This window comes from Mesorhizobium sp. BR1-1-3 (assembly GCF_020165455.1).
Lineage (GTDB): Bacteria > Pseudomonadota > Alphaproteobacteria > Rhizobiales > Rhizobiaceae > Mesorhizobium > Mesorhizobium ciceri.
On sequence record NZ_JAIUIC010000002.1, the window covers coordinates 341,156 to 456,498 of the forward strand.

At 60.9% G+C, this 115,343-nt stretch carries 86 protein-coding genes and 2 pseudogenes (1 of these 88 cut by a window edge); 27 read left to right on the forward strand and 61 right to left on the reverse strand.

The features are described 5' to 3' along the window. The first annotated feature begins 1,472 nt into the window (after positions 1-1,472). Entirely contained in the window at positions 1,473-2,168 is a 696-nt protein-coding gene (locus LB559_RS06050) for an ATP-dependent DNA ligase (protein ID WP_224673517.1), read from the forward strand. A gap of 44 nt (positions 2,169-2,212) precedes the next feature. Here LB559_RS06050 and LB559_RS06055 read toward each other — a convergent pair whose 3' ends face one another. Next, positions 2,213-3,670 carry a caspase domain-containing protein gene (locus LB559_RS06055; protein WP_013525276.1) on the reverse strand — a complete coding sequence of 486 codons (1,458 nt, stop codon included), beginning with the start codon at positions 3,668-3,670 and terminating at the stop codon, positions 2,213-2,215. Between the two features lie 187 nt (positions 3,671-3,857). On the opposite strand from LB559_RS06055, the gene LB559_RS06060 reads away from it, so the two are divergent. From LB559_RS06060 to LB559_RS06075, 4 genes are all read left to right on the forward strand, one after another. Further along, positions 3,858-4,583 (forward strand): hypothetical protein, encoded by a 726-nt coding sequence (locus LB559_RS06060; protein WP_082826798.1) that lies wholly within the window; start codon positions 3,858-3,860, stop codon positions 4,581-4,583. A gap of 239 nt (positions 4,584-4,822) precedes the next feature. Next, positions 4,823-8,002 (forward strand): autotransporter, encoded by a 3,180-nt coding sequence (locus tag LB559_RS06065; protein WP_224673519.1) that lies wholly within the window; start codon positions 4,823-4,825, stop codon positions 8,000-8,002. A 132-nt stretch (positions 8,003-8,134) separates the two neighbouring features. Continuing rightward, on the forward strand, positions 8,135-9,244 hold the full coding sequence (locus LB559_RS06070; protein WP_013525279.1) for an OmpA family protein: 1,110 nt from the start codon (positions 8,135-8,137) through the stop codon (positions 9,242-9,244). 20 nt (positions 9,245-9,264) lie between these two features. Beyond that, positions 9,265-10,506, forward strand: a complete 1,242-nt coding sequence (locus LB559_RS06075) for a caspase domain-containing protein (RefSeq protein ID WP_224673649.1) — start codon at positions 9,265-9,267, stop codon at positions 10,504-10,506. A gap of 45 nt (positions 10,507-10,551) precedes the next feature. Here the strand turns inward: LB559_RS06075 and LB559_RS06080 are convergent, their stop codons facing one another. Then, on the reverse strand, positions 10,552-11,163 hold the full coding sequence (locus LB559_RS06080) for a DUF6931 family protein (protein ID WP_224673521.1): 612 nt from the start codon (positions 11,161-11,163) through the stop codon (positions 10,552-10,554). A 148-nt stretch (positions 11,164-11,311) separates the two neighbouring features. Here LB559_RS06080 and LB559_RS06085 point away from each other — a divergent pair, with 148 nt between their 5' ends. Then, positions 11,312-11,842, forward strand: coding sequence for an OmpA family protein (locus LB559_RS06085; protein WP_013525282.1), 531 nt, complete (start codon positions 11,312-11,314; stop codon positions 11,840-11,842). Between the two features lie 100 nt (positions 11,843-11,942). Here LB559_RS06085 and LB559_RS06090 read toward each other — a convergent pair whose 3' ends face one another. The 7 genes from LB559_RS06090 to tagH (LB559_RS06120) form a co-directional block, all read right to left on the reverse strand. After that, positions 11,943-14,273, reverse strand: a complete 2,331-nt coding sequence (locus tag LB559_RS06090; RefSeq protein ID WP_224673522.1) for a M23 family metallopeptidase — start codon at positions 14,271-14,273, stop codon at positions 11,943-11,945. Further along, positions 14,270-14,680 carry a DUF1036 domain-containing protein gene (locus LB559_RS06095; RefSeq protein WP_024504491.1) on the reverse strand — a complete coding sequence of 137 codons (411 nt, stop codon included), beginning with the start codon at positions 14,678-14,680 and terminating at the stop codon, positions 14,270-14,272. The genes LB559_RS06090 and LB559_RS06095 overlap by 4 nt, the downstream gene beginning before the upstream one ends. Positions 14,681-14,764: 84 nt before the next feature. Further along, positions 14,765-17,173: a serine/threonine-protein kinase gene (locus LB559_RS06100; protein WP_224673535.1), complete on the reverse strand. Its 2,409-nt coding sequence runs from the start codon at positions 17,171-17,173 to the stop codon at positions 14,765-14,767. Between the two features lie 5 nt (positions 17,174-17,178). Further along, positions 17,179-17,952: a PP2C family protein-serine/threonine phosphatase gene (locus tag LB559_RS06105; RefSeq protein ID WP_013525286.1), complete on the reverse strand. Its 774-nt coding sequence runs from the start codon at positions 17,950-17,952 to the stop codon at positions 17,179-17,181. A 166-nt stretch (positions 17,953-18,118) separates the two neighbouring features. Beyond that, positions 18,119-21,682, reverse strand: a complete 3,564-nt coding sequence (gene tssM / locus LB559_RS06110) for a type VI secretion system membrane subunit TssM (RefSeq protein ID WP_224673537.1) — start codon at positions 21,680-21,682, stop codon at positions 18,119-18,121. A 19-nt stretch (positions 21,683-21,701) separates the two neighbouring features. Next, entirely contained in the window at positions 21,702-23,198 is a 1,497-nt protein-coding gene (tssL, locus tag LB559_RS06115; RefSeq protein ID WP_013525288.1) for a type VI secretion system protein TssL, long form, read from the reverse strand. A 292-nt stretch (positions 23,199-23,490) separates the two neighbouring features. Continuing rightward, positions 23,491-24,531, reverse strand: a complete 1,041-nt coding sequence (gene tagH, locus LB559_RS06120) for a type VI secretion system-associated FHA domain protein TagH (protein ID WP_224673540.1) — start codon at positions 24,529-24,531, stop codon at positions 23,491-23,493. Positions 24,532-24,896: 365 nt separating this feature from the next. Between tagH (LB559_RS06120) and LB559_RS06125 the strand changes: the two genes are divergently transcribed. The 3 genes from LB559_RS06125 to LB559_RS06135 are packed head-to-tail and all read left to right on the forward strand — an operon-like array spanning position 24,897 to position 27,996. Next, positions 24,897-27,224 (forward strand): type VI secretion system Vgr family protein, encoded by a 2,328-nt coding sequence (locus LB559_RS06125; protein WP_224673542.1) that lies wholly within the window; start codon positions 24,897-24,899, stop codon positions 27,222-27,224. Positions 27,225-27,232: 8 nt separating this feature from the next. Continuing rightward, positions 27,233-27,658, forward strand: a complete 426-nt coding sequence (locus tag LB559_RS06130) for a DUF6484 domain-containing protein (RefSeq protein WP_127371347.1) — start codon at positions 27,233-27,235, stop codon at positions 27,656-27,658. After that, a complete protein-coding gene (locus LB559_RS06135; RefSeq protein ID WP_411970029.1) occupies positions 27,658-27,996 on the forward strand; it encodes a hypothetical protein in 339 nt (112 codons plus the stop codon). The genes LB559_RS06130 and LB559_RS06135 overlap by 1 nt, the downstream gene beginning before the upstream one ends. 21 nt (positions 27,997-28,017) lie before the next feature. Here the strand turns inward: LB559_RS06135 and LB559_RS06140 are convergent, their stop codons facing one another. The 17 genes from LB559_RS06140 to tssA are packed head-to-tail and all read right to left on the reverse strand — an operon-like array spanning position 28,018 to position 48,078. Next, positions 28,018-28,872: a hypothetical protein gene (locus LB559_RS06140; RefSeq protein ID WP_127367056.1), complete on the reverse strand. Its 855-nt coding sequence runs from the start codon at positions 28,870-28,872 to the stop codon at positions 28,018-28,020. Positions 28,873-28,882: 10 nt separating this feature from the next. Beyond that, complete coding sequence (locus tag LB559_RS06145; protein ID WP_127367055.1) at positions 28,883-29,890, reverse strand: PAAR-like domain-containing protein; 1,008 nt, start codon at positions 29,888-29,890, stop codon at positions 28,883-28,885. Beyond that, positions 29,890-30,912, reverse strand: a complete 1,023-nt coding sequence (locus LB559_RS06150; RefSeq protein WP_127367054.1) for a 3-oxoacyl-ACP synthase — start codon at positions 30,910-30,912, stop codon at positions 29,890-29,892. The genes LB559_RS06145 and LB559_RS06150 overlap by 1 nt, the downstream gene beginning before the upstream one ends. Continuing rightward, entirely contained in the window at positions 30,909-32,006 is a 1,098-nt protein-coding gene (locus LB559_RS06155) for a DUF2169 domain-containing protein (protein WP_127367053.1), read from the reverse strand. The genes LB559_RS06150 and LB559_RS06155 overlap by 4 nt, the downstream gene beginning before the upstream one ends. Beyond that, positions 32,006-32,548, reverse strand: a complete 543-nt coding sequence (tagF, locus tag LB559_RS06160) for a type VI secretion system-associated protein TagF (RefSeq protein WP_224673543.1) — start codon at positions 32,546-32,548, stop codon at positions 32,006-32,008. The genes LB559_RS06155 and tagF overlap by 1 nt, the downstream gene beginning before the upstream one ends. Next, positions 32,530-36,069: a type VI secretion system membrane subunit TssM gene (gene tssM / locus LB559_RS06165; protein ID WP_127371849.1), complete on the reverse strand. Its 3,540-nt coding sequence runs from the start codon at positions 36,067-36,069 to the stop codon at positions 32,530-32,532. Before tssM (LB559_RS06165) ends, tagF begins: the two co-directional genes overlap by 19 nt. Position 36,070: 1 nt before the next feature. Then, positions 36,071-37,393, reverse strand: a complete 1,323-nt coding sequence (gene icmH / locus LB559_RS06170; RefSeq protein WP_128338328.1) for a type IVB secretion system protein IcmH/DotU — start codon at positions 37,391-37,393, stop codon at positions 36,071-36,073. Between the two features lie 4 nt (positions 37,394-37,397). Then, on the reverse strand, positions 37,398-38,732 hold the full coding sequence (tssK, locus tag LB559_RS06175) for a type VI secretion system baseplate subunit TssK (protein ID WP_013525301.1): 1,335 nt from the start codon (positions 38,730-38,732) through the stop codon (positions 37,398-37,400). Positions 38,733-38,772: 40 nt separating this feature from the next. Further along, positions 38,773-39,225, reverse strand: coding sequence for a type VI secretion system lipoprotein TssJ (gene tssJ, locus LB559_RS06180; protein ID WP_024504481.1), 453 nt, complete (start codon positions 39,223-39,225; stop codon positions 38,773-38,775). Positions 39,226-39,228: 3 nt separating this feature from the next. Then, the gene (tagH, locus tag LB559_RS06185; RefSeq protein ID WP_224673550.1) at positions 39,229-40,701 is read right to left on the reverse strand and encodes a type VI secretion system-associated FHA domain protein TagH; all 1,473 of its coding nucleotides are present in this window, start codon (positions 40,699-40,701) and stop codon (positions 39,229-39,231) included. Beyond that, complete coding sequence (gene tssG, locus LB559_RS06190; protein ID WP_024504479.1) at positions 40,698-41,765, reverse strand: type VI secretion system baseplate subunit TssG; 1,068 nt, start codon at positions 41,763-41,765, stop codon at positions 40,698-40,700. The genes tagH (LB559_RS06185) and tssG overlap by 4 nt, the downstream gene beginning before the upstream one ends. Continuing rightward, on the reverse strand, positions 41,729-43,603 hold the full coding sequence (gene tssF, locus LB559_RS06195) for a type VI secretion system baseplate subunit TssF (RefSeq protein WP_024504478.1): 1,875 nt from the start codon (positions 43,601-43,603) through the stop codon (positions 41,729-41,731). The genes tssG and tssF overlap by 37 nt, the downstream gene beginning before the upstream one ends. Before the next feature lies 1 nt (position 43,604). Then, positions 43,605-44,360 (reverse strand): type VI secretion system baseplate subunit TssE, encoded by a 756-nt coding sequence (gene tssE, locus LB559_RS06200; protein ID WP_013525306.1) that lies wholly within the window; start codon positions 44,358-44,360, stop codon positions 43,605-43,607. Next, on the reverse strand, positions 44,347-44,805 hold the full coding sequence (locus LB559_RS06205; RefSeq protein WP_013525307.1) for an Hcp family type VI secretion system effector: 459 nt from the start codon (positions 44,803-44,805) through the stop codon (positions 44,347-44,349). The genes tssE and LB559_RS06205 overlap by 14 nt, the downstream gene beginning before the upstream one ends. 46 nt (positions 44,806-44,851) lie before the next feature. Then, positions 44,852-46,357: a type VI secretion system contractile sheath large subunit gene (tssC, locus tag LB559_RS06210; RefSeq protein ID WP_024504477.1), complete on the reverse strand. Its 1,506-nt coding sequence runs from the start codon at positions 46,355-46,357 to the stop codon at positions 44,852-44,854. A gap of 2 nt (positions 46,358-46,359) precedes the next feature. Then, a complete protein-coding gene (tssB, locus tag LB559_RS06215) occupies positions 46,360-46,899 on the reverse strand; it encodes a type VI secretion system contractile sheath small subunit (protein WP_013525309.1) in 540 nt (179 codons plus the stop codon). A gap of 6 nt (positions 46,900-46,905) precedes the next feature. Next, positions 46,906-48,078: a type VI secretion system protein TssA gene (tssA, locus tag LB559_RS06220; RefSeq protein WP_013525310.1), complete on the reverse strand. Its 1,173-nt coding sequence runs from the start codon at positions 48,076-48,078 to the stop codon at positions 46,906-46,908. A 327-nt stretch (positions 48,079-48,405) separates the two neighbouring features. Here tssA and tssH point away from each other — a divergent pair, with 327 nt between their 5' ends. The 3 genes from tssH (at position 48,406) to LB559_RS06235 (ending at position 52,412) form a co-directional block, all read left to right on the forward strand. Continuing rightward, positions 48,406-51,171, forward strand: a complete 2,766-nt coding sequence (tssH, locus tag LB559_RS06225; protein ID WP_224673552.1) for a type VI secretion system ATPase TssH — start codon at positions 48,406-48,408, stop codon at positions 51,169-51,171. A 426-nt stretch (positions 51,172-51,597) separates the two neighbouring features. Then, the gene (locus LB559_RS06230; protein ID WP_224673555.1) at positions 51,598-51,849 is read left to right on the forward strand and encodes a hypothetical protein; all 252 of its coding nucleotides are present in this window, start codon (positions 51,598-51,600) and stop codon (positions 51,847-51,849) included. Further along, the gene (locus tag LB559_RS06235; protein WP_224673557.1) at positions 51,846-52,412 is read left to right on the forward strand and encodes a DNA-packaging protein; all 567 of its coding nucleotides are present in this window, start codon (positions 51,846-51,848) and stop codon (positions 52,410-52,412) included. Before LB559_RS06230 ends, LB559_RS06235 begins: the two co-directional genes overlap by 4 nt. Here LB559_RS06235 and LB559_RS06240 read toward each other — a convergent pair. After that, a pseudogene (locus LB559_RS06240) lies at positions 52,337-52,519 on the reverse strand (helix-turn-helix domain-containing protein); the annotation flags it as partial. The gene LB559_RS06235 and the pseudogene LB559_RS06240 overlap by 76 nt on opposite strands. Before the next feature lie 443 nt (positions 52,520-52,962). On the opposite strand from LB559_RS06240, the gene LB559_RS06245 reads away from it, so the two are divergent. Continuing rightward, entirely contained in the window at positions 52,963-53,163 is a 201-nt protein-coding gene (locus LB559_RS06245; protein WP_013525315.1) for a hypothetical protein, read from the forward strand. Positions 53,164-53,573: 410 nt separating this feature from the next. Beyond that, positions 53,574-56,210 carry an EAL domain-containing protein gene (locus tag LB559_RS06250; protein WP_082827646.1) on the forward strand — a complete coding sequence of 879 codons (2,637 nt, stop codon included), beginning with the start codon at positions 53,574-53,576 and terminating at the stop codon, positions 56,208-56,210. Positions 56,211-56,471: 261 nt separating this feature from the next. Here LB559_RS06250 and LB559_RS06255 read toward each other — a convergent pair whose 3' ends face one another. Further along, positions 56,472-56,753 carry a hypothetical protein gene (locus tag LB559_RS06255; RefSeq protein ID WP_063173908.1) on the reverse strand — a complete coding sequence of 94 codons (282 nt, stop codon included), beginning with the start codon at positions 56,751-56,753 and terminating at the stop codon, positions 56,472-56,474. Positions 56,754-56,914: 161 nt separating this feature from the next. On the opposite strand from LB559_RS06255, the gene LB559_RS06260 reads away from it, so the two are divergent. Then, the gene (locus tag LB559_RS06260) at positions 56,915-59,128 is read left to right on the forward strand and encodes a putative bifunctional diguanylate cyclase/phosphodiesterase (RefSeq protein ID WP_224673559.1); all 2,214 of its coding nucleotides are present in this window, start codon (positions 56,915-56,917) and stop codon (positions 59,126-59,128) included. A gap of 202 nt (positions 59,129-59,330) precedes the next feature. Here LB559_RS06260 and LB559_RS06265 read toward each other — a convergent pair whose 3' ends face one another. The 9 genes from LB559_RS06265 to nanR form a co-directional block, all read right to left on the reverse strand. Beyond that, complete coding sequence (locus LB559_RS06265) at positions 59,331-61,226, reverse strand: hypothetical protein (RefSeq protein WP_224673560.1); 1,896 nt, start codon at positions 61,224-61,226, stop codon at positions 59,331-59,333. An 80-nt stretch (positions 61,227-61,306) separates the two neighbouring features. Further along, positions 61,307-62,401, reverse strand: coding sequence for an ABC transporter ATP-binding protein (locus tag LB559_RS06270; protein WP_013525320.1), 1,095 nt, complete (start codon positions 62,399-62,401; stop codon positions 61,307-61,309). A gap of 12 nt (positions 62,402-62,413) precedes the next feature. Further along, positions 62,414-63,262 (reverse strand): carbohydrate ABC transporter permease, encoded by an 849-nt coding sequence (locus tag LB559_RS06275; protein ID WP_013525321.1) that lies wholly within the window; start codon positions 63,260-63,262, stop codon positions 62,414-62,416. Continuing rightward, complete coding sequence (locus LB559_RS06280) at positions 63,262-64,203, reverse strand: carbohydrate ABC transporter permease (protein WP_063170586.1); 942 nt, start codon at positions 64,201-64,203, stop codon at positions 63,262-63,264. The genes LB559_RS06275 and LB559_RS06280 overlap by 1 nt, the downstream gene beginning before the upstream one ends. Before the next feature lie 104 nt (positions 64,204-64,307). Further along, positions 64,308-65,963 carry an extracellular solute-binding protein gene (locus LB559_RS06285; RefSeq protein WP_024504468.1) on the reverse strand — a complete coding sequence of 552 codons (1,656 nt, stop codon included), beginning with the start codon at positions 65,961-65,963 and terminating at the stop codon, positions 64,308-64,310. Between the two features lie 114 nt (positions 65,964-66,077). Continuing rightward, positions 66,078-67,085 carry an NAD(P)-dependent oxidoreductase gene (locus tag LB559_RS06290; protein ID WP_224673562.1) on the reverse strand — a complete coding sequence of 336 codons (1,008 nt, stop codon included), beginning with the start codon at positions 67,083-67,085 and terminating at the stop codon, positions 66,078-66,080. A 59-nt stretch (positions 67,086-67,144) separates the two neighbouring features. Then, positions 67,145-67,921, reverse strand: coding sequence for an HpcH/HpaI aldolase family protein (locus LB559_RS06295; RefSeq protein WP_013525325.1), 777 nt, complete (start codon positions 67,919-67,921; stop codon positions 67,145-67,147). A gap of 50 nt (positions 67,922-67,971) precedes the next feature. After that, the gene (locus LB559_RS06300) at positions 67,972-68,277 is read right to left on the reverse strand and encodes a putative quinol monooxygenase (protein ID WP_013525326.1); all 306 of its coding nucleotides are present in this window, start codon (positions 68,275-68,277) and stop codon (positions 67,972-67,974) included. Further along, positions 68,274-68,984: a transcriptional regulator NanR gene (nanR, locus tag LB559_RS06305; protein ID WP_027163180.1), complete on the reverse strand. Its 711-nt coding sequence runs from the start codon at positions 68,982-68,984 to the stop codon at positions 68,274-68,276. Before nanR ends, LB559_RS06300 begins: the two co-directional genes overlap by 4 nt. Positions 68,985-69,743: 759 nt before the next feature. Between nanR and LB559_RS06310 the strand changes: the two are divergent. The 6 genes and pseudogenes from LB559_RS06310 to LB559_RS06335 form a co-directional block, all read left to right on the forward strand. Further along, positions 69,744-70,055, forward strand: a pseudogene (locus LB559_RS06310) (type IV secretory system conjugative DNA transfer family protein); the annotation flags it as partial. A 939-nt stretch (positions 70,056-70,994) separates the two neighbouring features. Then, complete coding sequence (repA, locus tag LB559_RS06315) at positions 70,995-72,197, forward strand: plasmid partitioning protein RepA (RefSeq protein WP_013525328.1); 1,203 nt, start codon at positions 70,995-70,997, stop codon at positions 72,195-72,197. Positions 72,198-72,274: 77 nt separating this feature from the next. Continuing rightward, positions 72,275-73,240, forward strand: coding sequence for a plasmid partitioning protein RepB (gene repB / locus LB559_RS06320; RefSeq protein ID WP_013525329.1), 966 nt, complete (start codon positions 72,275-72,277; stop codon positions 73,238-73,240). Positions 73,241-73,393: 153 nt separating this feature from the next. Continuing rightward, a complete protein-coding gene (gene repC / locus LB559_RS06325) occupies positions 73,394-74,599 on the forward strand; it encodes a plasmid replication protein RepC (RefSeq protein WP_013525330.1) in 1,206 nt (401 codons plus the stop codon). Positions 74,600-74,785: 186 nt separating this feature from the next. Beyond that, on the forward strand, positions 74,786-75,175 hold the full coding sequence (locus LB559_RS06330) for an MbcA/ParS/Xre antitoxin family protein (RefSeq protein WP_013525331.1): 390 nt from the start codon (positions 74,786-74,788) through the stop codon (positions 75,173-75,175). Then, positions 75,172-75,690, forward strand: coding sequence for an RES family NAD+ phosphorylase (locus LB559_RS06335; protein WP_013525332.1), 519 nt, complete (start codon positions 75,172-75,174; stop codon positions 75,688-75,690). The genes LB559_RS06330 and LB559_RS06335 overlap by 4 nt, the downstream gene beginning before the upstream one ends. 23 nt (positions 75,691-75,713) lie before the next feature. Here LB559_RS06335 and LB559_RS06340 read toward each other — a convergent pair whose 3' ends face one another. Then, positions 75,714-76,886 (reverse strand): site-specific integrase, encoded by a 1,173-nt coding sequence (locus tag LB559_RS06340; protein ID WP_224673565.1) that lies wholly within the window; start codon positions 76,884-76,886, stop codon positions 75,714-75,716. Between the two features lie 125 nt (positions 76,887-77,011). On the opposite strand from LB559_RS06340, the gene LB559_RS06345 reads away from it, so the two are divergent. Both LB559_RS06345 and scpB read left to right on the forward strand, forming a co-directional pair. Next, positions 77,012-77,983, forward strand: coding sequence for a DUF1403 family protein (locus tag LB559_RS06345; RefSeq protein ID WP_224673567.1), 972 nt, complete (start codon positions 77,012-77,014; stop codon positions 77,981-77,983). Between the two features lie 2 nt (positions 77,984-77,985). Further along, a complete protein-coding gene (gene scpB / locus LB559_RS06350) occupies positions 77,986-78,684 on the forward strand; it encodes an SMC-Scp complex subunit ScpB (protein ID WP_224673569.1) in 699 nt (232 codons plus the stop codon). 9 nt (positions 78,685-78,693) lie between these two features. Here the strand turns inward: scpB and LB559_RS06355 are convergent, their stop codons facing one another. Together LB559_RS06355 and LB559_RS06360 are read right to left on the reverse strand one after the other, a co-directional pair. Next, a complete protein-coding gene (locus LB559_RS06355) occupies positions 78,694-81,978 on the reverse strand; it encodes a UvrD-helicase domain-containing protein (RefSeq protein ID WP_224673591.1) in 3,285 nt (1,094 codons plus the stop codon). Next, positions 81,975-84,671, reverse strand: a complete 2,697-nt coding sequence (locus LB559_RS06360) for a PD-(D/E)XK nuclease family protein (RefSeq protein WP_126070495.1) — start codon at positions 84,669-84,671, stop codon at positions 81,975-81,977. The genes LB559_RS06355 and LB559_RS06360 overlap by 4 nt, the downstream gene beginning before the upstream one ends. Positions 84,672-84,726: 55 nt before the next feature. Here LB559_RS06360 and LB559_RS06365 point away from each other — a divergent pair, with 55 nt between their 5' ends. Together LB559_RS06365 and LB559_RS06370 are read left to right on the forward strand one after the other, a co-directional pair. Beyond that, positions 84,727-86,514, forward strand: coding sequence for an ATP-dependent nuclease (locus LB559_RS06365; RefSeq protein WP_224673594.1), 1,788 nt, complete (start codon positions 84,727-84,729; stop codon positions 86,512-86,514). Continuing rightward, positions 86,507-88,288, forward strand: coding sequence for an ATP-dependent helicase (locus LB559_RS06370; protein ID WP_126070494.1), 1,782 nt, complete (start codon positions 86,507-86,509; stop codon positions 88,286-88,288). The genes LB559_RS06365 and LB559_RS06370 overlap by 8 nt, the downstream gene beginning before the upstream one ends. A gap of 367 nt (positions 88,289-88,655) precedes the next feature. Here the strand turns inward: LB559_RS06370 and LB559_RS06375 are convergent, their stop codons facing one another. The 6 genes from LB559_RS06375 to LB559_RS06400 form a co-directional block, all read right to left on the reverse strand. Beyond that, positions 88,656-89,303, reverse strand: coding sequence for a hypothetical protein (locus tag LB559_RS06375; protein WP_126070493.1), 648 nt, complete (start codon positions 89,301-89,303; stop codon positions 88,656-88,658). 186 nt (positions 89,304-89,489) lie between these two features. Further along, positions 89,490-90,095 (reverse strand): BRCT domain-containing protein, encoded by a 606-nt coding sequence (locus tag LB559_RS06380; RefSeq protein ID WP_095775707.1) that lies wholly within the window; start codon positions 90,093-90,095, stop codon positions 89,490-89,492. A gap of 10 nt (positions 90,096-90,105) precedes the next feature. Then, positions 90,106-90,771, reverse strand: a complete 666-nt coding sequence (locus LB559_RS06385; protein WP_224673595.1) for a thermonuclease family protein — start codon at positions 90,769-90,771, stop codon at positions 90,106-90,108. Positions 90,772-91,628: 857 nt separating this feature from the next. Next, positions 91,629-93,581: a hypothetical protein gene (locus LB559_RS06390; protein ID WP_126070491.1), complete on the reverse strand. Its 1,953-nt coding sequence runs from the start codon at positions 93,579-93,581 to the stop codon at positions 91,629-91,631. After that, positions 93,578-94,186: a hypothetical protein gene (locus LB559_RS06395; RefSeq protein WP_126070490.1), complete on the reverse strand. Its 609-nt coding sequence runs from the start codon at positions 94,184-94,186 to the stop codon at positions 93,578-93,580. Before LB559_RS06395 ends, LB559_RS06390 begins: the two co-directional genes overlap by 4 nt. Further along, positions 94,183-95,460: a dsDNA nuclease domain-containing protein gene (locus tag LB559_RS06400; RefSeq protein ID WP_126070489.1), complete on the reverse strand. Its 1,278-nt coding sequence runs from the start codon at positions 95,458-95,460 to the stop codon at positions 94,183-94,185. Before LB559_RS06400 ends, LB559_RS06395 begins: the two co-directional genes overlap by 4 nt. Positions 95,461-95,795: 335 nt before the next feature. Between LB559_RS06400 and LB559_RS06405 the strand changes: the two genes are divergently transcribed. Next, positions 95,796-97,121, forward strand: a complete 1,326-nt coding sequence (locus LB559_RS06405; protein WP_126070488.1) for a hypothetical protein — start codon at positions 95,796-95,798, stop codon at positions 97,119-97,121. 278 nt (positions 97,122-97,399) lie between these two features. Here LB559_RS06405 and LB559_RS06410 read toward each other — a convergent pair whose 3' ends face one another. After that, positions 97,400-98,023 (reverse strand): hypothetical protein, encoded by a 624-nt coding sequence (locus LB559_RS06410; RefSeq protein WP_126070487.1) that lies wholly within the window; start codon positions 98,021-98,023, stop codon positions 97,400-97,402. Between the two features lie 992 nt (positions 98,024-99,015). Between LB559_RS06410 and LB559_RS06415 the strand changes: the two genes are divergently transcribed. After that, positions 99,016-100,194, forward strand: coding sequence for a helix-turn-helix transcriptional regulator (locus tag LB559_RS06415; RefSeq protein ID WP_142886635.1), 1,179 nt, complete (start codon positions 99,016-99,018; stop codon positions 100,192-100,194). Positions 100,195-100,367: 173 nt separating this feature from the next. Here LB559_RS06415 and LB559_RS06420 read toward each other — a convergent pair whose 3' ends face one another. From LB559_RS06420 to LB559_RS06485, 14 genes are all read right to left on the reverse strand, one after another. Beyond that, a complete protein-coding gene (locus LB559_RS06420) occupies positions 100,368-101,054 on the reverse strand; it encodes a hypothetical protein (protein WP_126070486.1) in 687 nt (228 codons plus the stop codon). 256 nt (positions 101,055-101,310) lie between these two features. Further along, positions 101,311-101,634, reverse strand: coding sequence for a hypothetical protein (locus tag LB559_RS06425; protein ID WP_126070485.1), 324 nt, complete (start codon positions 101,632-101,634; stop codon positions 101,311-101,313). A 58-nt stretch (positions 101,635-101,692) separates the two neighbouring features. After that, on the reverse strand, positions 101,693-101,974 hold the full coding sequence (locus LB559_RS06430) for a hypothetical protein (protein ID WP_126070484.1): 282 nt from the start codon (positions 101,972-101,974) through the stop codon (positions 101,693-101,695). Positions 101,975-102,015: 41 nt separating this feature from the next. Continuing rightward, the gene (locus LB559_RS06435) at positions 102,016-102,420 is read right to left on the reverse strand and encodes a hypothetical protein (RefSeq protein WP_126070483.1); all 405 of its coding nucleotides are present in this window, start codon (positions 102,418-102,420) and stop codon (positions 102,016-102,018) included. A 346-nt stretch (positions 102,421-102,766) separates the two neighbouring features. Next, complete coding sequence (locus LB559_RS06440) at positions 102,767-103,759, reverse strand: PAN domain-containing protein (protein ID WP_224673596.1); 993 nt, start codon at positions 103,757-103,759, stop codon at positions 102,767-102,769. 36 nt (positions 103,760-103,795) lie between these two features. Continuing rightward, positions 103,796-104,389, reverse strand: coding sequence for a PAN domain-containing protein (locus tag LB559_RS06445; RefSeq protein WP_164548781.1), 594 nt, complete (start codon positions 104,387-104,389; stop codon positions 103,796-103,798). A 133-nt stretch (positions 104,390-104,522) separates the two neighbouring features. After that, positions 104,523-105,161 carry a PAN domain-containing protein gene (locus LB559_RS06450; RefSeq protein ID WP_164548780.1) on the reverse strand — a complete coding sequence of 213 codons (639 nt, stop codon included), beginning with the start codon at positions 105,159-105,161 and terminating at the stop codon, positions 104,523-104,525. A gap of 28 nt (positions 105,162-105,189) precedes the next feature. Beyond that, entirely contained in the window at positions 105,190-106,368 is a 1,179-nt protein-coding gene (locus tag LB559_RS06455; protein ID WP_126070481.1) for a glycoside hydrolase family 3 protein, read from the reverse strand. 3 nt (positions 106,369-106,371) lie between these two features. Then, positions 106,372-107,157, reverse strand: a complete 786-nt coding sequence (locus LB559_RS06460) for a PAN domain-containing protein (RefSeq protein WP_224673597.1) — start codon at positions 107,155-107,157, stop codon at positions 106,372-106,374. A gap of 152 nt (positions 107,158-107,309) precedes the next feature. Beyond that, positions 107,310-108,053, reverse strand: coding sequence for a PAN domain-containing protein (locus LB559_RS06465; protein ID WP_224673598.1), 744 nt, complete (start codon positions 108,051-108,053; stop codon positions 107,310-107,312). Between the two features lie 62 nt (positions 108,054-108,115). Next, positions 108,116-109,075, reverse strand: a complete 960-nt coding sequence (locus LB559_RS06470; protein ID WP_095775720.1) for a hypothetical protein — start codon at positions 109,073-109,075, stop codon at positions 108,116-108,118. Next, positions 109,072-111,774 (reverse strand): virulence factor SrfC family protein, encoded by a 2,703-nt coding sequence (locus LB559_RS06475; RefSeq protein WP_126070479.1) that lies wholly within the window; start codon positions 111,772-111,774, stop codon positions 109,072-109,074. Before LB559_RS06475 ends, LB559_RS06470 begins: the two co-directional genes overlap by 4 nt. 10 nt (positions 111,775-111,784) lie before the next feature. Beyond that, complete coding sequence (locus LB559_RS06480) at positions 111,785-114,910, reverse strand: virulence factor SrfB (protein WP_095775722.1); 3,126 nt, start codon at positions 114,908-114,910, stop codon at positions 111,785-111,787. Positions 114,911-114,947: 37 nt separating this feature from the next. Next, positions 114,948-115,343: the 3' end of a hypothetical protein gene (locus LB559_RS06485; protein ID WP_095804222.1), read on the reverse strand. It continues 846 nt past the right edge of the window; only the last 396 of its 1,242 coding nucleotides appear in the window; the start codon falls outside the window, past its right edge; it ends in the stop codon at positions 114,948-114,950.

Sequence of the window (115,343 nt, forward strand, 5' to 3'; positions counted from 1 at the left end):
GCACACCACGGTATACCTCGACTAACGTAACACCGCCGCCGGTTGCGGCGTAACATCTGGGTGGATCGACTATTTGTGACAGGGTAGCGTCAGGCCTAAACCTTGAGGTGACAGGGCCGCAGAGATAGCGAGCCATCGGGCAAAAATCGAAAGGTCGGAAGGGTTGCCGTACGGGTTTACCAAGGCAACGACGCTAGGTCTGTTCGCGGACGGTGGAACAAAAACCGCGCTGTCGAGATTCGGTCGTTGCACTGTTCCCATTCGGTGCTTTCCCCATGAGAACTGCCCACTGGCCTGACGGCTGGCGGGCTTTTTTGTATCAGCGGAACCTTATTACTCATGTTCAGTTCTTGGCGGCAGCGCCCCGCACGCTGCTGGCCAAGGAAAGGCAACCCTTGGCCGGGCCCGCATCGGTCCTCACCCAAGCGGTGCGGGCCCACTGTCGATGCTGCCGAGCCCGTCTTCACACCCTTGGGCGTATCTTTCGAACAGTTCCACCTTTTCTGGATAAGGAAGGCGGTGTAAACGCTGGCAACCTTCGCACCGATAGTGGGCGGCAACGATGAACCAACGCCCTGGCTTGGTGAACTCGTTTCCACATCCGGGGCATTTGAGTGTCATCTCAACCGAAGATAGTTTCTGGGAGAGCGGCATCAGGTCGCGTAACTCAAACTGCCGACGCCAGAATCAGCGTTATCCCCACCACCATCGACGCATAGATCGTGGCTAAAGCACGATCGGTCGAGGAATACTCGGCGGGTGTGCGAGGCCGGCGAAGTCGGGGCCTCGGAATGTTTCGGTGCCCACGGGACGTTGGCGGAAGCGTTGTCATTGCAAGCGCGCAAAGATAGACGCTGGGCTATATCGGCGGCGATCAGAGAATAGTCCGCCACCAATTTCGACCTGTCCGAGACAATGGAGATTTCACGTTGCAACATCGCGCGCCTCCCATGAGTTCTCCCAACTGACGGGTCTAAATTATGTTCCGCCAATTTTGAGAGGGGTGCTGCTGCCGATGTGCTGGCGCGGCTAATCTAGCAGCAACAGGAGCGGCTTGCTTTGGCTGCTCGTGCCAAATCACCTGCCGCAAGTCGCGCATGTCGACCTGCTGTCCGCACGTCGGGCAGGTATAGAAGTTGTCGTCCTCATCGGCTGGTTCGCCGCCGTGCTCCTTGCCGGGAATGGATGGTCCACGTCGGACGGCCTCGCCATGGCTGTCAAACAGTCAAATCGTCTAAAATGTTCCGGAACCATTTTAGCGCATGCTAAATTGAAACGCAGTCTTGCGGGTCAGTTCATGCGTCTGAAGTTCATCAGGCCAATGTTTCCCAGGCTTGTCGAGGTCCCCCCGACAGGAGACAACTGGATTCACGAAATCAAGTACGATGGCTATCGGACGCAAATCATAATCGAGACGGCACGGCCCGAGCGATCACCCGGAGGGGGCCTACGACTGGTCATCGACGTACAAGATGATTGTCGAGGCGGCGGCAACCCTTTCCCCAAAGTCGGCAATCATCGACGGCGAGGCAATCGTCCTCAACGGGAAGGGCGTGTCGGATTTCCATTCGCTGCGGTCCGCGATGCGATGGGCGCCGGATCGGATTATCTTCGTCGCCTTCGATCTACTGCACCTGGACGGGGTCAACCTGCGCCCAGCACCTCTGCTGGAACGTCGGGAAAAGCTGCTCGAACTCGTCGGGCCTGCCAAGGGCGTGATCCAGTACAGTCACCATGTGCATGGCGGCGGGGCCGACTTCTACGCCGCGGTTGATCGCATGGGCCTGGAGGGCATGGTGTCGAAGCGGCCTGACAGCGTTTATCGGTCAGGCGACACCGAAGCGTGGCTGAAAACCAAATGCTACGAGGAAGTCGACTTTGAAGTGGCAGGCGTGCAGCTAAAACCGGGATCGGCACCACTCGCTTTGATGGCAACCCGCGATGCGGAACGCCGCTATGTCGGATCGGCTCACATCGCGCTGACCAAAGCCATGCGAGAACGCCTATGGGCCAAGGTGCAGGAGGGGAAAGGCACGCCACCGAAGGGAGCCGACAAGCCAGACGCCGAATGGATCAAACCTGGCCTTGTCGGACGAGTGAAGACCCTTAAGCGCGAGGACAAGCTACGCCATGCGACTTTGCAGGCGATCCGTGAGGCGAAATCGTGATGTTACGAACGCCAATGAAGTAGGCCCGCCTGACAGCCCACGTCCTAAAACACACCACCGATGCCTATCCCCCCACTAATGTCTGGTGGGGGGGCTATGGGGCGTTGCGGGACGGCCTGCGCGCGTTTCGCCGCCTTGCGGCTGGGGCCGGTTTGCGAAGGGCCGTTGTCCGACGCGACTTTAGCCGGCTTGGCCTTGACGATGACCGGCTGCTTGCAGATTCTGCCGGAACGCAAAAAGAGATCGCCGAGCAATCCGACGGTCGGCTCGGTCGTGGGTGCGATCTGTTTGGTTTTTTTGTAGTAGTCGGTGAGGGCACGGATGGAGCCTGTGCCCCAATCGCCATCAACTTGCATCCGGTAGCACCCCAGGCGACGAAGTTCGGTCTGAATGCTGCGCGCAAGATCGCCTGCCTTATCCTTTTCCGCTTCGCCCGCCGAGGCGCCGACAATGAGAGTTTCGAGGCCGGAGACGACGCTCTGGCGAGCGACTGCAACGCTTTCGGTTGAAGACAGATTGGCGACCCGAGTGCCGACCGGCTCCGCTGAACCGCCTGACGGTGCCGGAATCTCGACGGACCGCAGCGTCTGTCCGACGATGAGCACGGCGGTCTGCAGGTCGTTGGAGGCGAGCTCTATCTGCAGCTTCTTCTTGGCGTCTGGATCGGACAGGATGCGCGACAGGCTCGCGCTCAACTGCGCCGGATCGAGCATCTGCTGTTCGGTGAAATAGAATTGTTCACGCAGGTTCGACTGATCCCACGGCACCTGGCGGCCGACGGTGAGCGCCTCGGTCTCGTTGCGGACGCGGATCATCATGTCCGAAATGCTCAAGCCAGGAATTTCGACGTTTTTTAGAAGCGCAGTGGTGAACGGGCTGTTTTCGTCTGTCCCGTCGACGGTGACGTTCCCGGGCTGGGTGGCGAAGGCGACAAACGTGTTTTCGCCGACCTCGACCTGCGCCAGACCGTTGGAGATGTTGGCGCCGCTGCCCAGCGGATTGTTGCGGCAGGCATCAAGGAAGATGAAGGTCTGACGGCCGCGACTGGCGAATTTGGCGATCACATCATTCAGCTTGACGGCGTGCGCCGTCAGCTTGTCCAGGTTTTCCGGATCGGGCGTATCGATCGGTAGCAGGTAGTTTTCGCCCTGCACCTGCATGCCGTGGCCGGCGTAGAAGATCAGCACGGCGCTGCTTTCGGGCAGCTTCGCCTCGGCGTCATGGAAAAGCTTGACGAAGCCATCGGCGGTAAGATCGGTTCCAGTCAGAACCTCAAAGTTCAGCCGCTTCAGGCTGTCGGACAGTTTCGTCGCATCGTTGACCGCGTTGGCGAGGTGCTCGAGACGCTTGCTCTGGTAGTTCGTGTTGCCGATGACGATCGCCAGCCGGTTGCGCGGCTGTAATGAGGCGTTCTGTTCGACCGCGGCGCGAACGTCGATCGTGCTCAAAATCGCGAAAAGCATGAGCAGCGGGATGCGCAAGTATCCGTGGCGGTGGGTCATATCGGCATGCTCGTTCCAGCCTGCGTCAATCTTGATCCGGCGGCCTTCGAACGCACCAGACGCAAACGCAATCTGCCCGAGCGTTTGGACCCCGTGCCGCCAAAGGCCCGCAAATTTTTATACCAAGTATCCTGTCAAAGATAGGAAAAAGGGATTTGTATGCAGTCACTGGACCGTGGAGGGCTCGATGCCGACCAAGATCAACCTCGCGCTGCCGGTTTACGGAGCAGCCTACAAAAGCGTATTCGTTCGCAGCCTTTTTGCGGCCCTGACTCACGAAAGCCTTTCCAGCTACGCGTTCACGCTGTCGGAAATCGAGTACACGGATATACCGTTTTCCCGGAACTATCTGCTCACGAATTTCTACTACAAGAAGCTGGACTGCAGTCACATCCTGATGATCGACAGCGACATGGGCTTTTCGCCCGATCTCATTGCCGCGATGCTGGCGCTCGACAAGCCTGTAGTCGGCACTTTGTATCCGCGGCGTCTGGTCGACCTTCGCAAACTTCACTCGCTGTCGAAACTGCCGTTCGACAAGGCCTTTGCGCAAAGCCTGGAGTTCCTCGGAACCATCATCGAACCGCGGCAGGAGATGGACGGCTTTGTCCGGGTATCGCTATGTGGCACGGGTATCTTCTTGGTTTCGCGCGACTGCGTCGCCAGGATAATTGAGAAACTGCCCGAAACGGTGAACCGGTCGCGCTACAGAAAAAACAAATACGCCGCACAGTTCGAGAGCTTTCTGACGCCATTTTCGAAGATCGTGACGCCGGACGTGGACTTGCCTACCGATTTTTCTTTTTGTCATCGCTGGGCCCAGCAGTGCGGCGGGGAAATATGGGCAAGTTACGACCGCAAGGTTGCCCACGCGGGAAGCCTGACCGTTTCGGCAGCCTATTCTGACCTCTAGATGTTCGCGTCCTTGTACGGCGTTGTACTGCATGTGAGCGGTTCAATCTGAGTTCGATAGTGACCTTGTCGCCACACATGACCTTATAGTGGCCTGAGAGCGAACGCCTAACCATTGCCGACGAGCAGCGCGCTGCGTACACTGCCTGTCAATCAAGTCAACGAGCCCCATTGAAGGGCCGGTGATTTATTGTAATTGCCTTAACTGTGACGGTATCGATTCTCGTAAGGTGGGATCGAATGAGAGTGCCGCGCGAGGCCTATCAATTGGCGGGTGTTTCGTTGCTTGCGTTAGCGGCGGCATCCACGTTGCAGATATCTGGCGCGGAAGCGTGCTCGGCTATCGCAAGCGGTGCTGGTACAACAGTCGGCTCAGGCATCTCGGCCGAAACGACGTTCGAAACGACATCGGTCACGGTCGAGTGCAGCACAACTGGAAACGTCCAGGATGTCGGCGGCGTATTCACGACGGGGTTCGCGGGATACAAGGGGCAAGCCAACGACTCGTCGACAGTCATCGTCAACGATTATGACGGAAACGGCGATGACATTGTTAGCATCTTTGGCGGTATCCTGGACAACAGCACGCCTACCCCCGTCATAAGTGGCCTGCCGCCGGTAACGTCATCGGCAACGACATCCTTGCAGTCGGCAGAGGGGACCCTCGAACTCTTTGGCGGCAACGACCGGTTCGAGATGTCCTATGGGGATTTGTCGGGCGATCCGTTCGCCCCAAATGTCGACGCCAATCTGGACGCCGGGGCGGGCGATGACACCGTTATCATCCAGGCCGGCAGCATCCACGACATCGATCTTGGAGATGGTGTCGACAGTGTCGTGATATCCGGCAGCGGCACACAGGTCGGCAATGTGACCGGTGGCATCGGTGACGACCTGATATCGGTCGGTATCCTCGAGGTCGAGGAAGGCGTTTTTTTCAGCGAGCCAATCGTCGGTATCATCTCTGGGGGTGAGGGCGGTGATACCATTACCATAGGGGGAGGCAACGTCGAGGCCGTGGATGCCGGGGCCGGCGACGACCAGGTCAGCATCGGCGGCAATACCGCAATCGAATTGGATATCGATGGAGAGGCCGGCAACGACACAATAACGGTCAGTGGCAACGCCACCATAGGCGGCAGCATTTTCGGCAACGATGGCAACGACACCGTCAACATCGACGGTGGAACCGTCGGCACAACCATATCGCCGGGCATCGTTGATCTTGCGGGCGGCGCCGACATTTTCAACATGACCGCGGGCCATGTGACCGGCTCGGTGTTCGGCGAAGGCGGCGGCAACACCTATACCGTCAGCGGCGGCACGGTCGACGGCTCGATCTATGCCGGCAGCCAGGACGACAGCGTATCGATCTCGGGCAACGCCAGTGTCGGCATCGACCCAGGTGAGGGTGGGGAGGGCACGGATTCTGTCGGGCTGGAGGATGGTGACGACACCTTCGACATGACCGGCGGCACTCTTGCGGGTGCGGTAAGCGGTGGTGCCGGCAATGATGTTATTACGCTGCGCGGCGGCACCATAAACAGTTTTCTGGAAGGCAACGACGGCAACGATCAGATATTGGTCTCCGGCGGCGTGCTTGCAGGAGAGGTCACCGGCGATGTCGGTGACGATCTGATTGTCATCAGCGGCGGCGCCATCGGATCCAGCGTTTCCGGCGGCGCCGGCTTCGACAATGTCTCGGTCACCGGCGGTACCATCACGGGCGGCATAGACGCCGAGCATGTCCATCTTTCGGGCGGCACGATCGGCGGTAACATTACCGGTCTTGGACCCGACACGCTCGTGATCGACGGCATCGGTGCGGTTGACCCACTCAGTTTGAGCGATGGCGTTCTGTTCAGCGGCACGGGCGCCAACGGCACCATCACCGGCACCAATCTCGCTGCCGGCGGCAAGAGCCAGAACTTTACCGGCTTCGACAATTTTTCCTCCGACAATTCCACGCTGCGCTTCAACGGCGGCATACAAGGCATCAACCACCTCAACCTGGGCAGTGGCTCGACGCTGTTCATCAACGGCAACGTCACCATGCCGGGTTCGATCATCGCGACGAATTCGCTGATCGACATGACGAATGGTGTCGCTGGCGATGTGTTGACGCTAGGCGGCCTCACCCTCAACGGTGCCAGCATCGGCCTCGACATCAACCAGCAGACATCTCAGTCGGATCAGCTCATTGCCGATGCGTTTTCGGCAACCGGCGCCAATACCATCATCGTCAACCTGCTCGGCACGCCGCAATTTGCCGAGCCGACCGACATACCGCTCATTGTTTCGGCCAACGGCCCGGTCACCGGGACGTTCAGCGTCGCAGGCGTGCCCGGCACACCGGGTTCGCTTTTCACCTATGCGATCGTCACAGGCCGGAATGGCAGCGTGTTCCTGCGTGCCACGCCAGTCAATTTTGGCATTGCGGCGGCGCCGACCAGTGCCACCAACGCCGGCGCGGTCACGGTGGCAATCGAGGCTCTTTACGGCATAAACCGCGACGCGCTCGACGCTGACCTCAACCTTTCGCCCGCATCCGGATCTGGAATGGTGCCGGTTTCGGAAAGCTTCGGGGTATTTGCCTCCGGCCAGTTCGCCCATACCGAGCATGACGGCTACAACATCAGCGGCGGCGGCTTGAATGGCCCGGGCCCGAGCTTCGATGCCAATGATTTTTCGGCCGCCATCAGCCTGGATTTCAATGCCGCCAAACACTTCCAGTTCGACAATGAGTACGGCCTGAACATCGGCGTTTTCGCCGGCTACGCCTCGACCGACGTCAACCTCGGCGCGTTTCGGGGATTTGATGCCATCGGCGAAGGTACCAACAAGGCCGGCCTGTTCGGCGGCTACGCGCTGTTTCGCAAGGACTACAATTACGCGCTCGTCTCGGCCTCCGGCTTCATCGGTGGAAGCGACGTGACGAACGGCGTGCTCGGCACCACCGGCAGCTATGATACCAAGGGCTATGCAGTGACGGCATCGGTCGGCCATATCTTCAAGCTGGGCGAGCGCACCCGCTTCGATCTGCGTGGCGGCCTGCTTGGCGTTTCCTTCCGCGGCGATCCGTATACAGACAGCGGCGGCAACGAGTTCGGCAAGAGCCAGCTTTCTTTCGGCGCGATCAAGCTCGAGCCCGGCATCTATGGCGACTACACGTTGAGCAACGGCATGGTGATCAGCCCCTATGCGCGAGGCGAATTGCAGCAGCGTTTCGGCTACAAGAACACCACCGAAATCGACACCAGGGAGATCGACTTCGACGATGCCGATTTTTCCGCCGCGCTGTCGACCGGCTTCAACCTGAAGATGTCGGCCGCGACCACCGTCAACGGCGAAGTTCGCGGCAAGGTGTCATCGGACAGTTCCACCATCGGCGCCAAGCTCGGACTGAAGATCGCCTTCTAACCAAGACGATGAACCCGAGATTTGCATCGCTCGGGAGTGGTGCACCGCACCACGCGAGATGCTCGCCAAGCGACAGCAAGTGTTCTATGCTCCTCGCTGAGAAATCGTGAACTGCTCTAGGCAGGGGGTTCCATGTTCGAAGTCGTGGGAGTCTGGTGGAAAACACGGGCAAGAGGCTGGCTCGTTATAAACGCGCTTGGCTTGGTCGTTGCGTTGTTGGTGTTGATTTGGCCCGGACTGGGAACTGCGAAGGCAGAGACGAACTGGACGCTGGACTCGACCGCTTCGGTCCTGACCTACCAATCGGTCAAGAAGAACACGATCGTCGAAACCAACAAGATCAGGAATATTTCCGGTAGCCTCACCTCGGCGGGTGATGCGAAAGTCACCTTCGACCTCAATTCGGTCGATACAGGGGTTGACCTTCGCAACGTCCGCATGCGGTTCCTTTTCTTCGAGACATTCAAGTTTCCCTCCGCCGAACTGACCGCGAAGGTAGATCCCGCCGCATTTGCCGACCTGGCGACCAAGCGACGTGTGAAGGCGGTTCTTCCGTTCCGTCTCAGCCTGCACGGGGTCGACAAGGATCTTCAAGCCAACATCGTGGTCACCATGATCAGCGACACCATGGTGTCGGTCGCTTCGGAGGCTCCTGTCGCCGTGCATGTGGAAGACTTCGGATTGCTGCCGAACGTGGATAAACTCCAGCAGGCGGCCAACGTGACCAATATTGTTCCCACGGCATCGGTTTCATTCGATTTCGTTTTCATCGCTGACGGCAGCAAGCCGGCTGTTGTCCAACCGGTTGCGGCGAGCACTGCCGATGTCGGGCCTGTCACCACCGATGCGGCGAAGACCAGCTTCAGCGACGAGGAGTGCCTCAACAGGTTCGCGGTGCTGTCGCGCACCGGAGCCATCTACTTTAGAACGGCGAGCGCGCGGCTCGATAGCCAAAGCCGGCCGCTGCTTGCTGAGGTCGTCGGCGTCGTGGGCAAGTGCCCGGGCCTGAAGGTCGAGGTTTCTGGACACACCGATTCCGACGGGTCGCCCATCGAGAACAAGCGCCTGTCGGAGCGAAGGGCCCAGGCGGTTGCCGACGCCATAGTTGCCGCTGGCATTCCGCGCACCCAGATCGCGGCGACTGGCTATGGCGAGGAGCGCCCGGTTGCCGACAACGACACGCCGAAGAACAAGGCGCTCAATCGGCGGATCGAGTTTTCCGCCACTAAGCTCGTCAACTGAGGGACGCCCTGTTGTCCCGGGTGGGTTTTGATCGTATCGGCCATTGCGGTGGACTTGTGGGCGCCATTGCGCTTGTAGCGCTGGCACTGCTTTTGACTTTGTCGGCCGCCAGTGCTGAACGCCGTGTTGCGTTGGTCCTTGGCAACTCCCAATATGAGCATGCGCCGGCGCTGACCAATCCGGTACGCGACGCCCACGCCATGGCCGAACGCCTCGAGAATCTGGACTTTGAAGTCGTTTCCGGCTTCGATCTGACCAAATTGCAGACCCAGACGACGATTGCGCAATTCGCAAAGCAGGTGCGCGGCGCCGATATCGCCCTTTTTTTCTACGCCGGCCACGGGTTGCAGGTTTCAGGCAGCAACTACCTTCTTCCGGTCGACGCAGCACTCGAGGACGAGACTTCGCTCGATTTCGAGGCGGTGCCCGTGGACTTCGTCCTGCGGCAAATGTCGCGCGAGACCAGCATAAGGCTGATTTTTCTCGACGCTTGCCGTGACAATCCGCTTGCCGAAGTGCTGGCAAAGACCGCCGGCGTGAAGGGAGCAAGAAGCGGCCTTGCCGAAATTCCCATCGAGAATGGTGGCGCCGGCACGCTTGTCGCGTTCGCCACCAGTCCCAATCAGGTCGCCTTTGACGGGTCGGGCCAACATTCGCCGTTCGCTTCGGCGCTGCTGGCGCATATGGGCGAAACAAACGTTTCCATCACCGAAGCCATGAACCGCGTTACCGCCGATGTCTTCAAGGTAACCGCCGGCAAACAGCGCCCCTGGAGCAATGTCTCGTTGACCACTGAGGTCGTCCTGCACAAGATCGACCTCAACGCACCGCTGATCGTCGGCGAGGCGACCACTCAGAAATCGGAAGCCGGTTCGGATGGGCGAAACGTTGCGGCAAACCCGTCGGGCGCCGACGACGCCCAACTTTCGCTCGATATGCTTCGTCAGAAAATCCCAAGGCTTGCCTCCGACGAGCCTATCTTTTTTGACCATCCTGTCGATTTCGGCGATCCGGAAATCGACGGCAAGAGCATTGCGGAGCTGATCAAGGGCAAGCCACGCTTCAGTCCTGTGGAGGGGCTCGACAAGTCGGTATGGGAAGGAAAGCACTGCGACGGTTGCCATGAATGGAACGAGGCCCGGCTGTGTGAACAGTCGAAAAATTTCGCCGCCAACGACGTGTCTGTCTTACGGCTTCAACATCCGCTTGGAACGCGCTTCAAGGTGGCGCTCGCAAAATGGGCGCAAGGTGGCTGTAAGTAAGCCAGGATGATGACGGCATCCATCGGTTTCTGCCGGGCGAATGCTCTAATCCGCATCCGCTGCTTGGCTCAGGGCCTCGATCTCAGCCATCTGGATGCCCATTTCGACAAATGCCGAAAGAACGGTGAACCGGTCAGCCAGTGCGACACGCGCCAGTCCGGCCAGAATCCCGGCATTGATTGCGTGGGCGGCTGGAAACGGCAGCAACGCCGGTGCCATCGTCGCGGCCCTGGCCGAACCATTGTCACGCCATCCCGCGGCCAGAGCAATCCAGCCGACCGGCGTTGTTGGCGGCGTCGCGCCGGCTGTGCTGAGCGCCGCCTGGTGGCGGAGACTGTCCGGTTCGCCCACCCAGTTGTGGACCAGCGGGAGCAACTGATGATCGGTCTCATCCAACAGGTCGGCCAGGTGGCTCAGGCATTCATGGGCCCACCAGACCGCGGCTCGCTCGGGAAGCAGGTAGGCACAAAATGTAACCGCTTCCTCGGGAACGCGCCCTGCGAGAAGGTCGCGGCAAAACTCGATCGAGCGCTGGTCGGTTGGAAGGCTCCTCATGTCCCGCGCAATAGCAGGACACGCCGCGAAAAGATCCCTTGCCGTTTTGAATCGGAGCCCATTGGCCATGACCGCCACGCTTTCATCGAGAAGCTTGGCCACTCAAGCCTTAGGCGCGGCGCGGGTCAAGTCTCAACCGGTGACGCGGCAACAACTGTCACGCCCCCGGCGATTGCAGACAGACAATTGCCTGCGAATTTGCTATGATCCCAACATCGAAAATCGGAATACTCAACCAGGAGGAGCCGCTATGCAGTGGAGCAGTTCAGCTTTTGTGTTGGCGGTCGTGCTTTTCTCGACCCACGCTTCCGCCGACCCCGTTCAGAAATCTGAAGACATCGTGAAGTTTTTTGCTGGTGCGGCCGATCTCGGCAAGTCCCGCGGGATTTGTGTTGGCTCCGCGGAGGAGTGCAAAAGCAAGTCCAATGACGCGTCGGCAGTGAAAACCGGCCTCGACATGCTGATCAATTTCGGCTTGGATTCGGCCGAACTTGACGCCACCGCGCGCGCTGAACTCGACGAGTTCGCCAAAGCCCTGAAGGACAACCGGCTGAGCACGTTCAGCTTCGTCGTCGAAGGCTATACCGATGCCACCGGCACGGTGCACCACAACGAAGGCCTGTCGCAACGACGAGCGAAATCGGTAGCCGCCTTCCTCACGGCCAGCGGCATCGAGCCTGATCGCATCAACGCGGTCGGCATGGGTGAAAAGAACCCGCGCAGTTCCAACCCATACGATCCGCTCAATCGCCGCGTGGAAATGCGGATAAAGACACAATAGCCACGCAAAGCTGCGCCGCAGCCTGGGATGGGGCGAAGATTGTTCTACCCGATGGAATTTGGACAGGGGTGAGCATCTGATAGAGCAGCGCGAGCGTGGTTCAAGGCGTATTCTGAATTGAGCTTATGACGGCGGTGACGGCCTGCTTGTATTTTTCAAACTCCGGTGACGTCTGGCGGACCTCCGTGGTCGTTGTCTGCTGGGCGGCGCCAGTGGCCATGCGGCCCAGCTTCTGGCCCATTTTCCTTTCGGCCCAGTCCACGACGTAGCTGGCGGTCTTGCCGGTGAGAAACGGGTTGGCCTGGATGACGGCCGAACCCAGCACGGCGCTCAGTTGCGCCGAACCTGTGGCCGACAGCACCTGGTGCGCGCCTTCCATTCCCAGGAAATGACAGAGATAGAGTCTGCCCGCCGTAATCTGGTGACCACGCTCCCGAAGATAGGCCTCGCCTTCGCGAGCCAGGTTGCGAACCATCTCACGCGAGATCGTGGCGTCGTAGCGCAGTGCGAGCAGGTCGGCTGTCGACAGCGTGCGCGCAAGTTCCGGGCGGTAGGTGTTCATCATCCTGATCCAGGTCTTGCTTATGAATTGCCCTGCACCGGTTGCTGAGGAATTTGGGTTCTTGGCGCGAGCGCTGCCGCCGCTTTCGACATGAACGATACGGTCGGTGAGCGTCTCGACCGCGGAATCGTCGGAAGCGACCGCGGTGACCGTGCCGAGTGGGTCGATCGCTGCGCCATTCTGGTAGAGTTCGAAATGCAGGTGGGGCCCGGTCGAAAGGCCGGTGGTGCCGATATAGCCGATCACATCGCCGGCTTTCACCCTGGTTCCGACACCGGTCCCGATTGCAAATCTCAGCATATGCGCATAGCGCGTCTCGCGCCCGTTTGGGTGCGAGATCTTCACCAGATTGCCATAGCTGCCGCCATCGCCCTGGAAGGTGATGTCACCATCGAAGGCGGCTGCGATCGGCGTGCCAACGGGAGCCGCCCAGTCGACGCCCTTGTGGATGCGAACGGTGCCGAGAATTGGATGCTTGCGTGGCCCGAAGGTGGATGTCATCACCCCGTTGACGGGCGTGACCATGCCGTTGGTGACCGTCAGCGAGCGGACCTGATCGTCACCGGTAACGCACGCAAACTGGCCCTCGCTCAGCTGGAAGACGAAACAGTCGAGGCTCTTTTCGGTGCCCTGCACGCCGACATACAGCACACGCCCGTCAGTCTCGCCCTTGCCGCGCGGCGTTTGCGAGTAGATCAGCACAAGGCGCTGGTCCTCGCTGGCGAAGGCGTCCAGATCCTGCCCTCGCGATAGGTACATGATCGCTTCGCCGATCACGCCGGTTGGAACACTGTTGCGAGCCGCCGTCGAGTAGATCGCGTCGAGCAGGCGATACTGCCGCTTGTGCGTGCCTTCCCCCTGTGCGCCCGAATAGTTGAACAGATCTTCACGGACCCAGGGATCGACACCCGATACGAATGCGCCCACCGCATTGCGTGTCAGCGTGCCGACAAAGACGTTCTTGGCGTAGATGGACACCTGCATCAGCGACATGGTCGTCGTCTCGCGCCTCGGCCTGAAACCACGCATGGCGATGACATAGCCCGGTTCCAGGCCGTCGCGGTTGAAAAGCGCCTTCAGCGCTTGCCCTGCCAGCTTGGCGTCCTCTGCGGAGAAATGCGCATCGAGCGCGACGCTGTCCAAAGAGCGGTCGTTGAGGATTTTCACGAACGTGTCTTCGGTCGCCTCGAACCGCTGATACTCATTCGAGACGGTTGCGACACTCGTGTTGTTTTCGATCTGCGTCTTCTGGAATGCGGGAAGGGCTGCATCGCCCGCATCGATGGTCTCGCCCCAGCCGGCTTCGGGATCATCGGCGTCCGCCCTTTGGTCGGGCGCTGCGGCTGGTTCCCCCTCTATCGGCGATGGCTCAAGATCATTCTGCAGATCACCGGATGGTGGGGCAGCAGTCTTTCGTTGCGCCTGGAAGAATGCAAAATCCTCTTGCGTCGACGGTATCGTTGTCATGAATTTTTCGCTCGCGCTAAGCATGACGTCAGACAGGATTTCGATCTGTGGAGAAACGCCGGCCTGGTTGAGTTCCGCCGGGCGCGGCATTGTCCGGCCTTTGGTTGCGGCGCTGGCATCGGGCGCCAGCGTGATCCACATCGGGTCCCCCGCCAGATCGATAATGGCTGGCACATACACGGATGCGTCCGCCGGCATATCGTCCGCCCCTTCGACCGCATGCAACTCCTCGTCTTCGTCTCCGAACGACCAATACTCGGCGGTGAGGTAGAAACCGGCGGCGATAGAGAGCAGCACAGCCGCCGCGAGACCGGCAACAAGCCTGCGCCGAAGCGTGCGCCTGCGAAGGGCCGCGCGCGCCTGCTTTTTCTGCCTGAAGCTCGTGTCGATACCGTGCGTCACGGATTGCTTCCCGTAAGGAAGAAAGTCCACCGCGCCTGTTCGAGGGTATCGACTTCAAGAAATTGTGCCGCGATATGGCCGCGCTGCCAGCACTCGTCGATGCCGCGTATCGAAAAACGTCGCCGCTCAATGCACATTTCGGTCGATCCTGTGAGGATCGCATGACCAAACACGTCCGTTGCGTAGATGTAGATGTAGCGGTTCGTCAGTTCCTCACGAATGACGTTTACGCATTGATTGGCGCCGATGGTCCACCAGCCATCGGTCTGGTCCGCATTGTCGACCTTCTGGCCGACGGCGAGATTGACGACATCCAGAGTCTGATTGCAGACCGTGAACTCGGCGCGCGCTTCGCTGGATGACAGCACGGCCAACAGGGCCGCCCCCCCCATGACCGCAAGCCTCATGCTGCCACGCAGGGCAGGGGCCCGAACCGGATCAAACTGCCTTATCGGCGGGTCAGAGCGGCTGAGTTGCATCGAGCGCCCATGCTATCCGCCGAGCCGGAAATACTGGGCGGTGGCCGAGAATTGAGACCCGTCGGTCTCGATTTCTTCGAGAATCTTGGGGAGCAGCACCGAGGCTGGCATGGGCGTGGAGAACGCGGCTGCCTGGATGTCCTGAGGGCCCGTGATCACCATTATGATCTGCGGCACCGCCTTTCCGGCGGCTTTGTCGGCGGCCCCGAGACCAATCGGGATGCTGAAAGTAGCCTTGCCGGGTTCTACGACGATGCGGTCGTCGAGATTGAACACCATGCCTTTATGGTCGATCAACAGCACGCTGGACCTGAGCCCGCCACGCGTCACCAGCGTTCCGCTGATCGGCGTACCGTTTGGCACCGATGTCCGATCGAGAACAAGCTGCGGCTTGTCTGATGCGGTCTGCCCGATAAAGCGCAGAAAATTGGTGACTTCGCATTGGCTTGGTTCAATGAGCCGGACGCTGATGTCCGGCTCGACATGGAATTTGGCCTGGAACTCGGCCAGCATGCCTTCGAATGGCTGGACCGACGTTCCAAAGCCTTCGATCGCGGCAGCCTTGTCGGTTGCTGAGGTCATCGTCGCATAGAAACAGTCGCCGCCGCCGAAGTCGCGAACCCATGACACCCGTTGGGCGATGTCGTCGACGGCCGGGGGAATCTCCGGTTTGGGCACGTTCAACGCGACAGCAGGTTGGTCCGGCTGGTTGCTTGTCGGCAAGGCAGGGCTCTCGGCGTTCGCGACAGCCGGCGGGGCCGCAGTGGGATTGGGCTCCCGCGTTGCGGGTGCCGCCGGCTTGCTGGCCTGCGGTTCGGGCTTTTGGCTCTCGTCAACCTTGGGCTCAGCGGGCGGCAGCGTCGAGGCTTTCTCTACCGGCGGCGTCGGGGCGGTTGTCTCACTGGAAGCGGCCAACGTTTGACTGTCGCTGGTCATCGTATCCGGCTGGATTGGCGGCGATGCCTTTTCGGGTGGCGGCCTGGCGTCCGTTGCGGGTGACTTCGCGACGACGTCGTTCTGCGAGGGGACTTCGGCGGGCTTGGTAGGCTCCGGCTTTTGAACCCCCAACGTATCTGCCGGATTTTCAGCCGCCTGTCCGCTGGCCTGCACGGGCGAAACTGCCTTTGCCGGCTCAGGGGCGGCAGAGTCCGCCAGGGGCGGCTTTGACAGGCCGGGCGGGAGCTTGGACGGCTCCGGTGGCAAAAGCGATGTCTTGCCGGCAGTCGGTGTGGCAGGCGTCATGAAGCCGCCCAGGTAAAGGCCCGCGCCGGAGGCCACAGCCAGCATCGCCAAGCCAGCGATCGCCAGGGTTCGGGTCTTTGTGGACCTTCCAGGCAAACGCGCCGTGGCCTCGCGCGGCATCGGCGCCGGAGGCGGCCGTTCGAACAAATGCGCGGGCCGCACGTGCTCTACGAAGGGCTGTCCGCCTGGGCCCGCTGCGGCTGCGTCGTCGTGCCTCTCAACATTGTGTGATCGTGCCTGGGTTTTGCTGCCGGATGCAAAGGTTCGCGGCAAAGCCGACCGATCGCGGGGTGTGATGGACGCCGGCGGGGTTGTCTCCTCGTTTTCGTCACGCGTCATCCTGGCGATTTCCGCCATGCTAACCGGTCGGTCCTGCGGATCCGGTTGCAGCATGGGTTCAACGATGTCACGAAAATCATCGTCGATGTCGGTGAGATCAGGCACGGTCCGGCGCTTTTCGATGACCTCGAATTGCGATCCGCTCATATCGATTGGCTTGCCGCGCAAGGCGGCAACCAGCACCAGCCCCAGGCTGTAGATATCGGATTGCTCACTGACATCGCCGCTGTAAAGCCCGAGCTGTTCGGGTGAAACATAGTTGTATTTTCCCGCAAACTTTCCGCCGATCAGGGTCTCACCGCCGACACTCGCCGACCGGGCGATACCGAAATCTATGATCTTCGCGCGGTCGACCCGGCCTCCCGGCAAGATGATGTTATCGGGCGAGAGGTCGCGGTGTATTGCTCCCGCCTGGTGCACGGCGCTCAGGCCGGAGGCGAGGCGGTGGCAGAGCTTGCGCACATCAGCCGCCGGCATCGCGCCACGCCGCATGATGTCGAACAGCGACTCACCGTCGACGAATTCCATGGCAAGGTAGGGACGGCCGATCCCGGGATCGATCGTGAAGACGTGGTAGCGCACGACCGCGTCATGCGACAGGTGATTGAGGATCAATGCCTCCTTGCGAAACAGCGACAAGATCGTCTGGTCACGGGCGAACTCGGGCAAGACGATCTTGATCGCGACATGGTCACCGGTCTGGATATTATGACCACGGTAAACCTCGCCCATGCCACCGAATGCGATGCGTTCGTCGAGCTCGTAGATGCCGCTGAGTTGCGTGCCTACGACGGTGTTGGCCATGCCCCCCGATATGCGCGTCTTGTCGTCGGAGCCCATCAACCTCAGGCCTTCGCTCTATGCAGATATGGAGGAGGCAATTGGCCATCGCGCTCGTGTCCTATCTTTACGAGGACGATCGTGACGTTATCCGTTGCGCCGCGCGCCAGCACCATGTCGAGCAGGTTCTCGCAGGCTGCCTGAGGTGTCGCCGACACCGTCGCCGCCTCGATCTCGGCGTCGGTGACATGCGCCGTCAGACCATCCGTGCTCAACACAAAAATATCCCCCGGCATGATTTCTCCCTGCTGGAAATCGATGACAATCTCGTCGCTGACGCCGATCGCTTGCGTGATGACATTGCGGCGCGGCCACGTGCGTGCTTCGGCTGCGCTGATGATACCGCGGTCGATGAGCTCCTGAACTTCGGTGTGGTCTCTCGAGATCTGCGAGATCGAGGCGTTGCGGACAAGATAGACGCGGCTGTCACCCGCCCACAGGCAGGCAAACCGCCCGTCCATCGCCAGCAGGGCGGCAACGGTGGAACCGATGGTTATGCCGCGGGATTCAGATATGCCTCGGATCTCGGCATTGGCCCGGCCCAGCCTGTCCTCGAAGCGGGCGCGAAGATCGGGAGCTGAGCTCGCAATGCCGATTGTTGACAGATGATCGACGATACTGGCGGAAGCGACCTCTCCGGCGTCATGTCCACCCATTCCGTCGGCTACCACCCAGACGCCAGTTTGTGGCTCGACCAGATAGCTGTCTTCATTGAGCTCACGGACACAGCCTTTGTGGCTCACGCCGAAGCTCTCAACGGAAAGGGCGACAGTATTCAATTTGCCACCAAGCGCTTTTCAAGCGTCCTTCTGCGGCGCACCTTTGGACGCTCGCTGGCGCCACTTTGCCACAGGCTCGAACATTAAAGTATCGAAAACTAAGGAAAACCAGGCTTTGAACGCCGTGGTCAGCGGACCGACGCCATGTTCAGCAGATGAACCCTGTTCAAAACGCCTTGGGACAGCTGAATCCGGACAGGGCCGGGAGGAAGAAGGGGTTGGAGCCTGAGCCTGTCTGGAGAGCATAAGTAACGTCGCGTCCGCCGATCACGAAGCGCGCTTGCATGTTGCTGTCGTCGCCGGTGACGGCAGCCTTGTCCAGAAGTCGTTTCAGCGCCCAGGGCCCTTCGAACTTGATGGCGGATTCGCGGCCTGGCATCTCCGGCGTCAAGCTTAGGCTGGCGGACGCGGAAGCTGCCTCGCCCGGCCAGGTGACCGCGCTCGGCGCGTTGCCCGTCTGATTGCTCCAGACGATCTGGCCTTCGGCGTCGAGTATCGCCGTATCGACATCGCCATTCAGTGAGAACGGTGTGAAAGTGATGCTGACCGAAGGCAACGAACCGCCCGATGGGAAGAAGGCGCTGCGGATTTCCGCCGCAAGCTGGAAGTCTTTCAGGGTCGATTTCGACAGGTCGCGTCCAAATCGCGCATCCTGTTTCCAAGTCCAGTCCTGGCTGGTCATGTCGATCAGCGATGCTAGATTTTGTGCGAAGAACCGGTCCAGCAAGCCGCCAGGGGCGAACAATTTGGCGAAATCTGCCATCGCAACATCCTCGGTGGCGTCGCGGGCGAAGGGATAACGGCCGCTGATTGCGGCTTCACAAGGGGCTGTGACCGTCTGGTCAAGTATCTGATTCAAGTTGGTCACCGAGGTTTCGGCAACGTTGCCTTCGAACTCATCCGCCGTCGCGTTGACCATCCGGCCGAGTTGCTTGGGCAGGCGCGAGACATTGGCGCGAAGCGTGGCTATCTGCAGCTGCAGGTTCGAATTGACGCGTTCCGTCTGCGAAGGAACTTCGGCCGCCAGTTGCAGGCTCTGATAGATATCGCTGAAGTTTTGGGTCAGAGCATCGATCGGGCGATGTCCGGCAGGGCCGTTCACCAGGGCCTGGAATGGTCTGAATTGCGCTTCGATGTTTGCTCCTGGACTGAAGTTCCGTGCGTCGGCGGCCCCGGTGCCGGCGCGGCTTTGCGATTTGCCGCTGGCGATTGTTATGCCGATGCGGGCCAGGCCCTTGGCCAGATCCGCGGGGTTGCGCGGCGGGTTCTGGACCGTGCCTTCGATCTCGGTGCCGGGATCGGGGCCGTCACCTGAGTCCCGCGTCAGAGCTGTTTCATCGGCGATTGCCGCAAAGAGCTGATTCATCGGTGAGCTTGGGGAGGCAGCGGCCGAAAGCGCGATGTAGTGCGGCTTGTCCGTCAGCATCGCCTTGAATTTCAACTGGCCGAGAACGCCGTTCCACGCGGCCGCGAACTCCTTGCCGTAGCGATCAAGAAGTTCGGGGCCGAGCTTGAGCAATTGCTGGTTGATATCGCCTTGTTCGCCGCCGCCCCCGAGAACCCACTGCTCGTCGACAAGCATCTGCGCAATGCGCGACAGTTGCCGGAGATAGAAGGTGTTGAAGCCGGAATGAGTATAGATGCCGGGAATACGAAGCCCTGACAGATCGCCGCCATCGATGCGCTCGAACAGCAGCTGCGCTTCCGGCCCGCCTTTCTGAGACAGTGAAAAATCGTCCAGCACCGCTGCGTATATAGCCGACTTGATCAAGGCCGAAGCGCGATCGGCAAGGCTCATACGCCCGAGTGAACGTTGAGCGGCTTCGACAAGCGGCTGGTTGAGTTCGAAGACCGGATCATAGGCGTCGTCCAATGCCAGCATGGCGCGCAGGTGCTTTTGGAGCTGCTCGCGTCCTTCGCGATTGTTTTCGCCCGGATATCGGTTCTGCTCCCAGTCCCGCTTCATCCACGAAACGATCAAAGCGTCATCGACCTTCGGTGCCTTGCCGCCAAGCATCAGATAGATTTTCAACGGTTCGTAGAGTGCGACGGGATCGGCCATCTTGGCCTGGATCGTCCGCTCGGCCTGGATCAACAGGCGCGATCGGAGCAGTCGCTCCAGCGCCTGCCGATAGGCTGTTTTGGATGCCGAAAGAAGTCTCTCCCTCTGGCTGAGGCCGAGCGTCTCCTCTAACGGTGTCGGCAAGTCACCGGTTTCATACCCCGCCGGCAGATCGCGCAACTGGTCAAGCGGGCCGATGACGTTTTCAAGGTCGACATCGGTGACCGTGCTGGCCTTGAGCAACGGGGCCGCCGTCTCGCGATACTGGCCCATGGCCAGCGTTGTGGAGGCGATCAGCGACCGGTTGGAAGCAAAGCTCAGGGCGAGCGTACCCAGTGCGGCGGCGGCGATCAGCGTTATGGCACCCAGGCCACCAAATCTGACGATCGCCGCACGCCTTGCAGCCGATTTGTCATACGAAACCCAGCCCGATTCGGCAAAAATGACGTCCGTCAGCAGATCATGCAAAAAGAAGCTTTTGCCGGTTCCAGAAAGGTGAGGGCGGGAATTGCCGCCGAAATTGCGGCCGATCGCGCCCAGCACCTGATCGATAGGCGTGCCCTCTTGCGTGCCGGACGAAAAATACAATCCACGCAGGCTGACATTCACCTGGCTGCGTCCGGGATCGAACAGAGCGGCGACAAAGCTGGTAACTCGGCCCTTTAGTGCGCCGAACTGTGCCGGAAAACCGAAGATGGAGATGCGCGTGACGGGATCAGCCTCTTCCTGGAGGCGGTCGGCCATCTCGTCGGCCAGTCGTTTTGCCAGCGCATCGAATTCGGCAGGGGCTCCAGCGGCCATGTTCCTGTCGCGCTCCGCGGTCTGGAATGTCGCGCCCCACACCTTGCGCCTTCGTGACTCGTCGAAACCGCCGAAGTAGTCCATGAAACCGGAGACAAGATCGGCCTTGGTGAAAATCAGATAGACTGGAAACTGAACTTTCAGCGTCTCGTGGATTTCCCTCAGCCGGTTGCGTATCTCGGCGACGTGGGTATCTATCTGCCGGTCGTCGAAGCTCATCAGATCGGCAAGGCTGATGGCCAGGATGACGCCGTTTATCGGTTGCCGGGCGCGGTGCTTCTTGAGCAGTGACAGGAAGGAGAGCCAGCTCTTCTTGTCGCTCTCAGCATTGGAATCCTGCGTCGTGTAGCGACCTGCGGTGTCGATCAACACGGCCTGGTCGGTAAACCACCAGTCGCAGGCACGTGTTCCGCCAATGCCGGCCACCGGTTGGGCGTCTCCTGAACCGGCAAGCGGAAAATTCAGCCCCGAATTGACCAGTGCCGTTGTCTTGCCGGCACCCGGCGGGCCTATGACGACGTACCAGGGGACGTCGTAGAGGAAGTTGCGCTTGCCGCTCGACCCTTTGAGCGCCGCCAAGGCCTCATTCATGCGGGCTTCGAGCAGCCGCCCATCGTCATCATCGCGGTCATCATTGTGCGCAACGACGGTTTCGAGCGCTTTTTGCGCCTTCCTCCCCTGCCAGAAACGCAGCCCGTGAAAAAGCGCCAGCGTCGCCACGATTACACCGATGATCGTTGCACGCAGCCAGGCAGGCCCGAGCGGCCGGCTATCGGCAAAGCGGATCAAGGGGCCGGCAAACCATATGGCCGTCGCGAAGCCGATCAGCGCGGTCATGCTGAATATCCGCAGCAGCCAACGCGTCATGGATGCTTCCAGCAGGTCGTCACAATGTCTCCTCCCTGGGGATCATCACATCGACACGGCGGTTCCTGGCGCGGCCTTCCGGCGTCGCGTTTTCGGCGATCGGTTCGTCCTCGCCCTTGCCGTCCACCGTCAGTCGCGAGGGATCGCTGAATTTCGCGGCCATCAGCGCTTCGACGGCTTTGGCCCGGGCCAGCGAAAGGTCGAAGTTGGATTTGAAGGCGCTCGACCGACGCGGTTTGACATTATCCGTGTGGCCGACGATCCGGATCGGTCCAGGCTCGTGCTCAAGAGCCGCGGCGATGTCGGCGGCGATGGGCTGAAATTCCGGCTTCGTCTCGGCCCTGCCGGACTGGAACAGCAGCAGATTGTTGATTTCCACGACGATGAAGTCGCCCTTGGTGCCAATGGCCAGTCCGCCGCCTTCGACGTCCTTGGCCAGCGCCGCACGAATACGATCGATCTGAGCGTTGGCCGCCGGTGGGGCGACTTTGGCTGGCTCGACCAGCGGCGCCACGCTGGCGCGCTCGATAGCGACGGGTATTGATGGGTTGAGTGCCAGCAATTCACCTGCGGCGGCGTCGCCTTCATTGGAGATGAAGACCCGCAATGCGAAGAACGCTGCCGCCAGCAGCGCCGACGCTGACGCGGCAACCACCCAAAGCGGCAGGCGGGCCGAGGACTGCGCCATCGTCTCGGCCAAGCCCTGCCAGCGCGGCGAGATGTCTTCACCCGCACGCGTCCTGAAGTAGCGAAGCGTCTCGTAGACGTCGCGTCGAACGCGCTCGAGATTGTTGTCTTCGCGCCTCACGCCGCGATACTGGCCCTCGAACCCCAGCGACAGACAGACATGCATCAGTTCGAGCAGATCGTAATGTGTCTCGGGATGGGCCAGGATCTTGTTCAGTGCTTCGTAGAAGCCTGTGCCGGAGGACTGGGTATGAAAGAACTGCCACGACATGCTGCGTTGCGACCAGTCGTCTTTCCCAGGCCAAGGCAGGTTGCCGATGAGATCGTCGGCTGTTTCGCACAGAACATAACGCGCAATCCGCGCATCCTCTTCGGCAACGTCCGATTTCTCCACCGTCCGGTCGAATTTTTCGATGGCCTCAGCGACATGTTGCGCCAGTGGCTCCGCCTGTCTTTCGACAGGCATCAGCCTGAGTTGCCCAAACAGCATCAGCAAAGGAGCGGCCGCAGCGAGAATAGTGTTTGCCGCGCAGTATCTGACCACCTCGGCGGCGCCGAGCAGCATGCGCTGCTCGATGGGCGGCTTTGATGCGGCGGCCGAAGAGCTGGTACCTGCTGGGGCACCCAGGGCCGGGCCTTGATAGATGACGGTTCCTGATACCCAGCCCGGTGGCCGCACGACGCCAGGATCGAACACGGTTGAATCCTCGATCCTGGAGGTGTCCGCGATGGATTGCTCCGGAACCGGCGGCGGTTTTTGCGTGCGCCGTGGATTTGCGCGAATGACGGTCTTGCCCGCCGGACCGAAGGGGTCGTCCTTCGAGCTCATCGCCGATCACCCGTGCAGGCGGGACACCCGCGATTGGGCGAGACAGGCGCAAGACGGTTTCTGGTCGGGTAAAGGGGCAGCTCCGGTCGGCCGCGGCAGTGTCCGCAGAAGGATTGGCCAGAAAATCCTGTCCCGCCGTAGCATGACATTGCCGCAGACCCCCAGGTCAATGAGTCTTACCCGCTTGGCGAACTGTCGTACGCGATTGTAATCTCAGAAATTGTTTATTGGAACCGGATGCCGGGCGTCGGAGGACTTTTCTGATTGCCCTGCCAGGCGTTTCCTGGATCGCCTATTTTTGCTTGTCGGCTTTGGCGTAGGCCTCGCTGAAATACGCCAGGAAGATGTCCAGCATGCCGTTTTCATGTGCCTCCTCCATGGTCCGCCATGTCGCGACATAGGCGTCCCAGGCCTGCCCCTTCTTCGATGTGAACGACGTAGGCGGGAGTTTCCTGCCGATCGCCTCGGGCGACAGGTCGTCAAGCAGTCGGGAGAGCGCAGCTTGCATGGCGGCATAGGTGGCGAATTCGTGCGTCTTCAGATCGCGGAATGCGTCCTCGATACTGCGCCTGGCATCAAGATAGCCGGCCCTGCGACGGGCGAACATGATTTCGAGGATTTCGTCGGTTCCTGGAACGAACTTCAGCGGATTGTTGTCGGCGGCGCTGATCATCGTTCGTTGTGTGCTCTTGGCCAGCATTTTCGCGGCCGCACGTGCTTTCAGCAGCAACGTCAGTTCCTCGACCACCACCCGCAGGACCGCGCCGATTTCGGCGGCAACTTCATGCGGGTCGCGTAATTGAAGCAATTCCGGCGAAATGCCGGCTCCGATCGCGATCTCCCGCAAGACCTCGTCTCTGGTCGAAGGCAGGGGTGGGGAGTGCGGCGGAATGCGCTGCCCGGGCCGTTGCTGCGCGGGATCGAAGAAAGGTGCATCTTTGAATTCCAGCGGTCGGCCTGTCGCGGGCGGCATGTCTCGCTGCTCGGATTTGTAGCTGGGGTAGCCCGCCGTGGCGCGCTCTTCGTCGATCGATACCAAGATGACATAACGGCCGATCAGTATCCGGTCGCCATGGCCAAGCCGGTGTGGCCCGGTCATGCGCTGGCTCGATCCGTTGATGAAAGTCCCATTGCGCGAGATGTCGTGCAGCCAGAACGCGCCCGCCTCGTAGCGAACCTCGCAGTGGCGGCCCGAGATGAACTTGTCGGGATCCGGCAAGGTCCAGTCGCAAGCATCGCGTCCGATTTCGAAGCCGCGATCACGCGCCGCGTAGCAGGTCGAGGTACCAGCGGGCAAGGCGTCGACATTGTTGATTTCCAGACTGATGTGCATCCGAGATCGCCGTCGATCGTTGATCGGTACTCCGCCATTCTAGCAGCTTGCGGGTAAAACAGGACAGAAGCGTTTCAAGCCGATGAACCGGCTGGTTAATGCATGTCGCCCAAAAGTGCCCTCCGTTTGAGAAAACGACATTGCATGAAACAAGACCTGAAGGTGCAGCGCGTGAATCCGACCAACCGCGACACGGTTTAGGTTTCTGTCGCCCCATGTCCTCTTTGGCCAGCAGGAAAACATGTGGTAGGCTCAACATGGCCTGGCGTGGCGGATTTAAGAAGTTCCTGAACGGAATGCTGTTAATATAGCGGGAACTTCAAATCCATCACATTGGCGGCCGCGTCCAGGAGGGGGCTCGACCCATGCCCAATGAACGTGCCACCGTTGTCCGGACACCGGTTGGCTCCGAGCTGTTGACCTTCACGCATCTTGTCGGACGCGATGAGATCAGCCGTTGTTTTGCCTATACGGTCGGATTCGTGAGCACCGACTCCGATATCGATCCGTTGAAGATGCTGGGCGGGCCGCTCTCGATCGAAGCTGAATCTGATCCGAAACGCTGGTTCAGCGGCATCGTCTCCGAGTTCCGGCTCACCCGGCTGGAAGATCGGCTGGCCTACTATGAGGCGGTCATCAGGCCGTGGCTCTGGTTTCTCGGCAACACCACCGATTGCCGTATTTTCCAGAACAAGAGCGTCCTCGACATCGTCAAGGACATCTTCAAGAAATACGATATCGCGGAATTCGATCTGCGCCTGCAAGGGTCCTATCCCCCGCGCGAATATTGCGTGCAGTACGACGAACCCGATCTGGATTTCGTGCAGCGGCTGCTGGAGCATGAAGGCATCCTGTATTTCTTCGAGCATGATGACGGCAAGCACACGCTTGTCCTGGCCGATGCGATGAGCAAGCTGAAGCCTGCGCCGGGCTACGAGAAAGTGCTCTATAACTTTGAAGGTCAGGGTTCGCGGCGCGATGTCGAATACATCACTGAATGGATACCGGGCAGTTCGGTGCGCCCAGGCGCCTATGCCCACACTGACTATGATTTCACGAAGCCGGGCGCCGATCTCATGGCCAAGTCGGCCCAGCCGTTCAGCCACAAAGAGGCAGCGGGTGAGAACTACCGCCAGCCCGGCGCGCATCTCGAAACGGGCCGGGGAGACAGCCTGGCCGCGATCCGGCGTGAGGAAATCCAGGCCGTCCACCAGCGCATCGCCGCTGTCGGCACCGTGCGCGGCCTCTATTCGGGCTGCACGTTCAAGCTGGATAGCTTTCCGCGTGAGGACCAGAACCAGGAGTATCTGGTGGTCAGCGCCGAATACAGACTGTTTGATCCAGGTTACAGAGCCCATGCTGACGTCAACAGCGAGAATTTCAAGGTGATCCTCGGCTTGGCGCCGACAGCCTTGCCCTATCGTCCGCCGCGGATCACGCCACGGCCGATCATGCGTGGCCCCCAGACGGCGACGGTGGTCGGCCCGTCCGGCGAGGAAATATTTACCGACAAATATGCGCGGGTGAAGGTGCAGTTTCATTGGGACCGTCTGGGCAAGAAGGACCAGAACAGCTCCTGTTTCGTGCGGGTGTCGCAGACCTGGGCCGGCAGCGGCTGGGGCTTCATCCAGATCCCGCGCATCGGCCAGGAGGTGATCGTCGACTTCATCGAAGGCGACCCGGACCTGCCGATCATTACCGGCAGGGTCTACAACGCCTCGCAGATGCCGCCCTACGGGCTGCCGGGCAGCGCCACGCAATCGGGCTGGAAGTCCGACTCCTCCAAAGGCGGTGGCGGCTATAACGAGCTGATGTTCGAGGACAAGGCCGGCTCCGAACTGGTCAATTTCCAGGCCCAGAAGGACCATAACCTTCTGGTCAAGCACGACCGCACCAAGCTGGTGCAGCACGACCAGTCCGACCGCATCGACCACGACGCCAAGCACTCCGTCGGCCACAACCTCGACGAGGACGTCGGAAACAACAAGACCGTCAAGGTCGGCGTGGACCAGACCACCAACATCGGCTCGAACGACACCGAGACAGTGGGCGCCAACCGTTCGCTGACGGTCATGGCCAACGAGACCATCCATGTCGTGTCGAACTCGACGGAGAATATAGACGCAAATCATTCTCAGACTGTGGGGATAGGTCAGACGATTACCGTCGGTGCGGCGCGCGTCGACAGCGTCGGAGCGGCGGAACAGCGCACCGTCGGCGGGCTGCAGAGCAACACGGTCGGCGCGACGCGCAGCGTGAGCGTCGGTTTGAGTCAGAGCCATAGCGTCGGCACGAGTGATAGTTGGGAGATAGGAACTGCGCAGAATGTGAAGATAGGTTCTGATCAGAGTTTCAAGATCGGCGGTGCACTGACTTCCGAGATAGGAAAAGAGCGAAGCGCGAAGGTCGGCGCGGATGACGTGACGGAAATCGGAGGCTCGCGAGCGCTCAAGATCGCCAAGGGAAGCTTGGTAGAGGTCGGGGAAGACGGTTTGATCAAGATCGGCCAGGATCTCGTCATCGAGGCCGGAGATTCGATTATCATCAAGTGCGGCTCCGCAGCGATAGGGCTGAAAAAGGATGGCACGATCTCGATCGACGGCAAGAACATTTCCATCAATGGTTCAGGCAAAATCACCGTGAAGGCATCCAGCGACATCACGATGAAGGGCTCAAAGATCAACCAGAACTGAGGCATCGGATGGCGAAGACCAAACAGCGCATCGAAGGGGTTGTCATCGGTGCATTCCTCGGTTTCGGTGAGGACGCTCCCCTGGTCGTCTTTCCCGGCAATCCGAATGAAACGGCAGTTCCCGCGCGCAGCCTGACCGAACTAACGTCGGACATGATCGGCGCAGAAGTGGCGCTGCTGTTTCAGGATGGCGATCCTGGGCGACCGCTCATCGTCGGTCGCATTGTAGATGCTGCCCGCAAGTCAAATGTCCCGCAGATTGTTCAGGACGGTGAGCTGATGCGAATTACGGCGAAAGAGCGGCTCGAGCTACGTTGCGGCAAAGCAACGATCATCATGGAAAAGGACGGCCGTATCACCATCCGCGGCACCTATTTGACAAGTCACGCCAGCGCGACCAACCGCATCCGTGGCGGCTCGGTCAACCTGAACTGATGGCTGCGATGGTCCTACGCGAGATTGTTCGCCAACACGCGGAGATGGCAGCATTCCTATGGACGGTCTATGACCGCCATTTGCTTCATCCCGACGAGAACCTCGATCTGGATGAGGTCCGCCTAGGCCGCCTTGTCGAGCGGCTGGAAGCCCATCTAGATGGCTTGCGCACAGCCGGTCCTGCCGGCCTGGAAATCGCCGAAGAGCTTTATGCCCAGTATCCGGAAGCGGGCGAACTTTTCGTCACCCGGATGCTGCGGCCGCAAGCAGCCAGCATGCACATACGCGACCTGAATTTGGATCAGGTGCGGTCCTATCTTGCGACGCAAGGACGATAATCCGTCTCAAATCTTTCGCATTCAATCGAACTTTATCCCCGCCCATGTCTCGCCATTGAAGCGGATGGCGATCTTGTCGCCGAAACTAACCATGTGGTGCTCATCGGCGACCAAACCGTAGCTGACGACGGTTGGTTTGACGGATTGCAAACCCGTTTTCTCGTCGTATTTCAGAACTCCGTCTCGGCTGCCGGCAATGTAGATCCCGCCTTTGAACAGGCATATCCCATGCAGGTTGGTTTCGGTCAGCCGCAGTTCTTCCCAATCATCGCCGCGGCCACGGAAGAGCGCTCCTCCTTCGCCACACACCCATACGGTCGAGTCCGGCGTGGCAAACGTTGCTGTCAGGCGCCGGTTGGTAGGCAATTCGATGCGCTGCCAACGCGAGTCGGTCCTTCGCCAGAAGTGACCGGCTTGACCACAGACGTAGAGCGATCCGTCGGCTGCCTTTGATGCACCGTAGAGACGGTCGCCGAGCGGATCGGAGATCGCCGTCCAGGTTTTGCCGTTCCAGAGAAAGACTACGCCTGCATCGCCGACAGCGTAGACTTCTTGGTCCGAAAGGCCCCAGACAAAGGTGATGGCCCGTCCCTCCGACACGATCCGCGAAGTCAACCCGGATTCGGCGGACTCGTGCACCTCGCCCGAATCGTCGGCGATGTAGAGAATGCCCTTGTCGCTCCTCCAGAAATGAGTAAGCCAGGTGTGCAACTCCAGAATCTTCGCCCTGTTGGGCGTGGTCCCAGCACCGAGAAGATTGGTTACCCGAAAGATCTTCGACCAATAGTCCTCAGAATCGGTCTGCACGACCAGCGCGAGCAGCGATTCCTGATATTCCGGCGATGCGCAGTCACAGCTTGCGAAAAATTCGGTCATTGTCGTCCTCTTAACTGATGCCTGCAGCGCCGGGATCGGCAGGCGCGGCGTAGGATTTATGCGGAATTTTCACTGGGGTATCGTCATCCATCCCCAGTTCATCCTTGAAATATTTGTCGCACTCGACGCGCAAGCAACCCACGGCAGGATGCTCCTCGCCATTTGGACCGTCGTCGATTCGTGGTTTGAGGGCATCCTTCATCGCATCGAGATTGTCCTCCCGTGCATCTTTGTAGGTAGGATTCCAATTCGCGTCCGCTTTCCGCTTGGCAACCCAGTCACGCTTGGATTGCCGCTGCGATGCCGATTTTTCGCCGTGTTCAGTGCTCCGTCGACTTGCATCTTTCAGACATACGCAGGGCGCCTTGTTGATGTCGTAGGCTTTGTTCGGCCCTGCGGTCGGGATAGCCTCACCGAGGCGACCATCAGTGAAGCAGGCCGTCTGGATGATGTGGTCGGACTGCTCGAATGTAGCCTTGTTCGATCCTCCGGCACGATCTTCAGCCTCGCAGGGGCTGTCTTCATGCTTGTGAAACTTGAGCCCGAGAGCGGCCAGTATCTCGGCGCACGACGCTGTTGCCGGATTGACGCCGGCAATATGTGGCCAAGGCGGCGCGTTCGGCGGATCGGAAGCGTGGTTGTTGGTGGCGAGATCCGTCATGCGAATGACTGGTTCGCCGTCGAATTTTACGTTCGGCGACCATGACTTGAAGAACTCCTTACCAGTGTTCTTCGAAGTGATTACTCCCTTCTTGGCGGCGCAGCCGGCTTCCGTGCCGCTGGTTTTCGACAAATCCGACTTGTTCTTGATGTTGACCGTCTTGCCGCCGATTTTGACCGTTCCAGTACCATCTTCCGTATCGGAAGCCATGCCGAAACTGGGATAGGGAATCGGAACGCCGGGCGGCGTTGCGGGGTTTTCAGGCGGCGTGAAGCAAACGTCGGGAAAAGCCGCGATCGTCTTTGCGTCGACCGACTTTCCTGAAATCTCAAGGCCGTTTGCAAATACATCCGACATCAGGCCGCTCTTGCCAGGAAGACTGCGGCCCCGCAGGCACCAGAATCATTGGATGCGTCTATCAGTACCGGATTGCCGGCCGCATAGCCCTTGCGGGCTGCGGTATGTGCCATTCCCAACATGATCGGAACGACTGCCGCCCCCACATTGCCCAAGGATTCCCCCGGTGACCAAAGGTCCTGGAATTCGTTGCGGACGCGCTGCACACGTTGTGCTGCAAAGGCGTTTTGCTTGAACCAATACTGCTCGCCAATCAGGTCCGATATGCGGTATCCGATCAGACCCAGATCGATCCCTGTCTCTTTCAAGGCAATCCTATAGGCTTCAGCGAGGCCATCGCCCCGCAACGGCAAATCTTCTCGATTGTAGATGAAAGCCTTCTCGCGGGCCAATCCCAAACCCCTAAGTCGAAAGCCGCCTTTGTTGCCGCGCGCACACAACACGGCTGCTGCTGCTTCGCCTGGTATGAAGCCATTCGGATTGTCCGGGCTAAGCAGACGCGACTGGCCACCATAATGCGAAATGGCATCTGTGCTAAGATAGCTGTCAACGCCGACGATCATGACATAGGGCAACTCGTCCGACGCGAGAAATTTCCGTGTATGTTCAAGCGCGACGTGTCCGGACGGACGGCCATGCGCTATCACGCGCGAGCGGGAATGAGGGGCGACTTCGACCATCTCGGCGATTCTCCTCAACAGCCGTAGAGGATCGCGGATCGGGCGGCCTGGGCGATTGTCTTCGGCTAGGCATAAGATTAATGCCGTTTGACCTCGCGCCTCGGGTCTACTTTCAAAGGCTTCGCAAATAGCGCCGGCTGCAAGGTGCGCCATGCGCTTTTCGCCGATCCAGTTGCGCGGCAGCAGAACAGGTGCGCCTATCTGCGGCGCCCCGCCCCGCCCTATGAAACCGGTTTCCTGGAAACCGTCGAGTCGCGCGCGCATCGCAGCGCAGGCAGACGGCGCGTCGAGTCCTACCGCGGTCACCATGCCGACCGAGATGATATCGATCGCGGCGCTCATGCGTCCTCGGCCTCTTCTTTCGGCGCTGTGCCGGTGGCCCGGACATAGCTGCGGCCGGTGGCGCGCGCCCGCAGCATGGATTCCGTCGGCGGGCCGACCCAGCACTCGGTGAAATCAAGGATGGTTCGGTGGATGCGTTGCGACACGCGCCAGAGCAACGAGAAGCGGCGGTTCTCGGGATCGAACAGTACAGTGTCGGGCAGAAGCTGGCCCTCGAACGCTTTCTTCTGGCCCTTGAAAAAGGTCACCGGCAGCGCCGCCGGCGGTAATCGGAAGCTCTCGCGGCCGGCCGGCGTCAGGTTTATCAACTGCACGTCCTCTCCGCCCCTTGGGTGGTCGGTCTGCTGGTCCGGCGGCGCCATCTGGAAATAGCGCTCGTCGAAATCGGGCGGCAGGAACGGAAAAATATTGTCGATCCAATTCTGGTCGTAAGTGCCGCCGTATTCGATGCGTCCCGGCCAGCCACGGCCCATTGGCCCGAAACTCATCGGCTTGTAGTCGCCGAACGGCGTGCGGATATCCTCGCCGACAGCTTGCGTATTCGGCAGTCGCAAGCCGGGAATGAGCCGTTGGTTTCTGGTCCGCGACCAGCCGGTTCCGACCGGGTTGTATTTGTAGCTGGCGGGGTCCTCGGGGTCCAGCTTGTCGACGCCGCCCCAGGCGACGTCATAGGAGATCGGCAGTTTGAGGAAGGGTTGCGGCGACGTGGCGGCAAAGAGCGGGCCGATGGAGCGCCATTCGCGGTGACCGACGACCTCGAAGAGTTTCGACCAATTGCCCACCTTGATGCCGACCGGTACGCGCTCGGCGGGACGCCCACCCGGTGCGTAGGCAAAGCCATTGGCGATCACATCGCAGCGCGGCTTGCGGAAGGCGAAGTCTGTTTCCCACAGCGTCGCCGAATAGCCGGGCACACCGGTCTGGGTGTCGGCCATGACCAGCGGCACCTGCTCGGTCGACTTGCGCACAGGCCCGCCCGGCTCCGTAGGGAAATCGTAAGTACCCTTGACGACAACGACGATGTACTCACGAGCTTCCTTGTCCATGCCCATGGTGAATTCATGCGCAAAGCCGGTCTGGTTCCAGATCTGCATCAGCTAGTCTCCCAACTGGCGGCAAAGATCTGTTCCAGCGTCGCCTGCGGCGATTGCGGGTCGATGTCGAAAATATCCGAACGGGTGGTCCAAATCACCATGCCGCTGATGGCCTCGTCGCCCGGCTCGACAGTCGGCACGGGCAGGGCGCCCAGCGCGGCATCCAATCCGTCGGGCGTCAGATCGCCGCGCTGAGCGGCGAAGGCGGTCTCTTCGATGCTGGAAAACCACGCCTCGGCCTCAGTCAGCCGAACAGGGGCTTCAGCAAGCTGCGCAACAATGGTCAAAGGAAACTGCCTGCCAACTCTGTCGGCACTCTGCAAAATGATGCCGGCCGATGCGCCGAAGGAAGCCGGGCCTGCCAGGAAGCGGAGCGCGGTTGTGCTTGGCCAAAATTCCGAGCCCATCAGCGGGACAAGATGTTGCGCAAGCCAGCGGTCCCAGACGCGGACAAAATCCCCCGTCAGCCGCCGCGTCACGAAATCGCCGGTGGCAGGCATTTTGCCGTAAAAGCCGGGCAAGGTCATATCTGCGGCGGACATGTGAACTTCTTGAACATTTCGAGGTTGTACGGATTTTCGACGCTGGCGGCCTTGAGCTCGAAGTCGGCGTACATGCCTTTCGTGCCCAGACGCAGGCTGTAGACGTCGGTCAGCGAAGTGCTGGCGAAACGGCCACTGCGGAGCATCCTCAGCCACGCCCAACTGCCGGTTTCGTTGAGCATTATTTCAGGCGATCCGTCGATCGGCTGGAAGGCGAGCGAGATGACGCCCGTGCCGTCCTTGCCGGGCCATGTCATGGGTTGCGGCCGCGTTGCGTTGTTGTAGTAGACGAGGCTCTGGCCATCGAGATTGAGCGTGACGCGCGTGACGTTGGGAGACAGGTCCTTCGGTTCAAGCGTGAAGCTCATCACGGGTCCGCTGCCGCCCGCAAACAGATCGTCGCGGATATGCCTGGCCTGCTCGAATGCCGCCAAGGCCGAACCGTCAAGGCCGAAATCGGCGCGCCACTTCCACGGCTGGCTGGTCATGTCGACATAGTTGATCAGGTGGTCGTTGATGAAACCGTCGATCAGCCCGGCCGGTCCGAACAGCCTTGCGAAATCCCGCACGTTGACGTCCACCGCGCTCTCGGCGCTGAACGGATAGCGGTCGTTCAGCGCCGCCTGGCAGAAAGGCAGGATATCGGCCCGCCAGATGGCGTTGAGCTCCGAAGTGACCGCCTTCTGAGTCAAATTGCTGGTGTCGCCGGCAATCCCGCCCAGCCAACTGCTGATAGGGTCGGGCAGGATCTGTGCCTGCCGGGCGACCGCTCCCGTCAGTTCGGCAAGGCCGCCCTGCTTCTTGATGGCATCCTGCGGATTGGGGTTCGCGGTGACCGTCTGCAGCACGTTGGAAAGTGCGGTCAGCGCGACGACCGCAGCATCCAGTGCCGGCGGCTGGCCATCGACCTCGGCAATGGTGCTCTTGAGTGGTTTGAAATGCTCGGCCACAAGATTGCCGGTCAGGTCCACCTCGCTGGCCGAACCCGCCCGTGGCAACAGTTTTGCCCCTGTTTTCACTATCTTGCCAAGCTTGCCCAGTTTGCCGAGCAGTTTCGAGCCGCCTTTGGCTGCCGCCTTGTCATCTCCGGCGGGCGCGTCATCCGAACGGGTGAGCTCCGTCTCTTGCACCACTGCCGTCAGCAGGCGTTTCAGCGCGGAATCGGCGCTCGAAAGATCCTTGAGGTTCTCACTGGCGACGATGAGATCGGTCAATGGCGCGAGCCTCATGTCGCGCAGGAAGCTGTCCCATTGCGCGATATAGTCGTCATAGTAGAGCTTCAGAATATCCTCGGACAGCGCCGAGACCGAGGTTTCGGAGTTCTCTGAGCAGCCGCCAGCGAAAACGGCACGATCGAGCGCGGCCTGTGCGGCGACATCGTCGATGCGATCGAGAATGACGTCGTGGAAGCCGGCATAGGTGAAGGCGCCGGAAATGCCGACGCGAAGCGTCTTGGCGGAACGCCGCGCAAACACCTTGCCGCCGTTTGGGCCGGCGAAATTCGCCGGGACCCACTCCTTGAGCCCGGCCACTGCCGGATCGGCCAGCAACTGTTTGTAGGCGCGCGCCGGCAACGAAATGGTGCACACCGTTTTCAGCGCTTCGGCAACCAGGGCCTGGTCGGGCGCGACATAGCTCTCGTCGACCGTCATCCGGCGGATGGCGGCAAGCTGATGCTCTTCGGCATCGGCGGTCGGAAATGGTGCCGCGGCCGCGAATTCGGGCAAGCTGTTCGCCCACCAGTCTTGGGCGTAATCGGGATCCATCTGAGACAGGCCCGTCATCATGCGATAGGTTTTCAGCGCTCCGAGCATGAAATCCGGGTCGCGGATTTGCCGCCACATCGTCGCCTCGAGCAAGGCGATCATGCGTGGCTCAAGAACATTGCGCAGGGCATGATCGTACGTGTCGGTCTGCGCCCGCACCATTTCCGCGGAGGCCGATGGTCCCAGCAGATCCTGTGCGGCGCCAGGCGGTGCTGTCCGGGCGGTTGCGACCGCGTCCATCGCACCGAGCGCGCCGTCCATGGCGGGCTGCTCCACCGATGCCGGCGTTGCAGCGACGGAGGTCAGCGGCGTCTGCAGCGCTTCGAACTGGCCTGCCTGGGCCGTTATCGCGTTGCGGTTGTCAAAATAGGACCAGGTGAACAACCCGCCGGCCAACAATGCCGCCGCCGCGCAAGCGGCTGCCGCACCCCGCCAGATCCAGGCGCGGCGCCGTTGCGCCAGCGGATCGAACGTGCCGAGGCCCGCTTCCTTGAAGATGACTTCGGTCAGCAGGTTCTTCAGGAAGAAGCTGCGTTTTTCGACCCTTGGTGCGGGCAGCGCCCGTCGCGGCGGCAGGCCGAAGGACGAAGACAGCGCCGCGGTCAGCCGGTCGATGGGCGCTCCTTCCTGCGTCGCCGATGTCAGATAGAGCCCGCGCAGCCAGGCGACCTCTTCATACCGGCTTTCGCCGAACATTGCCTCGACCAGCACCTGTATCGGTTCGGACAGGCTTGCCAGTTGGGCGGGAAAGCGGAAAATCTCGGCACGGGCGGCGAGTTTGTCCTCATCTTCCAGCCGCGGCACCAGCCTCCGCTCAAGTTCCGTCGCCAGCGCGGAAATTTCCCGTTCAATGGTCTTGGCATCGACACGCGCTTCCAGCGCGAAGGTGGTCCCCCATACCTGCTCGCGCGAAGCCGTGGACAAGCCGCCGAAGAAAGCCTCGAAGCCCTTGATCAGATCGGCCTTGGTCAGCATCAGATAGACCGGAAGGCGGATTTCGAGCCGGTCGTTGAGTTCGGCCAACCGGCGGCGGATCTTGCGGCCGTGCGCCTTGATGGCTTCATCGCCCTCCCAAAGCACGTCGATCGAAAGCGCGACGATTACGCCATTCAGCGCGCGGCGTCCGCGGTGCTTTTTCAACAGGTCGAGGAAGCCCAGCCATTCAACCGCGTCCACATCGGGCTGGCTCTCCTGCTGGACATAACGGCCGGCCGTGTCGATCAGAACCGCATGTTCTGAAAAGAACCAGTCGCAGTTGCGCGTGCCGCCGACCCCCTGCAGGTCGTCGGTGAGGTCGATCGGAAAATTCAGCCCGGACTGCCGCAAGGCCGTAGTCTTGCCGGTGGCCGGCGGCCCGACGATCACATACCATGGCATTTCGCGCAGAAACTTTCGTCCGCCCAGCTTGCGGCGCTTCAGTTCGGCCATCACCTCGGCGAACTTGGCACCGACGGCCGCGACATTCTCTTCGCCGGGTCTGAGCGGCTTTTCCACCACCGGCGCGGCAATCTCGGCGACGAACATACGGTTGGCGCGGATCGCCCGGCGCTGGGCGACGATCAGCCAGATCAGCCAGAAGATGACCAGCAGCGCAATGATGACGATGCGCACGTTATCAGAGGCGAACGGTTCATAGGGACCGACCCTGACGATCGGACCGAACACCCAGATGACCAGGGAAAGCAGCGTGAGGCCGATCAGCGTCCATAGCCAGCGTGATGTCAGGACAGCCCAAAGGAAGCGCAGGATGAACATCTCACAGCCTCTTTTCGACAAGCACCTCGACGCGGCGGTTCAAGGCCCGCCCCTCGCGCGTGCTGTCGGTGGCGACTGGATCGGTGGCCGCGCGGCCCTCGGAATGGACGCGATCCCGCGGCACTCCGTTCTGGACCAGCATGTCGGCAATCGTCTGGGCGCGAGCCTCCGACAGTCGCTGGTTGGTCGACAGCGGATTGGTCTTTTGCAGGGGAACGCTGTCGGTATGACCGACGACGGTGATGTTTCCGATCAGCTCCTGGTTGGCGAGGATCACCTTGGCGAGCGACCCGATCAGGGGCTCGAAGCCTTCGGTCAGTTGTGGCCGTGACGACTGGAACAGTTCGGGATTGGAGGCCTGGATCGTCAGCTTGGCCAGCGAAACGCTTTCGGTGCCGCTGAGGGCGGATTTGAAGTCGGCGGGCGCCCCGGCCTGAAATTCCGGCAACAGCGCAAAATCCACCTTCTCCGGCGGCGGGGCATCGACTTTGGGCGACGTGCGGGTGATGTCGCCGCGCGCGGGCGGCGGCAGCGCGCGAACAAGTGCGGAGAGCTCGACCGCTTGGCTGCTCAGTGCCATCGAGAGCCCGACATGGATTGTCATGGCTGCAACCGCCGCACCGAGCGCCATGACCCAGATCGGAACGATGAAGCGCTGCGGCTCGTCAGATGCGATCACGCCTTTCCAGTTTGGCGACAGTGGCGCGCCTTCGGCGTCGGCATCGCGTAGGAAGCGTGCCGCCGCCACGCGAACGGCATTGAGCGAGCGGTCGCCGGATCGGGCCGACACGCGATATTTGCCACGAAAGCCAAGCGCCATGCATTGATACTGCAGTTCCAGCAATTCGCGATCACGGTTGGGATGGCGCTCGAGTTCGTCGAGACGGGTGAAGAACTGCGTGCCGGCATCGACATCGCCGCGCAGCATGACCACAAGCGGCTGCCGCGGCCAGGCGCTGGCACCGCCCCATGGCGTGTTCAGGGCCAGATCGTCGAGCAACGCCGCCACCACCCAGGCCGCCTGGTCGGCGCGCTCCATTGAGGATCCGACCGACATAGCCGTGTCGCGTGCCCGGACCAGTTCTTCGAGCAATCGGGTACGCAATGCTTCCGGATTGTCCGGCGGCAGCGCACTTTCAAGCTCGGGAGCGAATTCGAGCAAGGGCGCAAATGCGTTGACGAGTGCGTTCGGATGGGTGCGGGAGCGCTTTACCGACGCGCTCGGCAAAGGTGGCGCCATCGGCCGCGGCATCGGCGCGCCGGTCAATCGAATGCGGGTGCGTTCGCGATCCTCCGACAGTCCGAACGGATCATCGCGGCTCATGATCTCACCTGTTCACCGAATAGCAGTCCACCTGCGGCTCGCTTGGCAACACGCCCGAAACGCCGATGACGAAGCCGGGAGCGTCGAGCAGCGACGCCCAGTGCTCACTTTTCTGGTCCAGTTCCAGACATAACCGATCGCCATCGTAAGGAATCTCGCGCGGCTGGGAATGAAGCGGTTTCAGCGGAATGCCGGGCAAGCGCGATTTCCACAGGCCCTCGAACTGGTCGGCCGAGCCGACGGTTGCCTGATTGACGAATATCTTGCGCAGCGCGTCTTCCGACAACTCCGAACCGACCCGGATGACGATCCGGCTGGCCACCAGCAGCTTCGGATTGTCGATACGGATCTTCCAGACATTGGTCGAATGCCGCATGACAGGCAGCGCACGCGATTTGGGCTCGATGTAACGCAGGCTGAGGATGAGCGAGCGCAGCGCATCCGCCAGCGCCGAATAGGCGGGGCCAGGCGCCATGTGATCGTAGGCGGGCAACTCGCCCAGCCGCCGCGCGCTCGATCCGTAGGTCGCCATCGAACCGGCGAGACCGGCAAGTTCCAGGTAAAGCTCGGCTGGATGGAACACATCCTGAGCCAGCATGTGGGCCAGCCGCGGACGTGCCGCATTGGCGAGATTGAGCATCAGCAAATCTTCGACGCTGCGCCCAGGTCCGCCCATGACCATCTTGCCATGCGCCTCGGCGATCTGGTCGAGGCCGGTGACAACTTCCAGCAGCAATTGCCGGTACCAGGCCACGGCGCCCGTAACCAAGGTCGGTGGCAGGAAGGTCTCGTCCAGGGAGACGCCGCCATCGGCTCGAATCCCCTTGAGGTCGGCTATCGGCAAGGCCGTGTAGCCACCGACCGACTTGCCGGGTGCGAGCAGCAGCGCCTGCGGCCGGGCAATTTCGATTTCTTCAGGGTCTGAACCGCCCTGGACGGCGTCACGCACCGAAACGATCCGCCCATGATATCGCGCACCCGAGGCGGCAGCGTGTGCCGGATCGAAGCCGACACCGCCCGGAGGCTCCAGCGGCAAGGCGATCAGCACCGGTCCGGCGCCCGTGTCAGGGGTGACCGGCAGCGGTCGCGGCGCGTCCATCATGTCCGGGATGGAAAAAGGTGTCCCATCCGGAAAGATGCCCCGCGCGGACAGGATCGAGATCTGGCCGGCTTCCAGCAACGCCTGGTCCAGTGTCAGCTGTTGGAAACCGAACGTATGCAATTGCCCGGCCTGCAACGCGCCGCGCACCGTCGCCTCGAAAAAGCGATCCTGCTGCTGGAAATGCTGGGTCCGCAGGAAAAGCCCTTCGGACCATAGCACCCTGTTTGCATTGCTCATGCCGCTACTCTCTGCATCGAGCTCCCCTTGCCCTTTGCCGCTAGGCGGAAATGCCGCCGCTGCCAAGCGTGACGTTGATCGTGAATTTCGATCCCGACGACACCGACTTGGTTGTCCGCCAGTTCCGGCCGCCGGGCTCGCGGATCAGAGCAACAAAGCCCAGCGCCGTAGCGTCCGGCTCGACCGTGATGGTTTTGGATGCGGATTTTCCCGGCCCGACGGAAATCTGGTCGGATCCGATGAGATCGCCCGCCAGCGCCGTGCCGGCATCCCCCTGCAGCGCGAAATAGTCGGCGGAATTGAATTTGCCGGTGCTTTTCAGCCGCATCACCAGGATCGTTACCGGCCGGTCGCCGCCGCCTGGTCCCGGGTTCATGCCAGCACCGCCGTTTACGTTGACGGTGATCACCGATGGTTTCGGCGGACCACTCTGGCAAGCCGCAAGCAACCCTGTCGCGCCCAAGGCAACAACAAATTCACGTCGATCAATCATCTCTCACTCCTCCTCATATGCATCTCGAAAATCAGCGCCGATTTCGCCAAGGAAGCTCTTTTCAGCACTCTCGGCGATTTCACGATGGCGCTTCTGGTAAAGTTCCCACAGCTTGGCGCCCCGCCCCCCAGAGAGAAGGGTTCCGATCGCGGAATTCGTTTTCAGCTCTTCCTCGATCACTACCGGGTCAAAACGGTCGATCATCCGCCGCATGGCGGTCTGTATGCCTCGCCAGGCGCGTACGTGATGTTGCGCGAGATCGCGCACCGCATCGGTGATTGCCGCTTCACCGCCGAGAAATCCTGGGCTGCGCTCAGCGATAAGCGTTATGATGGCGTCGTCGACGGTCGGCAGGAACTTGAGCGGATTGACTTCGGAGGCCCCGACCATGGTCTGCGCGACGCGCGCGTTTCCCTTTTCCTCGGCCCGCTTGCGCAGAAGCTGCATCAGGCCTTCCATCATCATCCGGTATTCGCGACCGAACTTCTCCATTTCCGCGATGCTGTCGCGTCCGGGGAAATCGGCTTCCTCGACACCCATGCCATGCAGGAATGCGGCGCGAAGCGCCATCTCCTCCGGCCGCGCCGCACCCAGCGCCGGGGCGGCTTTGGGAGCAGCACCCACACGTGGTGAAGCAGGGGTAGCTGCGGGCTGCACCGGCAAATCCCAGGGATTGGCTGATTGGGATCGCTGGGCGATGCGCTCGCGCTGTTCGATCGAACTGGCGCCGTTCGCCGAACTGAGCGTGGCGGCTGGTCCGAAAGCAAAGTCATCATGGGTTCCGGACGGCTTGTCACGGGCGGCTTGGGCTGCGCGGTCGGGGGACGGTACCGCGTCGAGGCTGAACGGGTCCGCTTGGCTCGCCGCGCCGCCCGGTTCGCGATAAGGGGCGGGATTTTTCGACACCGGCGTCGAAACCGGATCGAGGCTGAACGGGTCATCGAAAGCGGCCGAGTGGCGCTGGTCGGAGTTGGCACGTTCGAATGCACCCGCAACCGGCTGCTCGAAAGGGTTCGGCAGATCGGCCGGACGTGGCCGTCGCGGCTCTTCTTCGACCTTGGCGGAAAAGAAGTCATCGCGACCGATGCTCACCGGGGCCCGGGATGCTGGCGGCGCGCGTTCCGAAACCGGCTGGCCGGCCGCTGGTGCTTGAGTGGCTGGCGTTTGCAGGTCGACATGGACGACGTAGTCGCCCAATCTCAGCCGCATGCCACTTTGAAGGCGCGTCGACTTGCCGGCACCGAGCGGGCTGTCGGAGTCGTTTATGAACAATCCGCTGCTCGACGTGTCGGTGACGAAATATCCATCTCGCCCGCCAGAGATCTTGCAATGTGCCCTTGAAACGAACATGTCGGGATCGTTGATCTGCCAACCCGCGTCCGCGCTGCGGCCGATCACCAGCTCACCCTCGTCAAGCCGGGCCTGCCGCACCGCCTGGGTGCGGGGCCCTTGCTCCAGTGTCAGCAGCAGGCTCATGCCGCGACCCCCGTCATTTCCGGCCGCCATCCGACGATTGTCCGCAGCCGCATGTCGTCAGCATCGCCCCTTTCGATGGGTCGCGCAAGCCAGGCGGTCCGCCCGAGCCGAACCGCTCCGATTTGGGGCGGCGGTACGGCTTCACGCGCAAGCACGATGCGCAGATCGACGTCGAGCGACTCCCCGACCATGTCGCGAACGGCCTGCTTGAACAGCTTGAGCCGCTCCCCGCCAGGCAGGAACGCCTTGAACTCCTCATACCCCAGCGGGCCGACACGCAGTTCGATCCTGCTTTGGCGGCTGAAAACGCGTGGGCCGATCGTCGCGCCCTTGCCGAGCCCTGCAAAGGCCTTTGCAAGACGGGTCTGGAGACCGGTTGGTACTGTTATCCAGGCGGAGATGAACTCCTTGATCTGTACCGGCGCCTTGAACGCTTCCGCCAGGAACAGCGTCAGCCGTTCCGGGCCGTCGACCTGATTGGCCAGCGAAGCCGCCTGCCGAAGCTTCACCGTATCGAGATTGGGGTCCTGCGTGCCGGGAAGTCCGATCCCGGCCATGGCTTCAAGCATGGCGCGAACGCGCCCGCCGACCGCGCGTTCGGCCTGCACGGCCGGGTGCGCATCCGCCCACGCCCGATAGTAGAGGGCGATCATACGGTGCTGCAGAATGTTGACGAAGTCGACGAACGTCGTGTCGCTGGTCAGTTGTGCCTCGGCGCCGGCGAACCAGCGTTGCGAGAGCCGGTCGAGCACCCAGCGCGTCAGATGCAGCGGCATTGGACCCTCGGGTCCCAGCAGACCGAAATTTGCCACCGTGACCCGGGCCGGTGCCGCATCGCGGGCTTCGCGGAACACAACCAGGTCCCGTGCGGAAAAGGCGAGGCGTACATGCTGGCCGAGCCGTGCCGGCTCACGGTCGGGACGGCCGGAATGGCCGAACAGACCGTTCCGTTGTTCGAGGCGGCGCAGCAGTTCGAAAAAGTCGAACGTCTCGGACAGACCTTCGGCCCTGTTCGGGCCGGGCGTGTCTAGATCAGGTAGCGATTGCCGGGCGTCATCGGCCATGGCACATCCTCCTGCTTCTGCAGCAGCCGCGTGCGAGTTCGCACGAAGCCGTTTATCCCGGCGTGACGAGCAAACAACCGCGCCAGCAAGGCCGAAAGCAGCAAGGTACTTTGGCCGGCCAGGACCGATTGATCAACATGCAACGTGACTTCGGTACCGCGTCCAAAGCACATCGGTCCATCGATTTGCAGACGTTCGATGACCGGCTGCGAGTCGATACGCACGATCGAATGCACATTTCGGGCAAGGCTTGGATCGCCGCGATCGGCATAAAGGTCGAGTAGCGCATGCAGGGGATCGATGCCGCGGCCTTCTTTGGCAAGACTGAGAAAGTTGAGCGCGAGCTGCGCCACCAGCCGCCAGGCGAGATCATCGGCCCGCGATTCCCCGTCGGCCCCAGCAGGCAGTGCCGCAGGAATAGCTGGCTGCGGCGCACGCAAGGCGCCAAGAAGCCTCACGGTTTCGACCGGGTCGCCGGCCTCTAACGTCAACGTCGGATTGTCATCGAGGATCGGCAGATCACGATTGGTGCAAAGCGCCATCACGTCGAGCCGCTTCAGCGGCCGGGTCGCCGGCCTTACGAGCGGCCGGGACACGGCCAGGAAAACGTCATCCCCGGTATAGGACGTTCGCGTCAGGCCTTCGCGGCGCTCCTCCTCCATCGCGCGGCGAGGGCGCCTTTCGGTCGAATAGACCCAACCACTACCGCCGTTCTGACCCAGGCTGAAGAGCTCGGGGATTTCAGCGTCGTTACCTTCCGTGTCGGCGTCCTCGACGCGGATGACCCGGTAGATTTCGAAGTCACGCGCCCGCGTCCGGTCCGCATGCAACACCTGGCGCGTCTTGCGTTCATCGACTTCGACGACGTTGCACTCGCGTTCGAACAGATTGATGATCGGTGTCGCGAAAAGTTCGAAGTCCGCCGGCGTCAGATCGGCCAGCTCGGGAACCGTGCGTTTGAACAGGAAAATGATCTCGAGTCCGGCCGCGCATTGGCGCACGACAGGCTGCAATCCCAAAACCCGTGCATAGTGAAAACGCTCGGGCATCATGAAGTATTCGCGCAGCAACCGGTATCCTTCGAATGTCGGGCGGGTGCGCGGCATCAAGGCCTCGTCGTCGCTGATGCCGATCATCTCGGGTGCCGGCAACGGCGACAGCGGGTTGGTCTTGCCTTCCGGTCGCGCTGCTGTGGCCGCGCAGGCGCCGAAAATCGCATCGAACAGTAGCGGCGCCTTGGTGCGTCCGGCAAAATAGAGGTCAAGCCGGTCGAGAGCCAGTTCGTCGAGCTTGCCTTTTCCGGTCCTGGCCAGCGTGAGGCGGAGCGCCGACTCGCCGCTGACACCGCCGATCGGTCCTATGCCAGCCATCGCCATCGCACTGCGGTCCTGAAAAAAGCTGACCGAAGTGACCGCGATCGGCCATAGAGTCATTTCCTGGGCGGTTGAGAAAATGCAGCGCGTTGACAGGCCTGGCTGCAGGCTGGAAACCAGCCGTGTGTTGCGCTTGACGACGTGGCCGGCCAGCATGGTCTGGACCTGCTGGCCGGGTTTCAGCACCGCCATCGCCGTTGCCGGCGCCGGCGTGACCAGATCGGGATAGAGAACGTCGAGCACACTGCGGGAAAATCGCGAGCGCTCGGCATCGACCTTTAGCCGGGTGCGCGCGGCCAGGAAGGCTACGCCATCGAGCAGGCGCTCGACATATGGGTCCGGACACGGCACCGTATCGAGGGAAAGGTTGCGCGCCACCGCCGGATGCATGTCTGCGAATTCCGATGCAAGAGCGCGGATATGGCTCAGTTCCTCCTCGTAATATTCGACGAAGACCCGATCCATCTCAGGCCTCCCCAATTTCGGTCCGCGCCAAACCGTTGTCGAGATTGATCGTGGTGCGCAGGCGCATGCGTTCGGGAGTCGGGGTCATGATCAGAACGGCGTCTATCTCGATCTTCAGGCCGACGGTGTTGTCGCCAAGCGTGACCGTTACCTTTGTTGCGCTTTCCTTCAGGCGGGGCTCGAAGGTCGCGAGCACCATGCGGATCTCACGTGCCAACACCTCGCGATCGAAGTCGCGCGACGAGCGGCCCGAGAAGGAGGGCACGCCGTAATTGACCACGCTGCGGCGGACCTCCGGGAAATCGGCAAGCGAAGGGGGATTGTCCGCAACCTGTTCATTTTCCAGGTCGGAAAGAAGCGGCGTCGCCTCGAAGCGCTCTGTGTTGAAGAGCGCCTCGATGTCACGCCGTACCGCTTCCCTGAGCACGCGCGCCGATACCACCACGCCACGGCTTTCGATTTCGACGCGGTGCTGGGTCTGAACGGCCAACCGATGCAGACGGCGTTTCTGATCCGGTGTCAGTACCACATCGGCGTCGATGGCACGCGTGCTGCCGGCAACGAGTGTGTCGAGACGGTCCGCGCCAAGCTCGTCGAGCAGGACATGGCGCAGCCCGTCTATTTCCGAGGTCAGGCCCGGCAGATCATTGACGAGACGATCCCAAAGCGACGGCTGGACGGCTTCGCTTTTCGCCCGCAAGCTGCCAGTGGTCTGCTGCATGCCCGCGCCGGGTCGCCGAACCTCACTTGCCGACATAGACATCCATTTCGGCTTCATCATTGCCGTCATAGACGAATTTGATCTTCTTGTAGGCGAAGCTGACCTCTTCCTGGATCAGGTCTTCCTCATCCTCGGCCTGCGACATGTCGTATTCCATGATCGAGGCGTCGGTGAGGGTAACGACCAGGTAATCCTTGGTCTCGCCATCGATGGTCCGGCGGGCCGAGAACACCACCTCATCAAGGGCCTTGTTTTCGAACAAAGCCTTTTTCAGATAGGGCGATGATTTGTCGTAGTGCTTGGTGAATTTGATCATCCCCATGGAGACGCGGCCACGGCGTGACAGCGAATTGGGATCATAAGGTGCGACCATCTTGTAGTCGACGCCATGGATTTCAATCTCGTCATCGTGGCCGTCGCGGGTGCTGGGGCCTTTGATATCGGGAACCTTCAGGAAGCCATCAATCTTCGTAGTCGGCATTGTGTTTCTCCACCGCTTTCAAAAAACCAGGTTGTCGTTGCTGCGATCAAGTCTTAACGGACGGTAGTTCCGAGACCAGTCGGAGCGACGCATTGATGCCCTCCAGCTGGTAATGCGGGCGCAGATAGAAGCGGGCATTATAATAGCCCGGCCGCCCCTCCACGCTGTCCACCTGGACCTCGGCGGCGGCAAGCGGGCGCTTGGCGCGCGCCTTGTCGTCGGCAAAGGCCGGGTTGGCCAGCACGTATCGATTGATCCACTCGGTCAACCAGATCTGCATGTCGGCGCGCTCCTTGAACGAGCCGACCTTGTCGCGCGCGATCGCCTTGAGGTAGTGCGCAAAGCGCGAGACCGGGAACAGGTAGGGCAGGTTGGCGCTCAGCCGCTCGTTCGACTGTGCATCGGGGTCGACCAGCCGCCCCGCCCGCGTTTCGTCGTCCTGCAGCGAGTGTGCTCCGATGAAGGCCGCGAGATCGGTATTCTTCCGGTGCAGGATGGGCATCAAGCCAAGCTTGGCCAGTTCCGCCTCGCGCCGGTCGTCGATGGCGACTTCCGTGGGACATTTCATCGCGATCGAGCCATCATCGGTCGGGAAGCTATGCACCGGCAGGTTGAGCACCGTGCCACCATTCTCCACGCCGCGGATCTGCGTGCCCCAGCCGAAAAGCTTGTGACTGCGGTTGATGTTGACGCCCATCGGGAAGGCGGCGTTCATCCAGACATATTTGTTGTGATCGCCCTCCACCTCTTCCTCGAAGGTGAAACCCTTCACCGGAACGGTATCGGTGCCGTAGGGCAGCCGCGCCAGGACGCGGGGCATGGTCAGGCCGATGTAGCGAGCGTCCTCACTCTCGCGCAACGACTGCCACGAGGCATAGGCGGGGTTGGAGACGATCTGCTGCAGGTCTTGCGGGTTCGGCAGTTCCTGCCAGCTGTCCATGCGAAATAGGCGCGGCGAAGCGGCCGCGATAAACGGCGTATGCGCGGAAGCGCAGATGCCGGAGATGTTGCGCAGCAGGCCGACGTCACGTGGGTGATTGGAGAACTCGTAGGCGCCGATCACGCAGCCGATTGGTTCGCCGCCAAGCATCGAATACTCGTCTGTGTAGACTTTCTTGAAGATCGGGCTCTGGTCCCACATCTGACCTTCATAGTCTTCAAGCGTATCGGCCAGTTGCTCTTTGGAGATGTTCATCACCCGGATCTTCAGCTTCTGATCCGTCTCGGTGTTGTTGACGAGATACCACAGCCCGCGCCATGTGCCTTCCATCTCACGCACTTCCGGCGCGTGCAGGATTTCGTTGACCTGTGTCGTCAGCATCTTGTCAATGCCGGCGATCAGCGACTTGATCGATTTGATGGCATTGGACGAGATGGTCGTGGTGTCGGAACGGGACTGCGCCGCGAGCGCGAGATTGCGCACGAGCTGTTGCAGCTTCTCGCTGTCGTCCTTCTTGACCTTGAAATCTTTTTCGAGGAGTCCGCTGAATTCATCGAGGTTTATGGCTTCGGCCTCCGCGGCGACTGAGGCGGTCTTTTGCTGTTCGGCCATGATCATTCCCCAACCTTGTCGTCGTCGGCCAGCGCCTGGCTGGCAATCTTGCCAAGTAGCGGTTCGTTGTTCAGAAGCTGCGCGATGCGCTTTTCAGCATCGACACGGCCATCCATGAAGCCGAGCAATTCCTCGAGTTGGCGACGCATCTTGAGGATCTCGGCCAGTTGCGGAACTTGCTCGGCAATCTTGTCGGGGGCGAAATCACCCATCTTGGAAAATGTAAGATCGAGAGCCAGTTCCTCGTCACGCTCCTGGCCCTCGGCCTGCGGCAGCGTGTTCTTCACCCGCGCTTTGACGCGGGGGCCGAGCGCCTCCATGAATTTTGGGAAGCGGTTCGCGTCGGTCTCGACAAAGGAGCGGTCCAGCACCGACTTTGACGCTTCCTTGGTTTGCGAAGCACCGGCAAGGTCGGCCATCACGCCCATGACAAACGGCAGTTCGATCGTCGTCGGGCTGCCGTAGGTTTCCACATCGTAGGCGATCTGCACCCGCGGCGCGCGATTTCGTTCGATGACCTTGGCTTTGCTTTCGGCTGGCATGTGTTGTTACCTTTCATCCTTCTGAGCCGTCTTCTTGGCATCGGGAACGCCGGCCAGCAGCCTGAACTCCTTCAGCCCCGAAGGGGCGAGATCTTCCATCAGTTCAACGAAATCCATGTGCACCATCCGACGGACCCGCCGAGCCAGGTGCGGAATTGGGCTCGACGGTTCGGTACGGTCATAGAAGGCGACGACCAGGTCGAGGCATTTCACCACGTCGTCGCGCGAGGAGATCCGGTCGGGGAGTCCCGTGCTCGAGTCCGCATAGCTTGCCATACTTGCCATAGCATCGGCTCCATGACCGTTTCGAGCAGGCGTTGCCAGTTCCGTCGGCACCGCCTGCGTGGCTGCGCCATTCGTCACCGCGCCGGCCGCTGAATTCCGTTCAAGTGTCGTCAGCAAACGCTGCAGGAACCGTTTTAAGTCCGGAACGGGAGTGCCGCTGCCCTCGAGACGAGCGTTGAGCGCAGTCTCGAGCGCATCCAGTGCCGTGATCGTCGCCCGGGCGTCGGCGATGAGCTGGACCATCTCCGCATTGGCCTGATCGATCTGTGCCGCACATGCGGCACGCACCCGATTCAAGAGTTGTCCGTGCGCACTGACCAGCTGCGCTTTTTCCGCCGCATTCAGCCCCGAGGCGGCTTCCTGGAGCATGACGCGATCGTCGAGCGCACCCTTCTCCAGGTCCTTGCCCTGAACCGGGCCGATTGCGCGCGGCGCGAAGAACGTCATTTGCCGCAGATTCGCCAACAACCCGTCCTGACCATTCTGCAGGTCGATCAGCGCGTTGATACGGCGCAAGGCGGCATCGCGCGGCGAAGCGTTGGGCCGCATAGCCGGATGCATGGTGTCCCAATGCTGATCGAAGGTCTGCGCGATCAGCGTCAGACCTTGCGCCAATCCGGCCAGCCCGTCTTCATTGGCCAGCGCGCGCGTGACGATGACAAGCAGGCGCAAGTCCCTGCCATGCGCGCGCAATTCCTCCGCCTTTGCGAGCACAGCGGGCCAGTCGACTGGAATCGTGCTTTGCGAGCCGGCCTTATTGTTGCCGTCGTGGACGACCTTGAGTTGGGCTTCGGTCAGGCGCTCCAACTCATGGAAAGCCGGGTCGTTGCGCAAATCTTCCCCGGACGGGTTCTCACCGTCTAGCGAAGAAAGCCAGAGTGCGAGATCAATCACACCAACCCCCAGCGAAGGCCCTCAAACCTTATGTGACCTTACGTTATCACACCGGTGCACTTTACCACAATTCAACGAGTGCTCCAAAATTAACAGAAGCTGAACACCGCCATGAGTACCGAACTCCGTGGCGCAATTGTCAATCCGTATGAGAAATGCATCGCGCAGGGCGCGCAATTCCGCTGTTGTTTGCAGCCGGTGGTGCAAGACTTCCACAATACGAGGAAGCTGGCTGAACCAGGCATTGAGGCCTCGTCCACAACGCACTTTGTCAAGTGGCGGCATCTGTGGCAGTTTATCGGCTGGCAGATTGCAGGAGCACGTTCGATGGAACAGCGCCGGTCGTCGCAGAGCTTCAAGCGTAAGGAACTGGTCGGCAAGCTTAATCCTGTCGGGGTGCGCGCCTTCAAGGCCGCGGCCGATAGCGCCAAGCTGCGCGGCAATCCTTACGTCGAACTCGTTCACTTCATCGAGCAGCTGGTGCTTTCCGACCGCTCCGACGTGCAAATGATAATCGCCGATGCGGGACTGGATGCCAGCCGGCTCACGGCAGATATGACCCGTGCCGTCGACAAGTTGCCCTATGGCGCAACCTCGATCGAGGAATTCTCCGATCATATCTTCCATGCAATCCAGGAAGCCTGGAACCTCGCGACGCTGGAGTTCGGCGTCGAGGAAGTCCGCAGCGCCCATATTCTGCTTTCCTGCCTGAAAACCCCGGTTCTGGAAGGCCTGCTGTCGAAGATCAGCGGCGAGTTCGACAAGATCGACGCCGACGCGGTTGTCGCGCGGTTCGCCGATGTCGTGGAAGGTTCGCTCGAAGGCGGCGCAGCCATCGCGGTTCCCGCGGCCGAAACGCCGAAGCGGACCATGGGCGGAGATTCGGCCTTGGCGAAATTCGCCACGGATCTGACCCAACGCGCCCGCGAGGGCAAGATCGATCCGGTCGTCGGCCGCGATCCGGAGATCCGGCAGATAGTCGACATCCTGATGCGGCGTCGGCAAAACAACCCGATCCTGACCGGCGAGGCCGGGGTCGGCAAGACGGCGGTCGTTGAGGGCTTTGCCTTGCGTATCGCTCAGGGCGATGTGCCGCCCACGCTGCAAGGCGTCAGCGTGCGCATGCTCGATGTCGGATTGATGCAGGCGGGCGCCAGCGTGAAGGGCGAATTCGAAAAACGGCTGAAGGCTGTGATCGACGAGGTTCAATCGTCCGAAACGCCGGTCATCCTGTTCATCGACGAGGCCCACACCTTGATTGGCGCCGGCGGTGCTGCCGGAACCGGTGATGCCGCCAATCTCTTGAAGCCGGCGCTGGCACGGGGCGAACTTCGCACCATCGCCGCAACGACCTGGGCCGAATATAAGCAGCACATCGAGAAAGACCCGGCGCTGACCCGCCGTTTCCAGGTGGTCAAGATCGACGAGCCGTCGGAGGCGGTGGCCGTTCTGATGTTGCGCGGGGTGGCAGGGGTTCTGGAGCAGCACCACAAGGTGCAGATACTCGACGAGGCGATCGAGGCAGCAGTCGGCCTGTCGCATCGCTACATCCCGGCACGGCAACTGCCTGACAAGGCGGTGAGCCTCCTCGACACCGCCTGCGCCCGTGTCGCCATATCGCAGCATGCTACGCCAGCCGAGGTCGAGGACATCATGCGCCGCCGCCAGGCTCTGGAGGTCGAGCGCGGCATCATCGGGCGCGAGGCCGCGATCGGCATCGAGGTGGCTGAACGGCAGGCGCGCGTCGACACCGGGCTTGCCGAAAGCGAGATCGCCCTGGCTGCGGCGCAGCAGCGTTGGGATCGTGAAAAGGTGCTCGTCGCCGAGATACTCGAACTGCGCGCCAGGCTGCGCGGCGAGGGTGTGGCGCTCGATGCGGCCACCGTTGGGGCCGATGCCGAACCGGCAGCGGCGAACGCAGAAAAGACCAAGGTAGCGGAGTCGTCAGAGACTGAGCCGCCCAAGGCCGCCCAGACGGACGCGGAGACACAGGCCGCTGCCGATCCTGCCGCCGATCTCGCCCGATTGCGCGCACTGATGGCCGAATTGGCAGCGGCACAAGGCGAGACACCGCTGATTCTGCCCTCGGTTGACCGCAATGCAGTGGCCGCCGTGGTCCAGGACTGGACCGGGATCCCGACCGGACGGATGCTGTCCAGCCAGACCGAAAAGGCGCTCAAGCTCGCCGCCACGCTTTCGGAACGGGTCGTCGGCCAGGATCACGCCATGGAGATGATCGCCAAACGCGTGCAGACCAGCCGCGCCGGGCTTGGCGCGCCTGAAAAGCCGGTCGGGGTCTTCCTGCTTTGCGGCCCCTCGGGCGTCGGCAAGACCGAAACGGCATTGGCGCTGGCCGAAACGCTTTACGGTGGCGAGCAGAACCTGATCTCCATCAACATGTCCGAGTTCCAGGAGGCGCACACCGTCTCGACACTGAAGGGCGCACCGCCCGGCTATGTCGGCTACGGCAAGGGCGGCATCCTGACCGAAGCGGTGCGCAGAAAACCCTATTCGGTGATCCTGCTCGACGAGGTCGAGAAGGCGCATCCCGACGTCCACGAAATCTTCTTCCAGGTCTTCGACAAGGGAATGATGGACGACAGCGAGGGCCGCCGGATCGATTTCAAGAACACCCTGATCCTGCTCACCTCGAATGTCGGCTCCGAAGTCATCATGGACCGCACAAGGAATGGCACGCTGCGGACCGGGCTCGACGATCTGGATACCGCCTTGCGCAGCCCATTGCTGAAGGTCTTCCCGGCTGCCTTCCTTGGCCGGGTGGTGACCATTCCTTACTATCCGCTCTCTGATTCGATGATCGAGGCGATCACTGGCCACCAGTTCGCCAAGATCGCTCGCCGGTTGCGGGCAACCAACGATGCGGAACTGGTGATCGGCGACGGTGTCATGGATCTGGTCAAGGCCCGCTGCACCGAGATCGAATCCGGCGGGCGGATGATCGATGCCATCCTGACCAACACGCTGCTGCCGGAACTGAGCCGCGGCGTGCTTAACCGGTCGCTCGAGGGCGAAAAGATGACCAAAGTCACCGTCGGCGCCTCCAAGGAAGGTTTCACTTATTCCTTCGAGTAGGTTCTGATCGTGTAGAACCTCGTCGCCCTCGGCTGCCGGCCCGCTATTCGCGATCCCCCGTGGCGCCGCAATTCGAGAGGTGGCGGTCTTGCCCGTGCGCGAGAACGACGTGCGCAGCCGGTAGCGGATCGTCCCCGACAGCACCGGCCCGCCGGTAGCATCGATGATCGTCCATCTATTGAAGGTTACCGACTGTCCCGCGCATTTCCAGCTGCGGGGACGCCTGGGCTTGAAAGAAGCTCACTGGCTTATCCGATGTCGCCCAGACGCAAATTCCGCAGGCAATCCCGAAGGAGATCAACAGGGCGGGCGAGATGGGTAAGCGGTGCAGGGATTGGCTGGGCCTCTTTGTTGCAGACCCGCCCAAAACCTCCTGCAACCCGATCGGTTCGACATAAAATATTTACGTGTTGGCATGGTTTACGAATGGTTTCGCGGGCCATCCACCTCATGGCCGCTTTGGCTTTGGCCGGACCGGTTAAGGTTGAGCCGGATGATTTGACCGGCTGCGAAACTCCTCGCAAATTCCTCGTTGTCGAAAAGCTGTTGGGTGGTCACGCCATCCTCGATGATCTGCACCGCCCATTGGCCGTCTATGTGTTCTACCCGAACACCGTCCTTCTGATCGTCGCCCACGCCCGCACTCCCACACAACGATGTGCGAAAAAAACCATGTGATCGGCAATCCAGCAAGTCACAAAACCGTACGAATCCGGCCGCTGGTTAACTTTGTAAAAGCGTCGAAATTTTCGCAAATGCCCGCACCCGCAGGAAACCAATTTTGGAAGGCCCGTAGCTCACACGGCCGCAGCCCGATCATCATCGATCCAGAGAAGCTGTGGACGGCATGTTGCGAGTACTTCGAATGGGTCGACGCGCACCCGCTCTATGAGGCCAAGCCCTTTGCGTATCAGGGCGAGGTGAAGATAGAGAACGTGGCGAAGATGCGCGCCATGACGATTTCACCAGCCAGGTCGAGGAAATCATCCGCACCCAGAAGTTCGAATCGGAACTCACCGGCAAAGACGGCGAACCGTTGCCGCTGGTCCCCGTGGTCAATGTCACAGTCCGCAGTTCTTGACCTGGAGCTGCATCCCAAGCAGGGGATAGCATACAACACCGAAGCGACCGAAACGCTGTATGGTGGCGCGGCCGGCGGCGGCGGCTCCTCATCATGGCGCCGATTGCTCGGTCGGCCGCGCTCCTTCGACACCAGCCCGCCGGCGCCGTCCTGGTCATAGGCTTGCAACAGCCGGTGAACCTGACTGCGGCTGAGATGAAGAAGCTCCGCCGCCTGGACGCTCAGCCGCCGGTCGCGGATCTTCTGGATGGCTTCAAGACGATGCAGCTCTTTTTTGCGACAAGGTGATCAAAGGCATGCCGGCTCCGCAATACGCCCGGTCTCACGCCAGGCAGTGTGAAGTCGTCAGCCTTCCTTTCCAGCTTCGAGTTGGCCAGAGCATGAGCTGTGAAAGTCGGGGACTGTCGCATCTCTAAATTGCTCAAGTGTCGCATCTCTATATAACTGCATAACATACATTATGGAACATGAAATTATGATTTGAAATCAATGTGTTGGCAAAATTTATCGGCTGTTAGCCACCCGCTCCATCATGCTTTCGCCGCACAAGAAAAGCAAAATGCGTTTCATCGTTGGGCCACCTGGGCCCCTTTTGTTGCGAATAGCTGCTTTGTGCCGCGAGGACCTTGGGAAGCTATTTCCTTTCGAAAAAACAGATTTTTCCTTTCGGGTAGAGGTTGGGATATGATTGCGCGACAGGAGTGCGATCTATGCAGAGTTTCACTGTCGAGCTGATACGCGACGGCAAAGCTGTGGAACGTGCCGAGGTTCAGGCCGAAAATGTTGTTGAAGCTGCGAAGACGTGGGGACCAGTAACCATCCCGTACGCCGAAGAGCCTGACATCGGCGAATGGATCAGGGTAACGCACCCTTGCGGCAGCACGACAAGTTGGTTCGAGCCGGATCGTTAAGCGCGGCCAATTTAGAGCTCACTGGCCAGGATGCGTCAGGGCTGTGGGTAAGAGCCGTGACGAACGTCACGGCGTCGGGATCATAGCAGAAGATGGACGGATGACCCGGTGCGAACCAGCGATGACAGCATGTAGTAGGCTAATCCATCTTCCTGATGTCGATCTCGCCCCTCCCCTCTCCCAGGCTGTCCGTCTCGCTTTCCCTACCCTTCTTCCGCCCGAGCAGGACGACCCTGCTGTTCGGCGCAGCAGGACTGGCCGGCACAGGCCCAACGGTACTACGCGCAGCGCCCAAGCGCAGCCTTTCGAAACTTGGTGGCACAGACCAGAAGCTTTTACGCAGATTGGAAGTCCAAATTTAAACAGTTCATCCTACGTTGGCCGATGGGCTTTTTGTCAAGGAAACGCAATTGAGCCGGTCGGGCAGAACGGATTTTGACTTTGATGGTGCAAGAAAGGCGGTTTTTTCGACCGCCAACTTGCCGGCGGCAATTGCGTTGGCCGTGCTTGTGATCTGCGCGGTCCTTGCGGACTTGCAGAACACGAAAGTGTCCGATCAACTCGCGCGCGCCGAAGTCCAGGCCAAGGTCAACATCATAAGGGCCAAGCTCGAAGGCAATGTAAACGGTAATCTCCAGCTTGTTCAGGGCCTCGTCTCGGCCATAGTTACAGAGCCGTACATGGGACAGCAGAGATTTGCGTCCCTGGCAAGCAACCTGTTCCGACAGAGATCGCAACTGCGCAACATCGCCGGTGCGCCCGATCTCGTCATCTCGCTGATGTACCCGATGGAAGGCAACCAGAAGGCGATCGGGCTCGATTACCGCAAGAGCGAGGCGCAACGGACGGCGGCGCTTCGCGCGCGAGACCTCGGCGTTCTTGTGTTGGCAGGCCCCGTCGACCTGGCCCAGGGAGGGCGAGGCTTTGTCGGGCGCATTCCCGTCTTTGTGCCGACGGCGGGCGGCGGCAGCCGATTCTGGGGCATCCTCTCCGCTGTCATCGATGTCGATCAGCTTTACGCGGCGAGCGGCTTGAATGACCCCGGGATTGATATTGATGTCGCCCTGACGGGGACCGACGCGCTTGGCGGTGGCGGCAAAAAATTCTTCGGGGGAGACAATGTCCTCGCCGGCAAGCCGGTGTCGGCCGATGTGCAACTGCCTTCGGGCTCCTGGCTGATTTCGGCTATACCGAAGGGAGGCTGGCCGGCCATTCCGAACAATGCGTGGATGTTGCGGGGGCTCATAGCCTTTGCCGGCGCGCTGGTGGTGCTGCCGATCCTGGTGGCCGGGCGACTGTTCGGCGAACGACAGAAAAACTATGCCGAGCTCAGACGTCTGTCTGGCCGCCTTGAGTTGGCCCTGGAAGCTTCTGGAATTGGCGTGTGGGAGCACGACCTGGCCACAAAAGAACTGCTATGGGACGACCGCGTCCACCAGATCTACGGCAAGCCAGCCGATGGCAAACCGCGCGGTTATGAAGACTGGGCGATGGCCATTCATCCCGAAGATTTCGACAGGGCGCGCCAGGAGTTCGACGCGGCCGCCGAGAGGGAGGGACCGTATTCTTCGCAATACCGAGTCCTGCTAGCGGACGGTACCACGCGCCACGTGCGCACGCGCGCAGCCTTCTTCCAGGACATCGGCGGCACGCCGAAGATGATCGGCGCCGAGTGGGACGTCACCAGCGACGTGCTGCTCAATGAGACGCTCATTCGAGAGCGCCAGCTGTCGGAATCGAAAAATGCCGAACTCAAAGTCGCAAAGGCGCATGTAGAGCATGTTGCGCTGCACGACCCGCTGACCGGCCTGCCCAACCGCCGCTATCTCGATGAGTTGCTTGCCGAAAAAAGCGTAACGGGGACCCGCACAGCGCTGCTGCATCTGGACCTCGACCGCTTCAAGCAGATCAACGATACACTCGGCCACGCAGCCGGTGACGCCATGCTGGTGCACGCCTCCAAGGTCATCAAGGTCAACACGGGTCCCGGTGATTTTGTTGCACGCATCGGCGGTGATGAGTTCGTCGTGGTGAGCCATGGACGTGATGACAAGCAACTTTCCGCGCTCGGCGACCGCATCATCACGCAGATGCGCCGACCGGTCGATTTTCAGGGCAACCCGTGCCGGTTCGGGGTGAGCATCGGAATTGCCGCCGGAACCGACGCCAAGCAACTGCTCGTCAACGCCGACCTCGCTCTTTACCGGGCGAAAGGAAGCGGTCGCAACCGACACGAATTCTTTGACGAAGAGCTGCAAAGCGAGATCGTGCGGACCAAGCAAATTGCCGACGAAATCCTGGGCGGGTTGGAGCGCGCCGAATTCACAACATACTATCAGCCGCAGTTCGACGCCAGGACACTTGAGATCGTCGGGGTCGAGGCGTTGTCGCGTTGGAAGCATCCCGAACGCGGCATCCTGGCCCCACAAAGCTATCTCAAAGTGGCCGAAGAACTCAACGTCGTGGCAATCATCGATCGCGCTGTCCTGGAACAGGCGCTTGAGAGTTTCGACCAATGGTCGAACAGCGGTCTCAAGATCCCGCACGTCTCGGTCAATGTCTCCGCCAAGCGGTTGGAGGACAAGGATCTGATCGATGGCTTGCGCAAGCTTGCCATCAGGAAGGGCACGGTGTCGTTTGAGCTGGTTGAGTCCATCTTCCTCGATGAGAATGACGACCTGGTCACCTGGAACCTGGAGCACATTAAGGAACTCGGCATCGACATCGAAATCGATGACTTCGGCACCGGCCATGCCTCGATCGTGTCCCTGCTCAAGCTGCAGCCGCGCCGGCTCAAGATCGACCGCCAACTGATCACGCCCGTCACCCAGTCGATCCCGCAGCGTCAGCTGGTCTCGTCGATCATTGAGATCGGCAAATCGCTCGGCATCGAAGTCATTGCCGAGGGTGTCGAGACGAATGATCACGCGCGCATCCTGAAGGAGCTTGGTTGCGATATTCTGCAGGGCTATGTTTTTGGCCGCCCAATGGACGCCAAGGCCTTCACGGCGTTTGCCCAATCGCGCAAATGGTTGGCCGTGGGGTAAGGTCATGCCTCGCGCGGTAAGGCAGGCAGGCCGAGCGGTTCAACCGGCGCCCAGTCGCGAATTGGCTCGAGCACACTGCACTTGCATCGGCAAACCCACCGCCACCCTTGTCCCCAAAGTGCCCGACCGGCTCTGCGTGCCGGTGAAGTGACCGAAAGCAAATTTCTCGTCAGGTCTCTCAGATCTCATGATCCGACGGTCCGGTGGCGCGGCATGGGCTGTTAGCTCCAGACAGCTGAAGATAGCCAAAAGCGTCCGGCGTTATGGGCGAAGGAGCGCGGCACCAAATTGCGTCCACAATCGATCGCAGTCATTTGCCCTGAGGCTTGGCGTTCCCGGTTCGCCGTAGAAGACCATCGCCGAACGGACATCGTAACCGAGCACCGAGGCATTGGCCACGAACTGAATTGCCATTCCCAAATTCATCGCGTTGATCCTTACCTCGGCTTTAGTGCTGAGATCGACCACGCCGAAAATTTCCGCACCCCCACTTCTGCCGGCCATAACCGTCGTCGAGAGCGCGTTCCCCAAAGCGAGTAGCATTCGTGTTCAGTCCCCGCAAAGGCCGCTCTCGAACGCGCGCGCGGCGAATTTGTTCCTTGGCAGTTCAACGCCGGGTTATCGAACTGGCCTTTTCAAACGTGCAGCTTGCCTGATGCCGCGCCTTTAACGGTCCAGCAGTTTTCTTAGCGTAAAGCAGCCTCATGACGCTGCTCCGGCATTTCGGCGAACCAACACGTCGCCTTTTTTTCAAGCGAACTGCTTTGCCCATCATTGTCGTGACGCTGCTTGTTGCGACCCTCACCACAGGCCTTTTGCTGTGGTCGGCGACCCAGTCCGATGGTGTTGCCGTGTCACGGCAGAAAAGCTTGGTCGCCTTGATCATATCCAAGCTGGAGAGCGGAATAGCCCACGATCAGGAGAGCGTCACCGTCTGGGACGACGCGGTCAGCGCCCTGCGGAGCCAGGATGCCAAATGGGTCGACACCAATCTCGGCACCTGGATGCACACGTATTTCGGCCACGATGAGGTCTACATTCTCGATCCGAAGGACGCGCCCGTCTACGCATTCGCCGATGGATCGGCGGTGGATCCGGCGAGCTACCAATCCATACGCCCGACCACTGCGCCTCTCGTGGAGAAACTCAGGGCGGGGCTGAAACAGGGGGACACCGACGGCGTCACCGAGCAGGTGCTCACGATAGGTGCTTCCGACATGGTCGTCATCTCCGGCCATCCTGCCATTGTCAGCATCAAGCCAGTCGTTTCCGACAGCGGCCACATTGCACAAGTACCAGGTCAGGAATTCCTACACGTTGCCGTTCGCTATCTGGACGGCAGTCTGCTTGCCTCCTTGCGCCAAGACTATCTCCTCGACGACGCACACTTCTCCTGGTCAAACATGCTTAGCTCTGAAGAGGCGTCCTATCCCCTTGTCGGTCGCTCTGGTTCGACTGTCGGCTTCTTTGTGTGGCAGCCATATCGGCCCGGGGCGTTTGTCCTTTTTCAACTGGTGCCAACACTCGTGGTGGTGTTCGGACTGGTACTTGGCGGAATTATTGTAGCTCTGGCCGCTTTGCGCCGGCGGACTTTGAGGCTGATTGAGACCGAGAATCACATCTATCACCTGGCCCACTACGACCTGCTTACAGGGCTGCACAGTCGCGGCCATTTCAACAGTCGTTTGGCTGATGCGCTGACACTGCTGCCCGCGACGGGCGAGCAGCTCGCGATCCTCTATCTTGACCTCGACCGGTTCAAGCAGGTCAATGACAGCTTTGGCCACCCTGCCGGCGACGAGTTGCTCAGGGAGTTCGCAGACCGGCTGAGGCGGCTGACCGTGGAGGTTGACACGGTGGCGCGCCTGGGCGGTGACGAATTCATTATCATCCAGCGCGCGGTCGCAGGCGAGAATGAGGTCAAAACATTGTGCGAGCACTTGATCGAGTCCGCGCGCCGGCCGTTCGAGGTCGCCGGAGTTCAGGTTTTTGTCGGGGTGAGCGTCGGCGTAGCTCTTGCTCCCAGGGACGGGGTGGACCAGGTCGAGTTGGTGCGGAAAGCCGACCTCGCCCTGTATCACGCCAAAGCCGGCGGTCGCAGCGGCTATGCTCTGTTTGAACCCGAGATGGACCAGACGCTGGCAAAGCGTAAGGGTCTCGAACAGGACCTGCGCAAGGCGCTGCAAACGCCCGGCCAAATCCGGGTGCATTATCAGCCGCTTTACACCGCCGACACCAACAGGATGACGGGCGTCGAAGCCCTCGCGCGCTGGTCGGACGCAGAGCGCGGTTGGGTCGCCCCTGACTTGTTCGTACCATTGGCAGAGGAAACGGGGCTCATCGAAGTTCTAGGCGAGCTGGTTCTGCGCCAGGCCTGCCTTGACGCGGTGCATTGGCCGATCGAGACCCTGGCAGTGAACGTATCGGGGTTGCAGCTGAACAATCCGAGCTTTGCCATGAAAGTGACGAGCATCTTGTTGGAAACGCAAATGGATCCACGGCGGCTCGAGCTGGAGGTTACGGAAAGCACGCTCTCCCAGCGCCCCACCGAATGCCAGCAGAACATGGCAGCGTTGCGCAGTGTCGGGGTGCGCTTTGCGCTTGACGATTTCGGTACGGGATTTTCCTCATTGGGCCGACTGCAGAGCCTGGAAGTGGACAGGATCAAGATCGACCGAAGCTTCGTGCAGGGCTTTGGCGGCTCGAACGGTGACGAGGCCATCGTTCAGGCGATTATCGACCTGGCTCGCGCGACTGGCCTCAGCACCACAGCGGAAGGGGTCGAGACCGAGAGCCAGTGCAATTATCTGCGCAAGCTCGGCTGCGACCAGCTACAAGGCTTTTTGCTTTCAAGACCGGTGCCAAAAGAGGACCTTCAGGAACTCCTCGACGGCGGATCAAGGCGGGCGACCGCATGAAAATGCGTCTATGTGATTCCCGACGGTCGACGATGCCGCACGCGGATGCAAGCAGCGAATCTTGGCGGCCTGGGACAAGGTGCGTCGACACTCCCCTGGCCAGTGACGCCTGACGATCTGTGTCACCCGCTTCGGGCCAGAGCGATTGATGCGGCTGCGCATGACGCTGGGCTCAACTCTCAACCTCAGCGCACATCGGGCTCTAGGTCGAAAATGGTAGGTCGAGATCAACTCGCGCGACGGCGTAAGCGTCAAGCGAGATGAATTGGTCATCCAGCGGTCTTGCGGTACTTTCCATGAAGTTGGGATCGGTTGCCGCCCGTTCGAACTGCTCGGCGCCAAGAAGAGCTATACGGGCACTGCTCGGCGCATCCGGAAGTTTCACAGATTGCGCCTTGGAGGTGAGGTTGGCGACCCACAGTGTCACGCGCCAATCTTTTTCAGCTGCGATCGTCGCAATGGCGTCAGCGCCGGAAGTTCCTACGGAAAGCAGGGTGGCTCCGCCGAGCCTTGAGAGACCCGCCATGACATGGAAAGCGGGATAGACCGTTCGGCCGTCCTGCTGGTCATACCATGGCTGGACGAAATCAGCCTTCCTGTGGATATGGCCAAAGGGGCCGGTGAAGTCCCCTACCGCGACGGCCTCGACCCCTTCGCGAGCGCAGGCCGCGAAATAGCCGAGCGTCCATGCCGCATTGAACAGCCCGCGCTGCCGCGGATCGATGCGGCTCAGACATATGCGGGCGTTCGCTTTGTTCGGCGCGGTGCCCTTTCCGTAGGGGTTCTCGCGGCAGCCGAGCTGACTGGGACCTATGCGCAGCGGCACGCGGTCGCCCGTGAAAGCATGTGCCGAGCGTATCTGATGAGGGATAGCCTGAAGCGTTTCCATCACCGAAATATCATCCGCCGCGTGCACGCTTGGACAGGTGGTGAAGGTCACGTAGTCGAGCGCTTCGGCTGGCGGACGCTTGCGATTGAGTTCGGTGAAGTAAGCGGCCATGCCTCCGCCCAGCCCGATCCCCGGGAAAGCCCGGCGAGCGGCGGAGTAGCATTCGTGGAAGCTGGGCATGACCGGCCGCGGTGCTCCCGGCTGAACGGATTTCATGTCCTGCGCCGGAAAGACGGAGACAGCTTCCAGTTTGAGGCCGATTGTATGGACCGCATCAGCGACGGGCGCCAATTCGCCGAATGGGTCGAGCGTGCCCTTGGTGATGATCTCGAGGACCACGCCTGCGCCGGTCAGCCGTGCAAGCGCGGCGTAGCTTTCGAGTTCATCTTGGCCGTGTCCGAATCGGAGATCGACTTGGCAGACCATCCACTGCGGAGCCATTCGTCGTAGAAGCTCGGGGGATTCAAGCGCGTGCCTTGCCTCGTCGCCAGCGACGCCGACGCCAACGCGAGGCACTTGGCCGACGGGTCTGCCGATCGTCAGGTTGATGAGTGGATTGCGGTTTTCAGACGCCCCGGCACGAAGCGTTCCTGACACGTGAAGCCGGACGACCTGGGTGAATTTCTGGCCCTTGGGCAGTCGGTAAGGCCACGGGCGACGCAGAGGGCGGACATAGGTTTTATAGGAAGCGTCAGACCAATTGCGTTGATCCTCCATCTCGAAGGCATCACCGTCCATGGTGCATGTGGCCCAGATCCCAGGCGCGATCTCATGCGACAACGCCCGGATATCGGTGAACGGACATTTAGGGTCGATGTGGTCCGGAAAGAGCGATAGCTCATCATGACCATCCTCATGCAGCACCTTTACCGGCTTGCCCGCCAAGGCTTCGATCGGATGAAGGACGATGAAGCCGGTCCGATTCGTCAAAAGGTCAGTCTCGGGCTCTGCCTCGGCCGCAAAAGCCAGCGCACCATCACTACTGCCCGAGATCCGTACCTGATAAACCAGGCGACCGGATGTTGCGGAACATGTTGCACGGTATGCGACGCTGAACACATCCAGCCTTTCATCGATGTGGAGATCATCGAGAACGGCTGTAGCGGTTCCCCAATTTTCGTCCCGCACAAGGAACGAGATTCCGCGCAGAATCTCAATTCCGTCAAGGCGGATGTAGCGTAACGCCCCATTGTCGAAGTCGACCGACAACGGTCCCGCGCGAAGTGTGCGCAAGGGTGGCTCGACCTGTTCGGTTCCACACAAGCGGATGGCTCGAGATGCTGCCAAGGTCAAATTGCTTGCTCCGTCGCAGCGTCAAAAATCGACGCCCGGTTCATGTTGATGTCGATCGGCAGTCTCTCGCCGGGACGGCTGACGTCGTGCGCCTGAAGCTCCGCCACCACTGGCGCGCCGGCAAGGCGGAAGGTCGCATAGCTGCGCGAGCCAGTCGGCTGCAGCAGGTCGATGGTTGCATCATAGCGCAGCGTGCCCGGCTCGGGGGTAGCAGCGTGTGCGCGTGTCAGATGTTCCGGGCGCAGCCCGAGCAGCACCGACTGCCCATCTATAGCGCCATTTAGAGTCCGCCCGGGGGCGATCGGCAGCAGACCATCGGCCAGCCGGATGGCGGCGGCGCTCCCGTCCAAAGCCAGCGTGCCCGGCAGGAAGCTCATGCGTGGGGAACCGAGAAAGCCCGCGACGAAGATCGAGGCGGGGCGCTCGAACAGTTCGAGTGGCGCGCCCTGCTGCTCGATCAACCCGTCGCGCATCAGCACGATGCGGTCAGCCAGTGTCATCGCCTCGATCTGGTCATGGGTGACGTAGATCATCGTCGTGGCGATGTCCTGGTGAAGGCGCTTGATCTCGCCGCGCATTTCGTCGCGAAGCTGGGCATCCAGATTGGACAGCGGCTCGTCGAACAGAAAGATGCGGGGGTTGCGGACTATGGCGCGGCCGATGGCGACGCGCTGACGCTGCCCACCGGATAACTGGCGTGGAAATCGCCCGAGCAAGGGGATGATGCCGAGCATACGCGCTGCCTCGGCAACGCGCGCCTCTACCTCGGGCTTCGGCATCTTGCGCGCCTTGAGACCGAAGCCGATGTTCTTCGCCACGCTCATATGTGGATAGAGCGCATAGTCTTGAAACACCATCGCCACGTCACGATCGCGCGGCCGCAAGTCATTGACCACCTCGCCGCCAATCTCGATCGTGCCTTGCGAACTCTCCTCCAGTCCTGCAATCGTCCTCAAAAGGGTACTCTTGCCGCATCCGGAGGGGCCGACCAGAACGGTGAACTCACCGTCGCGAATGTGGAGGTCAATGCCGCGCACCGCATGGAAGGCGCCGTAGCGCTTGTGCAAGCCGGTGATCCTGACTTCAGCCATGCCTGCCTCTTTCTATCCGCGAACGGCGCCGAGCGTCAGCCCGCGCACGAGATGTCGTTGAGCAAGGACTCCCAGAGCGATGGATGGCACGAGGGAAACAATGGCCAGGGCCGCCGCTTCACCATATTGCGCGCCCTGGAAGCCGATGAAGGAGCGGAATACGGTTGGCAGCGTGAACGCAGTTCGACTGGTCAAAATGAGCGCGAAGAAGAACTCCGTCCAGCAAGCGATGAAAGCGAAGACGGCCGCCGCGACGATGCCCGGGGCGGCAAGCGGCACGGCAACACGCCAGAACGCCTCCCAACGCGTGCAGCCATCGACCAGGGCCGCCTCCTCCATCGACTTCGGCATGCCGCGGAAATACGCGAACATCATCCACACCGACACCGGCAGCGTGAAGACCGTATAGGCGATGATCAGACCAATATGGGTGTCGTACAGCCCGACGCCACGATAGATAAGGAATACCGGCAGGACGATGCCGATCGGTGGCAGGAAGCGCTGTGACAGCACCCAGAAAGACAGGTGCTGGCCGCCCGTGTTGTAGCGCGCCAGACTATAAGCCATCAGCGTGCCCAACAACGCTGAAAGCACGGTGGCCGACAGCGAAATGATCAGACTGTTGATGAGCCCGTCGAGGCCGCGATAAGCGAACAGCGCAGCTTTGTAGTGTACAAGGGTCGGCTCGGCAGGGAACCAGACGGGCGGCACGGTGAGGTAGTCGTCGCTCGGCTTGATCGAGGTGTTGAACATCCAGTAGAGGGGCCACAGCACGAACACGAGGAAGAAGCCGAGCAGCAGCATGCGACCGATCGGCACCGACCGGCGTTTCCTGCGGCGGGCGGGCGCGACGGCGGCCATCAGACCGGCTCCACCTTCAAGAGCCGCCGCACCAGCAGCGTCACTACCAGCGCGGTGAAAATCAGGAATAGCCAGCTTCCGGCCGTCGCCTGCGACAGATGAAACTGGGTGAAGCCGACCGTGTAGAGATAGTAGGAAGCCGTGTAGGTTTGCGTACCCGGGCCGCCGCCGGTCATGATAAAAATGGTATCGAACATTCGGATGGCGTCAAGCAGGCGGAAGGTCAACGCCAGCAGCATCATAGACCCGAGATGCGGCAGCGTGATCGCCCAGAAGGCCTGCCAGGCATTGACGCCGTCGAGTTCCGCCGCCTCGTAGAGGTTCGGAGGGATTGCGGTAAGCCCGGCGAGCAGGACGACAAACATGAACGGAGTCCACTGCCAGACATCAGCGATGATCAGCGAGACATAAAGCCATGGGCGCTCGGTCATCCAGCCGATCGTCACCTCCTGCCCCAACAGTTGCGTCAGGATGTAGTTGGTTGGCCCGAAAGGCCGCTGAAGCAGCAGCGTCCACGCTTGGCCGACTATCACCGGGCTGATGAAAAGCGGCACGATCAGGATCGACATGACGACACCGCGCCCCGGAAAGCTGCGCACCATGGTGAGCGCCACCAGAAGGCCCAGCACGAATTCGATGGCGACGCTGATGCTCGACAGGCAGGCCGTCAGCAAGAGCGACCACCGTGCCACGGGATCGAACACCACCCGCTCGAAGTTTTTCAAGCCGACAAAGGCGTGGCCCGGCACCTGGAAGTCGTAGTTGATGAAGGACACGACCAGTGAGAACAGCAGCGGATAGATCGACAGCGCCAGTATCAACAGCACCGCGGGCGCGACCAGAATCCATTTGAAGTGGCGGTCCGCCCACTGTGCGAGGGTCGAAAGCCGAGGCGGGGCGCCGGTGGTCGTCATGCGACTGATCGTGGTGGTGTGCGGCATCGATTTATTCCAAAGATCGCCACGCGGTTGAGCCAGGGTGTTGCGAGCAAAGCGCCCGCAACACCGGTCTGGTGCTAGAAACCCGGCTCCCCTCCAGGCGAGTCTCAGAGGGTGACTGCCATGCCAAGCTTCTCCACTGTGTTGTCAGCGGTGGCGCCGGGCAGTTTCAGGAACTCGGTGTAGAATGCCTTTTGCGACTCCATCCCGAGCCGATCGGTCGTCTCGTTCCACTCGGCGGCCGCCGTTTCCAGCGATGCTTTCGGATCCGCACCAGCCCACACTGCGGTGCACATGCGGTCGATGCTCAAGAAATAGTCCTGCGCACCTGGCATGATCGGGTCGAGCAGGCCGACATTCGCCGAGTTGTTGAGGTTGGCCAGGTACTCCTTGGCGCTCGGGAACAGTGCTCCATAGAGCTCCGACTTGAAATGCGAAATGCGGTATGGGTCGCGCAGCGCATAGGGCAACATGCAGCGCGCCAGTGAGACGGGAGGCGAGCAGGCCCACTGCATGAACAGATACGCCGCCTCCGGATTGGGCGAATCCGCCGACAGCGCCTTGTTGTAGCCGGTGGCATGTTCCGGATTGCCCGGCACGACGGCATAGCCAACCTTGCCAGCGATCTGCGACTGGGGAATGAAGTTGATCGCCGTGGCGGATTGCGAATAGTTCGCCGCCATCCGGCCGCTTGGAGGCCAGGAATAGATCATCGCAACCTTCCCCGTCAGGAATGCCGCCCAAAGGGAGACGGCGTCGAGCTCGTTGTTACCGGGGATCGAGGCCTTGTTGGCCGCGAGCATGTTCGTCAGCGTCTTGACGCCCGCATCCGACACCAAGCCGGCCTTCATGTCGTCGCCGAACAGTTTCCCGCCGTTGGCACGGTACTGCTGCAGAAAGTCGAACTGATTGCCCGGGCTGCCCGCCTTGCGGAAGTGGCCTGCACCATAAACCTTCGGTGCCATCTGGTCGGTGATGAATTGGGCGATCTGAGCATATTCCTCCCAGGTCTTCGGTGGTCCGAGCTTCGCGTTGAACTTGGTCTGGTAGGCCTCCATCATCTTCGGATCCTCGAAGATGTCCTTGCGGTAGTAGAGAGCGAACATGTCGCCGTCGTCGAAGAAGCCCCAGATCTTTCCCTTGTAGGTCGGCAGCGCCTTGTAGAGAGGATGATAGTCCTCGAGGTCTGCAGGGTTCATATATTTGGCGATATAGTCGTCGAGAGGTGCGATGACGCCGCCATCGGCGAGCGACGGTGTCCAGGCTGGCGAGATGTCGAGCACGTCATAGGCGCCTGAGCCGGCAATGTGCTCGGCAACCGCCTTGGAGTATTGATCGGGATTCGACAGTTCGACCACATTCGACTTCATGCCCGTAAGCTGCTCCCACATCGGCCCACTGAAATTGCGTGGATCGAGCGCCTGCAGGCCTGCCTCGTAGGTCATGTTGATCGTGACGCCCGCATGCGCCTTGGCCGCCTCGACCGCGCGGAAGGCGGAGCCCTCCGCCGGTCCTTCCTTAGATGCTTTCAGCGCAGCGGCCTGCGCCTGTCCCAGCGGCGACGTGGCGTCGGCCAGTTCGAGCTTCTGCTGCGCCAGCGCCCAATCGGTCATCATACCCAAAATGGGTGCAGACGCTGCCAACATACCGGTCATCTGGCCGAAGCGGGTTATGAAATTCCGGCGGGTCGTTTCGCCACGCATGAAGGCGTCGACCTCTGCTTCGAGACCGGCCTGAAAGTCACGTTTTTCACGATCGTTCATAGTGCTTGGTCCTCCCGTTTCTCATTTGCTCACTCGTCCGCAGGCGCGGCGGTCGAGCATTCCTCCCGTAAGGCCCCCGCAATGGCCGCGGCGGCGCGCCAAATTCTCGCACTCCTAGCTTCCGAAGCGGCCCGCGAAAACGGCCAGCCTATCCTTCCACCGCTCGCTCGAAAGCACCTCGCGATTGACCACACCGCGCGGCTCGCGACCATGTTGAACCTCGATTACCGCTTTGACGTCTGCAGCGCCGTTGCCGGCAAAGCACTGGTCGGTCCAGCACAATGCGTGCGGCGCAAGGATGACGTTGTCGAGTTTGAGGATTGCATCGTCAGCATCCGGCGGCTCCTGCTCCAGCACGTCGAGACCGGCGCCGGCGATACGACGCTCCCGCAGGGCTTGTGCCAATGCCTTCTGGTCGACGATCGGGCCGCGCGCTGTATTGATCAGGTATGCAGTAGGCTTCATCAGGGCGAGCCGCTCGGCATTGACGAGATGGCGCGTGTCAGGCGTCAGCGGGCAACTTACCGACAGCACGTCGGCGCGACGAAACAGATCTTCCAGTCCGACCAGCTCCACGCCTAGTTCGGCAGCGACCTTCTTGTCTGCAAATGGGTCATGGGCGATGAACCTCATATCGAAGGGCTTTGCCAGGCGAAAAACTTCGGCGCCTATGTTGCCGATGCCGAGCGACCCCAGCGTACGCCCCACGAGCCCGACACCCATATGTTGGGAGCGCTCCTGGAAGCCATGAGGTCCCTTACGGGTGAGGGCGTCCTTCGTGAACAGCTTGCCGGTGAGTGCCAACATAAAGGTGATGACGGATACGGCGACCGGCCGTCTTACCCCATCGGGCGTGATGACCAGAGCGATGCCGGCGGCAGTGCAGGCCTCGACGTCGACAGTATCGTAGCCGACGCCGAAGCGGGCAACGACGGCCAGCCGACCGCTCTTGGGGACACTCGTGGAAACGAAGCGATGAGTGAGAAGGATCAGTGCATCGAAGTCCTCAAGCTGGTCGGCGCGAAGCGGGTTATTCGATTCCAGGAATGTCATCTCGAGGCCTGGCGCCTTGCGCAGAGGCTCCAGGTCGAAGTCGGGATAGGTCAGCGAGCCGTCCGGCATGCGGAAATCACCGGAAAGCGCCACCTTGAACTTTAGGTCGCCCATTCTCTCCTCCGTTCTTACTGGCACCCGGCCCGGATTTTGGAGACCGCGTCGGCGATCGCGTCGTGCAGTATCCAGACGTCGCCCGAATAACAAATGAAGTCGAAGCCTTGTGCGTAGAACTCGTGGCCCTGCTGGACGTTGGGCACCAGGCGCCCGAGCGACTTGTTGTGCCTTTTGGCGGCGGAAACGATTTTGGCCATCGCGGCGATGAAGGTCGGGTGCGCGAAGTCGCCGGGAATGCCGAGCGAGACCGACAGATCAAAGTGACCGACCCACAGACAATCGACGCCGTCCAATCCCGCAATGCCGTCGATGTTCTTGACGCCGTCGGCGGTCTCGATCAGGCAGATGAACACCGAGCGCTGGTTGGCCGCCTCGAACTTATCTGCAACCGAGCCCGGACGGTAACGGTCATGCGCGATCTGCAGCGCCACGCCGCGAGCGCCAGCCGGATGGTATTTCATGGAACTGATGATGTGCTGCGCCTGCTCGACGGTACTCACCATCGGCGCGATTAATCCTTCGGCCCCCATATCCATGGCGCGGGCGAGGAAATGGTAGTCCTGCGATGGCACACGCACCATAACCGGCAGGTCGGCCGCCTCGAAATAGCGGATCGCGCTCTTGACCGTTTCCAGGCTGAAGCCCGAATGCTCCATATCGAAAAAGGCGAAGTCACAGCCAGCGGACTTCAGGATGTGGCCTATCCCCGGCGTCGCGAACTCGGCGACAAGGGTCCCGAGCTTGACGCGTCTGTGAGACGCTAGCGCCTTGAGACTTGGCTCCGACATGAACTTCCCTCCCGTTCGCCCACAAGGGGCGCATTGCGCCTATGCGTTCTTCAAGACGAAGCTTCGACAACAAGGTCGCAGATCGTCACCAGCTTGGTGTCGACGAGCGGCGCGCTCTGCGAATTGAATTCCTCGAAATGGGCTGTCCGGCAGTGGAGCTTGAATGCCGCCTCGCTGTCGTAAATCTCGTAGAGCAGGACCCGGTCGGGCTCGCCGCGCGCCTGCGTCACATCAAAGCGGCGGCAGCCGGCTTCGCGGCGTACCGACGCGGTCGCGTTGGCGTCCACGAGCTCTCGGAATCTGCCCCGGGCACCCGGCTTGAGGCGGAAATCGACCCAGACCACGAAGCCGCTCATCCCTTGCCACCCGCAATTTCAAGATAGCGTCTGGAGACATATTCCAGATGCCTGCGCATAGCCGCTTCGGAGGCGTCTGGATCGCGCGCGGCGACGGCATCAAAGATTTCGCGATGAGCCTCGTAGGCCTTTCGGTCTTCACCTTTGGCCAAAGTTGTGCGCCGCTGTTCCAGCAGCCATTCGGCCAACGCCGCGTGAATGGCTGTGAAGATACGATTGCGGGTGATCACCGCCAGCACGTAGTGGAAGTCCACATCGGTGCGCTCGAAGCGCGTCAGGTCCCCGATCGACTGCCGGTTGATTTCGAGCGCCTCCTTGAGGCCCTCAATATCCTCTGACGTGGCATTGATGGCGGCGTTGCGGGCAAGCCCGACTTCGAAAAACAAACGCGCGCTCTGGAAGTCATGAACCCCGCCAGGGGCCGAAATCATGTGGCGCGCCGGCCCCGAGAGGGCGTCGATCACGAATTGGGGGGTTGGCCGAGTGACGCGGGCGCGCTCGCCGGATTTCACCTCGACAAGCCCCATCTTGCTCAGATGCAGCAGGGCCTCGCGGATTGAAGGGCGCCCGACCCCGAACTGCCGCATGAGTTCCCGCTCGGATGGGAGCCGGTCGGCTTCGGCCAGCTCTCCCTTGCGGATCATCCGCTCGAGGTGCGCTGCAACCTCCTCCGAAAGCTTCCGCGGTTTGATCAGAACTCCGATCATGTGGCATACCTGTTATACCAGTCGGATACGCTAGGCTCCCAGAGCGCCTCTGTCAACGATCAATTGGGCTGGATAGAGACCGAACAGAGATGCCCAGGCTCGCGCGGCCCGCCTCTTGGATGGCGAGGACGACGATCGATGGGCTGCTCGTAAAAGATCAGCGGCGCAACCTTCACGCCCTCGACCTCGACCACAGGAGTGGCACAGACATGTGCCCTCGCCCCGCTGCGCTGCCCGACCCAGGCAAGCCAGGGCTGCCAAAGGGCGAGCGGATTTCCGCTGCAGCCGATCGCGCCAGCGGCCACACCGCCGGTGATGAAACCAAGCGAATGCAGCGCTTCAAGGCATGAAAGTGAGGATAGGCCTTGCAAGGCCGAGAATGCCGTCGACCTGAACCCGTCCACCGTGAGTCATATGAACCTGGGTATCTGGAGTGAAGGAAGCCATCGCCCGGAGGAACCACACCGCCGACGAAGGCTGTGATGATCCTACCCTCGGAATCGATTGTGCGAAGTTAGGAATTCCCAAAGCGGACCGGTTCCGCGGGCGCACAGACCTCGCGGAGATAGCCGCGCACAACCGCAAGGTAGAAGGCCTGCGACCGGGGCGGACAGATATGGCGATGTCACCGACTCTGGGCTCGTGCTGAATTGCTTCGATTCGCCGAAGGCCAAGCGGATAGCTCGGTGTCATGTTCAGCCGACACCCACTCCATACGATGTCGTCGAACCACTGCTGCGCGGCGTGACGCAATGGGTTCCGGAACCAAAACTGCGACCCGATTGCAGGATTGCGACTCGTCGCCAAGCGCATTTGTCCGCGAAAACGTCGCCCGCTTCATCAACATGACACCGGAGACATTCTCGGGCATCTATGGGGCCGCATCCAGGGAAACGCACTGGCTGTCCTATGAGCTACGCCGCGCTCGTCTCGGGCAGAAGTTTGCGACCGACGAGGTTGCAGCGGGCAAAATCGACATCTCATCAACGTCGACTCAACACACTCGAGAACCATCCGGACCTCGCCCGGGTCATCATTGGCTCACTGATGAATGCCATCTACAATCGCAATGAAGCAGGCCAGTTCGGATCTTGTCGATGAGCTGATTTCCATGAAATTCGTTCAGGAGATGAAATCCACCCAACAGCGCGTTGGCAAGCCTCCGACCCCGCTTGAAGATGGGCCCCCCTCCCCTTCCCGAGATCAGCTGTTCAACGGTGTCCGCGGCAGCCTACGGCGACAGCGACCTCAAGGGCCAAGAGTGACACCATAGAGCCGAGAATGATGGTCTTGGCATCGTTGTTCCCGAGCCGACAAATTCGGTTTCTACCTCAGGCCGGATTTCATCACCAAGCGTCTGCTATCAACGCTCGGGTGGCACCCTCGTCGGTTGCGAACGCTCCCTTGGCGAGCAGATAAAGGAAGTTTCGGGCGCTCGCCCGCACCGCTCAAAACGATGGTGCGCGAACTGCGGTCTCCAGCGATCGGCTTTCAGTCGGGTAACGGTTGACCTCCGCATGCAAACGCACCTGCAGGAGGCACGCTGACCTACCCTATGTCAGCGAATATCGTTTGAGGCCGCTAGAGACGAATTGGGGTCGGTCCGAGCTTTGGACGTTTGCGTCTCGTCATGATGGAGGAGGTCGGCCATTGCTTTTGATGCCTTCGACCAAGCCTCAGCCGGCAAAGCGAGCCCGCCTACCGCCTTGAGCGGGTGGAAGCGCCCTCCCCTCCCCTAAGCCGCTCCGCTGATGGGGCGGTTTTTACTGCCATAAAGACTGCTCTTTGTGTCAGAAAAACCAGGCGTTTAGCCAGATGAGCGGGAGAGTTCCAGTCGAACGACAACCCGCCATTATCCGACGACAGCAGGAATCGGCCGCAAGGAAGCCCGCTAGTGCTGTTCACCTTCTGTTAACCTAAAACTTCTTGCCGGGCTTTCCGAATCGGAGCTTAATGGCGCTTGTTGAATAATTTCATCGCAAAAAGCGCCAATTCAGGTTTTCGACGAGAATGAATATCGCCATGCGGCTACCGAGCTTCGAGTTCGATGAGAAAATCCTCGAGCAGGGTGCTGAGATATCACGGCGCCTTAACCAGCTTCGGATGGAGAAATTTCCCCCCGATGCGGCGAAGACGCTGCGTTCGTTTTCGATGGCAGAAGTCGCTCACTATCTTGGTGTCTCGCAGAACAATCTGAAGCGCCTTCATCTGGAGGGCAAGGGCCCCCTGCCCGAGCAGATCCCATCGGGACGCCGGTCCTACACTGCCCAGCAGATGCTTGAGCTGCGCCATTTCCTGGACCAGCATGGCAGGACCGAAGTCAAGAAGTATGTCCCGCACCGCAAGTCCGGCGACAAGCTCCAGGTCGTTGCTGTCGTCAACTTCAAGGGGGGCAGTGGCAAGACAACGACTGCCGCCCACCTCGCCCAGCATCTGGCCTTGACCGGCCACCGTGTTCTTGCAATCGATCTCGATCCTCAAGCCTCACTGTCGGCCCTGCATGGCTTCCAGCCGGAACTTGATAACAACCTCTCGCTCTATGAGGCGATTCGTTACGATGACGAACGCCGCTCGATTGCGGACGTAATCCTTCCGACGAATTTTCCAGGTCTCGATATCATCCCCGCCAATCTCGAATTGCAGGAATACGAATACGACACGCCCCTCGCCATGCAGGATAAGACGTCAAATGCCGGGCGCCAGTTCTTCACGCGCATGGCGAAGGCGTTAACGGAGGTCGACGATCGCTATGACGTTGTCGTGGTTGATTGCCCGCCCCAGCTTGGCTACCTGACGTTGACGGCCATGTCGGCGGCGACGTCGGTTCTCATTACAGTTCATCCGCAGATGCTCGACCTGATGTCTATGAGCCAGTTCCTGCTCATGCTCGGCGGCATATTGAAAACCATCAAGGCCGCCGGTGCGGCAATCGAGCTCGATTGGTTTCGATATCTGATCACACGCTACGAGCCGACGGATATCCCGCAGGCGCAGATGGTAGGCTTCATGCAGTCCATGCTTGCCGGCCAGATCCTGGAGAACCCGATGTTGAAGTCGACGGCGATTTCGGACGCGGGTCTCACCAAGCAGACGCTCTACGAGGTGGAGAAGTCGGCCTTTACCCGTTCCACCTACGACCGTGCACTGGAATCCCTCGATGCGGTCAATGCTGAAATCGCGACGCTGATCCATCGTGCGTGGGGACGGTCATGACGGCGAAGTTTACGGCAGTAAAAACTGGAAATTTTGTCTTTGAAATCAAATCGCTAACCGCGATTGGAGGCGGTTAAATGGCACGCAGGGACATTTTCGGCAGTGTGTTGGGCCCTGCGACGGCAGTGGCTGATGCGAAGGACGTATCCGGGTATGCCGTTCGCGGGGCGTCGCGCTCCATCATGCAATCCTTCGAGGAGCTCTCCAAGAGCTCGGTCGTGGATCTCGATCCGGCATTTGTGGACACCTCCTTCGTTTCGGATCGCCTGGACGAAGACGATGAGGCATATCAGGAGTTGCTTGCGGCCATTCGGGAAAGAGGACAAGATTCTCCGATCCTGGTCAGGCCTCATCCTGAGCTCTCCGGTCGCTTTCAGACCGTCTTCGGGCATCGGCGCGTCAAGGTTGCCCGCCAGCTGGGACGGCCAGTACGCGCGGTCGTCAAGAAGATGGGCGATGAGGATCATGTTATTGCCCAGGGCCAAGAGAACGCCGCAAGGGCCAATTTGTCCTTCATCGAAAGGACCCTGTTTGCCGACCGCATTCTCAAGCGCGGCCACACGCCCGACACGGTGAAGTCGGCTTTGGCGCTCGATGACACGACCTTCTCGAAGATGCGTTCTGTTACCAGCAACATTCCAGAGCCAGTCATTGTGGCCATTGGCGCCGCCAAGACTGTTGGTCGGGACAGATGGTGGCAGCTCGCCAAGCTCATGGAGCATCCGGATAGCGCGGGCAGGGCGGCCGACTATGTGGCAAGTCCAGAGTTCGCCACGTCAGGCAGTGACGCACGATTTGCGCGTCTGTTCGACTTCATGAGCGCGCCGGCAAAACGCGCGCCAGCAGCATCGAAGACACAGGAAAAGGCTTGGGCACCGCACGACAGATCCGTGCGAGCCAAGATCACCGACACAGGAAAAGTGTTTACGCTTGCCCTGAAGGCCAAGGAAGCCTCGCCGTTCGGAGCGTTCATAACCGATCGGTTGGACGAGCTTTTCGAGGCTTTTCGGCAATCGGAAACAGCCAAGAAAACAGGAGACTGAAACCGCAAAAGAAAAAGGCCCCCGAACGTCGCCGTCGCGGAAGCCCTTCTCGTCTGTAGCAAGCTGAGAATCGCACTTCCCCGAATCACTGTCAAGAGTCGTGGCGCCATTTCGGCGAGCAGATTTCTTTTGCCTGATTGAAAGGTGAGGGAAATGGAGAGTGGGTTTGCGACGACGCCCTTCGGGCGGCGGCCGATGACGCTTGCGTTGGTGAAAGCCAACACGGCGTCAAGGCAGATACCTCAGGGGTCTGTCGTCGAGAAATGGCAGGTTTATCGGTGGCTGTGCGAGGGCAAGTCGATTGTCGGCGTCGGCGATCGCGCCCTGGCGGTGCTCAGCGGGCTTTTGACGTTTTATCCAGACGACCAGATCAGCGAGGAAAACGGGTTGATGGTCTTTCCGTCCAACGCTCAGCTATCGCTGCGGGCGCACGGCATGGCCGATTCCACGCTGCGCAGGAACCTGGCGGAACTGGTAAGTTGCGGCCTCATCATCCGCAGGGACAGCGCCAACGGCAAAAGATTTGCCCGCAAAGGGCCGGGCGGGGCTGTGGTGGAGGCCTTCGGCTTCTCCCTGGCCCCGTTGATCACCAGAGCAGCGGAGTTTCAGCAGGCGGCCGACCAGGTTCGAGCCGACGGTCGGGCGCTCAGACTGATGCGGGAGCGCATCACGCTGCACCGCCGCGACATTCATAAGCTGATCGAGGCGGCTGTCGAGGAGGATGTGCCCGGGGACTGGGGAACGCTGTGGAAGCGGTTCCGGGCCATTGTGGACGCAATTCCACGCCGGGCAGGCCTGTCGGAGCTGGAAGGGGTCGTCGCCGAGCTGGTAGAGCTGCACGAAGCGGTCAACAAGATGCTGGAAAGCTTCACAAATGCCAAGAATCCTAGCGGCAATGAGTCCCATAATGAACGGCAGCAATCTGATTCAAACACAGACTCCGCTTTTGTATTTGAACCGGCTTTCGAAAAAAGCAGGGCGGAGGCCGAGCCAACATCCCACCCCCCCGAGAAGCCGAAAGGCTACCCGATTGGACTGGTGCTGCGGGCCTGTCCCGATATTGCCGACTATGCCGTCAACGGGATCGGAAGCTGGCGCGACTTGATGATGACCGCCGCCCAGGTGCGAGGATACCTTGGCGTGTCGCCTTCAGCCTATGAGGAGGCTTGCCATGTGATGGGCCAGGAAGTTGCCGCGATCGTGATCGCCTGCATTCTGCAAAGAGCGCAGCATATCAACTCGGCTGGCGGTTATCTGCGCGTGCTGACCGAAAAGGCAAAAGCGGGTGAGTTTTCTGTTGGACCTATGCTCATGGCGGCGCTGAAAGCCAATGGCGCGTCAGCACGGATGACCGGATGAGCGGCAAGATATCGCGGGGCAGCGGCGTAAGGATGTGACCGGTGCTGTTGAGGTGGCCTGGCACATTCCCACCTGTCGGCGGGGTTTGCGGCGCGGCCACTGAACGGGTTCGTTCTTGAAAACAGTCTACAAGTGCCATATCTTCTGCACACGAAATATGACTCCCGATATGGTAGGATGAACACCATGGGCCAGGCACTCAAGATAGCCGAGCAGAATGGACCTCTCATCTTGTCCTACATGGACCGGAATGGGAAGATTGCGATTGGGCAGGTCGCGGACGGTTTTGGCATGTCCAAAGGCCAGTTGGCCCAGACTGCAGGTCTTGCACGCGAGACGCTTTATCGGTCAGAGCGTAGCGCCACGGTAAAGACCCAGGGGCGTCTGCGAGAAATGCTCGAGATCATCAGCCGGGTGACGGAATGGGCGGGTGGCAAGGAGCAGGCGATGGCCTGGTATCGGGCTCAGCCGCTTCCGGCATTTGGGGGACGCACCGCTGAGGCGCTGGTGAAGGACGGCAAGGCAGCAGCGGTCCGTGATTATCTCGATCACATGGCCGTTGGCGGGTTTGCGTGAGGTTCGTCGGAACCTGCTACCGCGCACATGATCCACGTTGGGCATTCAAGCCGACTTCCGGCGAAGGAGCGGCGATCCGAGGGGCTCGATTCAATCCCAAAGGCGTGCCGGCGCTCTATCTGGCGCTGACCATCATGACAGCGATCAAGGAAGCCAACCAGGGCTTCGCACAGCGGATCGATCCCTGCGTGCTTTGCTCCTATGAGATCGATTGTGACGACATCGCGGATCTGACAACGGAAGAGCGGAGAGGAGAGTTTTCTGTGACGCTCGAAGAGATGGCCTGTGCCTGGGCGACGGCTCTCAGCAACGGAGAACGTCCAGCGTCCTGGTCCATCTATGAGCGGTTGCAACCCCGAAATGTTGCCGGCATCGTGGTTCCGAGCTTCGCGCCGGGGGCCGAGATGGAGGATCGCAATCTGGTCCTTTGGAACTGGGGCCCCGATCTCCCGCACAAGGTGGCTGTATTCGACCCCAGTGGTCGGCTGCCGAGGGATCAGCTGTCTTGGCGATAGACCGATCCGCCAGGGGAGGGGGCCTACAGTCCACTGGCCCTGGTGAGATTGACGCGAAACTGGTCCCTGCGCCGCTGGTACCGGCGGGTCATTTCGGCCGACGTATGGCCAAGCTGCTTTTGAACGTAACGCTCGTCGACCTCAGCCGATGAGGCAAGACCGGCGCGCAAGGAATGACCGGAAAATTTCTCTGCACGATCGCCTTCGGACAGGTCGCCACGAACCCCGGCTGCGAGGGCGCTGCGTTTGACCAGCCGCGCCACTTCCTGGTCGTTGAGCCGCTCGGCTGCAACTGCTTTGCCGTTTCCGGTGACGCGTCGAAACAACGGCCCATGGCCGACCCTCGCCAGTTTCAGCCAGGTTTGCACCGCCACAACCGGGCATGTGGCATCGGACGAGCCACGGCCGATCTCGACCTCGCGCCAGCCGGTCTTTCCGCGCAATGCGACGAGAACGCCTTTGTCCAAAACCTCGATCCAGCCGCGGCCGTCCTGGGTTTGGTCCCTGGCAACGTCCAGGCCAACGATTTCAGAACGCCGCAGGCCGCCGGCGAAACCCAACAGGAGCATGGCGCGGTCGCGCAGGCCGCGCAACGTTCCACGGTCAAGGGTCTCGAGCATGGCAATCAGGTCTTCAGTCAGAATGGCTTCCTTTTGCCGGGGAGGGGAGGCGTGAGTGTTGCGAATGCCGGCCAGCACAGTGGCGATATGCCGGTCCTTCCTGTCCAATGGCTGGCCACGCTGAGAAAAATTCCAGGTGATCGAGGAGAGACGTCGCTCGATGGTCGAGACGGCGTTCGGCTTCTTGTCGCCCGTCACCTTACCGGACGCGCAGGCCGTGATGTAAAGGCCAACGACCTGCGGGTCGGGCGGCAACACATCGAGATGCTGGCGGCGCGCCCAGGCGCAAAAATGCTTCCAATCGGCGGCGTAGGCGCGCCGGGTGTTCGCCGAGCTTGCTGCCTCGACGTAATCGCGCGCGCGCTCGGCGAGCCCTTCCAGGTGCGCCGGCAGGGGAGGGGCGTTTTGCGGCTCGCAGGGTGCCTGCGCCATTTCCATGACGATATCGACAATATCAGGCAAGTCGTCAGCTGGAGGCGAGGGAGGGGAGGTGCTGGCGATCGCGGTCGTGCTGTGGGACGGCGCTTTGCTCTCCTCAGGACGATTTTCGCGGCTCAGGTCGACGATAGGGGCCATTCTGCTAGCATGGCTTGTAACGAACGATAATGCAACATTATCGTTCGTTGTACCTCAGCGACAGGCTGTGCGTTTCGGCGTGAAATTTGTGGCAAGAAGCGCACAGCCGATTTACCCTCACAAGCATGATTCGCCTCGATCCCGCGACCGCCAGCCCGGCCCCCAACGCGTCGCCGACCGTCCCGGCCTGGGCGCTTGCCGCCGGCGGCGCGCCGAGCGACGTCGGCGCCGCCTTCCAGGCCGGCGCCGCCCTGAGCGCGCTCGACAGCCTCGCCCGGGGGCAGCCTGCCTGGGCCGGGGCCGGGGCCGGGGCCTGGCGGCATAGGCTGGCGCTTCGCTGTGCCGCCGCCAGCATGCGGCTCGTCGGCCGCTCAGAGGACGAGGCCGCCTTGCGCGATGCCTGGTACCTGCGCCCGGCCGGCGCCGATCCCGGTCCCGCCGGCGCAATCCTTGGCGCGTGGCGGCAGTTGGCTGGGCAGCCGCCCGCCGCCAGCGCTGATCGGCTCGAAAAGATCGTCGACCAGTTGGGTCTCCATTGGCATGGCGAGGCGTTGGCCGGGCTTTGTGAACACATTGACGACCTGGCGCGCTCGGGGCGGCCAGCGCCGTTCGCCGCGGCGGCGATCGCCGCGCACGTCGTCGCCATGCGCCCCGACTGCGAGCTTTTGGCCTGGTGGCTGGCCGACCTGGTGCTGGCGCAAAGCCTGCGCTGGCCGCGGCCGCTACCGCTGCTCATGGCCCTGGCTTTTGCTCCGGCCTTCCGCGCCGAGGCGGGAGGGACCAGACTCCGGCCGGGCGGCGAAGCGTTCGAGCGGGCACTTTGCCTGGCGCTGGTTCAGGCGGCGGCGGACGCCTGCCGGCTGGCCGCCGAGCTGTCGCGTCGCGCGGAGCGGCTCATCGCCGTCGCACCGAAGCTCAGGGCCAAAGGGGCGGGCGATGTGATCCAAAGACTGCTCGACGACGACGCCGTCTCCGGATCGCTGACGACCAAAAGCCTGTCGCGCTTTGCGGCGCGACGCCTGTTCGAGCGGCTGCAACAGCTCGATGCCGTGCGCGAGCTTTCCGGCCGCACTACTTTTCGGCTGTTTGGGCTGTAGCGATGAGCGAAGCGTCCGCCCGCCGCAAGCCGAACGAACAGCCTGTGCTGCTCGACACCGAACTCGCCCACCTGCCGCCGGAGCTGCGCTGGCGCGAATGGATGGGCCGCGTCGAAGCGGTCATTTTTGCGGCCAGCGAACCGGTGACACGTGATGTCCTCGCGCGGGTGGTGGGAAAAAACTGCAATCTCGAGCTGATGATCGACGACATTCGCGCCGAGCTCGCCGGCCGCCCCTACGAGCTGGTCGCGGTCGCCGGCGGCTGGCAGCACCGGACCAGACAGATCTTTGGCGACGCCATCCGCGCCGCATTCGGCACGGCAGCGGGCGAGCGGGCAAAAAAACTGTCGCAGGCGGAGGCGCTGGTTTTGATGTGCATCGCCTATTTCCAGCCGATCACGCGTGGCGAGCTGTCTTCCTTCTTCGGCAAGGAGGTGTCGCGCGACCTGATCGGTGTGCTGCGGGGGCAGGATCTCATCGCCTCGGGGCCGCGCAGTCCGCAGCCGGGCGCGCCCTATACCTATGTGACGACCAAAAATTTTCTGTCGCAATTCGGGCTCGACACGCTGCGCCAGCTGCCGGATTTCGAGGCGCTTGAGGACGCCGGGTTGCTGTCGAAGGAGAAGCTCCTCGCCGGAAACATCATCCCAGGATTTGCAGATATCGAAGAAGATGGCGCCAACGGCTTCCTCGACGAATAGATGATCCCGTCATGGCGGGACAACCCAGGTGATCTCGCCGATTGTCAGATAGACGATTGCGCCACGCACGGCACCGGTCGCAGACAGGTAGTCACGCAGTTGCCGCATATGTGCTTCGCGCACAGCAGGTGCGGGATGGACGTCGGATTTCCAATCGATGGCAGCGTCGACACGGTCTTCGATGATCGCCAAAGCGTCGGCCCGCCCGGCAATAAGGCTCGCCTGGTCGCGCCCCCAGATTGCGATTTCGGGCACAAGGTGGGGCCGCAGTTCGGCAATCTGCGGCAAAGCGAGCCCGCGGAGCGCCACTGCTCCCATCTCATAAGGATCGGGCTGAGGTTCATCGTCATTTACGTCGGTCACCAATTGATTGAGCAGTTCGCGAGCGCGGTCAACGCTTGCACCGAGTTCTCCCGCGAGCTCACCGGTAAGAAGCTCTTCCATCAGCTTGTGAAGGATGACGCCGCGGCGGGCGCCGGCACCGGCCACCTCGAAATGCTCAATGTGGCTCTCCGAAGTTACGACGCCCTCGAGAGGGTCGCCGAGTCGATCGGCATCATGTTCGCTGGGCCGGCGCCACACTATCGGCGGCGCGCTTTCCTCGACGCACCGTTGCTCGGCGGCAAAAATATCAGAAGACTGCTCGTTGGTCAGAGACGCCGGTGCCGGCATTTCGCGCCGCGCAAAGGACGTAAGGTCCAGCTCAGGAATGTCCAGCTGACGCAGGTCTATCGAGCTGAACCAGGAATCTTTGGACGCCTGGGGAATGTGGGGAAGGATCAGGAGATCCCGTGCCCGCGTGCATGCCACGTACCAGATACGCTCACGTTGATTGGCATCCTCCAGGCTTTCCGCGGCGCGCGCTGCAGCCAGCTCCGGCGGCGCGACGCCCCCCAGCATCCAGTGCAACGTGTTGTCGGACTGCCGATGCACGAACTGATCCGGCCGGTAGAGTTCGGTCGTCGAATTGACCGGAATGACAATTGGCCACTCCGATCCCTTAGCGCTATGAATGGTGACGATCTCGACGGCATCCTTGGCAGCATCGATGCGTCCTTCCTGCGCCCGGGCCTTGCGCTCCCAATCTTCCTGCAGATCGCGAATGAAAGCGCGCAGGCCAGCGATCGAGTAGCCGCGCGCCCTCTCGATCAATGCGTCGAGGTTGACGAGCGCGCGGGCATTCCTGTTGCGATGTCGCGCTGCCATGATCACGCGAACATTCAGGCGTTCGATGGCCTCCGCCAAAATCAGGCTTGGGGTCACGATTGAGGCGCGCCGACGAAGCCGCTGCAACTCGACGAGAATATCTCTGGCGACAGCATGCTGCACGAGCTCAGGATCCGTCCGCACAGTGAAAAAGCGTTGGCCGTCGGCTTGCTCGACAAGGGCTGAGGTGATGTCCAGCAGTTCCTGTTCGCTCAGGCCCACCAGCGGCCCTCGCATCAGCGCGCCAAAGGCCAGCGTGTCGGAGGAATCCGCCAGGACCCGTAGCAACGCCAGAATGTCCTGCGTTTCCTGCCGCCGCATCAGAGTCTGGCCGGCTTGCGAGGATACCGCGAGGCCGCGCTGCTCAAGCGCGCGTTCGTAACGCCACAGTTCCGTGTGTCCCGGAGAGAGCAGCGCGATGTCGCCGGCCTGCAGCGGAGTGGATGTCTTGTCCGCACGTTTTATCGACACATTGCCGATCAAGGCAGCGCAAATGTCGGCAACGCGCTCGGCTTCGGTCTCGCGAAACATTTCCGCGTAGATGCGACCCTCGGTAGCCACCTCGACGGTGAAGCGGGCGACGCAGGGAAGCGGGTGCGACGCTTCGAAGAGGGTCGGTGCGAGCGCGACATATCGGGGCTGCGAGGGCTTGGCAAAGACCGGCTCGAAGCAGGCGTTGACATGCTCGATGATCGGTTTCAGCGATCGGAAATTAGCGGTGATCTCAAGCACCGCACCATGATCCTGGCCGTCGATCAGCTGGCGGCAGAGTTCGTAGGCTTCTATGTCGGCGCCGCGAAAGCGATAGATCGCCTGTTTCGGATCGCCGACGAGGAAGAGCGCCCCGGACCGTAGCTCCGACTTCTCCCATTGTCCTGGCCGCGCTTGGGTCGCGGCGATCGAGAACAGGATCTCGCTCTGGATGCCGTCGGTGTCCTGGAACTCATCGACCAGGATGTAGCGATAGCGCTGGCCGATGGCCTGGCGCACCTCGTCATGGTCGCGGACCAGCGAGCGGACGTGAATCAACAGATCGTCGAAATCCAGGACGGCGGCAGCGCGCTTGCGCGCCTGATAGCTTTCCAGCAACTGGTCGAGGGAGGTCGACAGCGAGCACACCAACGTGCTGGCGATATGACCGACGAGCTCGCTCCAGGCGGTGACGACGGTTTCATAAAGCTCCCGGCCATCAGTTGAACCGACATCATTGCGGTGAGCGCCGAAGGCCCGCGCAGCCTCATCGTAGGTTTTTAGCTGCAGGCCTTTGCGCTCGAAGAGGAGGCCGGTTCCCGGATCGCAGAGGCGCCACAGGGCTCGGAAACTCTCTTTGCTTGCGAGGCAGTCATGATATCGCTGCGCAAGCCCGCGCAATTCGTGCGCGATGTCGGAAAGCCATGTGTCGGGTTCGGCGCTCGTCTGCCACCGGTCGAAATCGTCGACCGCCTGGACGAAATCAATGTCGGGCCGCGCGCCGGCGGACGGACGGATCGGTTGGGCGTCGGGATGCTTGCGCCGAAGGTTCGCGAGTTCACGGATGAGATCCACCACCTGAAGCGGAATCTCCTCAGCCAACACGACAATCGGGTCGCCTTCCGCGGCATCGGCCGCGAGCCGATGCGAAAACCACGCCGACAGCTCCGCCATGAATAGATTGCCGGCGACGGTGGCATCGACCACACGGGCGCCGGGGTCGAGCCCGGCCTGGACGCCATGGCTGCGGATGACCGACTGGCAAAATCCGTGAATTGTCGTCGCCGTGAGCTCGTCGAGCCGGGGAAAAGCGACGACAAGCGCCTCGCGCTGCTGCTCCGAAAGGCCCTGCGGAAGAACCGCCTCGATGAACGCGGGAACATCGCCTGCCAGCAGCTTATCGACCGTTTCCCTGATCCGGCGCGCGAGCTGGCTCGCGGCGAGCTCGGTAAAGGTGATGGCGGCGATCTCGCCAGGGTGGCGGCCGGCCGCCAGCATCATCGCCACACGACCGGCCATCAGCGAGGTCTTGCCCGTTCCCGCGGCCGCTTCGACCAACAGGATCGAGGAAAAATCGGTCATGGCCTGGCGCCGGGCCTCCTGATCGGCGAGCGTCATGTCAAGGCACTCCAGAGCTTGTTGAGCGGCTGGTTGGCTGCCCGGAACTCTGAAGCCTTGCGGCGCAGATAAGTCTCGCGATCGGCAGGAAGCGCGAGGCGCATATCGTCGTAATCGGCGTCCTGCTCCCAACGCGGCGCGATCCGGCCGCTGCGCAGGATGGTCATGGCCGCCGACAGAAAACCCGCCGCCTCGCCGACCACCGCATCGAGCTCGTCGCCCTTGAGCTCGAAGATTGCCGGATCGTCGGCGAGATAGACCAGGCGCGCCACTACGGTCCTGACTTCAGGCAGCAGCGCACGGGCCGCGATCGCATAAAGAACGCGCTGCAGCTCTCGCCCCTGGCCCAACGCAATGCGTTGATGTCTCGGAGGCGGCTTCGCGCTCTTGTAGTCGGTGATCCGAGCGCCGTCGCCGGTGGCGCGAATATCGAGCCGATCCATGCGGCCGCCGAACACCAGGCCAGTCTGCTCGATCGGGACCGTGATCGTCGTGTCCCACGGCGCGCCTTCCCCGGCGCCGCCGCCTTGCCCGAACGGCACCTCCGTCCAACTGCGCGTATCGGATCTGACCTGATCATCGGCGTTGAGGCCTCTGGCAGTGCGACGCGCGGCCTCGCTCACCGTATGCCGCCACAGGATGGGTGGCGGAACGGAACGCTGTAGTGGCCATGCGTGCAGGATCGCCGTCGACGCATCGGCGATCGCGGCTTCGATCTCATCGGCGCTGGCGCGCGCAAATCCCGGCGTCGGCTCGAGCGCTATGATTGCGCCGCTGATCAGCTCATGAACCAGTTCGCCAAACGAGGCCGCACCGAGTTGCAGCGGGTCGGATAGGAACCGGACAGAGCGCCAGCCCAGAGCGTAACGCCAGACGAACCCGAGCGGATCTCGCAACAGCCTCTGGAGCGATGTCGTCGACTGAACCCGCGTCAAGGCTCTCTCAATCGCCGGATGATTGGCTCCTGAAAGGCCATCATGCGGCGTCAATATCAAAGGCCGTTGCCAGTTGCGCCAGCAAAGCTGGCTTTGGCGAACATGGGCGAGTTGGCCGGCATCGCGGGGTCTCGCCAAAAGCCGGTCCGCTTCGCTGAAAGCATGTTCCGGAATGCGATCGCGCTTGTACACGATCTCTGCCGAAGGCCAGAGCGAGCTGGGTGACAGAACGCCGCCGTTGGGGTTGCGCAGCGAGCGGGACAAGACGAGTTGTTCATGGGTGTGCGCCTGGATGACCTCGAAATGGTGCCGGTCGCGCTCGGCGACCCCCACGGGATGAAGCCTGCGGCGGTCGAGCAAATGGTGAGGCAGCAGCGGGTCGTCGTTTTCCGAACGCGGCCAGGATCGGCTGGTGAGGCCGAGCAGCCGCGTATACGGGCGCGGACATGCGGCCAGTTGCCATGCGGGACACCAGACGACGCTATTGGCCGGATCACGCTGGTCGGCGACGCGCAGCGCTTGCAAGGAGAGCGCGATGGCTTGTGCCGGGGCGCTTCGCAGAGCCTCCTCCCACATCGCCAGGCTGGCGCCGCTTAGCAACCGCGCTCCGGCCTCTGCCGCTATGTCGGCGCCGCGCGCGAGGAGTTCGAGAACGGGAAGCAGGATTTGCTCGGCCAATTCGCCGTCGTCTCGCCGCGGCCTCGCCGCGGCCAGAACTTCTCGCCACTGGTCGAGGCTGCGCAAGCCGGCGCTTCGCGGGATTGCGGCGAACCAGTCCGGCGGCAGCCGGCTGGCGAACGGGTGCGCGGGGAGGCGCCGGACCAAGCGCCAGACCCGTTCCTGGTTGAGCCCGTTTGCGAGAATGTCGGCCAGGGCGGCACAGGCCTGGCCCTCCGGCGTGCTCAAAGCGGGCACCCCATGAGAGAAATGCAACGGCAATCCGGCACTTCTCGCATAGGCCAGAAAGTGATCGTCCCAGTCCTGTGTCGAAGTCGCGGCGATCGCGATGTCTCGCGCTTGCACCTTTCCGGTCGCCAGCAACTGCCGGGTCCAGCGCAGCGCCTCGATAACCTCCGACTTCGGGTCCGCGCTCGCCTCGGCGGATTTACGGACCGGAGTAGTCGCAGCCCTTCTTTGGATCGACCCTCTAAACCATGCGTGCTCGGCAGGCGCCGGCAGTTCCCAAGTAATGTCGGTGACCCGAGCGAGGTCATTGAGAAGAGACAGCCAAAGCGGATCGACGTCCACCACTCCCGAAAGCGTGACCGGACCCAGCAGGCTACGCGCACGATCGATCCGCTTGGCGGCTGCATCACGAAGATCGCGCGGAAGCATATGCGCGGGTGGGATGTGATCGCGAACGTAGGTCTCGACGCGATGAAGATCGTCAAACCTCGGCACCTCGCCTGCCAATGACGACAGATCGAGATCCGCCCGCCAGGCGCAATCGAGCGCGTGCAGGACCGCACGCGGCATCCCCGGCAACGCCGCCACCATTCCGATATCGCCAAAGCTTTCGGACGCCAGCGCGGCCTTGATTGCCGGATAGAGAACATCGGTGCCGGCAGGTGTGGCAAAACCACCAACCAGCCGCGCCGCAAGCAGAGGCAGAGTTACGATCTCGCGGCCGATCGCTCCGCCCCGCGCCGCAGCGGCGCGGGCGCTGCGAAGCGCCAACATACCATCGACGACGTAAGTGGAGCGACTCGGCATCGTGTTTTCGTGTTGTTGTTCCAACAGGGCACTGTGATCGCCCAAGATCACCGGCTATTGAAGCTTAGGCAAAGAAAAACTTCGGGCATTGGTGACGGAAATGCGGCTGAGTAAGCTGAGCATCAGGAATTTTAGGAACTTCCAGTCGATCGACGTCGCGCTGGCCGGCAATGTCGTGCTGCTCGGCGAGAACCGTGTTGGCAAGAGCAATCTGCTCTTCGCCATTCAGCTCATCCTCGATCCGACCCTGCCCGATTCGGCACGGCAACTGAAGCTCACCGATTTCTGGGATGGCGGGCCGGCCGACTATACCGCGCCCATCGAGGTGCATCTGGAAATCTCCGATTTCGCCACGGACATGGCGCTGACCGCGCTATTGACCGATTTCCGGGCGCGCCATGATCCGACGATCGCACAGCTTAGTTATGTCTTTCGCAAGAAGTCGGACGTTACGGGCCCGCCGCAATCCAGCGCCGACTGCGAGTTCCTGGTCTTCGGTGGTGGCGATGAAACGCGATCGCTGCCGAGCAAAGTGCGCCGCCGCATTACGATCGATCTGCTCGACGCCTTGCGCGACGCCGAAGGCCAGCTCGGTAGCTGGCGAGCCTCTCCGCTGCGCCATCTCCTCGAAGAGGCCGTCTCGAGCATTAGCCGCCCCGAACTCGACGCCGTGGCGGCCGAGCTCGACAAAGCGAGCAAGGCGCTTGAAACCCTTCCGACCATCAAGACGCTTGAAGATGAACTGCGCGCCGGTATCGGCTACCTGTCCGGAAAGGCGCATGACATCGACGCCCGTTTGAGATTCGCGCCAGCCGACCCGCTTCGCCTTTTCCGGGCTATCGCGATGTACATCGACGGCGGCAAGCGCGGCATCGCGGAGGCCAGCCTCGGCTCGGCGAACGTTGCTCTGCTGGCACTGAAGCTTGCGGAATTCGCGTGGCGCCGGAAGAAGAACGAACGCAATTTCTCGCTGCTGTGCATCGAGGAGCCGGAAGCCCATCTTCACCCGCACCTGCAGCGATCGGTTTTTTCCAAGCTGCTTGGTAATGCCGAGGCCGCTCAGGCCATGATAGTCACCAGCCACTCGCCCACCCTGGCTGCGGTCGCCCCGTTGCGGTCACTCGTCCAGCTGAAGAGGAGAGGGGGCGCGACGCAGGCATTCTCATTGGCGCATCTTCCGGTGACACCCGATGAGCTTGACGATCTCGAGAACTATCTCGACGCGACACGCGCCGAGTTGCTGTTCGCGCGTGGCGCCATCTTTGTCGAGGGCGATGCGGAAGAGGCGCTCATGCCCGTCTTCGCGTCGTCTCTCGGCCATTCGCTTGACGATCTCGGTATCACCGTCTGCAACGTCGCCGGCACGAACTTCCGCCCCTATGTCAAGCTCGCCGAGGCGCTGGCGCTGCCCTATTGCGTCATCACTGACTGGGATCCTCTGGACCGCACCAAACCGCCTCTCGGCAAGAAACGCACTATGGATCTGTGGGCAGACATGCTCACCATCCGCGGCAAGCCCCCACTGACGCCGGCGCAACTGGCGGAGTGGGAGGGAAAGGACTATGCGGCATTCAGTGCCGGTGCGATGACGACCAGCGTCTTTCTCAACGATCGGACCTTCGAAGTCTCCGTCGCCAACACGCCCGCCCTGTTGAGCTCGCTCCTCGACATCCTCAGCGACCAGGATTTCGGGTCCGTGCGAACCAAGCGAATTGCCGACTGGCGTGCAGGCACGCCAGTCGATGCCGAGCAGCTGCTCGCGATGGTTGGAAGCGTCGGCAAGGGACGACTCGGTGCCCGGCTGGCGAAAAAAGCCGCTGGTCTCCCACCGCCCCCCTACATCGCCGCCGCCCTCGCCGCCCTCGTCACGCTGGTCTCCAATGCTTAGCGACCGGGCACTTGTTCAGGCGTTGGCTGATCTAAAGGGCAACCCGGAGCAGGCGGCCGCGGTCGTCGAGAAGGGTCATTGCGTAGTGCTGGCCGGTCCGGGGAGCGGGAAGACCAAGACGCTGACGACCGCGATGGCGCGCGGGCTGATCCAGGATGTTTCCGAACCGCGTAGTGTTGCCTGTATTACCTACAACAACGACTGCGCGATCGAACTGGAAACGCGGCTCGCCCGCCTCGGGATCACGCCGGGCGACCGCGCTTTCATCGGCACCGTGCACAGTTTCGCGCTGCGCCAGGTTATCAGCCCCTACGCGCGTTGCGTACCCATGGGGCTTCCGGCAGACTTCAAGGTCGCAAGCAAGTCGCAGATGAAAGCGACAGTCGAAACGGCCTACAGGAACTCGATCGGCGGTTACGGCAACCCGCACGACCGATGGAAGTTCGCTTCCGAAAAGCGCCTTCGCGATGTCGACCGCACGCGGCCTGAATGGCGGGGACACAATCCGGAGCTGGCCGATTTCATCGAAGCGTACGAGGCGGAACTGCACCGGCAAGGCTTGATCGACTTCGACGACATGCCCCTGATCGCCTATCGCATGATCAAGGAAAATGGCTGGATTCGCGACGCGCTACGCGCTCGCTTTCCTATATTGTTTGTGGACGAATACCAGGACCTGGGCCACGCGCTGCATGAACTCGTCCTGGTGCTCTGCTTCGAAGGCGGAATTCGGCTCTTCGCGGTCGGCGACACCGACCAATCGATCTACGCCTTCGCCGGCGCCAATCCCGAATTGCTCGAGAGCCTGACGCGCCGGCCCGATGTGCGTACGATCAGGCTTCGCTTCAACTATCGATCCGGTGCAAAGATCATCCGCGCGTCGCTCGGCGCGCTTGGCGAGGAGCGCGACTATCATGGCATCGACGGCGCGCCCGACGGCGATCTGAACTTCTGGCCGGTTCCCTACGGACACGACAATCAGGCTGAAGCGGTCGCCAACACGATCATTCCCAAGCTTGTGGAGCAAGGGTTCGAGCTCGGAACAATCGCGGTTCTTTATCGGGCCGCCTGGCTCGGCGACAAGGTGGCGGCCGCCTTGAAAGAGGCGGGGATCCCTTTTGTCCGGACCGACATGAATGCGCTGGTCAAGCGAAGTTCCCGGCTGGCGCGCTTCATCGAGGAGTGCGCTCGCTGGATCACCGGCGGCTGGCGCGATGCCGAACCGCCATACGCGCGGTTGCTGTCGCAAGCGCTGACGCTGGTCTATGGGCGCCACGCCAGCGAACGCGAGGAGCAGGAGTTGTCCGTGCAACTCATGGAGTTTCTCAACACCTCGCTCGCAAGCGTCGAGACGACCCACGTCTGGCTCCAGCGCTTTTCTCGTGAACTTGTTACGCCGTGGCGCAACATTGCGCGCAACTCCGAACAGGAATGGGACGTCTGTGGGGAAATGATCACCAACACCGATCCGGCCCGAGACCTCGATCTTCCCCTCGCGCACTTCGCCGGGCGGGTCGAGGGATCAGGTCGCGTCAACCTGAGCACCCTGCACAGCGCCAAAGGCAGGGAGTTCGATGCGGTCATCGTGTATGGAGTAAACGCTTCCGACATTCCGAGCACGCGCGACAAGCAGACTCCCGCGAGCCTTCGTGAGGCCAGGCGCTTGTTTTACGTCGGAGTGACGCGCCCGAAAAAACACCTCAGCCTGGTCTACCAGGAACATCACCACTCACCATGGGTCTTCGAGCTTTACCAGCGAAGTCAGCAGGATTGAATCCCGAGTAAATCGGCGTAGTCAACCAGCTCCTCATCCGAGCTGTGCCCCTATCCTGGCGGCCGATCTTCAGCCTGACGTTCAACATGCTCGACCTTGTCTAAATCACTCGGGTACACCATTGGCGCAGCAAGGTCTCAACCTCGTGAAACCGGCGATGCATCGGTTTTGGCGCGAGATGCTCCCACCAGGCGCGATTGATCGAGACCACAAAACCTCCATTTCAATTGGTTAATGACGTCTGCTGAAACCGGACTTCTCCGATAAGGGCCGCCATTCGCGCTAAGTTCATGACGATCACCATGACGGCTGTTTCGACGGTCGGTCGCCGCACGCCGGCCCGCCATGGGCTTGCTCGACGCTCAGGTCAGAAGGACAGACGAGCGATGATCTTCGCTGGCCTCACTGCTCGGATCGAAGGTATTACGGCTTCTGGTACTTGGAAGGTCCTCAGGTTCTGAGCTTTGGATGTGGCGCCCGGTATCGCTGCCTCTGCGGAAGCAATGTCTTTTGCACTCACCTGCAGCGACTTGCAGGCTCCCTTCTCGTACCAAAGATTCTTGGCAACCGCGCTTCCCACCGCCGCCGTGATGGCAGTGGGTGCGACATCGTTCGGCGCGACTTGGCGCGTCGCGATCAACGCCTTGATTGCCTCACCGAGGATCGCAGCGGAGTCGTCGAAGCCAACCCCGCGAACTTGATCGAACCTCTTCTCCGTGCTCCCGTCAACGATGCAGTGATGCGCAATGAAGATCCAGTCGTGGATCATGTAGGCTGGGGCGTAGCCCCAAGGCGACAGCCCTTTGAAGACCTGCGCGATCTTCGGGATTGAGCCGCCGTCCGTGTACATGAGGCCCGGCTTGATCGTGCTTCCTGGCGCTGCCGGATCTGCCCTGTGGAAGATCAAGGGATCCTGAGGGTCGGGCACGAACAGGAAACTCCCGTCACCGGAACTGTTGCCCTCACCGACCCACATCACGAACAAGCTGCCGGATATCTCACCGGTGGTAAGCATTCTGGTAGTCTATGGAGCTGCACCCAGCTGCCGTTGTAACTGCGAGCGCGATCACGCTCGTAAAGAAGCGACCTGTAAATCGCCGAGACAGGCGGATCTGATCGCTGAACGCATTGTGCCGCATCGTTCCACCTCGGTCGAATAGGATGCTGATGGTATGAGACGCTGCCAAACGAACGGACGAAGTCAGAGAAAACCGACCCAGTGGCTCTCGGCGACAATCGAGATTGGCAACCCCTCGTCGCGCCAGGCGGTCGCTTTGAAAATCTTGTCGCCAAACGATGAGTGCTTCCAAGACTCCGTGGCGTAGGCACCGATCACGAGCACGTCGGTCTTTTGCGTCAAACTGCCGGCGCGGCCGCCACGATCCGCTATGGCCTGCTCGCAGTATTTTCGCTGGCCATAATTGAACGTCCCGGTGAAACAGTACGACCGACCTTCAAAGGTCAAATTCGGAGGCGGATTGCAAAGGGGCAGGGTGGTCGGCTTCAACACTTCCCCGAGTTCGAAATCTCGGTTCGAGAAGCTGTTCAACGTATCGAGAAGTTCGGTGTGTTCATCGGCATCGAGCACCCCGTCCGCAAGGATTTCATTGACCCGTCGGTACAAGGTCCGGACGATCGGCTGATCGCTAATCTCGACATTGGCGGCCAGCCACTTTTGAAGGAACTCGACTTCCGCCTTGTTGATACTTCCGTCTGCAGCGAGGCCGCGCGCTAACCCAATCAACTCATCGATCTGCCGCGAAGAAATACGATCGCCGCCGACGCGGTTGTAAAACTTGTCATCCATGGACCCCTCCCTAGCAAAGCGTCTCGCACGCTACCCCGTCACCATCCCTATCCAGCTTGCGGCCCCACGCACAGTTGTGCAGGTACCATTGGGCGTCTTCGCAGGAGCTGATTTGCGAGCAGTATCGCCGGGGCTCGCACGAAAGGCCGCGGCTTTGCGCGACCAGCTTGCGACTGATGATGCCGAGCGGCTGGCTCGACGGCGCAGCGCCGTCGCCATGCGATGCGCGCCAGTCCCAAGGCGCGTCGAACTTGCCAACCCATAGACCAAGTCTCGCCGCCTTGGCCTTTGCCTGCTGCGGCGCGTAGGCGCCGTTGCTGTAGTGCGGCCAATCGAGCGCCTGGCCATGCTCTACCATCCACGCGGCCACGCTGGCGCCGTCGGCGCGCCGGCAGTCGCCGACGAAGCGGTGATAGCGATCCCAAGTCACAAAGATGCATGCCAACGGCCTAGAGGCCGCGAGGAAGCTATCCAGCGCTTCGGCGGATCGCCGACCGCATGGATACTCGAAGCCTTTGGCGTCGTCGCAATATTGCTTGCTCTCTGGCGCATCGATCCCGCTGAACCGAATGCGCTGGCCGCGGATCTCAATCGTGTCACCGTCAATGACGGACGCCACGCCGGTCATGGGGGCGGGCTTTGGCTCGATCCAGTTCGCAGGGGTCAGGTCTGGCAAGCGGTCACTATGCATCATGACCGTCTGAGCAGCTAAGGCACCGACTGCAGCAGCGGTGACGAAAATCAACCGTCGCGGGACACTTGCCCACCGCAGTGCACGAGAGCGTTTTGCTCCAGTGCGCTTGCGCCAGCGATTAGAACGATTGTCGTAACGAGACCTATCCACACCCTATCTCCCCAAGCGGGAGAATGCTCCTAAATGTATCAGAGGTCTAGCGAAGCCTATTTGCTGATGATTCCCTTAGGAGATCACGGTTTCACTTGCCCTAGCGCAACAAGTGTCAGTGCCGAGCCGAGGCTCGTTCCGAAGCCAATATGCTCTAGCTTAGGAACTGCCGCAGCATTGTGTGGAGTCGTAGGCTATTAGTTATTGTCTTCGACCGGCGCACTTGGGCCATTTTATGTGCCATGGGTGTGTGCCCTCCGTTGACCGTGAGAAGCTCGCAGGAATCGAGATGGCCTTCAAGATCGCTTTGGCCACTGCCAACAGGTGTTTTGCGTCTCGTTGAGCTACGTAATTGGCGTCAGCATTCCTGAGGATGCGAGCGAGCTGCGATCGTGGCGAGCCGTTTGATCAGCCACAATGTTTAGTCTGGATAACCCCTCCGGACAATGGATCGCGGCGTACGCGGGTCCGATTTCGACGGCAGCTTTGCGCCTCATTCCGGCTGTTCGACCCAAACCTACGACTTACCGAAAGCTGACATTGCTACTGTCTTAGCCTTGCAAGCGTAGCCTCAAGCACTCCCTAGGAGAGGGTCGTGCGCCAGTGATCAGATCATGTCGTAGTCGCTCTCCAATCCGATAACGACTATTCGGACGCAAGCCGGGAAAGGTTCTCAATGCGATAGCGTGCTATTTGCCTCGGTAGTAGCGTATCAGTGGCTGGTGTACGTCACTATCCGGCTGCATGTGCCGGTTCGTGATGCCGGCAGCGAAGTCGCCGGGTGGCGGGAAGAACTCCTTGTCGATCAAGATGAACTGGGTCTGCCGAAGTTCTCCAGCGTTGAGCTGGTAGAGCAGTCGATAGAACCCTTCGAACTGTGCCTTATTCTCCCGCTCGCTGATGTTCTTCATCGGGGAGTCGACGATTAGGAGCTCGGGAAGAGGCGCGTGAAGCTGTGCCGCGATGCGGTGCAGGGCGATCGCGAAGCAGCATTTGAAGAGGGTCTTCTTGCCGCCGCTGCTAAGGGAGGTGAATGTCGAGCGGGTGAGGTCGCTGGGGTCGGCGCTGAGTATCGCCGGGTAGAAGTCGGGCGGGTCCAACTCGACATGGTCGTTGCGCTTGATGCCCGGTACCCCGGACAGAACTAGGCAATCTAGGAAATAGCCGGCGAAACGATCGAGGCTTGTGCGATCCGCCTCTGCTTTGCTGCGTGCCTGTTTGAGCGCCTCGCGCTTCGACTGTTCTAGGGCGACGATTTGGGCGAGAGCTTCGCGCTGCTGCTGCAGCAAAACGGGTAGGCGCAATAGCCAGGCGAAGCTCGCCAATTCGGCTTCTAGCGTGGCGCGCTCGCGTTCCTTCAGCAGGCTCATCGACAGAAAGGCAGAGTCCTGCTCGGCGATGGCGCGATTGATGTCGGCTTCGGCCTTATCCTTGGTCTGCAGCAAGTTCGACCGCTGTGCCCGCATTCTGGCAAGATTATTGTCGATCGCTGCGACGGCGTCCTTGAGCTCGGAGTATCGGCTGGCGATATCGGCCTCAAGGGCTGCGAGTTCGGCGGGATCGGCTAAGTCGACCAGATCTTCCCGACCGCACACGTCGCAGCATTGTGCTGAGCGGGCAGGCAGGGCTTGGGTGCATCTCGGGCAGGCGCTAAAGGCAACGTCCCCGAGGATTTCGCGGGCCTCCGCGGAGCGCCGGAATTTCAGGCTAAGCATATCGATTTCGTTGCGATGCCGCACGTGACGGTCCCGCATGGCGCGGAGTTCCTCGGCGTTAAGGTCGAGCTTGGCGATATCAGACCCTAGGCTCCGGGCCGTCTTCGCCAGCTCGTCGATGGCATGAGTGGTCTGGTCCTCGCGGCGCCCCTTGCGCAGCACCTCCAGCTCTGCGGTAACCTTGACTATCGACGCGCGAAGTCCCGACTCGCGCTCTGTCACTTGAGCCTCCGACTCAATGCCGACCTCCGCCAATGCCCTGGATAGGCTATCGATCGAGGCAGCGCGCGCTGTTCGATTCGCCCGGAGCTGATCGAGCTCTGCTTCCAGATCAGCGACCCGCTCGTCATGGTAGCCGATGATGTAGCGGATCACGTCGCGACTCTTGAGCCGCATGTAGAATTCCGCCGATTCTTCTAGGTAAAAAAAAGAACTGTCGATGTGGTCTTGATCGAGGTAGCAGTACCAAAGCAAGTCGCGCAATGACAAGCGAACGATCTTGCTGTCCGCCTTGGTCTTGCTCTTGCGCACACGCGGCGGGTTAATCTCCGATAGCCAGAATATTAAGTCCGATAAGGTCTCCACGCCCGTTTGCGGGATGACCTCGCCGGCAGCCACACGGGACGGGATGACGATCGAATAGCGACCTTGATCGTCCTCCCAGGATGCAAAGACGTCGGCTGCGTCCCGGGCCCGCTCAATGCTGAGCGTAGCCCGTTCAAGCTCAAGGGTCAGGGTCGCCGAGACGAACTCGGACTGCAGCGCGGGGGACAGCTGGATAGTGCCCCCAAGACAGTAGTCGACCAGCCGGGCGATGCTCGACTTGCCCGCACCCATCTGCCCCCAGAAGTAGCTTAGCTTTGAGAAGTTGATCTGATCGTCGGCACGGCGCAGCGACAGTTTTAGGGATATGAGATTAAACTTCATTGCCGCTCTCCACTGAAAGCGGAAGTCTCCGCCGCCGGGTCGCTGGCGCCGATCTCAGCGCCCCATTTCATGCCAGCGATTTCCGGGACGATCTCGTAGACGAAGTCTTTGAGTTTCGTGGCCGACATGGCGCCGACCGCTTTCATCAAGACGGCGCCTCGCGTCTCGAAGTCCTTGAAGGTCGGACGGTTGGCTAGATCGTCGGCCAGGGCGCGGCCGCGTTCAGTCAAGCCGATTTCGATCTTGCGGCCGCTGAATGACAGGGTAATGAGGTCGCGAGATGATAGGAGGCTGAGCCAGCGCCGATAGCGTCCGTCCCACGGCCCGTAGCGGAACCGGATCATCTTCGTCTCGACGGTCGTGCGTTCTCGCGGCAGCACCGCCGCGTCGGCCGGCGACTTGTCTAGCGCCTCCAATGCCCGCTCCAGATAGACCGGGTATCGCAGCAGGAAGTCCAACTTTGCGAGTTTGGTTATGCCCTCGATTGGCTTCGGGGCACTCTTGCCGCGCTTGTCGGCGCTTCGCAGGAGCACCAGCAGGCGGGCGAGATGTAGACCGTCGGCGTTCTCGGCATCAGCCGCGGCCTTGAGGACGGAAAGGCTCACCCTTCTCCTCCATCGATCTGAAAACGGTCGCTCCACCACACGCGGCAATCGTCGGTCAAAAGCGCTGCGGTTCCCATAAGCAGTTCATAGGGCGCGCCTCCAAGCAAATCTTTCCGCTTGGTCTCCAAGCTGCGTAGACGGGTCGCCACCTCATTGAACATGGCCTGCCCGAATGGTGCGCCGGGGGTATGAAGCGCCATGTAGGATTCTAGGCATTCTCCGTGAACCGCCTCTTCCACTTGTCGTAGCTGGCGGGCCGCCGCCACGGGATCCTTGGCCTGCTCTTCCAGAAAATGATACTCTGCCGCCTGCTCGCGAGCCTTCATGTAGTCGACCAGGGCGCCGACGCCGCCGCGCGCCAGCTTCTGCTCCAAGATCCGCTTCGGCCGAACTTGACCGAGGCTGATGGTCGGCGAGCCTTGGTAGCGGAATGTGTCGCTGATCCTCGACACCGGGACCAAAGCCACATCAGCGATGATAATGCGTTTGGCCGTGATCACCGGATCGTCAATCGTCCCCGAGGCAACTTTCGCAAGGTGACGATCCGGGTCGACCACATACAGCGATGCGGCGCGGTGGAATCGGGCGACGAGGTCGTTGCAGAGCTCGCGGAGAGGATCCGGCGCGAGGTGCGCACATTCGCTTAGTCCGCCGATATGTTCTTGAGCGAGTGCTGCATCGAATTCTTCACGCGAGGGGCCTTTGACGATTTCGAGCCGGCGCAACACTTCGAAGAGATGCGCTTTCTCCGCGCCGAGCTCCGCCGCCAAGGCGCCGAAGGTGTTCCGAAATGGCGGCTGTATCCCGTCGGCTTCGCTGCAGGATCTCACGTGGTCCAGCATGAGGCGGGGGCAACGGCCGCGACGCTTGTCGTCCGTGCTGGCCGGTGTAACCGAATCCACGTCGGAGTTAGACACGAATACGAACTTCCCGACCTGGCCGGGAAATGCAGTCACGAGATCGACGAAGCGGCCGATCGACTTGGTGAGGGCGGCGGACGCAAGCGTCCAAGCACCGTTTTCAGGTCTTGATGTCTTGATCTGGTAGCCGTCGAAGAGGCCATCGGGCCGTTCGGCCAGGAAGTCTTCGTGGTGTTCACAATACAGGGCGATGTAGTTGAGCGTGCCGCGCCGCACCGCTGCCAGAATCACCACGCCATACTGATGCTGGTAGCGAAAGTTGCGTTCAGTTTCGTCGCCTGGATCCCTGCTGGCAGTATTTTCCAGCCGAGCAGGGACTGTGACTTCCTGTACTTGAATGTCGCCGCTACTCAACCGAAACGAACCGGATTTTTTGAAGCATAACTAGTCGCCCTCCCGCGCAGATAATTCTAATCAGATTTCACTTTTCCTACAACGGTACACACGCCGCTTTATCTGGTATCGCGCCGCAATTATCTGAAACGCCGCGTCGCGGATGTCGCTTGCGCCCCTCAAGCGATCACAACTCGTCGAATGTTCGATGGGATTTGGTAGGTGCCCGGCTCAGCCTGAAAGCACGCAATGGCTGATATTCCGACCGTCAGTTGGTGGCAGCAATTATGCGGACGGATACCGGTCGTTGTTACTTTTTTTACGGACGTTTATGCTGGCGGCCAGACACCGACAAGATGGAAGCGAAAGCTGCGGCTGAGATGGCGAAGAAGTACAACCGAATTGCTGATCTGCCATCTACGGAGGAACTCTCGGCCGCGCTCCCTGCAGTGCGAGCGGGGCGTTTTCTAGCGAAGCTAGCCCTCAAGACGGGTTTTGGAGGTGACAAGGCGAAGCAAGTTGTGGACAGTGCAGATCAGCTTCTCGCCCAATCCGAAATCGTCAATCTTCCCGACCGCTTTAACGCGGTATTCGCAGAACGCAGTTGGTTCGCGACCTCATCCATGTCGGTGGACGCGATGCGTGTTGCATTGGAGAAGCATAGAGAAGGTGATACGGATTCGGGGGAAGAGGTCCTAATTGACTGGGTACTAGACCCAGAGATCATCAACCTCTTCGCCATCACACGGAGCAAGTCTTTCGGCGATGTGCACGGTCGATGGCATCAGCTGCGCGAGGCAGTCGCGCTGACCGAAGAAGGCCGCTACTGGTCCGCAGTTCCGCTAGTCCTGATAGCCTGCGATGGTTTTGCGTCCGATGTGCTGGGAACCTCTCCGTTCGAAAAAAATGCAGACCTGAGTTTGTTCGACTCGATGGTAGCTCACTCTTCTTCGCTGCCAGCGGCGATCGAGCGGATTACGAAGGGAGTGCGCAAGTCGAGCGACGATGCACTGTCCGTGCCGCTTCGGCACGGCATCCTTCACGGCCGGTCGCTGGGATACGCTAATCGTACAGTCTGCGGGAAGGCTTGGATGCTGATGATCGCGTTGGTCGATTGGGCGGCAGACAAACGGGACGAGGAGGCGCGACGGGCGAAAGACCAGGCGCGACGATCCACAAACTGGGGCGACATCTCTACATCGGTGCAGAAGAACCGCGCGGACCGGGCGTCTATCGAAGCGTTCGTGCCTCGCCAGTGGGAGGGGCCATTCGCCGGGGACATGGCGGAGGACGAGCCTCCGTTTGCGTTCCGGGAATTCCTCGCTGGCTGGCAGACCAGGAACTTCGGCCTCATGGCGAAGCGAGCCGTCAACATTACACAGCAGAAACATGGGCATCTCGCAGGGCGTATGCGAGCAGATGTGGAGCATGTGCAACTCGTTGAGTTCGATATGCTCTCGGTGTCTCAGACAACGGTCGTACGGGCGGAAGCGCACGTTCGAATGCTCGGTCAAAGTATTAAAGGAAATGTCAGCGGCAATTTCTTGATCCCGGCATTCCGTCATACGGCCAATGGTGACATCGCCATGCCGACTGATGAAGGCATCTGGCAGGTCCAACAGGGGTGCATCTTCGATCTGCTGCACGAACGGAAAATCGAGAAGCGCGAGGCCCGGCTGTGACGCTCTCTAGTAAGACGGGCTAGCCGAAGCAGTTATTCGGATTGCGCATGACATCGGTCGGAATCGCTCAAAGCGCCACCTCGTAAGGGAGACAGGAAAGGACGCAATGGGGTCGAAGCCCGGCGATGATGATCAGGTCCGCGAGCTTCAACGATGGCGGGATCTTCTTGTCGATGCGAGCGACCTGGGGGGAGGCACAATCAGCAAAAAGAGGCTGCCCAGCAGCTGCGCCCAGTTATCGGTAAAATCCGTGGGGCAAGTAACGCTGCTGCCGGGGGTCAACCTCCCTCGGCAGATATTTTGCAACGGAAAAGGTTCACTCTCAGGTCTTGAAACGGGTCTCCTTCGCTTGAGGCTAGCCATTTGTTTAGCGATGCCTGGAGATCGGAAATGGCTTTGTATGCCTCATCCCGAGCGATGCACTGAGATAAACTCACCGTCATGTGAACGTTGAAGCTTGGAGCCCTGGAAAAAAAGCTATTGCAGTAGTCGACGGCGCAGGCGTGAAGGCCTGCTGACATATCCGCCGCCTTCTTGTTTTCCTCTTGAGCCTTTCCATCTGCAGTGTCTCTGTCAAGATACGCGGTACAGCGGCCGACGCTCACATCTTTTGGCTGGATCGGCGACGTGGACGAAAGGCTCTCCGGCTCCGAGTTGGAACCACCCAATACTGTTCTGTAGGGCGTGCTGTTCACATAATATTCGACTCGTGAGCATGTTGCAGCAGAACTGTGAATCATCAGCTCAGCAGCGTAGCTCTTCTTAGATCCTGAGGTGCTCAGAACTTCGATCGTGCCCGCACAGGAGCCGATTTTCTGATTGAAATCACAGTCCGCTGCTATCGCAGGGGCATTGGCAATCGCGATAAAAAGAGAACAAACAATTCCTTGAAAATAACGCATCGTCATTACTCCCACTTGCCCGGTAGCTAGAAAATCAGGGTCGGCTCGAAGAGTCTAGAGTCCTCAGACGGCAGGTGAATCGGTTCTCGCGTGATGCGCGCGCCATCCCGCTAATCCGTGACCCGCGGTGCAGCCTGCATCGCAGTGTGCGATCTCCCCCGGACTATCAGTTTCCCAACGGTGGTCTGCTAAGGGATCCACTTCCATCCCCAACAGGCTGAAGGGCATTTCGCAGCCAGGAAGCCTTGGATTTGCTTGACACAGACATGTAGGCGTCTGGGCGTTGGCGGGCTCTGAGCATGATGCGCTCGACGACGAATTGGAACGGTAACGAACCGCTTTGGCGATGAGCCCGCCCGTTACTCCTCCTGTGACGCCTGCCACCGTTGCACCAACGACGACGGTGCCAAGACCCGCACCGGAGCCGGCCCCCTCCGCAACAAGAGCCGCGCCTCCGCGTTCGCCAATCCTGAATGTCTTGACGTGTGTCACTACAGGCGCGGTGCCGGTCTTGTCAGCGCCTATCGTCACAACGTCCTGAAGCCTTGTTCCATCCGCCAGTCGGTAAGGCGCCAGTACTTGTGCCCCCGATACCGCGCAACCTGTGAGCATAACAATGCCTGCCACCAATAGCGACTTAATTCTCACTCGATGAGTAGCGATGAAATACGAAAGATGATGAGTAAGCGAGTTGGACATAGATCCCCCATGCAGCGCCGTCTTTGTCGACGAAATCTACCAGCGGACGACTAGCAGATGGAGGATCGGCTGCTTCCCCCAAACGGGGGATGTCGAGCCGTTAGAAGTGTTAAATGGTGCAGACTTCATGCAAAGGCTGGCAACCCATCGACGCTTGTGCCACGTTTGCCAACGAGTTTCGGAGGGAGATGGTGTTAGCCAGACCGAGAAAGAAAATTTACATCTCGATTGCTTACAGACCTCCTACCATGGAGCGTCCATGAGTACTTCAGACGGCCCCAATGCGAGCGATCATGGCGTCGAGTGAAAAACAGTCTCAGATTGCAGAACTCAACACGGTCATCAACGCTGCAGCCTGTGATGCAAATCGCTGGGCTGACGTCGCCGGCGCGCTGCAGCGCTTTATCCCTGGATCAAAGATCTTGTTTCAGGTGGTGGAGAAAGAAAGCACCGTTGTGCATCAGGTTGTCTATTCAGGCTTCAACGACAAAACCATTCAGGCTTACGGTGATCATTATTGGAAGCTTAATCCCTGGACCAGCGGTACGAACGCGATGCATATGTCGTCGTTCAAAAGCTCATCAGAACTATATCCTGACGAATTGTTGAGGAAGACGGAATTCTTTACTGATCTTGTGAATCCGGAGCGTGAGTGCGATGGAGCCACGGCTCTGAAGTTTGCAGCGCACAGCGATCGATATGCGGTTCTGGCCGTGCATCATGATTTCCGGCATCATGAGCAGATCCATGCTCGAAGTCTAGCCTTGCTTCAGACCGTTGTTCCTGCCCTGCGAACCGCGCTCGAATTAAACCGCCTCGCCAACCCAACGTTTCACCTCCCAGGAGGACGTGGGCTAATTGACCAACTCGTCGACGCGGCAATGGTCGTTGATCAAGATTGTCGACTTCTGGCGTCCAACGTGCCAGCAAACCAGGTTTTAACCGATGCCCGGGTTTTGTTGGTTAAGGCGAAGGACAAAGTAGAGATCAAGGACTCGGAGGCGAATGCGGCCTTCGTCCGGCTTGTCAGAGATTGCTGTGCTGTTTTTCAGGACCGGGCTAGGCCGAACGATTTGATCGTCAACACCCGATCGGGAGGGTACATCATTACGTGCGTGCCGATGGCTATAGAGCAAACAAGTGCGCTGCCAGCAGGACTCTTGTCGATTTTCGCTCCAAGAACGGTGTCCTTGGTCATTATCCGCCCTCGCGCAAGCCAAGACGCGTCAATAGTAGTTGACGATCTGCGTCGACATTTCGGGCTTACTACAGCCGAAGTCGGCCTCATTCTAGAGTTTGGACGCGGCGGCACCCTGTCGGAAATCGCCGATCGGCGTGGGGTTTCGCGGTCGACCGTCCAATCTCACCTCAAGTCGATCTTCGCTAAGACTGGCACCTCCAAACAGAGAGATGTCGTCACGCTGGTTACAAGCCGTGCAGCTGCCGGCAGGCAGTTTTCTGTCGACGATTGAGAGGCTATCCCACTGGTGCCCTTCCACGGCTATTCTTTGGAGCTGCACTTAGAGTCGCCGAAAGCACATGTCTTAAATTTCGACCGTTCCTCCGCGCACTTTCGATGACGGGCCTGCACCTCGCGCCTAACCCCCAACTCGACCAATCCCTCTAAGTTGCCGATACTCCTACGCTACTCCTTGCGCAGCTTGCCTACAAACTCGATTCCAGAGCCTGACACTTTAAACGTGGCCGCATTATTCGACTGGAAAACGATTACGCCCTGCGACGGTGCGCCACTTTGATCGGTGAACGAAAATGACAGTCTGTTGCTTCTGATCGTGGTCGAAAAATTGGTAGTGACATGTGACTTGCCATCAACCCAAGTCCCTCTCGCGGAACTACCTTGGACAGCGATATCGACCGTGGCGGGACTGGAAACGATCATCCACCTCAAGCTTCCGGTCCAGTGGCCCGCAAAGCTTTGTTGCCCTGACGTCGACGTTTCCTCTCCGACCACATCCTTACCCTTGATCGCGTATGCGGTGCACTTTTCGACCTCTACATCGCTTTTGATGGTTGGCTTGGTGCCAAATACACTCTCCGTATCCGAGTTGGAATTATTGAGAACCGTTTGGTAAGGGGTGCTATCTACGAAGTATTCCACTTTCGAGCAGGCTCCTGCAGAGCTTTTCACATAGAGAGTTGTGGTGAAGCTCTTCTTGGAGCCGGCCGTTTTTCCAACCTTGATCGTTCCAGTGCATACCCCGATTGGCTTCTTGAAATCGCACTCGGCCGCTTGGACCAAAGAACTGGACATCGAAATCATCGAGGCAGCGAACACCACTGTGCAAACGGACGAACTCTTGAGGTTTTTCATACGCCATCCTCCCCTATATAGTCTCGGAAAAGCCCAATCTTTTTACACACGCCAGAGGTCGTTAAAGCCAAACTTGCCTCATGACTGAATGGCATGTTGCGCTCTTTATGGCGCCTAAATGCAATAGATATCGACCAGTTGGAGCTTGCTCTCAAAAACCTTCGATATCGGCACCCGATCATTCAAAACGAGAGAGTAGCTTCGTTAGAGCAAGGGGGCCCGACGCACTCTCGATTGGTTCATTCCCCCGCTCTCGCTACTGAGAGCACGCACCTGCTTCTTCTTCCCGGGCTTCGTTCAGGCTCTTTCTGAACGTAGCCCGCATTCTCTTGAGATCTGCGGAGTCCTTCGTGCAATTTTCCAACAGGCCAAGCGATGTCGAGAATAGCAGCACGCCATCCCGGGCTCCGACGCAGACGCCTTCGCCCAAGCGGGAGTTTATGAGATCGACCGTGGGTTGAATCTTGCGAGTAAGTTCCTCATCGGTACATGCCTCGTCGGCTCTTGCTGCTTGCGCAAAACCGACGACAAGAGGCAATACAGCTAATAGCGGCGCCGCGTACGTCGACAATTTTAACATCGTTCAATCTCCATACTATGGTTTCCGATGTTGCCAAAGGCATCGGATGCGGTGTGTGTCAGTTAACCTTATAGTTGTTTCGCATTTTCGTCGTGAATTGATCCGGCTCAGAATTGTTTGTTTCGTTGTGCGCACATTCGACTGCGAGAGCTTGCTGCTCTTCCAGAGCCTGGGCAGCGTTCCGCTTTTCAGCCCGATTCGAACTTGGAACCGAGTCGTAATATTGCTTGAGCTCGAAGACGCGGTTGACCTCGGCACCACAGCTCCCCGCATAGGCTTGGATTGACATGGCTGCCATGATCGACACCAAAAGCAGCGTCGGGATGAGTAGTCTAAGCATGGAACTGATCTCCGTCATGTTTCGATCGGGTGGTGTCTGTCTCAGAACTTGTTTTCAGTCGGTTGGCAAACGCCCGTCACGATCTTACTCGGGTCTCCGTTGTCGATGATCTGTATTCGGCCCGTTCCGCGATCGATCGAAAACAGGCTGTTGGCCCTCGTGAACGTGATCGTCGATTTGGAGATCGCCACGTCTCGTTGCGGCTCAGCGCCCATCAACAGCACCGATCGCGCATCGACGTCGACGGTCATCGTCAGGTTTGGCGGATTCTTCAGATCGTTGCCGTTGACGTCTTTCATAAGTAGGCAGGAGAGTGTCAGCTCGCCCGCTACGGCAGGAACATTCGAATAGAAGGCTATCGCCAGCCCGGCGCAGACTATGTAAGCAACGGGCTGCCCGTGCCGTGTTCTCGCATGTCCTGAAGTTTCAACATTGCTCCTGGCCATTTTGCCCGCCCCCTATGCGTCAAGGAGTTGAGCAGTTCCATAGGGCCGAAACATCCCTCGTTCGGGGGAGACAGTCTGCGGAACTATTTTATTTCCGGCTCATTCCGAGTAGAAAGTGGCTTCGAAGGTGCCGATAACTTGATATTCGGGCATCGACTTGCGAACAGAACGTGAGGCTGGCGCGGGGTAGATTGAGGAGTGCGGTTGCCTCATGGACGCGGAGGCTTGTGATGGCGCCAAGTGGGTCGTTGTGGCAGGTGCGATCCGGAGCTGCCAGTAGCAGCCGTGCGTTTAGGGCGTGGAGTCCTTTGCGGTTCCAGTAGGACAGCCCCGGCTTGCCTCTTGATCAATCTTGGCGTTTTGCGCCACTGTCAGTTCCCCGGCTGCTTGAATACTCACCCGGCTGGTCGAACAGGACGCAGCGCTTCTGTGACTGGGTGAATCCGAAAGCGATGCATTGGTCCTGTGACGAGCAATCCCGTTCGCACTCGTCGCGGCTGCGGGCAGCAAGCACCCGGAATCCGTTCCCCGAAAAAGCCTTGCCGTTGAAATACTCGAAATAGACAGCCGAGCCCGAAGCGGAGGGGGTTTCACTCCCCGACACGACGCCGCTGGTGGCGCGGGCGTTCATCGAGAGCTGGCCAGGCCGCTCCTTGAGGAAGCACTTCCGGTTCCATGCGTCGTAAGTGAAAGCCTTGCACCAGCCTCCTGAGGTTCGGCACATGGATTCGCATTGTTCTACGCTCTCCGTTTGACGCGTCTCGGCCGCTTCGCTTTTGAGATCCCTGTTGAGGAAACGCGTGAACGTGGCAGGGGGCGGCATTACGGCCACTGCCTCTTGCTCCGGCGGGACAGGCTGCGGCGACGGTTCGGAAGCCTGCGGAGGGGCAGGCGGATTCATTGGCTGGCGGTAGCCAGTGACAAGGCTGCGGGTGGCGGCCGTATGTCCTTGGCTTTGCCCAGCGCCCGCTACGCTCGCGAACAGCCTGCAGACGCCGCCATCCGACGAATGGTCAAAGCCGGCACATCCCGAGCGCGCTGCACAAAGGTTGCTGCAGGAGTCCAGCGGCACGCTGACTGTCGCGCTTACGACCCCGTTCAGGAATGTCTGCGGGTAGCGGAAGAGTTCCTCGGTCGATTGCGCGCTGGCGGGTCTAACTCCGGACGGCAGGATGACAGCAGCCGCGATTGCGCCAATCACGGCTAAGAGAAGGCCTGCGATCCTGTCATAAAAGCATTGGCGGAGAATGCGGGTCGCGAACGTACGCGGACCAGGAAAACGCATGTCGGCTGGTGGCTCGGATACCTGGCGCATCCGCCGGTTGTTCATCTGTGACATTGGTTGCCTTTCTCCGCCGCTTTCCCGAACAGGACCTCAAAAGCTCCCGGGGCCGCTCACCGGACATCTCCGGGATGCGGGCACCGAGAAGGTCCCGAAATGATTGTTGCAGATGCGGAACTTGGACTGACGTGCCGCCGGGGCTGGCGCCGCCGGCGCTGGTACTGGCGTTGGCTTTGCTGGCGGCCGCGGTCTTGCCGTCTCGCGTTTCTTTTCCCGTTTCGGCTTCGCGCGGACGATCGGCGCAGGCTCCCGCGCTTTCTGCGATGTGGATTCCTGCTTCTTGGCTTCCGGCGGTGCTTTCGTTTGAGCCGGGACAGGCGGATTGGCCGGCGGAAGGTAACCCGTGACCAGATTTCGGGTTCCGGCGATATATTGCTGGTTTTGGGTCGCGCCGCCGACGCTCGCGAACAGCCTGCAGATTTGGTCCGACGACGAGTAATCGAAGCCGAGGCAGCCTGACCGCGCCGAGCAGAATACCTTGCAGGCCTCCAGCGGCACGCTGACCGTGGCGCTGACGGTCCCGCGCAGGAGGGTCTGCGGATAACGGAACAGCTCCTCGGACGATTGGGCGTTCGCAGGCCGTAATCCGCCCGACGGAACGACTGCAGCCGCAATTGCGGCTGCCACTCTCAAGAGCAGTCCGGCGGCCCTGTCGCGGGGACGGTCTTTGCGGAGCGGACGAACGGCGATGAGCCTGACAAGCCATTCGAATTGTCGCAACCTCACTTCGTGGTCCTCCTGATCGCGCGCCCGCTCGAATTCACATGCCAGGCGAGCAGACTTCGTTCGCCGGCACTTGGAAAACGCCTCTTACAGTCGTGCACATCTTGAATCGGCCGCCTTGCTTCGCGGCAGGCTTTCTAAGCTGCGGCGAAGGCGGCGCGGCGGCAGGCGGCTTGGGCTTGGGCGCGACGGAAGGCGGCGCAGATTTGCGAACGCCGTTCTTTCGCGCGCTTTTCGGGGCCTCGGCCGACTTCGGAGAGGGCGCATCCCGAGGCTTAGGCGCCTCCGCCTCCGCTGGCTTGGGCGATGGAGCCTGCACCGGCGGATTGGCTGGCGGACGGTAACCCGTGACGAGACTCCGGGTGCCGGCGACGCCTGGCTGGCTTTCCTCCGCACCGTCCACGCTCGAGAACAGCCTGCAAAGTCCGTCGGACGACGAGTGGTCGAAGCCGACGCATCCAGTGCGGGCTACGCACAGTTTCATGCACGACCCGGCCGGCACGCTGACCGTAGCGCTGACGGCTCCGTTCAGGAGGGTCTGCGGGTAATCGAAGAACTCTTCTGCCGACTGTGCGTTCGCTGGCCGAATCCCGGTCGGCGGCAGGAGAGCTGCAACCGCGCCTGCCATTCCCAAAAGAAGTCCCGCTGTACAGTGACGAAGACGATACGCCAGCATGCTGCCTCCTTGCCTGGGCGCGCGAGCGCTACCGCTCCTGTACAATGGTCGTTTCCTGGGACATGGCCGGGGCCAGCTTCTTTTTCAGGCGCATGACGTTCTCATAGGATTTCTGTATCCGCTCGAGCATTTCCGGGTCTTTGCGAGCTTCTTCAGACAGGAGGGCGGCGACCTTTTCCGGGACCAGGGGGTCTGGATGTTTGTCGTTGGCGAATATCAGGATGTCGTTCCCTGCCCGAACGGCGCGCAGCACCGAGTCCTCGAAGCTTATGTTGTCGGTAATGGCCTGCATCTGCATGTCGTCGCTGATGACCACGCCCTTGAAGTGCATGTTGTCCCGCAGCAGCCCGGTCAACGTCGCGCGGGAAAGCGAGGATGGGATTTGGTCCGAAAAGGACAGCTTGTCATTTATCACATGGGCGGACATGACCATGTCGACATCTCCCGACGCGATCAGGTTCCTGTAGGGTAGAAGTTCCTTGTCGCTCCATGTCTTGGAAACGTCGGTCATGCCTTTGTGGCTGTCCTTGGTGCTGGAACCGTGTCCCGGGAAGTGTTTCAAGGCCGTCAGCACTCCCTTCGACCGATGCGCTTCGATGAAAACCTTCGCGTATGTCTCGACCGTCTGAGGATCGGCGGAAAAGCTCCTGCCAAGCTTGCCAATGATGGGGTTCGCCGGGTTGACGTTGAGGTCGACGACCGGAGCCAGGTTGAGGTTGAACCCCAGGTCGGAAAGAGCGGAAGCGAGGTTCTGGTACACCGCGGCGGCCTTGGCGGGACTCATTGACTTGGCCACAGTCGACTCGCTTGGAGTCTCCTTGAACCCCATGGCGCCCGTGAGCCTCTGGATGCGGCCACCCTCCTGGTCGACCGCGATCAGCAGCGGGGTTGCCGCGAACCGCTGCAGGCCTTCGTTCAGTCGCCGCACCTGGTTCAGGCTGTCGATATTGCGCCCGAGATAGATGACGCCTGTTATCTTTCCTTCTTTCGCTTGCGTGACGACCTTCGCGTAGCCGTCGGCGTCCGGTTCGCTGCCGAGGAAGCCAACAAGCACCATCTGCCCTATCATCTGGCGCAGAGTGGCGTCGTCGAGGACGCTGCGCTGCGCGTTCGGCATATGGGACGGGACCGGGTCAGCCTTCAGCGGGGCGCAAAGGCCAAAGAGGGCGCAGGCGAAGGCGATGCAAGACGTGATCCGCAGCGGCATGTTTCAGTCCCTCGGAGCGACAGCACGCACGAAGTCGGGAGTGACCGTCCGGCTGTTTTTTCGCGCCGACGTCATGCCTTTTTTCCGCACCGGGTAGAGGTTTGTCCCGTTGACCAGGAAACATCGGTTGGGACGCGCGGTCACCCAGGTGAATCCGCCGCAGCCGCCGTCCGAACTACATTGCTGCATGCATTCCTGGTACGAGATGGCAGCTGACTCCATGCTGTTTCCAATGAGGCCGCTCGTGGTGAAAAGCTCCCAATCGGCATTCAAGGTCGGAGGAGGGGCCGATGGCTTTGCCTTGAAATAGAGGCCGGACCGTCCCAACGGGTAGGACTGCACGAAATCGAAGCCGGATTTCAGGAAGCATCGGTTCACTTCCTGGTTGTAGGTGAACGCTCGGCAGGAGGTTCGGCTGTCGCACAGGGCCGAACAGCTTTCGGCATTGGGCGCATCCAGGCCTTTCGTCACGAGATCCCCGCCCCAGAGGTCAACGCCGCTGAAGGACGCGTAGTACCAGGACTCGGCGTTGGCGGGATCGCGGTAGCCTGGAATCTTCTGGCGCGCGCCACCCGTCGAGAGCGGATCGGACTGCGCTGACGCGACTGCTGGAAACAAGCGGCAGAGATTGGTCACGGAGGAATGGTCGAAGCCGGCGCAGCCGGAACGTTCCTGGCAGATTTGGCGGCAGTCGTCCAAAGGCCGCCGAAACTCGGCGCTGGCGCTTCCCCTCAGCGCCGTCCCTGGATAGTCGAGGAATTCGCCGCCAGACTCCTGTGCTGACGCCATTGGGGCGATTCCGGGCATCGCAAGCGAAATTGACAGCAGAAGCAAGGACGACGCTATCCCCGCCGCGGCCATGCGCAACCGACGACCCCCCTGCCGCATTCCCGCTTCCCCCCTTGCCCAGCCCGTGAAACCGATACGAAAGCGCGGCCGGGTCAAGGACTGATCGATCCTTCGCAGTAGGTGGTGCGAAGGAAATTCTCGTATGCGTTGGCGTGGCTCGAACCCGTGTCGCTGGCGTCGAGGCAAAGCGAACTCAGCAGGTTGTTGGCTTGCGCATTGCCCTCCAGCGCGAGCTCGAAATACGAACGCGCCGCCTTATTGGAGTCGATCGCGTCGACGCGGTCCGGGGCGAAAGTCCTTGGATCGTACCATTTCGCCATTTCGAGTTTCGCGTCCTGATTGCCTCTCTGCATTGCGAGATTGATCGCCTGCAGCCCGACGCTCCGGTCTCCGCGCTTGAAAGCCTCCTTGCTCAGGGCGAAGAGCTCATGGCCGTCCGCGTCCGTCTCCTTGAGCTTCGCCAGCCTGGCGGCTAGCGGAGGATTTGTTGGATCGGTGTAGTTCGAAAGCAGGCTTCGCGTTTCCGCGGTCGAACCCACGTTCACGCGTCCGCCTCCTACGCTTGCGAACAGGCGGCACTCGTCCTTTTGAGAGTGGTCAAACCCCTGACATCCGGAACGCGCCTCGCAGAGTTTCCGGCATTCTTCCATCGGCTTGGAAAACTGGGCGCTGACGATCCCGTTCAGCACGGTGTCCGGGTAGTTGAAAAGCTCGTTGGCCGTTGAGCTTTCCTGTGCTACCGCCGACAGGGTCAGGCCTAGCAGCATTGTGGCAGCCACAGCGGCCATGCACCCCCTGAAGGGGAGAAAATACTTGTCTAAGCTGCTCTTCAGCATGCTTTTGTCCCTCTGACGGTTCCATAGGCGGCGCATTTGCCGGACATTGTTATTTTCGATCATTATTCCAGCGTCCCCTCGCAGTAAGTGTCCCTCAGGAACCCGCTGAACGCAGGATCCTGGGGCGAACTCGCGCTCTTCGCGCAGAGGGAACGGAGCAGTTCCTTGGCCGCTGTCTGGCCTTCTATCGACAGCTCGAAATAGGCCCTGGCCGCCCTGTTGGCGTCGGCTCGATCGGCTTTGGCGGGGTCAAAGGAACCTGGATCGTACCAGCGCGCGATTTCGAGTTTCGCGTCCTTGTTGCCCCGCTCCATCGCAAGATTAATCGCCTGCAAGCCAATTCCGCCGTCGCCTTCCCGGTATGCCTCGCCGCTCAGGGCGAACAGTTCAGCGCCGTTGGTGTCCGTCAGCTTCAGCCTCTCGAAACGCGCGAGCAAAGGCTCGGGCTTGTTGAACCAGCCCCTGCTGTCGGCGATGTAGTACCCTCCGCCCGCCACGAGCAGCGCCAGCGGGATCAGGAGGTACAGGAACCGCCACTTCGACTTCGGCGGCGGGGTCACAGGCTGGGGTTTCGGCGGCTCCGCCGCCCGAGGGAGCTCCACGGCCTGTTCGACAGCCTCTTCCATCTCCCGCTCTATGGCTTGGGGGGACGCTGTCTTGAAAGGGGTCAGTTCCTGTGACCAAGCCCCCGGGCTGGGCGGGATCGGCGGCCAGAAAGCGCTCCCCTCTATGTCATGGCCTTCGACTTCGATCTTCACCTGCAGGTCGACCGGAATCTGGTCGCAGACCTCGGGTCCGACAACTACCGTGGCCGAATTAGCGCCGCGGCTGACCACCGCCGCATCTACGGTTGCCGGACGCGCCTGCCAACCGGCGCCGCCAAGATAGGGAGCGTCCTTGGACTTGCGCATAATCGACAGCCGCACCCTTTGGGAGCTGCCCAATTCCTGCGGGAACGTGATCAGGGCATGCCCGAACAGGCGTGTCTCGTCCTCGCTGACTTTGACGGCAACCTTGTTCATCGAACCGTCCCAGCGGGCGTGGCAAGCAGCGGCGCCGAGTCATCAAGCACGTCCAGGATGGCTCTCAGGCGCTCGTTCTCCTCGACGTTGATGGTGATCCCTTCGCCCGAGAGGACGTTGTCGGTGACCGCCTGGTGGAAGGCGTACATCCATTCCGAGAGCGCGAGGTAGGAGAAGTTCCGCCGCTCCACGCCAAGGCCGTCGCAGTCGGAAACGCTCGGACGGCGCGCGAACACCCTGACTTCGCCGTTCTCAGTGCCGTCTGGAGCAAGTGGCCGCTTATTCTCGGGCATCGCGTCGAAGCCTAGCGTGCTGACGAAACGGTTGATGTGGCTCGTTGCGAGAAAGCCAGCCTTTTCGAGCAGGACATCGGACCGCTCGACCGAACTTCCCGATAGCTTGGCGAGATCCGCGGCTATGCGTGCTTCGAGGCCCGACCGCCGGGCTGCGGCAGTCAGTTCGGCTACCAGTTCGCTTGCGGACTCCTGGCCGAGGCCAATGGCCTGCAGCGCATTGTCGTTTCTCGCGAGGGCGAAGAGGCTGTCCGTCCAATGCCTGATGGCCGAGCGGGCGAGATAGGTCTCGCGAGGCAAGGCTTTCTGCGAAACCGCTCCCCCGGAGGAAACCGCGGCTGCGGCCACCTTCTTCTTGCCGGGCAAGGGAGGGGCTCCCGGGCGCGGCGGGGTCGGGCGCTTTTTCGCCGCGGCTTCGGCTCGCCCTTCGGAACCTTCCTCCGGCGCGTTCTGGCGCTTGAGGCGGTTGCCGTATTCGATGTGAAGGTGTTCGGAGATTCCGTTCTGCGATATCTGCAGCATCTTCATGGCGGTTCCGAAGTGGTCCCGTTCCCAGACCTCGGTGAGGTTTGCGAGAATCTGGTCGGAAACCTCACGGCGCTCGGCAATGCGCTTGTTGATGTCGCTCTCGATGAAATACGGAGCGAGCACGCGGCGGATATCGTGGGCAATGTTGCCGACGCGGCCCCGTATCTGTCCGTATTTGATCTCGGGGCGGCAGATGGCCGCGAGGTTTTCCGCCAGATAGCTGACGCCGCCATCGTTCAGCCTAAGGGCCTCGTCGAAGGCCTTGGCCGGCTCCCGGAAATGCTGCTGAACTTCACTGACTTCAAGATACGCCTCCCGCATGGCGGCGACCTTCGCGACCTTGTCGGGCAGGATCTCGATCTCGGTGCCGCCCTTGTACTTGATCAGGGACTCTGCCTTGAAGTTCGGGTTGCGCAGCCAGTAGGAGTTGTTGAAAGGCTTGTCCGGCATCCATTCGAACGGCCACTTGTGGGCCTTGCCGAAAAAGCGCGTCAGCGAGGCGCCCAGGCGCGCGCTGAAACGATCCGCCAGGCTCTGCCCCTCCTCGCCCGCCTTTTCGCTGAAGTGCATGTCGAACATCGTCAGCACCAGGAACAGCGCGGTCTCGGTCCGGGCGCGGTCGAGCGGGCTCTCCCCGTGCGAGGTCCGGATCCAGTCGTCGATCATGTCGGGAAGGGTCGCCACGTCCTGGTTCGACGGCTTGATGCAGAGCAGCATGCTCGAAAGTTCCTGCTCCGCCACGTAGCGGTCGAAGAGGTAGGCGACCTTGCCCCGGACGAAGAGCTCCTTGAGCGCGTCGGGGTTGCCCTCGATGAAGGCCTGAAGGTCGACTTTCTGCCTGCTGCGGGCTCCCGGGAAATCCAAGAGGTCAGTATGCTCGAAGAAGGGCCATGGCTGTTCCGATATCGCTATCCGCAGTTCAGCCACCAATGCGGTGATCACAGGTCTCGGCAATGAAACCGCCGATCCCTTCATTGGCCTTATCAGCAGCTCGTCCTGGCCGGGTTTTCCGAGCCCCCGCAGAGTCTCTACGTCTATGATGCTGCTTTCCCGGGGAACCAACGCCTCGACGGGACAGTAGGCGTCCTTGGCGAACCCGAGGCTTTCGAGGGCGGTGACGAGTTCAACGTAGAGATCGGTGAATTCCGGCAGTCCGCCCCATAGCACGGAAAAGAGGTCGGCGCGGTCGGCAATGGAGAGCCGGGAGGCAAGGAAGGCCGCTTCCTCCCAGTAGGCCCCCAGCGTTTCGATGTTGGCCAGGCCTGCGAACTGCTTCTCGAAATACTCCTGAAGGTCCCACACGTCCTCCTCTGTCAGGCCATCCGAAGCTGCCTGCGGCCTCGCCCGGCTTTTTGCTTGTTCAAGAGCGGACAGGACGGCGTCGGAAGTCAGCGGCGCGCGTTTCTTCGCGTCCCCGTCAAGAAAGAAGCTGTTGCCCAGCACCTTGGCCACGTCCGTTTCGCTCAGCATCCTCAGCACGACGGGCGCGCCCGCAGGACTTGGCTCTTCCCGGACCGAAAAGCGGGTGACGAGCCCGGTCGACTCTCGGTCGCCGCCGGGGTTGATCTCCCGGATGAAGTCGACCTCACGCCCGAGATCGCCGAAACGGGCCATCAAGGGCGCGCTTCCGTTGCGGGCCAGGACCGACACCAAATAGGACTTGCCAGCCTGGCTGGGTCCGAACACCCCGACGCACATGGGGCGGTCGATGGCCAGCATCGCCTTCCGGGTGGCGACTATGGACTTCCTGAGCTGTTGCTCGGCGATCAGGCGCGTGCTGCCGACCCGCTCCGCGTTCGCGGCGGCTCCTATCCAGGCAAGACCGTCCTGCGCCGATTTCAGCGCCGTGTCGCAGGTCTTCTTCAATTCTTTACGCATGCTTCAGCTTTCACTGGATGGAGATAATTCCGGTGTCGAGCCAGTAACCGTCGCCCGCCTCGACCGCGAGCGTGTCCAGCTTCAGCTCCATGATGCGCTTGACCGGAGAGCCGTCGGCGTCCTCCGCGTCCTGGATCACGAATTCCTCGCGGGTCGCCTCGCTCGTAAGAAGCGCGATCTCGTTCGCCTCGTCGTCTTCCGGCGCCTGCACGTTGCGCGCGATCGTGACGCGGACCGGCTTTCGCACGCTCCGCGCCGACCGCGTCTGAGCGGTCGTCAGCTTGTAGAGCGGCGTCGCCACCCAGCGCTCCAGCGGAAGCTGCCTGAAGCCAATGCGCAGTGGGCTGTGGTAGTCGAACTCGGCCTCGGCTTCCGCCGTGGCGGCGTCGAGGTCGATGTCAGAGAAAAGCAGGGTCTCGTCCGGAAGCGCTGAGCTGCCCTGAAGCCGCCCGATGTACCGGGCCGTCGACTTCATCCGGAGATACTGGGAGTAGAGGGTGAAGTTGGTGATCTGCCGCTCCGCGAGCGCGCACAGCATGGCTCCCACGACCGCGGTCGTCTTCGGGTCGTCGATGTGCGTGTTGCTGACGCCCCGGAACGGATACCACGTGCCGACCCGGTAGTCCTTGATCGGAATGACGCGGTCAGGCAGGACAGACATCTTGTTCATGAACAGGCTTATCATCTGCGGCAGCCGCATCGGCCGCCCGGTCAGGAGCACCACGTCCGCGTCCAGATGGTTGATCGCTTCCGCGATGTTGTCGAAGACGGTGTCGAAGATCGACAGAACGCACTCTTCGACGGCAAGCGGGTCGACCGCTACGTCGCAGTCGGCGATCGTGAACTCTCCGGCCCCGAGCGCGCCTATGCTGTCCTTGAGATATCCGAGGATGCGCGCGTCCACCGGAATGTCGCCTCCGGCCGTCGTCCTTCCCGTGGTTTCGAAGAAGCTGCCAGCCTTCCGGATTTCCGTCTTACGGCTCGTCGCCGGCATGGCTTCGCATTCGGACAGGACCGCGATGGCGATCGGCTGCAGGACCTGCAGCACGAACTGGCGGCGCAGGTGCTTTTCCTGCTCCGACATGTTCGGGTTGTCGCCGGCGAAGCGGTCCTTGAGATAGTTCCGCGCGTTCGGAAGGCCCGCTTGGGCGAGCCCTTCCTCCAGCCTCGGTATGACAAGCCGCTCGATGACCACCTTGAGAAGGTCGTCGCCCGCGATGCGGAACCCCTCCCGGAAATTCTGGTCGGGGAACAGGGCGACATTGTCCGTTTGGAAGTAGGTCGTAACCATAAGGTCGGTGGTGCCGCCGCCCACGTCGACGCTGGCGACGCGAAGGGACCGCTCCAGCTTCTCCTTGCCCTTGGAGGGCGGGAGCGTTTTCGGCCTCTCCCTGTCCTTGCCGAGCATGTCGAACAGCGTCCTGATCGACCCGCCCAGCTTGTGCACGGCCTCGCCGTAGAGATAGACGAGATGAACCGAACTCGCCTCGTCCCATGAACAGTGGATTTCGGGGCGCTGGCTGTTTATGCCACTGTCGCTGTCGCCCCATCCCGACAGGGACCAGAGGAGCTTCACCGCGGCTTCGGCGCGCGACCGGAGAATGCGCTGTTCCTGGATCGGGGTCGCCGACGGGATCGTCAGGATGATCCTCCGCAGGCGGCGCGGAGAGTCTTTCAACCTCCTTTCCCGGCGGGTGCCGGGGTTGTTCATCATCGACATCGCCTGCGCGATGATTTCGACGAGCATGAAGGTGAAGAAGGACGACCTCGAGAAACAGAAGCGGCTCGCCGTCTGCAGTTCGCTCTCTTTGACTTTCAGCTTGAACTGGCGCCTGTCGCTCTCGAGTTGCTCGAGGACGTCGCCGCGGTCGTTTATGAAGCGGTACATGGAGCGCTCGATCAGCGGCTCGGTTCCCGCATGGCCCGCCGAAGCCGAACGGAACTTCCACTCCTGGAGAACCGGATCGGAACTCCATAGGTACCGCTTCGGCGAAGAAAGCCCCGTCGCGGCCTCGGTGCCTTCGGACTCTCCGCGCAGGCGCGAGGCTTCGGGACCGATGCGGAGCAGGCTTGGCCAGAAGAAGGCCCGGGGGCGGCCCGACCGCCTCGCTATGTCTTCCGCGCCGAATTCCCCTGCCACCAGCTCGCACTGGCTTTCGAAGGGATCGCGATAGACGAGTTCAGGCTTGGAGAGGTCGCGCAGCTCCAGGACGACGGAGTTGTTGAGATCGACGTTCACGTCGTCGGGAAACGACTGGATCAGAAGGCCGCACGACCGCGAGTTACCGATGTCGAGCACCAGGTCGACATCGACCGGATGGACGTTCCTGTTGTCGCTAACCGTATCGATGAGGGTGACGCGAACGGGCTTAATCACGCTGGCGAGAAACTGAACGAAAGTTATGTACCGGGCGAGGTGCTCGAACTGGAAAGGAAAGTCCTCGGGCCTCAGCTCCTTGCCCTTCCTCTGGAGTTTCTTGAAGGAATAGAGGATGTCCCTCAGCCAGTCGTCCAGCCACTTCTGCGCGTCCACTGGCCCTTGTCCGGGAACGTCGACCTTGTGCGACAGGAACGAGATGACGTCGGGGAGCTGGCTGACGAACCGGAACGATTCGGTCCGCATCGCGTCCTCAGGACAGGGAGCGAGGTAGGGACGGTTCGTCTTCCGGGGCGCGAGCGAGCTGTCGAACGCGAAGATCGCCCTGTGCGTTCCCTTGCGGTCGCCGTGGGCATTCCGCGTCTCCGTAACCCTCACCCGGACCCAGTCGGTCGGGCCCTGCGCGTATATTTCGTTGCCCAGCGAGTCTTTGCCGGGTTCGATCTTGAAGAACGGCACCGGAACCCAGCGGTCGAGGAAGGTCTCGAGCGCCCTCGATTTCGCGATGTCGTACACCACGTCGTCGCCTTTCGGGGGGTAGGGCGGCTGGTCCGAGTCAGGATCGTCATCGTTCCAGTTCGGAAGCAGGCGGATCAGCGTCTTTCCATCCGAACCCGTTTCGCCCGGCGACAGCCGCTCGATGAACGACCTCGACAGGCGCGGAGAAGCGTCGAAGTCGAACCCGAACTCGACGAACTGGATGCCACTGTCAGGCACCAGCGTGAAGCCATCGCTGAAATCGGCGAGGTTGGTCAGCATTGAGTCGTCCTGTCAGGCTTGTTTCGGCTTGCCGTAGTCATGGGATATCGAACTCCATGACCTTCAGTTGCGTAGCATCGTTGGCTTTCACTACGCTCAGGGAACCGGACTGGGGGGTAGTGGAATCACCCCTCTTCAGGAGGACGGTGAAGTCGGTTTGCACCGACGGGTCATCCCGGCGGTCGAAGAGGTTTACGAAAACCTCGTAGTGGCCCGGCGGGGGATCGTCCGCCCACCTTATGTGTTCGATAGGCTCATTGCTCATTCGGTCAGGGACATTCATATCGATATCATGAGTGCCGCCGCATGCGGGTTGTCGCCGTTTCACTATTTCCCCGCTGGGGCATTTCACGGCAAGATCCAAATCCGTGCGGTTGTTCCAAGTGAGAGCTACCTCCATCTTGCCGTGCAGTCCCTGCTCGCGGTCGACGCG

Excerpts from the sequence above, each read along its gene's own strand:
- LB559_RS06050 (WP_224673517.1), top strand. The coding sequence starts at position 1,473 with ATGATTGTCGAGGCGGCGGCAACCCTTTCCCCAAAGTCGGCAATCATC.
- LB559_RS06055 (WP_013525276.1), bottom strand. The coding sequence starts at position 3,670 with ATGACCCACCGCCACGGATACTTGCGCATCCCGCTGCTCATGCTTTTC.
- LB559_RS06060 (WP_082826798.1), top strand. The coding sequence starts at position 3,858 with ATGCCGACCAAGATCAACCTCGCGCTGCCGGTTTACGGAGCAGCCTAC.
- LB559_RS06065 (WP_224673519.1), top strand. The coding sequence starts at position 4,823 with ATGAGAGTGCCGCGCGAGGCCTATCAATTGGCGGGTGTTTCGTTGCTT.
- LB559_RS06070 (WP_013525279.1), top strand. The coding sequence starts at position 8,135 with ATGTTCGAAGTCGTGGGAGTCTGGTGGAAAACACGGGCAAGAGGCTGG.
- LB559_RS06085 (WP_013525282.1), top strand. The coding sequence starts at position 11,312 with ATGCAGTGGAGCAGTTCAGCTTTTGTGTTGGCGGTCGTGCTTTTCTCG.
- LB559_RS06095 (WP_024504491.1), bottom strand. The coding sequence starts at position 14,680 with ATGAGGCTTGCGGTCATGGGGGGGGCGGCCCTGTTGGCCGTGCTGTCA.
- LB559_RS06100 (WP_224673535.1), bottom strand. The coding sequence starts at position 17,173 with ATGGGCTCCGACGACAAGACGCGCATATCGGGGGGCATGGCCAACACC.
- tssM (WP_224673537.1), bottom strand. The coding sequence starts at position 21,682 with ATGACGCGTTGGCTGCTGCGGATATTCAGCATGACCGCGCTGATCGGC.
- tssL (WP_013525288.1), bottom strand. The coding sequence starts at position 23,198 with ATGAGCTCGAAGGACGACCCCTTCGGTCCGGCGGGCAAGACCGTCATT.
- tagH (WP_224673540.1), bottom strand. The coding sequence starts at position 24,531 with ATGCACATCAGTCTGGAAATCAACAATGTCGACGCCTTGCCCGCTGGT.
- LB559_RS06125 (WP_224673542.1), top strand. The coding sequence starts at position 24,897 with ATGCCCAATGAACGTGCCACCGTTGTCCGGACACCGGTTGGCTCCGAG.
- LB559_RS06130 (WP_127371347.1), top strand. The coding sequence starts at position 27,233 with ATGGCGAAGACCAAACAGCGCATCGAAGGGGTTGTCATCGGTGCATTC.
- LB559_RS06135 (WP_411970029.1), top strand. The coding sequence starts at position 27,658 with ATGGCTGCGATGGTCCTACGCGAGATTGTTCGCCAACACGCGGAGATG.
- LB559_RS06140 (WP_127367056.1), bottom strand. The coding sequence starts at position 28,872 with ATGACCGAATTTTTCGCAAGCTGTGACTGCGCATCGCCGGAATATCAG.
- LB559_RS06145 (WP_127367055.1), bottom strand. The coding sequence starts at position 29,890 with ATGTCGGATGTATTTGCAAACGGCCTTGAGATTTCAGGAAAGTCGGTC.
- LB559_RS06150 (WP_127367054.1), bottom strand. The coding sequence starts at position 30,912 with ATGAGCGCCGCGATCGATATCATCTCGGTCGGCATGGTGACCGCGGTA.
- LB559_RS06155 (WP_127367053.1), bottom strand. The coding sequence starts at position 32,006 with ATGCAGATCTGGAACCAGACCGGCTTTGCGCATGAATTCACCATGGGC.
- tagF (WP_224673543.1), bottom strand. The coding sequence starts at position 32,548 with ATGTCCGCCGCAGATATGACCTTGCCCGGCTTTTACGGCAAAATGCCT.
- tssM (WP_127371849.1), bottom strand. The coding sequence starts at position 36,069 with ATGTTCATCCTGCGCTTCCTTTGGGCTGTCCTGACATCACGCTGGCTA.
- icmH (WP_128338328.1), bottom strand. The coding sequence starts at position 37,393 with ATGAGCCGCGATGATCCGTTCGGACTGTCGGAGGATCGCGAACGCACC.
- tssK (WP_013525301.1), bottom strand. The coding sequence starts at position 38,732 with ATGAGCAATGCAAACAGGGTGCTATGGTCCGAAGGGCTTTTCCTGCGG.
- tssJ (WP_024504481.1), bottom strand. The coding sequence starts at position 39,225 with ATGATTGATCGACGTGAATTTGTTGTTGCCTTGGGCGCGACAGGGTTG.
- tagH (WP_224673550.1), bottom strand. The coding sequence starts at position 40,701 with ATGAGCCTGCTGCTGACACTGGAGCAAGGGCCCCGCACCCAGGCGGTG.
- tssG (WP_024504479.1), bottom strand. The coding sequence starts at position 41,765 with ATGGCCGATGACGCCCGGCAATCGCTACCTGATCTAGACACGCCCGGC.
- tssF (WP_024504478.1), bottom strand. The coding sequence starts at position 43,603 with ATGGATCGGGTCTTCGTCGAATATTACGAGGAGGAACTGAGCCATATC.
- tssE (WP_013525306.1), bottom strand. The coding sequence starts at position 44,360 with ATGTCGGCAAGTGAGGTTCGGCGACCCGGCGCGGGCATGCAGCAGACC.
- LB559_RS06205 (WP_013525307.1), bottom strand. The coding sequence starts at position 44,805 with ATGCCGACTACGAAGATTGATGGCTTCCTGAAGGTTCCCGATATCAAA.
- tssC (WP_024504477.1), bottom strand. The coding sequence starts at position 46,357 with ATGGCCGAACAGCAAAAGACCGCCTCAGTCGCCGCGGAGGCCGAAGCC.
- tssB (WP_013525309.1), bottom strand. The coding sequence starts at position 46,899 with ATGCCAGCCGAAAGCAAAGCCAAGGTCATCGAACGAAATCGCGCGCCG.
- tssH (WP_224673552.1), top strand. The coding sequence starts at position 48,406 with ATGGAACAGCGCCGGTCGTCGCAGAGCTTCAAGCGTAAGGAACTGGTC.
- LB559_RS06230 (WP_224673555.1), top strand. The coding sequence starts at position 51,598 with ATGGTTTCGCGGGCCATCCACCTCATGGCCGCTTTGGCTTTGGCCGGA.
- LB559_RS06245 (WP_013525315.1), top strand. The coding sequence starts at position 52,963 with ATGCAGAGTTTCACTGTCGAGCTGATACGCGACGGCAAAGCTGTGGAA.
- LB559_RS06255 (WP_063173908.1), bottom strand. The coding sequence starts at position 56,753 with ATGCTACTCGCTTTGGGGAACGCGCTCTCGACGACGGTTATGGCCGGC.
- LB559_RS06260 (WP_224673559.1), top strand. The coding sequence starts at position 56,915 with ATGACGCTGCTCCGGCATTTCGGCGAACCAACACGTCGCCTTTTTTTC.
- LB559_RS06270 (WP_013525320.1), bottom strand. The coding sequence starts at position 62,401 with ATGGCTGAAGTCAGGATCACCGGCTTGCACAAGCGCTACGGCGCCTTC.
- LB559_RS06275 (WP_013525321.1), bottom strand. The coding sequence starts at position 63,262 with ATGGCCGCCGTCGCGCCCGCCCGCCGCAGGAAACGCCGGTCGGTGCCG.
- LB559_RS06280 (WP_063170586.1), bottom strand. The coding sequence starts at position 64,203 with ATGCCGCACACCACCACGATCAGTCGCATGACGACCACCGGCGCCCCG.
- LB559_RS06285 (WP_024504468.1), bottom strand. The coding sequence starts at position 65,963 with ATGAACGATCGTGAAAAACGTGACTTTCAGGCCGGTCTCGAAGCAGAG.
- LB559_RS06290 (WP_224673562.1), bottom strand. The coding sequence starts at position 67,085 with ATGCCGGACGGCTCGCTGACCTATCCCGACTTCGACCTGGAGCCTCTG.
- LB559_RS06295 (WP_013525325.1), bottom strand. The coding sequence starts at position 67,921 with ATGTCGGAGCCAAGTCTCAAGGCGCTAGCGTCTCACAGACGCGTCAAG.
- LB559_RS06300 (WP_013525326.1), bottom strand. The coding sequence starts at position 68,277 with ATGAGCGGCTTCGTGGTCTGGGTCGATTTCCGCCTCAAGCCGGGTGCC.
- nanR (WP_027163180.1), bottom strand. The coding sequence starts at position 68,984 with ATGATCGGAGTTCTGATCAAACCGCGGAAGCTTTCGGAGGAGGTTGCA.
- repA (WP_013525328.1), top strand. The coding sequence starts at position 70,995 with ATGAATATCGCCATGCGGCTACCGAGCTTCGAGTTCGATGAGAAAATC.
- repB (WP_013525329.1), top strand. The coding sequence starts at position 72,275 with ATGGCACGCAGGGACATTTTCGGCAGTGTGTTGGGCCCTGCGACGGCA.
- repC (WP_013525330.1), top strand. The coding sequence starts at position 73,394 with ATGGAGAGTGGGTTTGCGACGACGCCCTTCGGGCGGCGGCCGATGACG.
- LB559_RS06330 (WP_013525331.1), top strand. The coding sequence starts at position 74,786 with ATGGGCCAGGCACTCAAGATAGCCGAGCAGAATGGACCTCTCATCTTG.
- LB559_RS06340 (WP_224673565.1), bottom strand. The coding sequence starts at position 76,886 with ATGGCCCCTATCGTCGACCTGAGCCGCGAAAATCGTCCTGAGGAGAGC.
- LB559_RS06345 (WP_224673567.1), top strand. The coding sequence starts at position 77,012 with ATGATTCGCCTCGATCCCGCGACCGCCAGCCCGGCCCCCAACGCGTCG.
- scpB (WP_224673569.1), top strand. The coding sequence starts at position 77,986 with ATGAGCGAAGCGTCCGCCCGCCGCAAGCCGAACGAACAGCCTGTGCTG.
- LB559_RS06355 (WP_224673591.1), bottom strand. The coding sequence starts at position 81,978 with ATGACGCTCGCCGATCAGGAGGCCCGGCGCCAGGCCATGACCGATTTT.
- LB559_RS06365 (WP_224673594.1), top strand. The coding sequence starts at position 84,727 with ATGCGGCTGAGTAAGCTGAGCATCAGGAATTTTAGGAACTTCCAGTCG.
- LB559_RS06370 (WP_126070494.1), top strand. The coding sequence starts at position 86,507 with ATGCTTAGCGACCGGGCACTTGTTCAGGCGTTGGCTGATCTAAAGGGC.
- LB559_RS06375 (WP_126070493.1), bottom strand. The coding sequence starts at position 89,303 with ATGCTTACCACCGGTGAGATATCCGGCAGCTTGTTCGTGATGTGGGTC.
- LB559_RS06380 (WP_095775707.1), bottom strand. The coding sequence starts at position 90,095 with ATGGATGACAAGTTTTACAACCGCGTCGGCGGCGATCGTATTTCTTCG.
- LB559_RS06390 (WP_126070491.1), bottom strand. The coding sequence starts at position 93,581 with ATGAAGTTTAATCTCATATCCCTAAAACTGTCGCTGCGCCGTGCCGAC.
- LB559_RS06405 (WP_126070488.1), top strand. The coding sequence starts at position 95,796 with ATGGAAGCGAAAGCTGCGGCTGAGATGGCGAAGAAGTACAACCGAATT.
- LB559_RS06410 (WP_126070487.1), bottom strand. The coding sequence starts at position 98,023 with ATGCGTTATTTTCAAGGAATTGTTTGTTCTCTTTTTATCGCGATTGCC.
- LB559_RS06415 (WP_142886635.1), top strand. The coding sequence starts at position 99,016 with ATGGCGTCGAGTGAAAAACAGTCTCAGATTGCAGAACTCAACACGGTC.
- LB559_RS06420 (WP_126070486.1), bottom strand. The coding sequence starts at position 101,054 with ATGAAAAACCTCAAGAGTTCGTCCGTTTGCACAGTGGTGTTCGCTGCC.
- LB559_RS06425 (WP_126070485.1), bottom strand. The coding sequence starts at position 101,634 with ATGTTAAAATTGTCGACGTACGCGGCGCCGCTATTAGCTGTATTGCCT.
- LB559_RS06430 (WP_126070484.1), bottom strand. The coding sequence starts at position 101,974 with ATGCTTAGACTACTCATCCCGACGCTGCTTTTGGTGTCGATCATGGCA.
- LB559_RS06435 (WP_126070483.1), bottom strand. The coding sequence starts at position 102,420 with ATGGCCAGGAGCAATGTTGAAACTTCAGGACATGCGAGAACACGGCAC.
- LB559_RS06440 (WP_224673596.1), bottom strand. The coding sequence starts at position 103,759 with ATGTCACAGATGAACAACCGGCGGATGCGCCAGGTATCCGAGCCACCA.
- LB559_RS06450 (WP_164548780.1), bottom strand. The coding sequence starts at position 105,161 with ATGCTGGCGTATCGTCTTCGTCACTGTACAGCGGGACTTCTTTTGGGA.
- LB559_RS06455 (WP_126070481.1), bottom strand. The coding sequence starts at position 106,368 with ATGCCGCTGCGGATCACGTCTTGCATCGCCTTCGCCTGCGCCCTCTTT.
- LB559_RS06460 (WP_224673597.1), bottom strand. The coding sequence starts at position 107,157 with ATGGCGTCAGCACAGGAGTCTGGCGGCGAATTCCTCGACTATCCAGGG.
- LB559_RS06465 (WP_224673598.1), bottom strand. The coding sequence starts at position 108,053 with ATGCTGAAGAGCAGCTTAGACAAGTATTTTCTCCCCTTCAGGGGGTGC.
- LB559_RS06470 (WP_095775720.1), bottom strand. The coding sequence starts at position 109,075 with ATGAACAAGGTTGCCGTCAAAGTCAGCGAGGACGAGACACGCCTGTTC.
- LB559_RS06475 (WP_126070479.1), bottom strand. The coding sequence starts at position 111,774 with ATGCGTAAAGAATTGAAGAAGACCTGCGACACGGCGCTGAAATCGGCG.
- LB559_RS06480 (WP_095775722.1), bottom strand. The coding sequence starts at position 114,910 with ATGCTGACCAACCTCGCCGATTTCAGCGATGGCTTCACGCTGGTGCCT.